Origin of the sequence: Paenibacillus sp. P2(2022) (assembly GCF_029522175.1) — a bacterium.
Lineage (GTDB): Bacteria > Bacillota > Bacilli > Paenibacillales > Paenibacillaceae > Paenibacillus > Paenibacillus polymyxa.
Genome location: NZ_JAKWFI010000001.1, coordinates 1,268,771 through 1,384,113, shown reverse-complemented (window position 1 = coordinate 1,384,113; position 115,343 = coordinate 1,268,771). Strand labels below are relative to the sequence as shown.

At 43.9% G+C, this 115,343-nt stretch carries 105 protein-coding genes, 1 pseudogene and 2 riboswitches (2 of these 108 running past the window's edge); of the genes and pseudogenes, 21 read left to right on the top strand and 85 right to left on the bottom strand.

Going from position 1 to position 115,343, the window contains the following annotated elements; translation table 11 throughout:
• From MMB75_RS06300 to MMB75_RS06280, 5 genes are all read right to left on the bottom strand, one after another.
• On the bottom strand, window positions 1-439 hold the beginning of the coding sequence (locus MMB75_RS06300) for a 2-isopropylmalate synthase (protein ID WP_044786031.1). 1,106 nt of this gene lie to the left of the window's left edge; 439 of the gene's 1,545 nt are visible here — the first part of the coding sequence; the start codon lies at window positions 437-439; the stop codon falls past the left edge of the window.
• A 99-nt stretch (window positions 440-538) separates the two neighbouring features.
• Window positions 539-1,249 carry a FadR/GntR family transcriptional regulator gene (locus tag MMB75_RS06295; protein WP_019687367.1) on the bottom strand — a complete coding sequence of 237 codons (711 nt, stop codon included), beginning with the start codon at window positions 1,247-1,249 and terminating at the stop codon, window positions 539-541.
• Window positions 1,250-1,402: 153 nt separating this feature from the next.
• Window positions 1,403-2,422 carry an aldose 1-epimerase gene (locus MMB75_RS06290; RefSeq protein ID WP_016820782.1) on the bottom strand — a complete coding sequence of 340 codons (1,020 nt, stop codon included), beginning with the start codon at window positions 2,420-2,422 and terminating at the stop codon, window positions 1,403-1,405.
• 136 nt (window positions 2,423-2,558) lie between these two features.
• Complete coding sequence (locus MMB75_RS06285; RefSeq protein WP_016820781.1) at window positions 2,559-3,362, bottom strand: MBL fold metallo-hydrolase; 804 nt, start codon at window positions 3,360-3,362, stop codon at window positions 2,559-2,561.
• A 126-nt stretch (window positions 3,363-3,488) separates the two neighbouring features.
• Entirely contained in the window at window positions 3,489-3,785 is a 297-nt protein-coding gene (locus MMB75_RS06280; RefSeq protein WP_013371376.1) for a hypothetical protein, read from the bottom strand.
• A gap of 163 nt (window positions 3,786-3,948) precedes the next feature.
• On the opposite strand from MMB75_RS06280, the gene MMB75_RS06275 reads away from it, so the two are divergent.
• Window positions 3,949-5,181: an aminopeptidase gene (locus tag MMB75_RS06275; protein ID WP_016820780.1), complete on the top strand. Its 1,233-nt coding sequence runs from the start codon at window positions 3,949-3,951 to the stop codon at window positions 5,179-5,181.
• Between the two features lie 74 nt (window positions 5,182-5,255).
• Here MMB75_RS06275 and MMB75_RS06270 read toward each other — a convergent pair whose 3' ends face one another.
• From MMB75_RS06270 to bcaP, 11 genes and pseudogenes are all read right to left on the bottom strand, one after another.
• Entirely contained in the window at window positions 5,256-5,747 is a 492-nt protein-coding gene (locus MMB75_RS06270; RefSeq protein ID WP_016820779.1) for a hypothetical protein, read from the bottom strand.
• 131 nt (window positions 5,748-5,878) lie between these two features.
• The gene (locus MMB75_RS06265; protein WP_044786032.1) at window positions 5,879-6,997 is read right to left on the bottom strand and encodes a glycerol dehydrogenase; all 1,119 of its coding nucleotides are present in this window, start codon (window positions 6,995-6,997) and stop codon (window positions 5,879-5,881) included.
• A gap of 36 nt (window positions 6,998-7,033) precedes the next feature.
• The gene (bioB, locus tag MMB75_RS06260) at window positions 7,034-8,041 is read right to left on the bottom strand and encodes a biotin synthase BioB (RefSeq protein ID WP_016820777.1); all 1,008 of its coding nucleotides are present in this window, start codon (window positions 8,039-8,041) and stop codon (window positions 7,034-7,036) included.
• Window positions 8,042-8,241: 200 nt separating this feature from the next.
• Window positions 8,242-9,543 carry a hemolysin family protein gene (locus MMB75_RS06255; RefSeq protein ID WP_172494064.1) on the bottom strand — a complete coding sequence of 434 codons (1,302 nt, stop codon included), beginning with the start codon at window positions 9,541-9,543 and terminating at the stop codon, window positions 8,242-8,244.
• A 389-nt stretch (window positions 9,544-9,932) separates the two neighbouring features.
• Window positions 9,933-10,388 carry a spore coat protein GerQ gene (gerQ, locus tag MMB75_RS06250; protein ID WP_017427029.1) on the bottom strand — a complete coding sequence of 152 codons (456 nt, stop codon included), beginning with the start codon at window positions 10,386-10,388 and terminating at the stop codon, window positions 9,933-9,935.
• Window positions 10,389-10,447: 59 nt separating this feature from the next.
• Complete coding sequence (locus tag MMB75_RS06245; protein WP_016820774.1) at window positions 10,448-10,870, bottom strand: cell wall hydrolase; 423 nt, start codon at window positions 10,868-10,870, stop codon at window positions 10,448-10,450.
• 119 nt (window positions 10,871-10,989) lie between these two features.
• Window positions 10,990-11,737, bottom strand: a pseudogene (locus MMB75_RS06240) (SDR family NAD(P)-dependent oxidoreductase).
• Window positions 11,738-11,871: 134 nt separating this feature from the next.
• A complete protein-coding gene (locus MMB75_RS06235; RefSeq protein ID WP_016820772.1) occupies window positions 11,872-12,267 on the bottom strand; it encodes a DUF2500 domain-containing protein in 396 nt (131 codons plus the stop codon).
• 188 nt (window positions 12,268-12,455) lie between these two features.
• A complete protein-coding gene (locus MMB75_RS06230; RefSeq protein ID WP_013371387.1) occupies window positions 12,456-12,638 on the bottom strand; it encodes a hypothetical protein in 183 nt (60 codons plus the stop codon).
• Window positions 12,639-12,790: 152 nt separating this feature from the next.
• Window positions 12,791-14,041, bottom strand: a complete 1,251-nt coding sequence (locus tag MMB75_RS06225) for a YCF48-related protein (protein ID WP_016820770.1) — start codon at window positions 14,039-14,041, stop codon at window positions 12,791-12,793.
• A gap of 159 nt (window positions 14,042-14,200) precedes the next feature.
• The gene (gene bcaP / locus MMB75_RS06220) at window positions 14,201-15,592 is read right to left on the bottom strand and encodes a branched-chain amino acid transporter BcaP (RefSeq protein ID WP_277507222.1); all 1,392 of its coding nucleotides are present in this window, start codon (window positions 15,590-15,592) and stop codon (window positions 14,201-14,203) included.
• A 232-nt stretch (window positions 15,593-15,824) separates the two neighbouring features.
• Between bcaP and MMB75_RS06215 the strand changes: the two genes are divergently transcribed.
• Complete coding sequence (locus MMB75_RS06215; protein WP_016820768.1) at window positions 15,825-16,754, top strand: L-lactate dehydrogenase; 930 nt, start codon at window positions 15,825-15,827, stop codon at window positions 16,752-16,754.
• A 119-nt stretch (window positions 16,755-16,873) separates the two neighbouring features.
• On the opposite strand, the gene MMB75_RS06210 is transcribed toward MMB75_RS06215, so the two are convergent.
• On the bottom strand, window positions 16,874-17,977 hold the full coding sequence (locus MMB75_RS06210; protein WP_277507217.1) for a DUF3900 domain-containing protein: 1,104 nt from the start codon (window positions 17,975-17,977) through the stop codon (window positions 16,874-16,876).
• Window positions 17,978-18,360: 383 nt separating this feature from the next.
• On the opposite strand from MMB75_RS06210, the gene MMB75_RS06205 reads away from it, so the two are divergent.
• Entirely contained in the window at window positions 18,361-19,575 is a 1,215-nt protein-coding gene (locus MMB75_RS06205; protein WP_016820765.1) for an MFS transporter, read from the top strand.
• Between the two features lie 82 nt (window positions 19,576-19,657).
• Here MMB75_RS06205 and MMB75_RS06200 read toward each other — a convergent pair whose 3' ends face one another.
• The 3 genes from MMB75_RS06200 to MMB75_RS06190 all read right to left on the bottom strand — a co-directional run bounded on the left by MMB75_RS06200 (window position 19,658) and on the right by MMB75_RS06190 (window position 24,345).
• Complete coding sequence (locus tag MMB75_RS06200; protein ID WP_277507315.1) at window positions 19,658-21,379, bottom strand: ABC transporter ATP-binding protein; 1,722 nt, start codon at window positions 21,377-21,379, stop codon at window positions 19,658-19,660.
• Complete coding sequence (locus tag MMB75_RS06195) at window positions 21,379-23,217, bottom strand: ABC transporter ATP-binding protein (RefSeq protein WP_277507216.1); 1,839 nt, start codon at window positions 23,215-23,217, stop codon at window positions 21,379-21,381. Before MMB75_RS06195 ends, MMB75_RS06200 begins: the two co-directional genes overlap by 1 nt.
• A gap of 138 nt (window positions 23,218-23,355) precedes the next feature.
• On the bottom strand, window positions 23,356-24,345 hold the full coding sequence (locus tag MMB75_RS06190) for a helix-turn-helix transcriptional regulator (protein ID WP_019687376.1): 990 nt from the start codon (window positions 24,343-24,345) through the stop codon (window positions 23,356-23,358).
• Window positions 24,346-25,047: 702 nt separating this feature from the next.
• Between MMB75_RS06190 and MMB75_RS06185 the strand changes: the two genes are divergently transcribed.
• Complete coding sequence (locus tag MMB75_RS06185) at window positions 25,048-27,009, top strand: endonuclease MutS2 (RefSeq protein ID WP_016820761.1); 1,962 nt, start codon at window positions 25,048-25,050, stop codon at window positions 27,007-27,009.
• Between the two features lie 117 nt (window positions 27,010-27,126).
• Here the strand turns inward: MMB75_RS06185 and MMB75_RS06180 are convergent, their stop codons facing one another.
• The 5 genes from MMB75_RS06180 to MMB75_RS06160 all read right to left on the bottom strand — a co-directional run bounded on the left by MMB75_RS06180 (window position 27,127) and on the right by MMB75_RS06160 (window position 32,825).
• Window positions 27,127-28,032 (bottom strand): ROK family protein, encoded by a 906-nt coding sequence (locus MMB75_RS06180; protein ID WP_045244521.1) that lies wholly within the window; start codon window positions 28,030-28,032, stop codon window positions 27,127-27,129.
• Window positions 28,033-28,089: 57 nt separating this feature from the next.
• Window positions 28,090-28,896: an HAD family hydrolase gene (locus MMB75_RS06175; RefSeq protein WP_257125906.1), complete on the bottom strand. Its 807-nt coding sequence runs from the start codon at window positions 28,894-28,896 to the stop codon at window positions 28,090-28,092.
• A 473-nt stretch (window positions 28,897-29,369) separates the two neighbouring features.
• Complete coding sequence (locus MMB75_RS06170; RefSeq protein WP_016820758.1) at window positions 29,370-30,590, bottom strand: MFS transporter; 1,221 nt, start codon at window positions 30,588-30,590, stop codon at window positions 29,370-29,372.
• 33 nt (window positions 30,591-30,623) lie between these two features.
• Complete coding sequence (locus MMB75_RS06165) at window positions 30,624-31,625, bottom strand: ROK family protein (protein ID WP_045244519.1); 1,002 nt, start codon at window positions 31,623-31,625, stop codon at window positions 30,624-30,626.
• Between the two features lie 243 nt (window positions 31,626-31,868).
• Window positions 31,869-32,825: a tyrosine-type recombinase/integrase gene (locus MMB75_RS06160; protein ID WP_045244518.1), complete on the bottom strand. Its 957-nt coding sequence runs from the start codon at window positions 32,823-32,825 to the stop codon at window positions 31,869-31,871.
• Between the two features lie 781 nt (window positions 32,826-33,606).
• Here MMB75_RS06160 and MMB75_RS26195 point away from each other — a divergent pair.
• On the top strand, window positions 33,607-33,786 hold the full coding sequence (locus tag MMB75_RS26195; RefSeq protein ID WP_481857088.1) for a hypothetical protein: 180 nt from the start codon (window positions 33,607-33,609) through the stop codon (window positions 33,784-33,786).
• A gap of 319 nt (window positions 33,787-34,105) precedes the next feature.
• A complete protein-coding gene (locus MMB75_RS06150) occupies window positions 34,106-34,273 on the top strand; it encodes a hypothetical protein (RefSeq protein WP_007432475.1) in 168 nt (55 codons plus the stop codon).
• 80 nt (window positions 34,274-34,353) lie between these two features.
• On the opposite strand, the gene MMB75_RS06145 is transcribed toward MMB75_RS06150, so the two are convergent.
• The 11 genes from MMB75_RS06145 to MMB75_RS06095 all read right to left on the bottom strand — a co-directional run bounded on the left by MMB75_RS06145 (window position 34,354) and on the right by MMB75_RS06095 (window position 46,463).
• Entirely contained in the window at window positions 34,354-35,400 is a 1,047-nt protein-coding gene (locus MMB75_RS06145) for a FecCD family ABC transporter permease (RefSeq protein ID WP_025364994.1), read from the bottom strand.
• Window position 35,401: 1 nt separating this feature from the next.
• Window positions 35,402-36,466, bottom strand: coding sequence for a FecCD family ABC transporter permease (locus MMB75_RS06140; protein WP_019687384.1), 1,065 nt, complete (start codon window positions 36,464-36,466; stop codon window positions 35,402-35,404).
• Between the two features lie 230 nt (window positions 36,467-36,696).
• Window positions 36,697-37,677: an ABC transporter substrate-binding protein gene (locus MMB75_RS06135; protein ID WP_025364995.1), complete on the bottom strand. Its 981-nt coding sequence runs from the start codon at window positions 37,675-37,677 to the stop codon at window positions 36,697-36,699.
• Between the two features lie 37 nt (window positions 37,678-37,714).
• On the bottom strand, window positions 37,715-39,430 hold the full coding sequence (locus tag MMB75_RS06130) for an ABC transporter ATP-binding protein (RefSeq protein ID WP_025364996.1): 1,716 nt from the start codon (window positions 39,428-39,430) through the stop codon (window positions 37,715-37,717).
• Between the two features lie 32 nt (window positions 39,431-39,462).
• Window positions 39,463-40,470, bottom strand: a complete 1,008-nt coding sequence (locus MMB75_RS06125) for an ABC transporter substrate-binding protein (RefSeq protein ID WP_257125907.1) — start codon at window positions 40,468-40,470, stop codon at window positions 39,463-39,465.
• A 221-nt stretch (window positions 40,471-40,691) separates the two neighbouring features.
• Window positions 40,692-41,612 (bottom strand): ribose ABC transporter substrate-binding protein RbsB, encoded by a 921-nt coding sequence (rbsB, locus tag MMB75_RS06120; RefSeq protein ID WP_165080682.1) that lies wholly within the window; start codon window positions 41,610-41,612, stop codon window positions 40,692-40,694.
• Between the two features lie 34 nt (window positions 41,613-41,646).
• Window positions 41,647-42,615: a ribose ABC transporter permease RbsC gene (gene rbsC / locus MMB75_RS06115; RefSeq protein ID WP_017427749.1), complete on the bottom strand. Its 969-nt coding sequence runs from the start codon at window positions 42,613-42,615 to the stop codon at window positions 41,647-41,649.
• Between the two features lies 1 nt (window position 42,616).
• On the bottom strand, window positions 42,617-44,098 hold the full coding sequence (locus MMB75_RS06110) for a sugar ABC transporter ATP-binding protein (protein ID WP_045244513.1): 1,482 nt from the start codon (window positions 44,096-44,098) through the stop codon (window positions 42,617-42,619).
• Between the two features lie 31 nt (window positions 44,099-44,129).
• The gene (gene rbsD, locus MMB75_RS06105) at window positions 44,130-44,564 is read right to left on the bottom strand and encodes a D-ribose pyranase (RefSeq protein WP_039276055.1); all 435 of its coding nucleotides are present in this window, start codon (window positions 44,562-44,564) and stop codon (window positions 44,130-44,132) included.
• Window positions 44,564-45,442 (bottom strand): ribokinase, encoded by an 879-nt coding sequence (gene rbsK, locus MMB75_RS06100; protein ID WP_017427746.1) that lies wholly within the window; start codon window positions 45,440-45,442, stop codon window positions 44,564-44,566. Before rbsK ends, rbsD begins: the two co-directional genes overlap by 1 nt.
• A complete protein-coding gene (locus MMB75_RS06095; RefSeq protein ID WP_017427745.1) occupies window positions 45,435-46,463 on the bottom strand; it encodes a LacI family DNA-binding transcriptional regulator in 1,029 nt (342 codons plus the stop codon). The genes rbsK and MMB75_RS06095 overlap by 8 nt, the downstream gene beginning before the upstream one ends.
• Before the next feature lie 209 nt (window positions 46,464-46,672).
• On the opposite strand from MMB75_RS06095, the gene MMB75_RS06090 reads away from it, so the two are divergent.
• The gene (locus MMB75_RS06090; protein WP_031461560.1) at window positions 46,673-47,401 is read left to right on the top strand and encodes a DsbA family oxidoreductase; all 729 of its coding nucleotides are present in this window, start codon (window positions 46,673-46,675) and stop codon (window positions 47,399-47,401) included.
• 90 nt (window positions 47,402-47,491) lie between these two features.
• Here MMB75_RS06090 and MMB75_RS06085 read toward each other — a convergent pair whose 3' ends face one another.
• Window positions 47,492-48,280, bottom strand: a complete 789-nt coding sequence (locus MMB75_RS06085) for an SDR family oxidoreductase (RefSeq protein WP_016820742.1) — start codon at window positions 48,278-48,280, stop codon at window positions 47,492-47,494.
• A 155-nt stretch (window positions 48,281-48,435) separates the two neighbouring features.
• A complete protein-coding gene (locus MMB75_RS06080) occupies window positions 48,436-49,347 on the bottom strand; it encodes a copper amine oxidase N-terminal domain-containing protein (RefSeq protein ID WP_025365004.1) in 912 nt (303 codons plus the stop codon).
• A gap of 240 nt (window positions 49,348-49,587) precedes the next feature.
• On the opposite strand from MMB75_RS06080, the gene MMB75_RS06075 reads away from it, so the two are divergent.
• Complete coding sequence (locus tag MMB75_RS06075; RefSeq protein WP_019687395.1) at window positions 49,588-50,505, top strand: AEC family transporter; 918 nt, start codon at window positions 49,588-49,590, stop codon at window positions 50,503-50,505.
• Between the two features lie 284 nt (window positions 50,506-50,789).
• Here MMB75_RS06075 and MMB75_RS06070 read toward each other — a convergent pair whose 3' ends face one another.
• From MMB75_RS06070 to MMB75_RS06060, 3 genes are all read right to left on the bottom strand, one after another.
• On the bottom strand, window positions 50,790-53,861 hold the full coding sequence (locus MMB75_RS06070; RefSeq protein ID WP_045244512.1) for a X2-like carbohydrate binding domain-containing protein: 3,072 nt from the start codon (window positions 53,859-53,861) through the stop codon (window positions 50,790-50,792).
• A 465-nt stretch (window positions 53,862-54,326) separates the two neighbouring features.
• Window positions 54,327-55,499 carry a M20 metallopeptidase family protein gene (locus MMB75_RS06065; RefSeq protein WP_277507190.1) on the bottom strand — a complete coding sequence of 391 codons (1,173 nt, stop codon included), beginning with the start codon at window positions 55,497-55,499 and terminating at the stop codon, window positions 54,327-54,329.
• A 228-nt stretch (window positions 55,500-55,727) separates the two neighbouring features.
• Window positions 55,728-56,237 (bottom strand): GNAT family N-acetyltransferase, encoded by a 510-nt coding sequence (locus MMB75_RS06060; RefSeq protein ID WP_017427739.1) that lies wholly within the window; start codon window positions 56,235-56,237, stop codon window positions 55,728-55,730.
• 109 nt (window positions 56,238-56,346) lie between these two features.
• Between MMB75_RS06060 and xerS the strand changes: the two genes are divergently transcribed.
• Window positions 56,347-57,447: a tyrosine recombinase XerS gene (xerS, locus tag MMB75_RS06055; protein ID WP_016820737.1), complete on the top strand. Its 1,101-nt coding sequence runs from the start codon at window positions 56,347-56,349 to the stop codon at window positions 57,445-57,447.
• Window positions 57,448-57,455: 8 nt separating this feature from the next.
• On the opposite strand, the gene mobB is transcribed toward xerS, so the two are convergent.
• The 3 genes from mobB to MMB75_RS06040 form a co-directional block, all read right to left on the bottom strand.
• Window positions 57,456-58,007 carry a molybdopterin-guanine dinucleotide biosynthesis protein B gene (gene mobB / locus MMB75_RS06050; RefSeq protein WP_016820736.1) on the bottom strand — a complete coding sequence of 184 codons (552 nt, stop codon included), beginning with the start codon at window positions 58,005-58,007 and terminating at the stop codon, window positions 57,456-57,458.
• Entirely contained in the window at window positions 58,004-59,281 is a 1,278-nt protein-coding gene (locus MMB75_RS06045) for a molybdopterin molybdotransferase MoeA (protein ID WP_039276066.1), read from the bottom strand. The genes mobB and MMB75_RS06045 overlap by 4 nt, the downstream gene beginning before the upstream one ends.
• 195 nt (window positions 59,282-59,476) lie before the next feature.
• Entirely contained in the window at window positions 59,477-59,716 is a 240-nt protein-coding gene (locus MMB75_RS06040) for a helix-turn-helix domain-containing protein (protein WP_025365008.1), read from the bottom strand.
• A gap of 88 nt (window positions 59,717-59,804) precedes the next feature.
• Between MMB75_RS06040 and MMB75_RS06035 the strand changes: the two genes are divergently transcribed.
• A complete protein-coding gene (locus tag MMB75_RS06035) occupies window positions 59,805-60,020 on the top strand; it encodes a helix-turn-helix transcriptional regulator (protein WP_016820733.1) in 216 nt (71 codons plus the stop codon).
• Between the two features lie 270 nt (window positions 60,021-60,290).
• Here MMB75_RS06035 and MMB75_RS06030 read toward each other — a convergent pair whose 3' ends face one another.
• Genes MMB75_RS06030 through MMB75_RS06020 form a run of 4 tightly spaced genes read right to left on the bottom strand, consistent with a single transcriptional unit; the run spans window position 60,291 to window position 62,347 of the window.
• The gene (locus MMB75_RS06030) at window positions 60,291-61,025 is read right to left on the bottom strand and encodes a hypothetical protein (RefSeq protein WP_016820732.1); all 735 of its coding nucleotides are present in this window, start codon (window positions 61,023-61,025) and stop codon (window positions 60,291-60,293) included.
• Window positions 61,026-61,030: 5 nt separating this feature from the next.
• On the bottom strand, window positions 61,031-61,162 hold the full coding sequence (locus MMB75_RS06025; protein WP_016820731.1) for a hypothetical protein: 132 nt from the start codon (window positions 61,160-61,162) through the stop codon (window positions 61,031-61,033).
• Complete coding sequence (locus MMB75_RS26190) at window positions 61,135-61,605, bottom strand: accessory gene regulator ArgB-like protein (protein ID WP_413540861.1); 471 nt, start codon at window positions 61,603-61,605, stop codon at window positions 61,135-61,137. The genes MMB75_RS06025 and MMB75_RS26190 overlap by 28 nt, the downstream gene beginning before the upstream one ends.
• Before the next feature lie 28 nt (window positions 61,606-61,633).
• A complete protein-coding gene (locus tag MMB75_RS06020) occupies window positions 61,634-62,347 on the bottom strand; it encodes a hypothetical protein (RefSeq protein ID WP_016820730.1) in 714 nt (237 codons plus the stop codon).
• Window positions 62,348-62,613: 266 nt separating this feature from the next.
• Between MMB75_RS06020 and MMB75_RS06015 the strand changes: the two genes are divergently transcribed.
• Window positions 62,614-62,847, top strand: coding sequence for a helix-turn-helix transcriptional regulator (locus tag MMB75_RS06015; protein ID WP_031461564.1), 234 nt, complete (start codon window positions 62,614-62,616; stop codon window positions 62,845-62,847).
• Between the two features lie 133 nt (window positions 62,848-62,980).
• On the opposite strand, the gene MMB75_RS06010 is transcribed toward MMB75_RS06015, so the two are convergent.
• From MMB75_RS06010 to MMB75_RS05990, 5 genes are all read right to left on the bottom strand, one after another.
• Window positions 62,981-63,736, bottom strand: a complete 756-nt coding sequence (locus MMB75_RS06010) for a DUF4247 domain-containing protein (protein WP_019687402.1) — start codon at window positions 63,734-63,736, stop codon at window positions 62,981-62,983.
• Between the two features lie 13 nt (window positions 63,737-63,749).
• Window positions 63,750-64,256, bottom strand: a complete 507-nt coding sequence (locus MMB75_RS06005; protein WP_017427734.1) for a DUF4178 domain-containing protein — start codon at window positions 64,254-64,256, stop codon at window positions 63,750-63,752.
• A 24-nt stretch (window positions 64,257-64,280) separates the two neighbouring features.
• Window positions 64,281-64,688 carry a DUF350 domain-containing protein gene (locus MMB75_RS06000; protein ID WP_013371429.1) on the bottom strand — a complete coding sequence of 136 codons (408 nt, stop codon included), beginning with the start codon at window positions 64,686-64,688 and terminating at the stop codon, window positions 64,281-64,283.
• 129 nt (window positions 64,689-64,817) lie between these two features.
• A complete protein-coding gene (locus MMB75_RS05995; RefSeq protein WP_013371430.1) occupies window positions 64,818-65,486 on the bottom strand; it encodes a PspA/IM30 family protein in 669 nt (222 codons plus the stop codon).
• Window positions 65,487-65,572: 86 nt separating this feature from the next.
• Entirely contained in the window at window positions 65,573-66,595 is a 1,023-nt protein-coding gene (locus tag MMB75_RS05990) for an NADH:flavin oxidoreductase/NADH oxidase (RefSeq protein WP_016820725.1), read from the bottom strand.
• 303 nt (window positions 66,596-66,898) lie between these two features.
• On the opposite strand from MMB75_RS05990, the gene MMB75_RS05985 reads away from it, so the two are divergent.
• Window positions 66,899-67,705 (top strand): polysaccharide deacetylase family protein, encoded by an 807-nt coding sequence (locus MMB75_RS05985; RefSeq protein ID WP_045244511.1) that lies wholly within the window; start codon window positions 66,899-66,901, stop codon window positions 67,703-67,705.
• Between the two features lie 199 nt (window positions 67,706-67,904).
• On the opposite strand, the gene MMB75_RS05980 is transcribed toward MMB75_RS05985, so the two are convergent.
• The 3 genes from MMB75_RS05980 to MMB75_RS05970 form a co-directional block, all read right to left on the bottom strand.
• A complete protein-coding gene (locus tag MMB75_RS05980) occupies window positions 67,905-68,573 on the bottom strand; it encodes a 3D domain-containing protein (protein WP_045244510.1) in 669 nt (222 codons plus the stop codon).
• 6 nt (window positions 68,574-68,579) lie between these two features.
• A riboswitch (cyclic di-AMP (ydaO/yuaA leader) is annotated at window positions 68,580-68,749 on the bottom strand.
• Between the two features lie 243 nt (window positions 68,750-68,992).
• The gene (locus tag MMB75_RS05975; protein WP_045244509.1) at window positions 68,993-69,715 is read right to left on the bottom strand and encodes an amino acid ABC transporter ATP-binding protein; all 723 of its coding nucleotides are present in this window, start codon (window positions 69,713-69,715) and stop codon (window positions 68,993-68,995) included.
• Window positions 69,702-71,165: an ABC transporter substrate-binding protein/permease gene (locus MMB75_RS05970; protein ID WP_017427733.1), complete on the bottom strand. Its 1,464-nt coding sequence runs from the start codon at window positions 71,163-71,165 to the stop codon at window positions 69,702-69,704. The genes MMB75_RS05975 and MMB75_RS05970 overlap by 14 nt, the downstream gene beginning before the upstream one ends.
• Window positions 71,166-71,313: 148 nt before the next feature.
• Here MMB75_RS05970 and MMB75_RS05965 point away from each other — a divergent pair, with 148 nt between their 5' ends.
• Together MMB75_RS05965 and MMB75_RS05960 are read left to right on the top strand one after the other, a co-directional pair.
• Entirely contained in the window at window positions 71,314-72,492 is a 1,179-nt protein-coding gene (locus MMB75_RS05965) for a M20 family metallopeptidase (RefSeq protein WP_025365012.1), read from the top strand.
• 39 nt (window positions 72,493-72,531) lie between these two features.
• Window positions 72,532-73,602: a glycine-rich domain-containing protein gene (locus tag MMB75_RS05960; protein ID WP_045244508.1), complete on the top strand. Its 1,071-nt coding sequence runs from the start codon at window positions 72,532-72,534 to the stop codon at window positions 73,600-73,602.
• A gap of 77 nt (window positions 73,603-73,679) precedes the next feature.
• Here the strand turns inward: MMB75_RS05960 and glgA are convergent, their stop codons facing one another.
• On the bottom strand, window positions 73,680-75,131 hold the full coding sequence (glgA, locus tag MMB75_RS05955) for a glycogen synthase GlgA (RefSeq protein WP_045244507.1): 1,452 nt from the start codon (window positions 75,129-75,131) through the stop codon (window positions 73,680-73,682).
• A gap of 21 nt (window positions 75,132-75,152) precedes the next feature.
• Entirely contained in the window at window positions 75,153-77,078 is a 1,926-nt protein-coding gene (gene glgB, locus MMB75_RS05950) for a 1,4-alpha-glucan branching protein GlgB (RefSeq protein WP_045244506.1), read from the bottom strand.
• A 237-nt stretch (window positions 77,079-77,315) separates the two neighbouring features.
• Between glgB and MMB75_RS05945 the strand changes: the two genes are divergently transcribed.
• Window positions 77,316-78,542, top strand: coding sequence for a glucose-1-phosphate adenylyltransferase (locus tag MMB75_RS05945; protein ID WP_017427730.1), 1,227 nt, complete (start codon window positions 77,316-77,318; stop codon window positions 78,540-78,542).
• A gap of 78 nt (window positions 78,543-78,620) precedes the next feature.
• On the opposite strand, the gene MMB75_RS05940 is transcribed toward MMB75_RS05945, so the two are convergent.
• The 5 genes from MMB75_RS05940 to MMB75_RS05920 form a co-directional block, all read right to left on the bottom strand.
• Entirely contained in the window at window positions 78,621-80,051 is a 1,431-nt protein-coding gene (locus MMB75_RS05940; RefSeq protein ID WP_017427729.1) for a sensor histidine kinase, read from the bottom strand.
• Window positions 80,048-80,746 (bottom strand): response regulator transcription factor, encoded by a 699-nt coding sequence (locus MMB75_RS05935; protein WP_016820715.1) that lies wholly within the window; start codon window positions 80,744-80,746, stop codon window positions 80,048-80,050. Before MMB75_RS05935 ends, MMB75_RS05940 begins: the two co-directional genes overlap by 4 nt.
• A gap of 1 nt (window position 80,747) precedes the next feature.
• The gene (locus MMB75_RS05930) at window positions 80,748-82,082 is read right to left on the bottom strand and encodes a hypothetical protein (protein WP_019687406.1); all 1,335 of its coding nucleotides are present in this window, start codon (window positions 82,080-82,082) and stop codon (window positions 80,748-80,750) included.
• The gene (locus MMB75_RS05925) at window positions 82,079-82,804 is read right to left on the bottom strand and encodes a phosphonate ABC transporter ATP-binding protein (protein WP_045244505.1); all 726 of its coding nucleotides are present in this window, start codon (window positions 82,802-82,804) and stop codon (window positions 82,079-82,081) included. Before MMB75_RS05925 ends, MMB75_RS05930 begins: the two co-directional genes overlap by 4 nt.
• An 81-nt stretch (window positions 82,805-82,885) precedes the next feature.
• A complete protein-coding gene (locus MMB75_RS05920; protein ID WP_031461574.1) occupies window positions 82,886-84,043 on the bottom strand; it encodes an MFS transporter in 1,158 nt (385 codons plus the stop codon).
• Between the two features lie 453 nt (window positions 84,044-84,496).
• Here MMB75_RS05920 and MMB75_RS05915 point away from each other — a divergent pair, with 453 nt between their 5' ends.
• A complete protein-coding gene (locus tag MMB75_RS05915; RefSeq protein WP_045244504.1) occupies window positions 84,497-85,414 on the top strand; it encodes a hypothetical protein in 918 nt (305 codons plus the stop codon).
• A 66-nt stretch (window positions 85,415-85,480) separates the two neighbouring features.
• Window positions 85,481-86,245 carry an HAD family hydrolase gene (locus MMB75_RS05910; protein ID WP_045244503.1) on the top strand — a complete coding sequence of 255 codons (765 nt, stop codon included), beginning with the start codon at window positions 85,481-85,483 and terminating at the stop codon, window positions 86,243-86,245.
• A gap of 26 nt (window positions 86,246-86,271) precedes the next feature.
• Here the strand turns inward: MMB75_RS05910 and MMB75_RS05905 are convergent, their stop codons facing one another.
• From MMB75_RS05905 to pdhA, 8 genes are all read right to left on the bottom strand, one after another.
• A complete protein-coding gene (locus MMB75_RS05905) occupies window positions 86,272-88,626 on the bottom strand; it encodes a type IA DNA topoisomerase (RefSeq protein WP_045244502.1) in 2,355 nt (784 codons plus the stop codon).
• A gap of 620 nt (window positions 88,627-89,246) precedes the next feature.
• Window positions 89,247-90,734: a glutamate synthase subunit beta gene (locus MMB75_RS05900; protein WP_045244501.1), complete on the bottom strand. Its 1,488-nt coding sequence runs from the start codon at window positions 90,732-90,734 to the stop codon at window positions 89,247-89,249.
• A gap of 236 nt (window positions 90,735-90,970) precedes the next feature.
• A complete protein-coding gene (locus MMB75_RS05895) occupies window positions 90,971-91,459 on the bottom strand; it encodes a dihydrofolate reductase (RefSeq protein WP_045244500.1) in 489 nt (162 codons plus the stop codon).
• Window positions 91,460-91,476: 17 nt separating this feature from the next.
• On the bottom strand, window positions 91,477-92,271 hold the full coding sequence (gene thyA / locus MMB75_RS05890) for a thymidylate synthase (protein WP_016820707.1): 795 nt from the start codon (window positions 92,269-92,271) through the stop codon (window positions 91,477-91,479).
• Window positions 92,272-92,518: 247 nt separating this feature from the next.
• Window positions 92,519-93,940: a dihydrolipoyl dehydrogenase gene (gene lpdA / locus MMB75_RS05885; RefSeq protein ID WP_016820706.1), complete on the bottom strand. Its 1,422-nt coding sequence runs from the start codon at window positions 93,938-93,940 to the stop codon at window positions 92,519-92,521.
• A gap of 3 nt (window positions 93,941-93,943) precedes the next feature.
• Window positions 93,944-95,557 carry a 2-oxo acid dehydrogenase subunit E2 gene (locus tag MMB75_RS05880; RefSeq protein ID WP_045244499.1) on the bottom strand — a complete coding sequence of 538 codons (1,614 nt, stop codon included), beginning with the start codon at window positions 95,555-95,557 and terminating at the stop codon, window positions 93,944-93,946.
• Between the two features lie 34 nt (window positions 95,558-95,591).
• On the bottom strand, window positions 95,592-96,572 hold the full coding sequence (locus tag MMB75_RS05875) for an alpha-ketoacid dehydrogenase subunit beta (protein WP_013371456.1): 981 nt from the start codon (window positions 96,570-96,572) through the stop codon (window positions 95,592-95,594).
• 100 nt (window positions 96,573-96,672) lie between these two features.
• On the bottom strand, window positions 96,673-97,740 hold the full coding sequence (pdhA, locus tag MMB75_RS05870; protein ID WP_016821911.1) for a pyruvate dehydrogenase (acetyl-transferring) E1 component subunit alpha: 1,068 nt from the start codon (window positions 97,738-97,740) through the stop codon (window positions 96,673-96,675).
• A gap of 255 nt (window positions 97,741-97,995) precedes the next feature.
• On the opposite strand from pdhA, the gene MMB75_RS05865 reads away from it, so the two are divergent.
• Window positions 97,996-98,730 carry an alpha/beta hydrolase gene (locus tag MMB75_RS05865; protein ID WP_016821912.1) on the top strand — a complete coding sequence of 245 codons (735 nt, stop codon included), beginning with the start codon at window positions 97,996-97,998 and terminating at the stop codon, window positions 98,728-98,730.
• A 141-nt stretch (window positions 98,731-98,871) separates the two neighbouring features.
• On the opposite strand, the gene MMB75_RS05860 is transcribed toward MMB75_RS05865, so the two are convergent.
• Window positions 98,872-99,336, bottom strand: coding sequence for a low molecular weight protein-tyrosine-phosphatase (locus MMB75_RS05860; RefSeq protein WP_013371459.1), 465 nt, complete (start codon window positions 99,334-99,336; stop codon window positions 98,872-98,874).
• Between the two features lie 145 nt (window positions 99,337-99,481).
• Between MMB75_RS05860 and MMB75_RS05855 the strand changes: the two genes are divergently transcribed.
• Together MMB75_RS05855 and MMB75_RS05850 are read left to right on the top strand one after the other, a co-directional pair.
• Window positions 99,482-100,123 (top strand): thiamine diphosphokinase, encoded by a 642-nt coding sequence (locus tag MMB75_RS05855; protein ID WP_031461580.1) that lies wholly within the window; start codon window positions 99,482-99,484, stop codon window positions 100,121-100,123.
• Between the two features lie 280 nt (window positions 100,124-100,403).
• The gene (locus MMB75_RS05850; protein WP_013371461.1) at window positions 100,404-100,904 is read left to right on the top strand and encodes a C40 family peptidase; all 501 of its coding nucleotides are present in this window, start codon (window positions 100,404-100,406) and stop codon (window positions 100,902-100,904) included.
• Window positions 100,905-100,969: 65 nt separating this feature from the next.
• On the opposite strand, the gene MMB75_RS05845 is transcribed toward MMB75_RS05850, so the two are convergent.
• The 7 genes from MMB75_RS05845 to MMB75_RS05815 all read right to left on the bottom strand — a co-directional run bounded on the left by MMB75_RS05845 (window position 100,970) and on the right by MMB75_RS05815 (window position 107,702).
• A complete protein-coding gene (locus MMB75_RS05845) occupies window positions 100,970-101,662 on the bottom strand; it encodes a response regulator transcription factor (RefSeq protein ID WP_016821915.1) in 693 nt (230 codons plus the stop codon).
• 151 nt (window positions 101,663-101,813) lie between these two features.
• Window positions 101,814-102,872, bottom strand: coding sequence for a ThiF family adenylyltransferase (locus MMB75_RS05840; protein ID WP_045244498.1), 1,059 nt, complete (start codon window positions 102,870-102,872; stop codon window positions 101,814-101,816).
• Window positions 102,869-103,636: a thiazole synthase gene (locus MMB75_RS05835; protein ID WP_045244497.1), complete on the bottom strand. Its 768-nt coding sequence runs from the start codon at window positions 103,634-103,636 to the stop codon at window positions 102,869-102,871. Before MMB75_RS05835 ends, MMB75_RS05840 begins: the two co-directional genes overlap by 4 nt.
• Before the next feature lie 2 nt (window positions 103,637-103,638).
• Window positions 103,639-103,842 carry a sulfur carrier protein ThiS gene (gene thiS / locus MMB75_RS05830; protein WP_031461582.1) on the bottom strand — a complete coding sequence of 68 codons (204 nt, stop codon included), beginning with the start codon at window positions 103,840-103,842 and terminating at the stop codon, window positions 103,639-103,641.
• Window positions 103,839-104,987, bottom strand: coding sequence for a glycine oxidase ThiO (gene thiO, locus MMB75_RS05825; protein ID WP_031461583.1), 1,149 nt, complete (start codon window positions 104,985-104,987; stop codon window positions 103,839-103,841). Before thiO ends, thiS begins: the two co-directional genes overlap by 4 nt.
• A 57-nt stretch (window positions 104,988-105,044) precedes the next feature.
• Complete coding sequence (locus tag MMB75_RS05820; RefSeq protein WP_016821920.1) at window positions 105,045-105,638, bottom strand: thiamine phosphate synthase; 594 nt, start codon at window positions 105,636-105,638, stop codon at window positions 105,045-105,047.
• Window positions 105,639-105,954: 316 nt separating this feature from the next.
• Window positions 105,955-106,063, bottom strand: a riboswitch (TPP riboswitch).
• An 85-nt stretch (window positions 106,064-106,148) separates the two neighbouring features.
• On the bottom strand, window positions 106,149-107,702 hold the full coding sequence (locus MMB75_RS05815) for an ABC-F family ATP-binding cassette domain-containing protein (RefSeq protein ID WP_045244496.1): 1,554 nt from the start codon (window positions 107,700-107,702) through the stop codon (window positions 106,149-106,151).
• A gap of 172 nt (window positions 107,703-107,874) precedes the next feature.
• On the opposite strand from MMB75_RS05815, the gene MMB75_RS05810 reads away from it, so the two are divergent.
• The gene (locus tag MMB75_RS05810) at window positions 107,875-108,066 is read left to right on the top strand and encodes a hypothetical protein (protein ID WP_230681881.1); all 192 of its coding nucleotides are present in this window, start codon (window positions 107,875-107,877) and stop codon (window positions 108,064-108,066) included.
• A 322-nt stretch (window positions 108,067-108,388) separates the two neighbouring features.
• Here MMB75_RS05810 and MMB75_RS05805 read toward each other — a convergent pair whose 3' ends face one another.
• The 6 genes from MMB75_RS05805 to MMB75_RS05780 form a co-directional block, all read right to left on the bottom strand.
• Window positions 108,389-108,928, bottom strand: coding sequence for a cupin domain-containing protein (locus tag MMB75_RS05805; protein WP_045244494.1), 540 nt, complete (start codon window positions 108,926-108,928; stop codon window positions 108,389-108,391).
• A 455-nt stretch (window positions 108,929-109,383) separates the two neighbouring features.
• Window positions 109,384-110,373: a hypothetical protein gene (locus MMB75_RS05800; RefSeq protein ID WP_045244493.1), complete on the bottom strand. Its 990-nt coding sequence runs from the start codon at window positions 110,371-110,373 to the stop codon at window positions 109,384-109,386.
• Entirely contained in the window at window positions 110,360-110,914 is a 555-nt protein-coding gene (locus MMB75_RS05795; RefSeq protein ID WP_045244605.1) for a hypothetical protein, read from the bottom strand. Before MMB75_RS05795 ends, MMB75_RS05800 begins: the two co-directional genes overlap by 14 nt.
• A gap of 448 nt (window positions 110,915-111,362) precedes the next feature.
• Window positions 111,363-111,842: a hypothetical protein gene (locus MMB75_RS05790; protein ID WP_016821930.1), complete on the bottom strand. Its 480-nt coding sequence runs from the start codon at window positions 111,840-111,842 to the stop codon at window positions 111,363-111,365.
• 49 nt (window positions 111,843-111,891) lie between these two features.
• A complete protein-coding gene (locus tag MMB75_RS05785; RefSeq protein WP_045244492.1) occupies window positions 111,892-113,976 on the bottom strand; it encodes a hypothetical protein in 2,085 nt (694 codons plus the stop codon).
• Window positions 113,966-115,343 carry the 3' portion of an ATPase, T2SS/T4P/T4SS family gene (locus MMB75_RS05780; RefSeq protein ID WP_045244491.1) on the bottom strand. 458 nt of this gene lie beyond the right edge of the window, so 1,378 of the gene's 1,836 nt are visible here — the last part of the coding sequence; its start codon lies off the right edge, out of view; the stop codon is at window positions 113,966-113,968. Before MMB75_RS05780 ends, MMB75_RS05785 begins: the two co-directional genes overlap by 11 nt.

Sequence of the window (115,343 nt, the reverse complement as noted above, 5' to 3'; positions counted from 1 at the left end):
ACTCGGTACGACTGGCATCCTCTGCCGAAAATTCTACCTTGCTGAAATACTTACGTCCATAACGAATGGCAGCAGCAGCGGTCTCTAATACCTTCGCTTTATCCATTCGTAGCTTATGCTGGCGATGAATAGGTGAGGTAGCCAGGAACAAGTGAAGACAAGCGTCCTCCGCTCCCCGTAGAGCTTCTCTGACCGCATCTATATCCTGCTCTTTCGAGCGTGCAAAACCAACCAGTGTTGCTTGGGTGACCTGTTTGGCAATCTCCTGCATGCTGATGATCTCACCAGGTGAGGTTGCCGGAAAGCCGGTCTCAATCCGATCTACGCCTAATTTTTGAAGCTGAAGAGCGATTTCCACCTTTTCTGTGCTGGTTAAGCTAACTCCTGGTGATTGTTCTCCATCTCTTAACGTTGTGTCCAACACCCATATTTTGCGCATACAGATACCACCTTTGGTTTGATTTTAGGAGATGCTCAAAGTAGAAGGTTTATACATCGTTTTATTCATCCGATCATCTGATGTTTAGGGTTAAAAAAATTAGGAACTTCCCATATGCTTTTGCAGCTCCAGCTTGGTGCCGTCCAAATGCTGAATACTATATAACTCTGCAGCCTTACCATCCTGATCCAAGATCGCTTCATAAATTTTTTCATGCTGAAGTGTAAAATGATTTGGCATCACCGGATCGGTAATCAGATTTCTCAGCGCCTTGCGAATAGCCTCTACAAAGCTGCGGTATACGTCCGTAAGCACCTTATTGCCTGTAGCTGCTGCAACAGCCAAGTGAAAAGTGATATCCGCATCCAAGTACCCATTCATATCTCCAGCGGCCAATGTCGCAGCTCGACGGTCCAGTGCCTCTCGCATCAAGCGTAAATCTTCGTCATTACGACGTAATGCAGCTAATCTGGCAATCTCCAGTTCCAGCACGCTCCGCACTTCATAAACTTCAATAATTTCAGCACGGCTTAGTCGGTAATCCAATGGTTCTTGAGAAGTCGTCGGTTGGCAGACAAAGGTCCCGTGTCCTTGCTTTTTCTCTAATAGACCGGCATGCACCAGTACGCTAACCGCCTCCCGAACTGTAGATCGCCCGACTCCAAATAGCTTCATAAGCTCGGGCTCGGTTGGAATCTTAGTGCCTACATTCCATTCACCAGCAGCAATTTTTCGTTGCAACTGCTCAGCCACTTCATCTGCAATTTGCTTGCGTTTAACAGCTTGAAAAGGCATCATTCCATGATTCATCTGATCATCTCCTGTTTCGTATCATACTATGACACATTGCTTTTCTGCAACCTTTTTTATAATCTTTCTTAGTGGTCTTGTAACTGCAGCCTTAGCAATCGAAAAAGCCTGCACCGTTCACCACGATGCAAGCTTATTTGGATAAAGAACATATTAAGATTTCGTTTTATTCGGAGTAACACAATACAGACGGCTGGTTGTTTCAAAAATATGTCCCGGAGCCAGTGCAATTAACCCGATGTCTTCCGCAGGCAAGTCTGGTCGATTCGGTGCATTGATCATGTTCATTTGCGGTTCAGGACAGATGAATTCCTGGTTCGCTTTGTTGTTCCAAATCATCCAGTGCTTATAAGCAGTGCCTACATCGTATACAAGGGTAGCACCTGTCTTACTGTGTGTGAGTTCCATGTAGTTACGTCCATTTTGCGGAGCCGCCGTATAATGATTATCCATAGAGGCAAAATAAGGGCTAACTCCTGTTGTCTTCATCAGTTCCTCTTCCGGGGATAAAGGTTGGAACTGTCCAGTGGCCAACAACCGATCTGTCAGCTCACGCCGCTCACCGATCGTAACCTTAATCTTGTAATCCTCAGGCGAGCTATCAGGTACAAACGGTACCCGAATGGCTGTGTGAAAGGCAAACAAGTTGGGAATCGGCTGATCCCCCTCGTTATGGATCACATAACGCTGATGCAGGCCAAATTCGTCAAGGCTGTACGTCAGCTTCATCGTAAAGGTGAAGGGTAGATAACGGAACATAGGATGCCCTTCCCTTACATGCTGATTCATTACCACATAACTACCTTGCTCCCCGGAACCGTAATCCTCAACCTCCCACCGAACGGTGTGTAAAAAGCCGTGCAAATGGTTATGGGTAGCCTCTTCATTAATTGGCAGCTCATATGTAACACCATTCCACAGGAATTTTCCATCCTCATATCGATTCGGAGGGAACAAGAAAGGAATTCCATAAACGGATGGGCTTTGCTTAAAAGCCTCTATGCTCTCAGCATCCGGCTCACGTAAAAAAGAATATCCCGTCTCATTGTCACGAAAAGAAATCAGATTTGCGCCGTTTCCTGGCAGGGCAACCGCTTCATATCGTCCAAATTTAAGACGAATCGCCGGTATTCCATAATAAAGATCACCAATTGCAGTATGCTGTTGTGTCATCAAAAATCCTCCTTGATGAAATGACGATGTTTAATGAAAGCGTTTAGCTTTTGGCTTGACTATACCATGTCCAGCAAAAAAATTCCACGTCCACGCAAAAAAACGATGCCCCGCAAGGCATCGTCCTTCACACATATTACACATAACGTCCCTGTTTGGGTACTGCCATGTGTTCAAAATTTCCAGCTAGCTGTTCCAACTGATCAGTCAGCTCGGTACCTTGCATGAAATGTCCATGCCCTGTAACTGCAATTGCAGGCTTTAAGCCTGCTAACATCTTCACTGACCGCTGTGCAGCTTGCCAATCTGTTGTAAAATACGCAGGCGGTCCGTGGATTTCTTTTTCCTGTAAAAGCACAGCCAAGGCCGATTCCTGCTTTACCGTGATAAAAGCGTCACCAGCTACCATTAAGCGTCTCCGCTCATGAAAAAGCGATACATGACCAGGCGTATGTCCTGGCGTATGCAGCCACTTCCAACCAGGGGCGCCGGGGACACTGCCATCTTGGGGCAAGGAGGTGATGCGATCATCGAGATCTATAGCATCATTGGGGTACAAGAAGGAAATTCCCGACATCAAGCCTCCCCCCACACTAGGGTCAGGTTTTTGATAATCTTTCATTCCCGTTAAATAAGGTAATTCCAAAGGGTGTGCATAAACAGGTGTACCCCAATGCTGAACCAACTCAATAACCGAACCTACATGGTCAAAATGACCGTGAGTAAGCACAATAGCAACCGGAGGACCCGTAAACCGTTCCTCAGCTAGGCGTATAATCGAGTCTGTGAATCCTGCCATCCCCGTATCCACCAGCACCCAGGATCGGCTTCCCGGCTCTCCGATAAAACACACATTTACAAACAGCGTCCGTAAGCTCAGGAGATCGGGAGCAGCCTCTTCATTTGCCGTCATTCCTTCGGTGAACAGATGATTTGCCAAAGCTTCACCCTCCTATTCACATGGAATTTCCTGTTATACTCGACCTTTAGGCTTCCCCCATGTCAGCAGATTATGCGGACACTGCTAAATATAATCCGCTTGTCACGAAAATAGACCATGTTTACATTACTCGGGTAATTTACTCCATGCCGCATCCAGCAAATAGTCGAAAAGATCATCGTTCTCTTCAATCCAGCTATCCATCTGTAGCATCTCTTCCTCCAAGCGTGGCTCTCCTGCAAAATGGAGACTATAATCCCACTCCTTTCCCTTTTTACTGTGGAAGGTGATTTCATATATAGAACTCTGTCCGTCTACTCCAAATACCACTTGGCCTAAATATGCACCGTTCTCATCTCTAGTCATTTGCGCCTGCTGAATATGTACTTCTTTCAATTCCTGAGAAGAATTTTGCTCCGTCATTTATTTATCCGCCCTTTCATTTTCACTAAAAAGTACCAAAACTGATTTGTGAACCTTTTCGTTACATTGTACAATATATAAGCTATGTGTGGAATTTGCAAAAAAACTGTGCGAATTACCCTATTCTTATTTGAGGCTTTTTCGTGAAATGGAGGAAAGTTACATGTCAGATTTTCAACAAAAATTGCAGAAATATGCGGAATTAGCCGTTCGAGTGGGCGCCAATGTCCAACCTGGGCAGACACTTATCGTTCATGCGCCAATCTTGTCCGCCGAACTCGTACGACTTATCGTTAAATCAGCGTATACTGTCGGAGCTAAGCTGGTAAAAGTAAAATGGAGTGATGAGACGGTTACCCGATTACAGTATGAACTAGCTCCTGATGAAACTTTTAATATTGCCCCCAAATGGTACGCAGCCGAAATGACAGAAGAAGTCGAAAATGGCGCTGCAGTGCTCCATGTCATTGCCGAGAATCCTGATTTGCTTCAAGGGATTCCGTCCAGCAGAATTACCGCTGCCCAGCGTGTGCGATCACATGAGTTACGTCAATACCGTGAATACCAAATGGCTGACAAGTTCAGCTGGTCTCTGATTGCTTATCCTTCAGCAGAATGGGCAGCCAAAGTATTCCCTGATCTGCCAGCTTCCGAGCAAATGGATAAACTGTGGGAAGCCATTTTCAGCACTGTACGTGTGGATCTGGACAACCCTGTGGAGGCGTGGAATGAGCATTTGAAAACCCTCTCCAGCAAAGCTGATATTTTAAATTCCAAACGCTATAAAAAGCTGCATTATCTGGCGCCAGGTACAGACCTCACTATCGAACTGGCAAAAGACCATCTATGGGTAGCAGCCGAAAGCGTCAACCAACAGGGACATACTTTTGTAGCCAACATGCCTACTGAAGAGGTATTTACTGCTCCACTTAAAACGGGAGTAAACGGTAAAGTCAGCAGCACCAAGCCACTCAGCTACAGTGGCAATATCATCGACAACTTCTCACTGACCTTTGAAAATGGACGTATTGTCGATGTACAGGCCGAGACTGGTCTGGAGACTCTCCAGCATCTCGTAGAAATGGACGAAGGTTCACACTACCTGGGCGAGGTTGCGCTCGTGCCTCATAAGTCACCGATCTCTGATAAAAACATTTTATTCTACAATACATTGTTTGATGAAAATGCCTCTAACCATCTGGCTATCGGTAATGCTTATGCATTCAATCTTAAAGGCGGTAAGGATATGACTCAAGAGGAGTTGGCTGCCAACGGTCTGAACTCCAGTCTGACTCACGTCGATTTTATGATTGGTTCAGGTGAAATGGACATCAACGGCGTTACCGAAGACGGTACTGAGGAACCGATCTTCCGTAAAGGAAATTGGGCGATTTAACACGGTAAAAAAGGCTCTCACCGCTTGATGCGAGAGAGCCTTCTTGCTTCATCTTTAAGTTATGTTACATACATTTACAGTGTATTAATCCAATAATTCGCTGCAAGTCCAAATACGATTTGTACTATGCTGATGATGAAAAAGACAATAAAGCAGCTTACAACTCTTCGATTAATGGTTTGATGTAAGGATAAAGATGATTTCACATAAAACATGCTGCCTAATATCCCCAAACACAGACCAAAGATACCTGCAAATAGCCACCCTATAACTAAGCTGACCACGACAAAAGCCCAGCTCCAGCCCGGAGCCTTACTTACTGGAACATAAGGTTGATTGGACCCAAGATATATACCGTCCACAGCTAAATCTGCTTTGTTGCCAATGACCACAACATTCACAGCTTTCTCCTTCAATCGAATTGGAAAATCAATCAAGTTCAAAAATGCGTTCTGGCTTTTCACCTTCTGCTCGCTACCATTCACAATAATTTTTCCTCCGGTAAAGCCACGCTTGTACTCAATACTATATTGAATACCTTGGTCTTCTACATTCCATTTGGCCATCGCTAAACCCCTCTCAAATTTTAGGTAATTTTCTAATTATGTACCATGAAAATCATACCATAAGCCGCAAGTTAAATAATGGAAAAAGGCCGCTTATCAGCGACCTTTGAATCTACTTATTTCGTATGTGATTAGTTTCTATGTCCAATTTTAGTCTTGTAGGCAACTGAATACTGATCAGCCGCTAAAATCGCATCAAGCACATCATCCGCTGTAACAGCAAATGGTAAATTGTGAGCGGTTTCGCCTTCTTTGGTAGCAGCCTGAGCTACTCGGTACAAATCCTCTCGGGAAGCATCTTGCAGCTTAATGTCTTCCAGCGTAACCGGCAGATCGAGTTTTAGGTAAAAATCAATATACCGCTCCACCTCAGTTAAAGGTCTTTTTTCCAAGGCAAGCTGTACTAAGGTGCCAAAAGCTACTTTTTGGCCATGCGTCAGGTGATGAATGTCTCCTTCGAGTACGGTAAAACCATTGTGAATGGCATGTGCACCTGCCAAGCCGCCACTTTCAAAGCCCAAACCGCTTAGCAATGTATTGGCTTCCACCACCGCTTCAAGCGCTGGTGTAACGACTTTGCGCTTCACAGATTCATAAGCTTGCAGTCCGTAATCGAAAAGAACCTCCTCGCACTTGGACGCAATGGCTTCTGCCGCCAAGGTTGGCAAGCCGCCAGCCATAGTTGTAGCACGAGCTTCAATGACTGCACGGGCTTCAATCCACGTTGCCATGGCATCCGCAATACCTGAGGAGAGGAACAAAGGCGGTGCCTGGGATATGACCTTCGTGTCAACCAGGATTAAGCTCGGGTTTTTACTGAAAAAGGTATACGTATCAAATGCACCCTCATCCGTGTACAAAACAGATAGAGCACTGGTAGGGGCATCTGTAGAGGCGGTTGTTGGAACAATCACCACCGAGGAACCGAGTAGCTCATTAACGGCTTTGGCGGTATCCAGTGTTTTACCGCCACCTACACCAATGACAATATCGACCTGGCCGCTTCGTCCCTCATCAGCAATACGGTTTACTTCATTTTTGGATGCTTCTCCTTGAAACTCAACCTTTATAGCAGTGATATCAGCCTGCTCCAGACTTTTGACCACTCGATCGGCTGCAATCTCCCAAACCAGCTTGTCCGCAATAACCAAAGCCGTATGGCCTAAAGGCTTAACATATTCACCTGTTTTATCAATCACATTTTTCCCTTGCACATATTTACCTGGACTAATAAATACTTTTTCGCTCATCATTCAACTCTCCCTTCCATGTTTGTACAATCTCTATTATACGGCTGAAAGGGCACACATCTCAATTTCAAAGCCAAAATCTTCTATCATTTGATGATCAGCGGTAACTTCTTGGCCTGCTGTCGTTAAATAATCTCCTACAAAAATCGAATTTGCTGCATAAAGGGCTAGCGGTTGTAATGAGCGTAAATTCAATTCCCTTCCGCCTGCGACGCGTATTTCTTTGGATGGACAGATGAACCGAAACAGTGCCAACACCTTTAAAGCTTGGATCGGCGAGATCCGCTGTGCTTCTCCCAAAGGGGTTCCGGGGATTGGATTCAGGAAATTAATCGGAATAGAGTCGGCATCCAACTCTCGTAAGGCATAAGCCATTTGAACGATTTCCTCATTCGTCTCCCCCATACCGATAATAACGCCAGAGCATGGAGACATTCCGTGTGATTGAGCCATTTTCACAGTTTCGATGCGTTGGTCATATGTATGTGTGGTCGTAATCGAGGGATAGTTGGCTTTGCTTGTATTTAAATTATGATTGTAACGGTGTACCCCAGCATCTGCCAATCGCTGTGCTTGATCTCCCTTGAGAATTCCCAAGCAAGCGCAAATTTTGAGCGGCATGGTACGATTAATTTCTTGTACAGCATCAATCACCTGATCCAGTTCCCGATCTGTCGGACCTTTGCCGGAAGCTACAATGCAATATGTCCCCGCATTTCGTGCTAGGGCTTCCCTTGCCCCAGCCAACAATGATTCCTTATCCAGCATACTATACTTGCTGACAGGTGCCGTAGAAACGATGGATTGTGAGCAATAACCACAATCCTCCGGGCACAGACCACTTTTGGCGTTCATGATCATATTGAGCTTTACTTTTTTTCCGTAAAAATGATGCCTTACCTGAAATGCAGCTTGCATAATCGGTAATATTTCCACATCGTCCGCTTCCAGTACCGCCGTGCCTTCTTCCAGCGTCAGATTGCTGAAATGTATTGCTTTTTCAGCTAATGAGTCCCAATTTACAGCCTTATTGAATAAATTCATACTTCATCCTCCCTCATTTAGATGGTTATGTAAGCAGATGAGATTTTTACCGTAAGGAAATCCGCTTTATTGTCAACTTAATAATTATATATTAGGTTGACAATAACACAGATATCATATCAATTCACATCCTTTATGTAAAGAAGACAAATTAAAAAGCGACCCCACATCATTAAAGGTCGCTTTCCATATTTATTCCATTATGAGACTCCTGCTTCCTCCACGATGATAGGCTGTTTGATTAGCCGAATACGTGAAATCCGCTTGTTTTCAACTTCTTCTACAATGAACATACATCCTTCAAACACTACAGACTGACCTGGCTGTGGAGGGATAACCTCTACATGTGAGTAGAGCCAGCCCCCTACTGTATCATAATCCTCATGATCAAGATCTAGCCCGAAACGATCGTTCACTTCATCAATTAATAACATACCGTCAATGGAAAATTCCTCGTCATTAATCTGCTCACAACTCGGACGTTCTTGGTCGAACTCATCCTGAATTTCACCGACGATTTCTTCCATAATATCTTCCAATGTTACCATACCCGATGTGCCACCGTATTCATCAATCAAAATTGCAATTTGCGTCTTGCTACGCTGCATGCGTTTGAGCAGATCACTAATTTGCGTTGATTCAGGAACAGCAAGAATCGGGCGAATCATCGTACGGGTATCCAGCGTGTTCGCACGTAGAAGATCTTTAATATGGATAAAGCCGATAATATGGTCCTTATCTTCGGCGCAGATTGGATAACGGGTTCTCATGCTTTCCGTTGCAATCGCGAGATTTTCTTCTGTGGACTCATTACTGTATAAACAGATCATCTCCGTGCGCGGAATCATGATTTCCCTGGCGGTCGTGTCGGCAAAATCAAATATATTATCAACAAGCGCCAATTCCGTATTATCAATTAGTCCGCTCTTATTGCTTTCTTTCATCAGAATGCGTATTTCATCCCCCGTATGCGCGGAATCATCATATTCGGATACCGGCTCCAGACGGAATAAACGCAACAGGCTGTTCGCCATTCCATTCAACGCCCATATGAATGGATACATCAACTTGTAAAACCAAGTCATCAGCATGGCCGAATACAGTGTAATAGTCTCAGATTTACGAATAGCTATCGTTTTGGGTGCCAATTCACCCAACACAATATGCAGAATCGTAATGACAATAAATGCAATCACCACGGCAGTACCGTGTACGTATACCGCTCCCAAGCCAACGGCAGTAAATATAGGCTCAATCAAATGTGCGATGGCCGGCTCTCCGATCCATCCCAGTCCCAACGATGCTAAGGTAATACCCAATTGGCAGGCAGACAAATAAGCGTCCAAATTGTGTATCATATTGGCGGCGTATACGGCCTTTTTATTGCCCGCCTCCACCAAGGTTTCGATACGGCTGCCCCTGACCTTCACCATGGCAAATTCCGCAGATACAAAAAATCCATTCAATAATACTAATGCAAAAACAATAATTAAGTTAAACATACTCGGTAAAGGGTCACTCAATATGCTCCCCATCAGCCGTCATTACGGCAGACAGGCGCACCTCCTTCGGATATTTTCATCATAGACAGAACGATAACACATCATAAGCAGCGTCAACTTCCCAACACATTCACCCCTTCCAGCTTCCATAAGCCATATTCCGCATAAATGTTTAAATCATTCATCAGCTTATATTTAATTATATAACTATACTCTATACAGTCAAACTACAAGCAATGTCAGAAAAATCAATCCCTCTATCATTTAGGTCGAAAAGCTCTCATTTTCGCCTCTTACCACCAAGAAAGCAACTATATTTGAGAAAGAATATAAACAAAATACATCCCCTGCCGTTTGGCAGAGGATGTAAACTCATATATATGAAGGCATCAGCGAACCGGAGATCCGCCCGGGTTCCCGATGACGCCGGGATATTGGTACAACAATGGCTCATCAAAAGTTGCATAATCCAGGTTTAACATCAGCAGAATAGTCCGTTTGCCTGTCGCCGGATCACTAATAATAATGTGGTCCCGACCTGCTGCTTCCAGAATGCCTTTGAATATTTTAGCATTCCATTCTCGGTTATTTTCATAGGTCATATAAAAGGTTCCCGTTTTGCCCAAGTTCAAGCGTAAAATATTCTCGATGTATGATTGCTCGTATTGAGGAGTCTGAACCTGCACTACCGTACCCGTTGGTGTCATAGGGCTGCCACTACTTACTTGAGGTGGAAAGCCAGTCATAGGTTGCATGGTTCCGGCTGGAGCCATTCCTCTTGGCCATTCGGGATATCCATTGCCGGAAGCATAAGATACGGGACGGTAAGCTTGCTGTGAAATCATTTAAATTCCTCCTAAAATGGTTTTAATTTTTAAATTCTTCAAGCCATCCTGAAAGGTGTCTAATATACATTAGGACAGTCCTGTGCAGTCGGGCTAAAAAAGCAATGGGCTTTAAAGCGTCCGGTATTGGTCTGGTTATACCAGGTACCCGGGCAGTCTCCAGCCGGTCTGAAAAACCATAATGCATTGGATGCTGGACGTATTTTTTCACCATTGATTACACGCTGGGCAAGTCGAATGTCCCGATCACGGGCCCTCTGATAAAAATACCCCTTCTGAGTAGCCTCAAAACCTCCGGGGCTTTGAAACACCATGTCATTCATGAGGCGTATCCCTTGGAAATCTAGGCAATTGGCTAAAATTCGGTTCACACCGACATTGCCAACCATGAGCATTCCCGACTCGCCTTCACCTTCAGCCTCAGCCCGCATCAGCCGGGCGAGGGTCCTCACATCCTCTGAGTTGGTCTTGATTACAGCCACCGCGTCCCCTCCTTGCTTCTCCTTCACATACCCTATCCTATGGTACAAATGCCCAATAGGTGACAGTCCAGAAAATAAAAAAATAGCCCCAAGAATGGGACTACTCATTTAGGCTTTTATCATGGCTCGTAGATCATCTTACGCGTCATGCCACCATCGACCACTAGATTCGTGCCTGTTACAAAATCATTGCCGGGTTGTGTTAAATACAGACAGGCTCGTGCGATGTCTTTAGGGGTCCCTACTCGCCCAGCCGGATGCTGTTGATGGTCTTCCGCACGCAATTGCTCGTAATCCCCGGTTTCAATCCATCCTGGACTAATACAATTGACCTGAATCCTATCCTTTCCTAGCGATATGGCCATCGCGTGTGTAAGGGCGGCTATGGCTCCTTTGGATGCTGCGTAGTTCTGTGTCCGGCTCTGACATGAAAGCTCGTGTAGAGGTCATATTAACCACTGAGCCCCCTTCTGCGTTTCGCTTCATTACCTTAGCCGCTTCTCTGGTTGCAATAAAACAACTGCGTACGTTTGTATTCAGAATGTCATCCCATTCTGCTACGGTTAACTCATATGGAGATTTCCATCTGGATACGCCTGCATTGTTAATCAACGTATGAATTGTACCGTATTCTTCTTCCGTGGCACGGATCAGCGCTACAATATCTGCTTCCTTACGCACATCACAAGGAATAAAAATAGCCTGATGACCCTCGTTCCGGGCTGCTGCAGCGGCTGCGGCGCCCTCTTCCTCATTGTAGTCAGCAAATACAACTTTGGCACCCTGAGCAGCATAGGCAAAAGCGACCTCTTTCCCGATGCCATGCGCCGCTCCTGTTACAATAACAACTTGTCCTTCAAATGACACGACTTATTCCTCCTCTGAACTACTCTGTTTTAGTATATATGTACCAAAATGTGCCGTACAAGAAACATTCACAGCCCCCTACCCTGGCTCCTCGCAGAAGGCTGTAAATGAGCATGAATGTTTTTGACTGAATCCTACATTTTAACCTGCTCCAAGCTATAACGATTAAGACGCTGAAACCCGATATACCTTGTACCTTGAAAAGTAAGCCGTCCCTCATCCCCTTCAGCACATTGACCATATTCTTCCCCAGATACCTTGAACTCCATCCGGTCGCCACTCTCCACTTCAAAAGTTACATAATAGAAAGTATAGGTACGACTCCCTTGTTCCTCTTGGCGCCTCTGTTGGAGATGTGTCCTTCTGGCCGTAATGCGGGAACCCACCGTCAACACAGGCTGCCGCTTGTTCCGGCTCCATTCCATGACTTCCCTGCCCGCAGACAACACGACAATACCCAACACAACTACGAAAAATACGGGCAATACCGTACCCAGCCAATCGAACATCCATAATGACTCAAATCCCATGCACCGCACTCCTCTCCGCCAGGCATTCCACAGGGAAACCACTGGGCATCCTGACCTGCCTCAAGCCTTCTATAACAGTATATGTATGTTGCTGCCCAAATTTGATAGCAACCCTCAAGAACGCCAAGAGCCTCCACGGATTAATCCGGGAGGCTCAAGATATGGCGATATCAGAATGGCTCATCGATTTACACATGTACAAGCTGGAGATAACGTTGTGTTTCATCCAGAACTTCATGATCTTCTTCTTCGGCGTAACGCTCTGCGCATTGCTTGCAGTCCTCTTCCGTCGTGCAACCGTAGGCATCCTGACAAGTGTAGCAAAATTGAAGGTAGTATTGGGTTAACATATGATCCTGATTCGCTCTCATGATTATCACTCCTATCGTTGTTTACAGGTTTAGTATAACAGTGGCTCATTTGTTAGTTTGTGATTTTTTTCACATGTTGTCGTATAAAATTTAAATTTTTTAAAAATAAAACGCCCTGGGAAGACATCCCAGGGCAATCACCTTTATCGTGATTATAAAATTCTCCAGTTTGCACCACCATCTGTTGTTTTTAACAGCAGTGATTTCTTGTCGTCGAGTCGTTCCAAAAGCAGCCAACCTACCGATGAAGAAGCAAAACGCAGCTTGACTGATCGTGGGTAGTCTTTTAGCTTCGAAGGCAGCACCTTGTTGCCTTTGAGACTTGTCCACGTCTTGCCTCCATCTATTGTACGGCTCATTCCGTTTACGGTTATAACCCATCCTTCTTTATCGCTTAGAAAGGTACGCCCAGGAGTTATAGAATTATTATTGCTACTCAGACCCAATGGCACATCATTCCATTGTGTTCCTGTATTATTCGTAAACAGCCCGTTATATTTGGTACCGTTATCCCCATAGCAGAAAACCGGAATCCAGTATGAGGAACTGTTACCTTTAAGAGACTGCTGAGCTTCTGCCTTAGCCTGAGGGCACCCTTGCATGCTGTTAGCGACTGGAGTCCACGTTTTCCCTTGATTCGAAGTTTTATACAACTTCACGCTATTGTCCACGTTAATCGCCACAAAACCCTGATTGTTGGAAGAAAAGCTCATTCCCGCCATACTGCCTTGATCGGGTAAACCTGAGCCTGATTTGTTGGAAGTCATACCAGAACTTTGCACAACTTTATTCCACGTGGCTCCTCCGTCCGTGGTGTGATACAACATTTTTTGTTGATCCTGCTCATTCAGTTTAGTATAAGCCATGATCCAGCCTGTGGTTGGATTTACATATTGAATCGAGCTTACATGGTCTCCGCTAGGTAGCGCTGAAACATCCCAGCTCTGCCCTCCATCTGCCGTTCTTAGAATGACTGTTGCTGTTTGGTCCAGATTTTGGCGGACGACCCAACCGTGACGTGAATCTGTGAAACTGATATCCTTGCCATATTCAAGCTTGTCTTGAAATTGGACGTTTTCAGAAGGAGAAATATTATTCCATGTTTTCCCACCATCATGGGTATCATAAAGTCGAAGCTCATTATGGGTAACTCCCCAAACCAACCCTTTATTGTTATCGATTAAATGAAAATCCGCGATTCGTGTCTGTACTACATATTTGGCGTTTGGATCGCCAGCCTTTGGGGTTACCGGCGGATTAATAGTTATCGTTTGTCCCTGGTCATCTGGTTCCTCAATCGGAGGTTTAGTTACAGTTTTTGGGGGTTCAGCAGAACAGGCAGTTAGCAGGATGCCCGTCAATAGCATTACTCCTCCCAAGAGCGCACGCCAGCGCAGTTTCATATCAAAATCCTCCCTCGATGGCATGCGGTAATCACGTGCCAAAAGCTTATCTGAATCAGAATTATACCATAAACACCCCTATGTGACACTTTTCGCGTAATGACAAAAAAAACCGGCTCCTTCACAAATTGAAGAATGCCGGCTTTTTTCAAATATTGTTTAGGATTTATGATTCAACAAACTTTTATGATATCCATAGAAGAAATAAATCAGTAATCCAAGCAGTAGCCACACGATAAATCCGATCCAGGTGCTGATATGAAGCTGAAGCATCAGACCGATGCAAACCAAAGCACTCAGTAGCGGAAGTAACGGAACCCATGGTACGGTAAACCCTCTTTTTAAATCTGGTCGTGTCTTCCGCAAAACGATGACCCCAACCGAAACTACAGCAAAAGCGAACAGAGTTCCAATACTCGTCAAGTTGGTCAGTGCATGTAACGGGAACAAACCACTTGCCAATGCGATAATGCTACCCACCAGCCATGTGCTTCGAATCGGTGTTTGAGTTTTGGCATTTATCTTAGAAAGAAAAACGGGTAAAAGACCATCTCGTGACATAGAAAAAATTAATCGTGTCTGGCCGTACAACAGCACCAGCAAAACGGTCGTCATCCCTGCAATCGCACCAACTGAAATTAATCCAGCTACAAAATCCTGATGAATAAAGCGGAGAGCAAACGCAACCGGATCACTAACGCCCAACTGCGTATAAGGTACCATTCCCGTTAACACAACTGAAACGGCAATATACAATATCGTGCAGATCGCTAAAGAGGAAATAATGCCGATGGGCATGTTCCGTTGCGGATTGCGTACCTCTTCAGCAGCAGTTGAGATAGCATCAAAGCCTAGATAAGCAAAAAATACGATTGCCGCAGCACTCAATACACCAGAAAATCCATAAGGCAAGAACGGTGTCCAGTTGGCAGGCTTAACATAAAAGATTCCAATTCCAATAAATAGCAGTACGACCCCGACTTTGACACAAACCATAATGAAATTGAATCGGACCGTTTCCTTGGCTCCGAGACTAAGCAACAGTGTGATGAGCATGATGATGCACACCGCTGGCAGATCAATAATGGTCCCCTTGGTCGAATCGAAGGCTGCGGTTAAAGCTAACGGTAGATGTATATCAAATCCGGCCAGCAAGCCTTGAAAGTAAGCAGACCAGCCACTACTCACAGAGGCGGCCGCCACTCCATATTCCAGAATCAAGTCCCAACCTAGTACCCAGGCCAGAACTTCTCCAAAAACAATATAACTATATGCATAAGCGCTCCCAGCCGCGGGAACTGTAGATGAAAGCTCTGCATAGCACAAGGCTGCCAATACGCAGGCAATCCCTGCAATAACAAAAGAAAGCATCAAGCCGGGACCTGCATTTTCTGCTGCTGCCTTGCCAGTAATAACAAAAATCCCTGTCCCGATGATACATCCTACTCCTAGCATGGTGAGATCAAAAGGCCCCATTGTTTTCTTTAAGCGACCTGTAGATCCGCTTTCCTCGTGCGAGAGCAGTCCTGTTTTTTTTCGAAATAAGTCCATATTCCTAATCCTCTTTCCATAATTTCTTACGTCAATATCGGTGCTGCAACGCTTTAGTGCATGTTCCTATCGTTCGATTAATTATTAGCGAGCTCGCCTTTGAAGTCAAGGAAAAATGTCATAATTCTTTACGGTGGGTAAATATATACGGTACACTGAGTTAGAAACATAAATTTTAAAGAAATACCCCAAAATGAAAAGGTATACAACCCGAGAAGGAGATGAGGATTTAATGAGCTTAAAACCTTACAAACGAAGTAGAGTGGCTATTGTCGGCATGGGAGCGGTCGGTACAACAACTGGCTATACCCTACTGCTGCGCCAACGCATGTCAGAACTTGTCTTTATTGATGTTAACGTCAAGAAGGCGAAAGGGGAAATGCTCGATATGAATCATGGGCTTCCCTTTCTCGGCGGTGTAAAAGTGTGGGCGGGTGATTATGAAGACTGTCGTGATGCAGATATCATCATTGTTACAGCAGGCGCTTCACAAAAACCTGGAGAAACGCGCATTGATCTGCTTAAACGTAATGCCGAAATTTTTGAAAGTATTATTGATAATATAGTCAAGGTCAATACCCATGGCATTTTGCTGATCGCAACCAACCCGGTGGACATTCTCTCCTACATCTCTTGGAAACGCAGTGGTTGGCCTTCAAGCAGAGTTATTGGATCGGGTACATTACTAGACAGCGCACGTTTCCGCTATCTGATCGGGAAGCAAAAGGGTATCGACCCACGAAGCATCCACGCCCATATTATTGGTGAACATGGTGACTCCGAATTACCTGTATGGAGCACAGCTAACGTTGCTGGAACACCTCTGGAACTGGGCGAAGAAACGAAAAATGAAATTTTTGAAAATACCAAAAATGCTGCCTATGAAATTATAGATGCCAAAGGCGCAACATCATATGCCATCGGACTGGCTCTCGACCGTATCGTAGCCGCTATTCTTGGAGATGAGGGGTCGGTACTTAATGTGTCCACCCTGCTGGAAGATTATAACGGTGTATCTGATGTTTATTTAGGTGTACCAAGTATCGTCGATCACAATGGAGTACGTGAAATTTTGGATCTTCCGCTCAATGACGAGGAACGTGCAAGGTTGATTCAATCTGCGGACAAGCTAAGAGATCAAATTAGTAAAGTGCATATGTAATTCAGTAAGTTAGGAACATAAAAGCTAAACAAAAACGGGCCTCCACAGCGGATACATCCGTTGTGAGGTCCGTTTTTTGATAATAAAATTCAGTTTGTCGCCCTGCTATACGTTCCAAATTACCAAGGTGGTGTATCGCCATCCATACCCTCATTTTCATGTTGCCGTTTCTCTTTGAGTCGCTCAGCCACCGTTTCAAAGGATTCAGGTTGTAGCAGCTCAATCGGAGAAAATCCCTTTTCAAACGTAAATGCATCACCTTCAATAATAAGTGCATATCTATCATGAAGTTTCGTGATATGCAGCTTGGCACCAAAGTCGGATAGTAACCCACGCACAGTCGTATCATCCAGTTTGAAACGAACTTCAATTTCCGGTTTTAGCTCGACAATATGCTGCGCAGCTTCTACGACCTGAAGAGGCTCCCATTTTCCTTGTAGATCCCGTTTTTCGCTGGCCGCCCACAGTTCCAGATCGCGCTCTTCCTGCTGTCTTTCCTCATTAGATGCATCCGGCCATTTGGTTTCTACATAGTTCTGAACAAAGCCCATGACATGTTCATTAACAATTTCCGGCATGGATTGCTCATAAGTGACGAATTTCAAAAAGTCTTCAAAATACCGCGCATGCGAAGACTGATGTATTTTAAGCTCCCACTCATCGTTCATACCCTCCTCCAGCATGTATGGATACATGATGGATTTCATATTACGGGCTGAAATGGCCATTTCGACCTCACTGACCAGGCTGCTTTCAGTAATTCGTGCAATTTTAGGTTCAAAATCACATTTGAGTACAAAAATAAACGGGTCGTCAGAGTGGGTATTTAATGTAGCCTGTACAATAATCAGTGCTCCACCTCGTACCGCGCTTGTATCCAGATACATCCGCACCAGGTCATCACATGCATTTTTAAAATCTTCCTTATCCTCTGCTGCTCGTAGTCGAGCGAACATATTGAAATTCGGATTACTGCTCAGCTCATGTTCCGGTTCGACGATAAAGCGGCCAATTTTGGTCGGTGCCTGCTCTGTGCTGGGATTTTTTTCAACCTTTCGCTTGCTAATGCGAGCAAATTCCCCGTCCAAAAATTTTTTGACATCACTCTCGTCGTAATCATAGTCATCCATTGTAGCATAATGCTTGTAGGACTTACCGCCTTGTCCTTCTTTCCCGTCTACCTGAATCACAAAAAAAGATAAAAAGTCCACTTGAAAGTTCATTTACGTTCTATACGCTCCTTTTCAGGCATGTACGCGTAATTATATCACTATGATTTTAAAAGGTACATCGGATTCAGATTCTGATAGATAATAGACACGTAATAGTTAACATAATATTTATTATGTAATTTTATTTCTTTATTTGGATATCCCATCCAATTTGTAAATATGTAGTGATCCACCCCTCTTCTATTCTAATCCGCTTTTTTTGCATGATTGGCTATTTCCTTTTCTATCCTCTATTTTATTCAGGGATTACAAAAAACATTTGACTAAATAGCAGTATATTTATTATATTATCTATTATTATATAGACAAACTATAATTTTGTTTATAAAAATATTCAAGGAAATACTCTGAAAATAAGAAAGGAGAGTTTGTTGTTGTTTAAAAATCCATATATAAGGACCATTATCGCCTCCAATGCGTTGCTAAATTTGGGCATCTGGGTGCGGAACTTTGCCATACTGTTGTATGTAACAGATCTGACCCATAATGATCCTGTATACGTATCGCTCATTTCGGTAGCTGAATTTGCGCCTATCTTTCTGTTTGCCATCATTGGAGGTACATTTGCAGATCGTTGGCGGCCTAAACGGACAATGGTTAGTTGCGATCTGCTGTCGGCCGCGTCTATTTTTATCGTGTTGCTCGCATTATGGTACGGGTCATGGCAGGTGCTCTTGCTATCCACTTTCTTCTCGGCCATTCTATCTCAATTTTCTCAGCCATCTGCGATGAAAATATTAAAGCAGCATGTAGCACCAGAACAGCTTCAGGGAGTGATGGCTCTTTTTCAGTCTCTCATGGCATTATTTATGGTTATCGGTCCTGTCGTCGGTACATTTATTTACCAACACTTTGGAATTTTCTCTTCATTGTCTATAACCGGAATGTTGTTTCTTATCTCTGCGCTTGTTCTAACTCGTATCCCACAAGATGAGCAAGTAATTGAGATAGATCGACCAACACATTTCATTGAAGAGCTTAAAGAAGGAATACGTTATGTATGGAATAACCGTACACTTCGCACGCTTGGAGGAACATTTACCATAATTGGGCTAGCGGTCGGACTTATTCAACCATTAATGGTTTTTGTCGCCATCGAGAACCTTGGGCAAAACAAGGAATTTTTACAATGGCCGTTAATGGCGAACGGAGCGGCTATGCTGTTGGGCGGCGGTCTGATTATGGGGGTTGCCAAAAAAGTTCAGCCGCAATTGCTGCTGGCGACTGGACTTCTGGTCAGCACACTGACAACCTTTGGAGTCGGATGGTCGCACAATATTGTGCTGACAATGGCATTGCAAGTACTCAGCGGTCTATTTTATCCTTGCATTCATATTGGTATCAACACGATGATGATGAAAAATGCCGAAGCTGCTTTTATCGGCCGCGTCGGTGGTGCCCTCTCTCCCCTGTTCTCGGGGATGATGGTCGTGGGTATGAGCATCGGCGGTACACTCAAACGCGAATCCTCCCTGAACACCGTATATACCGTGAGTGCCGGTTTATTTTTACTGGGAGCGATGCTGTTGTTACCATTGCTACGTGACAGGCAGCCTGTACAAGCTGTCATAGCCGATGATTCTGAATAACACCACAAGAAACCGCCCTTGGTAGATATGACATCTCCCGGGGCGGTTTCTTAATGTTTGTATCCTGAGTTCATACAGACTATTACTCTCTTACCTCATGCTGTCTGTTCCACAATCGTGCATATAGGCCGTTGTTACCCAACAGTTCATCATGTCTTCCCTGCTCCACGACCCTTCCTTTGTCCAACACTACAATACGGTCTGCGTTTCGAATCGTTTTGAGCCGATGAGCAATCGCAATAACTGTTCGACCTTGTACAAGACGATTAATAGCCTGCTGAATATCCCTTTCATTCTCAGGGTCCAGCGAAGACGTAGCTTCATCTAGCAAAACAATCGGCGAATTTTTAAGTATAGCGCGGGCAATGGATATCCTCTGTTTCTCACCGCCCGATAACGTACTGCCTCCCTCACCTACCCGGGTATCATATCCCTTGGGTAGCCTGGATATAAAATCATGGCAACAAGCTTGGCGAGCAGCAGCTTCGATTTCTTCCTGTGTAGCATCGCTTTTGCCAAATCGAATATTGTTCGCAATGGTATCTTGAAACAGATATACATCCTGGAACACCATAGATATCTTGCGCAATAGCGCTTCCGTATTCATCTGTTGTATGTTGTTTCCACCTAATAGCACGCTGCCCTGATCCGGGTCGTAAAAGCGGGCAATCATCCGCAATACCGTACTTTTTCCGCTGCCGGAGGGTCCTACTAGTGCTGTGAAAGAACGAAACGGTATAGACATACTCACATTCCGCAATACTGGCTGATCACCATATCCAAAACTTACGTTTCTTAGTTCAATATCGTGTCTCTCCGAAGGCAACTGGTCACCCGGCATCACTGGCTCGTTCAGCAATTGGACGATACGTTCACCTGCCTGCTCGTGGTATCTAAATTCAGCGAAGTTTACAAGTGCAGTGGTTAGGGGATCATAAATACGTGTTCCTACAATCAGAAAAGAAACAAACACAATAACATCCATCTGACCCGCCAGCAGTAGATATACACCGATCATAACCATCCACGTCAAGCCAGACCGCATGAAAGCAATAGCAGCCAATACAATCGGTCCTAACAACCCTTCAATACGGATGCTGTGCCGCATCAGTTCTCTAAACGCAAGCTCCAGCCGGACAAAACGCTCACCAGTTAGCTGGTAGGCTTTAATCACCCGAATACCATTTAAATACTCCTGTAGACGATTCGCAGCATTGATTTTGGCACGCATATGATTGGCCCCCAGCCGCCGCTGGATACGGGAAGTAAGCAATACCAACAAAATGGCCACCGGAAAAGCAGCAAACAATGCCAGCGCCATCCGCCAATCTAAAAAGGATAATCCAATTAATGCCAGAAGCGGCATCGTCACCGCCCCGATCATCTGCGGCACCAAATGGGAAATCCCATGTTCCACCATTGTAAAATCACCCATCATCATATTGGCTAGGTCACCGGGATCGCGTTTGTTCAGAAATCCCAGAGATAGTCTACGCAAATGCTCAGCTAGACGCGACCTCCCGGTTACCGAGGCATCATAGGCTCCACGGTATTGGGAACGATAGGCCGGAATCTCACACAGAAACAGCAGAAGTAGTGACAGGAGCAGACCTCCACTAATCCACCATAAGCCAGCAGATTGGAGCGAAGCTCCCGGATGGATGAAAGGCTCGAAAATCAGACGGGCCGCCCCTACCAGCAAGGCAAAAGGAACCAACCCTGCGATATTGGCTAAGGTTGTGTATAATACCGGTTTTAACAGTACCCTTGGATTTCCAGCCGTGATACTTTGCAACATTCTCATCATTGAGCCGCCTCCTCTTCCCGTGCCCCAATCTGCCATTGTCCGACATCCGTATAGGCCTGCCATAAGTGGGCATACAGGCCGTTTACTTCCAGCAACTCACTGTGCTGACCCCGTTCAGCAATACGTCCTTCCTGAAGCACCAGAATCTGATCCGCATGCTGAATAGTAGACAAACGGTGTGCAATAACAATAACCGTCTTGTTTTTCATTAGTTCTTTTAATGCCAGCTGCATTTCATATTCATTTTCAGGATCAGCAAATGCCGTAGCTTCATCCAATACGAGAATAGGTGCATTTTTGAGAATGGCACGTGCTACCGCAAGTCGCTGCTCTTCTCCGCCCGATAGGTATACCCCTCCAGCTCCGATGAGCGTATCATAGCCGTTCGGCAGCTTACAAATGAACTCATGACACTGTGCTGCCTTTGCAGCCGCTATAACCTGCTCCATAGAAGCCTTCGCATCACCTACGGCAATATTGTTAAATACGGAGTCATAAAACAAAAAAGTTTCCTGAAATACAAAAGCAACCGTATCCATCAGGTTAGATGTGCTCATCAGGCGGATATCGGCCCCACCAATGCGGACTGCACCTTTCTGTACATCCCAAAAACGCGGCACCAAATTGGCGATCGTCGATTTACCGGAACCAGACGGGCCGACTAAAGCGGTCATTTTCCCTTGTCTTGCCGTAAAAGTGATATTAGACAGCACATAGGTCGATGGATTGTCATCTCCGTCCTCATGCTTGTTAACCTCTTCTGTGTTTCCATAGGAAAAGAAAACTTGCTCGAACTGCACATCATAAGTAGTCGGCTTTTGCGGATGTGCTGGCTCTTGTATTGCAGGTTCTTTAAAAATACGGTCAATCCGATCAACGCCTTCATTAATATCACGCATTGAAGACATGAGATGCATAATTTTAAACATGGGTGCTGACACCCCGGGGGCCATTACCAGAAAAAATAGTAACACCGAGGCAAATGCAACATTCTGCGGGTTACCACTCAACAGGTATACACCGACAGGAAGTACAAAAGCAGCGAATGAGCCAATAATTACCTTAAAGACGAGAAAACCAGTTTCAAATTGGTCAGTGAATCTCATGCAATATTCACGATAATGCACCATATCGGAATAAAACTTACGAAACGAATGCACCGTCTGTCCAAACACCTTGATTGCGGGTATACCACGGACATACTGCACAGCCGATCCGTTTAGACGTTCCAGTGAGTTGTAATATTCCTTGATGTTATCCTGTGTTTTGGAGCCACCGATCAGCGTCATTTGAACGGTGAAAGCAAGCAGAATCGGCACGATACAAGCAAACGCCAACCATATATTCAAGCTAAACATGGTGACAATCATCACTACTGCTGTCACGATAACCTGCACCAGATCCGGTAATTGGTGAGCGACAAACATCTCTACTTTTTCCACATTTTGCTCCAAAGTCTTTTTGACAGCCCCCGTGGAAGTGCCATTAAGCCATCCTAAGGGGAGTTTACCGATGTGCGCAGACAGCTTGACGCGTAAGCCGTATAAAATACGGAAAGCCGCAATATGTGAGATAAGCCCGCCGATGTACATTGTAATAAGGCTGGCTAATAAACCTGCTAAAGCAATCAGTCCCCATTGAATCATCAATGGCCCGTCTGCTGTTGTAGGTTGTGCAGCGTGCTCAAGTAGCTCCTTGAGTACAAAATAAACTGAAGCATAAGGCACCAGCATGAAAATGGCACTTAAACCGGAAAATAAAGCGGAAACAGCAAGTAATCCGCGTTTTTCCCCAGCGATTTGAAGTAATCGGGCAATGCCCGTTTTTGGTTGCATGAATCATTTCTCCTTTCCAAATACGGCAGTTGCAGAATGCTTGAGCCTGTGTCTATTGTAGGCCCACATTCTGCTTCCTACCGCCAATTCCGGGAGAAACATCACCACTGGAAGGAGAGTTTTATAAAGATGAAGGTTTTATAAGGAGCATAAATTCTTATTTTTTCGGTAGGCACTTGGATTGTAGCCATATGTTTTACGGAATAGTGCGGCAAAATGACTAAAGTTACTATAGCCGACTATCGCTGACGCTTCACTGACTGAAATCTGCTCCTGTTCTAGCAGTTGCTTGGCTTTTTCCAGTCTCTGCTGGCGCACAAAGCCAAATACTGTTGTGCCGAATAGCTCTTTAAAGCCATTTTTCAGTTTTTGCTCATTAATATGTACCATCTGTGCCAACCGAATCAGACTGGGAGGCTGCACCAGTGTACGGAGTAAAATGTCTCGCGCCTCGTGAATACATTGCACATCAGTGGGTTTAATTGTCATAGAAAGTTTAGGTGGAGAAGTGCGTATTTCTTGCAAAAACAGAGCCATCAATTCCAGCGTCTTGCTCTCCAAGAAAAGCTGACGGGTTATGCCCTCATAAGAATGAGATGACAATTCCTGAGCAATAGCCCGCATATCAGGAGTAATCAACGCTTCTATGCAAGCAAAAGACTGCTCCAAACGAATACCCAGTTCCTGTAGTAACTCTTGCCATAGCAATGGATTAAAACGCAGCTCTAGATGATTCATCACATTACTAGCTGCTATCTCTGCGTGAATCTTCACATCATTCATGTAGACGAGCTGTACATGTCCCCCGTGCTCACGATCTGAACGAAAATCATCCACAGACCAAGTGGCGGAATAATCGATGTTTAGTGCCAACTCCAGATAAGGCTTATCAATTCTTCTTGATATCTGGACTGGCTCATGAAATAACATTTTGCTTTGTGATAGCTCAAGGCCATTGCGCAAAAAATGTGTTCGATGTATTCCGTCTCCCCACTTTTCGGGTATCTGATAAAAATGTTCGTGCTGTATTCCTGCTGGAGTGGAGCTATTTTCATGAATCATTAAGTTGGAATCGATTATCTGATTAAAATATTCATTAAAAGTAGACGGTGAAGTTTGTGTCTTCATCTTGTCATCACTTCCTTCTTATAGCTGGATTCGCAGTACATACGAGTTTCATTCACCATTACAATTATAATGATTATCATTCTCAATTAAAGATGATAATCATTCATCGAGTAGTTAGTTTACATAATATATATTACATAAACCCTTTATCCTCATGGTCACTTTTACATCGAATTGAAGAAGTCGCCCTTGACTTCGTTACCTGTCTGATCGTATATTATGGATAGATCTTCAATTAAGGGAGAGATTTTAATGTCGGTGAACGTTCTTAACTAAGCAATTGCATATTCAGGGAAGACCATCAGGCGCTTGTACCCTTTAGGGACAGGTTTGTTTCTTGCTGAGTTTTTACCCTGGTATTAGTTAAGAACATGCGGATATCATAAATCGCCTTAGGGATTATTTTCATCTAGGCCTTATTCCGTGCTGTGTTCAGCACGGTTTTTTTGTTTCCAACTTTTGTGAACTCCTTTTACACGTTTTTCTATTCATAAGCCAATGAACTGATATGTTGGTTGGCCTGTGGATTAAAACGCAGAATTGATGAGAGCACATGCTGGATTATAGGCTTATTTGATGATACACTCCCTCTCCCTTAAAGGGCGGAGAATGAACGTTTTGTTCATTCTCCGCCCTTTTTTTGTTTTTCAGAAAGGTTTTAAAAAAATCCTGTCAATACACAACTAAAGGAGAGATTTATCCATGAATGAAACTACAATGTTGCGTTTGGAATATGATCAGATTAAAACAAGAGTGTCTGAATGTGCTTTTTCATACCTAGGTAAGCAGCATGCCGCTTCCATGCAGCCAATTACAGATATCCGTACAATCAAAATTCGTCTTAACGAAACGAGCGAAGCTTTACAGCTCATTCGCCACGGAGCTAGCGTACCTGTTCCTTCATTGGAAGGAATGGAGCACATTCTGCACCTCTTGGGAACTGGCTATATGTTCAGCGAGCGTGATTTTTCTCATTTGGCCCAATTCATCAGAAGCTGCATGCAGCTGATGAAATATATGCATGCCAAGGCGGATTCAGCTCCAACCGTCAGTGCTTATGCCTCTTCCATGTATGGCATGGAGTCACTCCTATCCGAAATCGAGAGATGCATTTACTCGGGTCGAGTAACGGATAATGCCAGTAAAGAACTAGCTAAAATTCGCAAAAAAATTGCAGTTACTGAAGAACGTATCAAGAGGAAACTAGATTCTCTTATCAGCCGTCACCGATCCATCATGCAGGAAAATATGATCAGTCAGCGCAATGGCCGTTACGTCCTTCCGATCAAAAAAGAATTCCGCAAACAGGTGAAAGGCAATGTACTGGATGAGTCAGGTAGCGGTCAGACCGTCTATGTGGAACCTGCCGAGATCATAAATCTGCAATTCGAACAGAGCGCAAATATGGCAGAAGAATCAAAAGAGGAAATGAAAGTGCTAGGAGACCTGACCGCAATGGCTGAGTCATACAATCGTGAACTAAGCATTAATACAGAGACGGTAGGCATACTGGATTTTTTATTAGCTAAAGCCAAATACGCTATGACTCTGGATGCTGTCTCTGTCGAGCTTAACGATGATGGGATAATAGATATCTATGGTGCACGTCACCCATTGATGGCCCATACTATGGTGCCGCTTGATTTCTCAATTGGTGAAGGTTATTCTTCACTTATTATTACCGGGCCGAATACAGGCGGAAAAACGATGGCTCTCAAAAGCGTAGGTTTGTTAACACTCATGGTGCAATCCGGCCTGCTGGTACCTGTTTTGCAAGGTAGCCGAATGGCTGTATTCGAGGACATTGTGGTAGACATCGGGGATGGCCAAAGCATTGAACATGCTTTGAGCACCTTTTCTGCTCATATTCGCAATATGATTGGCATTTTGGAAACGGCAGGCAGCTCTACTCTGATCCTGATCGACGAAATGGCCTCTGGCACTGATCCGGGAGAAGGCGTAGGCCTATCTATCGCGCTGCTGGAAGAATTTCATCGTCGCCGTGCGACAGTAGTGGCTACCACGCACTTTAGCGAAATCAAGCATTTTGCTGAAAACACACCGGGGTTCCAAAATGCTCGTATGGAGTTTGATACCGAAACGTTGCAACCCTTGTACCGACTTCGCATCGGCGAGGCCGGGGAAAGCTACGCATACGCAATTGCTTTGAAGCTAGGCATGTGGACTCGCATTATCGAGCGTTCTGAGGCCATTTCTGCTGGAAGAACGTCTCAGGATGCACAGGAGTTTTTGGTTATTCCCCCTTCTTTTGATGATAAAAAGTCTGACGATGTATTTAAACCTGCCTCTAAAAAAGCATCTACAGACCGCACAGTCGCAAAACAGGGAAAACAAGAGCACCCGCTCATAACCAAGCCATTTGCTCTTGGAGATAGTGTTTATGCCAGCTACCTAGATCGAACCGGTATTGTTTACAAAACCGAGGATGAACGAGGCAATGTTGGAATTTTGATTCAAGGACAAAAACTGATCATAAACAAAAAGAGGCTCACTCTTCACATCGCTGCAACAGAATTGTATCCTGACGACTATGATTTAGATATTGTTTTAGAAACAAAGGAAAACCGCAAAAAACGGAAGCTTCTAACGCGCAAGCATGTTCAGGGGCTGATAATTGAATCTCCCCCGGAAAATGAAAAATAAGTTGCTTTGAAATGTTATACGTATCAAACAAATAAACATAATATATATTATGTAAACTAACAAAAGAAAAAAGGCGTGTCTTAAGTTCAAGGCACGCTCTTTTGCTTTTATTTTATCTTATACCTCAAGATGGTGTGACTGCATGTAGTTGTATATAGCACCTAGCAAATTCGCTTCATTGCCTAACTTACTTTGTTCAATATCTGCACGCACAAAATTTAAGATCGAATGCAGGTAAAGTTTCTCTAATTCTTCTTTAATGGTAGCAACCAGCAAAGGATTGGCAGATATGCCTCCCCCGATCACAAACTTTTGAGGGTCAAGAATTGTTTGTAAATTAATAATTTGTGTTGCGATGTTCCTACAGTATTCTTGAAAAATCTTTTGTACCGTGTGATCACCTTCTTCAATAAGCTTGAATACTTTTTCACCTGTTATAGCATCTTCAGGAAGTCCTTTAGCCTTGGCAACAGTTTTAGCTAAAACAGAACTACTCCCTTGCATACCAAGCAGATAATCAACATTGTCTGCATGCTCATTGTTAGTTCTGATGAAGGAGAATTCCCCAGCCGATAAATGATGGCCTTTTAGCAATTTCCCTTGAGAGATGATTCCACCGCCCATTCCTGTTCCAACTACCAAAACAACACCATCAGCGATCCCCTGTAGTGAGCCGCGCCATACTTCTCCAAGAGCTGCACACTTCCCATCATTTTCAATAGCTACAGGCAAATGAAACGCTTTCTTGAAAACTTCGATCATATTGATATCGTTTATATACCTTAACGAACCACCATGCACCATATGACCAGTGACCGAGTCCACAATACCTGGCATGCTGACGGCTACTCCTTCACATTCATCTATAAACTGATTATGAATTTGCTTCAAGACTATAAGCAGATTCTCTAGTGAATCTAATGGTGTAGCAACTTTACCTTTCGTCATAAATTTATCTTGAAAATATAAACTGAATTTAATAAAAGATCCACCAATATCAAAAACCAGTATTTTATTTTTCATGCTGCTTATAGTCCTCTCATTGGGTAGTGTGAAATCTCTTAATAACGATAATTAATATTAATGCTTTTGTAAATCCATCATTTTCTTTATCGTTAATAACACACCGTTCTCTTCATTGGATTTGGTGATAAAACTTGCTGCATTTTTAGTATTCTCACAAGCATTTTTTACAGCAAAACTGTATTTGGCAATACTCATAAGCTCCACGTCATTTTCACCATCTCCAAAAGACATGGTTTCGTCCATAGTAACACCCAATATCTCTTGGAGTTTTCTTACCGTCTCCCCTTTATGGGTATGAAGGGCTGTAATATCCAGCCAATTTGCTTCAGAATCTACAATATAAATTTGGTCTAGCAGCGTCTTTTCAACATGTTTTCTTAAAATGGAACTTCTACCTGATGGATCGTAAACAGTTATTTTAAGAAAGTTGCTATTTATTTGATCAAACGAATCAATCTTCAGCACTTCCTTGTAGGAGCCCTTCACAATCTTGTAATATTCCTCTTGAATTTGAGAGTGGACATAGGCTGCTTCAGTTGTACATGCGATGATAATAAAATCCTTAGCGAAAGCTTCAATTTGACTGATCGCTTGTAATGCCAAATTACGTTCAATTGTAAACTCTTTTACAACAACTCCATCCCTTTTAATACGAGTAGCACTGTCTCCCAAAATCCAGATTCCTTTTCCGGGCTCATCAAACAACTCTTCTACTCTTTCACATTGCTTACCTGTACAAGCAACAAAGGCGATATTATTTTCTTTCATCTCTCCGTACACCTGATTAAATAATTCAACATCAAAAGTACCACTATTGTTTAGAAAAGTACCATCCAAATCACTTACTACCAGTTTAAACATAAATAAGCCTCCCTTAATTGTTAGAGTTTCCTACCTGTCAGTTCATACTTACGGTTTTTTATGTTCTTTCCAGGGCTCAATATCAAAGTCTCTATTAACCTAAGACATTTTCAATCCCCACATTGTCCCACTCCCTTGTATTCGTATCTCGACCTTTAGCAAAACCTATCCAATGTAATGGGCTCGAAACAGATTCGATTCACTTCATAAATCACTTAATTAAACATGTTAATAAAGGGAGTAAAAAAAGCATCTTTATTAAGTGGATACAAAGCTACTCGAAAAAATCATCGATGGAGCGGTAAGGCTTTACTTCTATAGGATCTCTTGATAACACTAAACAACAATACGTTCCCCCCCATATAACTAAACATAATAAAATGAGTGAGATCATAGGGTACTCTCCTTTCTCTTTTAGGTTATATATTTACTTTAGCCGATGAAACGCGTTTCAGGTCAAGTTGTAATTTGTCTTAACTCTTCAAAATTTTCTTCTTCAGTATCCGATTCACTTGTTCTGAACTGAGTAGCATAAAAAGAAGGAACACAACGACTGCAACTGGGAAAAAATGAATACTTACCTGTGAAGCTATAATCCCAAAAATGGGCGGGAGCAAAGTCGTTCCTGTATAAGCAACTGCCATTTGATACCCCATGAGTTTAGCGGAATTTTCCTTACCAAACCGTGTTGGTGTTTCATGAAGAAGTCCAGGGTAAATCGGCGCAAGCCCTAAACCAATAAGAATAAAACCGGGTAATAAAAAGGCAACAGGCAAAGGAAGCAACAAAATGAGTCCTCCTGCAACAGCAGTAAGTTGGCCAATTCGGATTAGCATACCATTATTTATTTTTATAGTTACAAACCCCGTAATAAGCCTGCCAACCGTGATTCCACCATAGTATAAAGATATCCAACCAGCAGCAGTGTCGGCTGTGATGTTCCTTGCGCTTACCAAATAGCTGGCTCCCCATAAGCCCACCGTGGCTTCCACACCACAATAAAACAAAAAAGCAATGAGCGTGTTCTTAACTCCTTTCATTCGAATTGGATTTTGTTTGGGTATGTTCTCAACTTGTACGATATTGTCATCCATCTGTGAGTAGTCTGATGGGGATTCAGAAATAATGGGATTTTGTATCGCGGTAACACGTTTCCATAATGGCAGTGTAATGAGCAAAATAATAACAAGGCCCCACTGAATCATGGATACGGCTGTGTAGCCACTTCTCCATGAATTGTAGTTCGAAATGTAGAAAGACATAATTATCGGCCCCATGGTAGCTCCAACTCCCCAAAAGCAATGCAGCCAACTCATATGATGTGCCTTATAATGAGTAGCCACATACTGATTGAGTGCTGCATCAACAGCTCCCCCGCCAAGACCAAGAGGAATTGCTAATAGTACAAGCCAAAATAATGAAGGCGCAAAAGAAAATCCAAGTAACGCTCCTGCAGTCAAAAAGCAGCTCATTAGAGTAATCTTACCTGTGCCTATTTTTTCAATGATACTTCCGCTAGCTAGACTTGATACAATGGTTCCGCCTGCAACGACCATGGATACTATTCCAGCTGACCCAAAAGCTGCCCCAAGTTCCGGCCACATCACAGGCCATGCTGCCCCAAACAGGGAATCCGGGATTCCCAAGCTAATAAACGCTAGATAAATAATAATCAGAAACCAGGTTGCCAACATTCCTTTCCTCCTCTGCTCAATACGATGATGTCATTATTTAAAGACAATAATAGGACGTTCTAATTCTTTTAGAGTTAACCCTCTCAACCCTGTTTTAAAATCTTCATAAAATAAATCTGAGAGAACAATGTCAGGATACAAAGGCATCTCATGCTTAGCTTTGTAGGCTTCCAAAAAATGATAGAAAGCCTCTTCTTCTATATTCTCTCTATAGACCACAATTTGATTAGGATCGAATACAGACTGTAATATTTGAATAATTTCACATACACTTTTGAAAAAAACTTCTCTTCCCTTGCTTTCATCCCAAACTATAGACGGAAGGAATTTGATTTCACCAGCCAATCCATGCTTGCCCTTTAAAACCCCATTACGCAAATAAATTCCCATCCCCGGTGGTGAATTTTCAGGAAAATAGACAGCCAGCACACATTGATCTTCATCGATCTGTTCTCTGTAAACGTATCCACATACAGCCGCATTTACATCATTCTCCACAATAACTGGTAAACCAAATTGGCTCTGCACATCCTCTGCCAGCCGAATTCCATTCAACCTTTCATGACTGCTGACTGTAATCTCTCCATCTACAGATTGTCCCGGGATTCCAATACCAATAACTTTAATGGAGGGATAAAGAGAAATGATATCTTGAATTATGGAATAAAATTGTGTAGCATCAAAAATTTGAAAGGGATGTTCTTCTTTCATGAGGACGTTCTCGTTTAAATTAACTACCGTGGTCGATACTACATCCATTCCTTGTTTTTCATTAATGTGTATAATCAGTGCCAGACTATACTCATAATTAAAACGATAGGTTAACGCATGTCTACCACCATTTGAAGGAACGATTTCATCTTCAAAAATTTCTCCATTATTAAGCAATTCCTGCATAAGAGTGTTGATAGTCACCACACTTAAATCAGTCAATGCGGCCAGTTGGGGCTTTGTGGCCTTGCTAACCTGCTTCAATACTTTGCGAACCAGATTCAAGTTTATTTCTTTAATTAAATTTGTATTGGCTTTCCCCATACAGTGCTCCTTTGTTTACAAAATTAGTGAGACCACTTCATAAACCATATTTATAAAGTGATCTCACTAATCTTGTAGCAAAATATTACCTTTGTCAAGACCATAGGATACTGGCTATTAAATAAGAACGTAAAATCATGGTTACAATTTACAATTCAAGTTTTAATTCTTCTAACTGATTTACATAATAATATTTATGTAAACTCAATTTATTTCATTATACAATACACTCGTGAAACATACTTACAATCCCGTTATTGGGATCTGAATATCCAGCTTATCCATCGCTTTTTCTTTTTCTCGATCTGTAACATGAGTATATACCGTTGTCGTTTGGATGGATGAGTGCCCTAATAGCTCCTGTACGGTACGTAGGTCTGCTCCTTTACGTAATAGCATCGTCGCAAATGTATGTCGCAGCTTATGGCTGGAATAAGCCTCCCGACGTTCTATACCCTTTTCTTGCTGGAATCGTTCAAACGTTTCTGTAGCAATCTGTTGAATAGAACGCACTGCCAGACGTCGGCCTTTTTGGGATACGAACATCGCGTCTTCTTTACCTCTCCACGGCGTCAATCTTTCCTCCAACGCTTGCTCTATAAAATCACATACAGCCGTTGGTACTGGCAGGGTACGCCATTTACGCCCTTTACCGAACACATCTAATGTGCGTCTTTCTCGGCTGTAATCCGAGACATTCAAAGAATGGACCTCCCCCACCCGCAATCCCATGTAGACCATGAGCAGAAAAATAGCCATATTACGATTTGCATATTTCCCTTCCACCGCAAGCAAAAATGGCTGAATGTCCTTCTCATCCAGATAAACGGGCATACGATTCTTTTCAGTCTTTGCTTTTTTAATTCCCGCTGCCGGATTGGTGCTGCATAATTCAAATTCCTGTAGCGCTCTAAAAAAACTATTCACCGCAGCATGCTTCCGGTTCCGCGTACTATCTCCGGCGCCTCCCTCCCGCGCTTTAGATAAATATGACATCACATGAATCTTTTTCACCTGGTCGAGTGGTTTATCACGCAATGTACGTAAAAACTGTTTTACATCCCCTGTGTAATTCTTTTGCGTATGTATCGTATATCCGGCATCCTTCATCCAGATCAAAAATGCTTCCAGCTCCTCATTATACACTTCATCAATTTCGTCTATAGTATCCAGATCCATATGACGCAGTTCTTTTTTCATCGTGCTTGCCTCCATTCAGTTCAAAATCCGAAAAATGCTGTAAAACGATCATTTTCGTCTGATTTTTATCGACAATTCAATCGACATCTTATGCAGGAGAGCATCTAAAAGTCGTTTTAAACCTAAACTGCGTATAATTTATATTATACGCAGTTTTTTTGAGCTCTTTTTAAGTATAAATAAAGCGTGTCTCTCTTGTCCAGTCTATGTAGTTACCCTTTTTTATTCATCCGATTATACAGCAGGCCGAACTGGTCTGCCTGATGACAAATTTCTGCTGGACGCCTACATGTCTTATCATTTAAACTATTAAAAATTAATTTTTGAAAGAGCGGCATTACAGCGAAAACATGGGGCTCCATCGCCCCATCTTACAATGAAGTACAAGCATCATTTTCTGCCAGCTATAATTTCGTTTATATACTACATAATAATTATTATGTAAACTAATACTGGAGGATGATTGTATGATTAACAAATTGCACTGGTTGCCGGTCGGTCAGCTTGATATTGATCGCTCCTCGCTCAACCATCATGCACAGCCCGGTGAACTGGTGCGTCTGCAAATCTGGTCGTATCTGCTGGAGACAGATCACGGTCCGATCCTCATAGATACCGGTATGCCAGATTCGTTTATCGACAACCCAGATTATTTTAAAAATACACCGTTTGAAGGACGCTTCATCCCCCGTATGACAGCCGATGATAGTATCGTGGCAGTACTGGATCGGATCGGATCGGCTATCAACCAGACGATATTCATGCCATCGTTATCTCCCATATGCATATGGATCATGCCGGAGGCAATCCGCATTTTCCGAATACACCGATTTATGTGCAGCAGACCGAAGCAGACGCTGCGATCGGTAATCTAGAGTATGCGCCGCCGGAATTCAGCCGGTATATCCACAATATAAATAATGATAAATGTTGTAGCCTCTTATTCTTTTCTTCTCATTAGGTAGTTGTAACCTTTGCAGTTTTGATTGGCTCCTCACCACAGCTTCCAGCAAATTGATAAGTGATTCCATATATATGAAGCTAATTGTCCCTAATCTCCTGTTATCGCCAGCATAAGGAAGTATATCTAAGAACTCATGGGGTGAGTAGCTGTCGACACGGTATGGATGATGAGGATAAGTATTTTGCTGTCTCGTTCCGTTTTCCCTTGATCATCCAGCACGATATACTTAAAGAAGTCGAAAGGCAACCTTATATTCAGTCTATGCTTATTTCTAAAATGTAGATTTATTCATGACAAAGGGAGTGTTCATTTATTTATGAGTACCGAAATGCTGGAACGTCGAAGTGAGATTTTAAAACGAAACATTCATCAGCTGCTGGTTCAGGAAAATCAACACGGTGTGACACGGCAGGAAAATTACACGTTGCATAAAATGATCAGAGAGTTACATCAAACCTCTCATGCCTTGAATACTTCCCGTTGAGATGAAAGGCTGCTACAAAAAATAAAAAAATAACCTTCAGTTCCACTTGCCTAGTGGTGTTGAAGGTTATTTTTTATTTTTTATCCTTTTGAGCGACTCAGCAGATATAAGAAGTATGGCGCACCTATGATGGCAACAATTAATCCTGTCGGAATTTCTTTCTGTAAAGGTAAGGCTCGTGTGATCGTATCCGCTACGAGTACCAGAAGTGCTCCGACTAAAGCACACGTTACAAGCAACATTTTATGCTTCGGACCCACCAGCTTTCTTGCCAAATGTGGAGCTACCAAACCGACAAAACCGATCCCACCACTAACCGACACACTTGAACTAGCCAGTCCGACCGCAGCCGCGAGGAGAAGAATACGTTCCTTTTCGATAGGTGTACCTAACCCGGATGCCGTCTGATCCCCCAAATTAAGCACATTCATAACATTTGCTTTATAGTATGCGAAAGGAAGCAATACAATTAGCCAAGGCAGCAGAGCCATTACGAATTTCCAATTTGAACCCCATATGCTTCCTGCCAACCAATTAGCTACAAACGTGTAGCTTTCAGGTGTTAACTTAAGAGTCATAATGATCATGGCAGCACTGATACCCGCCGCTACCCCAATTCCGCTCAGCAATAGCCTTGTCGGAGAAATACCTTCGCCTTTTTTGTAAGAAAGAGCATAAATCAGAATAGCAGCCGCTCCCGATCCAATGAGTGCAAGAGCGGGAAGTAAAAATAATGAATTCATCGTTTGCATCGATGGGAAAAGCAGTACAAACAGCATAACCATCAGCCCGGCACCTGCATTAATCCCCAGAATACCAGGGTCCGCTAGGCTGTTACGCGATACCCCCTGCATGATGCAACCGGAAACAGCCAAACCTGCGCCGATCAGAATGGAAATAACCATTCGCGGCAACCGGAATTCAAAGAGAATTAATTCCTGCTGTGGAGTCCCTTGTCCGAACAAGGTTCTAAAAAGCTCCATTGGCGAAAGCCGGATCGTTCCCGTATTCGCGCTTATGGTGAATGCAGCAACGAGCAATACAAGCAAAATGATAACAACGACCCAATCATGGATTTTTTTACGGTGACTTGCTTTGGCAATAGCGCCATTCGTAACGTTACTCATCTTACAGTGCCCTCCTTTCTTTACGTGCCAGATAAAGGAAGAATGGAACACCAATTAAGGCAATAAGTACGCCCACTGGTGTTTCCTCAGGTGCGTTAATCATACGGGCCGCCAGATCGGCAAAAACGATAAGTAAAGCTCCCATAATAGCCGAACAAGGAATAATCCAGCGATAATCGACCCCAACCAGTTTGCGCGTGATGTGGGGAATAATCAACCCTACGAACCCTATGGAACCAACCAACGATACCGCGGCACCCGCCAGGATCAATACGAGAATCATACCGGCAACCTTTACCATCCCAGTTCGCTGACCAAGACTCAATGCAATTTCGTCTCCTAGGCTAAGTAACGTAATGGAGCGTGATAACATGAGAGCACCGATAAAAGCTGCCACAACCCATGGAACAACAATGCCTAGCTGAACCCACTTGGTCCCACTAAGTCCTCCAGCGTACCAAAAGGCCAAATCCTGTCCAACATTAAAGTATAAACTGATCGTATCACCTAAGGCAGACAGCAATGCCGTGACAGCTGCACCCGCCAATACAAGACGAACTGGTGTAATACCTGATTTGGAAATAGCGCTTGTACCATAGACCATCACAACCGCCAAGGCTGCACCTACAAAAGAATACAACATTAACTGCAAAAAGGAAGTACCCGGAAAAAGAGCAAAGCAAATCGCCATCGTCAAACTGGCGCCCGAATTCAGCCCAAGCAAGCCAGAGTCCGCAAGCGGATTGCGGGTCATTCCCTGCATAATGGCCCCTGCTACGGCAAAACAAACTCCGATTAACACACCACCCAGAATTCGAGGTAGACGGATTTCCCATATAATTTGATGGTTTTGCAGCTCTGGATTAAAATGAAAGACGGCGTTCCAGACCTCTTCCAGTTTGATTGAGGCTGCACCAAATGATAAAGAAAGAGCGATACCGAACGCTAACAGTGCTAATCCGGCTGTCAGGATAAGCGAAGCCGCCCATGGCCGCGAGTGGAATTGAGTCGGCGGCTGATTGTGATTACTTTGAGCAGGACTATCCGAAGATTCTGATAATTTCATAACTATGGTTCACCCTTACTGTTGAATAGTATGTAGGCTATCACGAAAACCTGTAGTGGAGATGATGTTTGATAATGAGAATTATTATCATGCAATCTTTACTATTGTAAATTAATGTGGCAACGGCTTCAATAGCAAAATTTCGACGATTCTCTAATGCCCTGCTATTTTGTGAAAAAACAAAGCCCTCCGGCAAAAATACCAAAGGGCTGCCAACATTACCGAAACCATTACTTCTGTGAGGCGTTTTCTTTATTCCGCTGGACGATCATATCTGCCAATTCTTCAGCTTGTCCCATAATAGCGATAGGATCGAAGTACCAGTATCGATCCTCCTGAAGCTCAAAAACCTTCCCATTCCGGACTGCACTTAGTGATTTCCATATGCTGTCTCCTTCATAACCGCTCAAATCCTTGTTAACCGTCAGAAAAATGTAAGAGCCAGCATATTGATTAATAACTTCCTTGGAAATTGACTTCCATTGAGTCTCGCCTAATAGTTCTTTTTGGACAAGTGGTGGAGGTGTCAAATTCAATCCTCTATAAACCGCCTGTCCTCCTCTGCCAAAATTATCACCGTATACATAGTATTCTTTATCTGTGGCTTCCATTACTGTGAAAGTATCCCCGGGTTGAACAATTCCCTTTAATTTGTCACGTGCAGCTTGCAATCGCTGGTCGTATTGGGCAAGCCATGTTTTGGCTTCCTGTTCTTTTCCCAGCAGCTCACCAAAAGCTGTCAGTTCCTCATGCACATTCTTGTATGTTCCATAAGGGATGACTATCGTCGGAGCAATTTTACTATATTTTTCATATTCAGAAGCATCCTTGGAACCAATCAGAATCATATCCGGCTGTAGAGCCAATACTTTTTCAATGGATACACTACCGCGGTCTCCAATGCTTGCAATGCCTTGTACAAGATCCTTTGAAAACGGATTATCCAGATAATATTTAACACTTCCCACAGGTTTAATTCCTAATGCTAATAAATCATTCTGGTACATATCTACTACAATCTTCTGAGGATGAATCGGAATCTGAATATCCCCATGAATCGTCTTAACTGTTTTCGTTGCAGCTGACTTTGATTCACCAGAAGCTTGATTTTGCTTTTCGTCTGGCTGATTTACCTTTCCACTACAGGCGCTAAGAATGACAATGACTGACAAAAGCATCGTCACAATCCACATTTTCTTTGTCAAACTCATTCATTCCTCTCTCTATTTACGAAGTCGCAATTGACTCTTACGTTCCATACTGAGCTTGGTGCAGGCGGCTATATGCACCTTTTACAGCCATTAATTCTTCATGTTTTCCTTGCTCGACAATCCCCTGATCTGCAACTACAATAATACGGTCAGCATTTTTGATCGTTGCCAGACGATGGGCGATCACGAGTGTCGTGCGACCTTGAGATAGCTCTGTCAGGGCTTGCTGAATTGCAGCTTCTGTCTCTGTATCCAATGCCGATGTCGCTTCATCCAAAATGAGAATTGGCGGATTTTTCAGAAACATCCGGGCAATGGATAAACGTTGCTTTTGACCACCGGACAGCTTTACGCCTCGCTCACCGATCATCGTATCCAGCCCCTCTGGATAGGATCGAACAAGTTCTTCAATCTGGGCTCGACGGGCAGCATCCCAGATTTCGTCTTCTGAAGCATCAAGTTTGCCGTAAGCGATATTTTCACGAATCGTTCCATCAAAAAGGAATACATCCTGCTGTACGATTCCAATCATGGACCGCAGCGAATCCAGTTTCATTTCACGGATATCCATGCCATCAATCTTAATGCTGCCTTCCTCGACATCATAGAAGCGTGGCAGCAAGCTGCAAAGTGTCGTTTTGCCTGCTCCTGAAGGACCCACAAGAGCTACAGTTTCTCCCGCATGAATAGCAAGGTCCACTTTGCGCAGTACCTTGTCTTTGTTTTCATAGCCAAACGTTACACCTTCAAATTGAATATCTCCGTTGAGATGCTTAACGGTCTTCGCACCTGGAAGATCCTCTACGTCAGATTCACTTTCCAGCAAATCCAAGTAACGTCGGAAGCCGGCAATTCCTTTGGGATACGTTTCAATGACAGAGTTAATTTGTTTGATGGGTGCGAGGAATACATTGGACAGCATTACAAATGCGATAAATTCCCCATAGGACATCTGCCCCTTAATAACAAACCATGTTCCACATACAAGCACAAACAAAGAGACCAGTTTCATCAGAATAAAGCTAATTGAAGAATTCCACGCCATAATGCGATATGCGATCAGCTTTGTTTTACGAAACCGTCCATTATTCTCAGCAAAACGATCCATTTCATGTGCTTCGTTGGAAAACGCTTGAACAACACGAATACCGCTAACGTTATTTTCAATCCGGGCGTTGTAATCCGCAATATCAGAAAACATACGATGGAATGCAGCATTCATTTTGCGACTAAAATACAAAGACAGGTAGATCATCAGTGGAACAATAATGAATGTCAGCACAGCCAGCTTCCAGTTAATGCTGAGCATGATACCGAAAGCCCCGCCCAGAGTCATCAGTGCAATGAACAAATCTTCTGGTCCGTGGTGGGCAATCTCTCCAATATCCATCAGATCGTTGGTCATACGGGAGACCAGATGGCCTGTTTTGTTATTGTCAAAAAAGCGAAAGGATTGCTTTTGTACTCGATCAAACAGCTTTTTACGCATATCTGACTCAATGTTAATCCCCAGCTTGTGTCCCCAATAGGTAACGACATAATTCAATCCGGCGCTTACGACATAAATCCCAAGCAAAGATAAACAGGCAAATAAAATCCATTTCCAATTTCCACTGGGTAGCAAATCATCAACTACCCGATTGACTGCAAGTGGAAAAGCCAGTTCCAGCAGTGCAGCTAGTATGGCGCAAGTAAAATCAATGATAAACAAAGTCCGGTAGGGACGGTAATATTCAAAAAATCGTCTTAGCATAAGACTTCTCCCTTCCTATTTAAATGAGCTGATTATTTAGGTTCGACGGAAAACATGTTAACGGCCTCACCCAGTGATTGATCGATAGCCAGTGGTGAGTAGGTAAACCAAGGATCGGCCTTGATGAAATACACTTTGTGGTTTTTGACAGCCGGGAGATTTCTCCACAGCGCACTTTGTTCAATTTCCTTCAACATTCCGTCCTTAGTCGCTTCATCGTAAACCAGCATAATAATACGATCTCCTGACAGTTCAGGCAGTTTTTCCATCGAAATGCTATCGTATACAAAGTTATACTTCGGGTCCTTTGCGAGCTTCTGACGTATGTACTCTGGAGGATTCAATTCCAGTGAACGGTAGATGACATGTCCTACATTTCGCGCCCCGTACACTCTCAGCACGTCCTTACCGTAGGTCATATAAATGGTAATCGTTTCATCTTTCTTGAATTTTCCAGCCATCTTTTTTCGACCTTCTTCAGCCTTTTTGTCAAAACTAGCAATCCACTGATCGGCTTCCTTGTCCTTACCTAGTACGGCTGCGACATCCCGCAGCTGCTTAAATACATCTCCATCTCCAAAAGAAACGGCTACGGTTGGAGCAATCTTCTCCAGCTGCTCCCTCACTTCTGGCGAGGTATCTTCTGTTGCTATAATCAGATCAGGTTGTAGCTCTAATACCTTTTCCACATTTGTCGGATTCCCAATATCAGCAATCCCGTCAATCTTACCTTTCAAATAGTCGCCTTCTAACACATGAGAAGCAGCCCCTACTGGTTTAACACCTAAAGCCAGCATCGCATCCAAATATTGTGTCGTGACAACCCGCTGTGGATTTGCAGGGATACTGATCTTTTTGCCAGTGGCATCAACATATTCTCGCGTGGCAACTGATTTGGATTGCCCGTTAAGGGCATCCGTTCCACTCTTGTCATTGGTCTGGTTACTACTTGCTGCATTTCCGCATGCAGCCAATACAACCATCAAAAAAACGGCAAAATCAAGCATAATTCCTCTTTTTAATCTGTTCTTTTGTTGCACAATATACGTCCTCCTTAGATATATGCCTTCATAAAATGATAGTGATTCTCATTATCATACAAGTGTTATTCTATCTTTTACCGTCTCTTCTTACAATACAAAAATTAAAAACTTCCATTTATGTGTATATATCGTCTTGGCAAAATATCCAAAAAAAAGAACTGATGCGTTATTCTTTGCATCAGTTCGAATGCTTCATAGGTTGGTTCCCATGCCCATTCCTATTTGGATTGATCCACTAACTCCAGTTTGGCGGGAATCGATGTTTTCACGGTTTTACCTTGAAGTACATCCTTGGCTGCTTGCACTGCCAATTGTCCAATCAACTCAGGTTGCTGAGCCACGGTGGCTGTTAGTTTCCCTTCCTTAATTGATTTAAGCGCATCCTCGTTACCATCAAAACCGATGACTGGAATTTTCTTACCAGAGCTTTGAATGGCTTCAATCGCTCCCAACGCCATTTCATCATTGTGGGCAAATACCGCCTGAACATCCGGGTTGCCTTGCAGCAGGTTTTCCATCACATTCAAACCTTTGGTCCGATCAAAATCAGCCGACTGCTTGGCGATGACCTTCAGGTCCTTATCTGCCACTTCATGGAAGCCTTTCCCACGTTCACGGGTAGCCGATGCGCCTGGAACGCCTTCCAACTCAATAACCTTGGCACCTTTTCCGACTTGATCAATCACGTATCTGGCAGCCATCCGTCCTCCCTCGACGTTGTCTGAAGCGACTAGCGCTTTCACATCACCTTTGTCAGCGGAACGGTCCAGCGTAATTACAGGAATGTTCAAAGCATTCGCTGACTGTACCACAGTGGAGATAGCCGACGAATCTGTCGGATTAATGAGTAACGCATTTACTCCCTGTTGGATCAGATCATCCACATCATTACTTTGCTTCGCAGAATCATTTTGTGCATCGACCACAATAACCTGCAATCCTTGTTTTTTGGCCTCTGCAACAACTCCGTCTTTGAGGGAAACGAAGAATGGATTATTCAATGTTGAGATCGACAAGCCGATTTTAATGTCCTTCAGGTCTGCAGCCGCTTTAGGCTTCGCCCATTCGGGCGGTTCCAGGGAACACCCTGTCATGAGCAGGAGCAGCAAGGCCGTCATGATTAATGTAAGCTTTTTCATATTTGTGTGTCTCCTTCTATGCAGATTAGGTGTATTATGCGGATTTTTTACGATCAATCAATACAGCAATAGCAATGACAATTCCTTTTACGACCATTTGGTAAAAAGAGTTAACCCCCAGCAAATTCAAGCCGTTGTTTAGTGTCCCGATGATTAGCACACCAATTAATGTACCTACAATCCGTCCGCGTCCTCCCGAAAGGCTTGTTCCACCTAGTACGACAGCCGCAATGGCATCCAGTTCATAAGAAGCACCTGCTGTCGGCTGCGCTGAATTCAAGCGTGAGGTCAAGATAGCACCCGCCAATGCGGAAAGCATTCCCGCCAAAGAGTAAATCCAGATTTTTACACGTGGTACTTTAATACCTGAAACAATCGAAGCTTTCTCGTTGCCGCCGATGGCATACGTTTTGCGTCCGAAAGGTGTTTTATGCAGAATGATCCACAGAGCAGCAAAGGTAATGAGCATCGTAATCGCCGGGACCGGAATACCAAACTGATAACCACGACCGAATAATTGAAATACCAGACTATCTCCGAGCCCCGTAATAGGGTTACCGTTGGTATAAACTAATGTTAATCCTCTAAAAATAGTCATGGTTGCGAGTGTGGCGATAAACGGAGCCATTTTACCTTTCGTAATCATCAAGCCGTTGACCATTCCCATCACGCCACCCAATGCACAGCCAATGATAATCGCCAAAATCGGATCGAAGCCGGCCAACATCATATTTGCGACAAACGCACTGGATAGTGCTAATATAGAGCCAACGGACAAATCGATTCCGCCTGTAAGAATAACGAAGGTCATACCGAACGCAATCAACGCATTAATAGATACCTGGCGCAACAAATTCAAAATATTAAGCGGTTCCAAAAAGCTGGGATTTAAGGCCGATACAATGATCACCAAAATAATGAGCCCCAACAATGGGCCAAGCTTCTGTGTGATTTGTGATATTTGGATGCCTTTGCTACCTTTTGCTTCATTCATAGTTGTCATATTACTGTCCTCCTGTAGCTAGCGTCATAATATTTTCTTGTGTGGCTTCTTCCCTGCTTAGCTCTCCGCTGATCTTTCCCTCGTGCACCACGACAATACGATCACTCATGCCAAGTACCTCGGGAAGCTCTGAGGATACCATGATAATTGCGACTCCACGTTCGGTCAGTTCGTTCATCAACTGGTAGATTTCCCGTTTGGCTCCTACATCCACGCCTCTCGTCGGTTCGTCAAGAATGAGCACATTGGGACCGATACCTACCCATTTGGCAATAACCACCTTTTGCTGATTGCCACCTGACAAACTGCCAACCGTCGCTTCGGCTGATTGGGTTTTTATTTGTAAGCGCTTAATTAATGTATTAACAAAATCCATCTCTTTTTTGCCTGATATAAATCCTTTTGATGTAAAACTGAACAGATTCGTCAGCACCATGTTTTCCCGAATGGAAAAATCCAGCACTAAGCCCTCATCTTTTCGATCTTCTGTAATGAAGCCAATCCCTAGTTTCACTGCATCATCCGGCTTGCGAATAGACACCTTTTTCCCACGTACGTGTATCTCACCACGATCCAAAGTATCCAGTCCAAATAACGACCGCATGATCTCGGTCCGTCCCGAGCCCATCAAGCCCGAAAAACCTACAATTTCCCCAGAGCGCACTGTAAAATTCACATTTTCAAATAGACCTTTATGTGATGCGTTTTTGACCTCTAGCACCACTTCTCCCAAAGCAGGCGTTCTTACCGGGTAGCGTTCAGTCAGCTCTCTGCCAACCATTTTCCGTACAACCTCGTCAAAATTCGTATCGGGGATCGCTTGAGTATCTACGGTTTTTCCGTCACGCATAATGGTAATCCGATCACAGATCGCGAATATCTCCTCCATCCGGTGAGAAATATACACAATTGAAACACCATCTTTTTTCAAGGAAGTAATAACCTCAAACAGCTTTTGTATTTCCCGTTCGGTTAAGGCTGCTGTCGGCTCATCCATTACGATCACTTTGGCATCCGTTATGAGTGCTTTGGCTATTTCAATCATTTGTTGTTGACCCACTGAACACTCGCCTGCTTCACCGTTCAAAGGAAGGTTTACTGAAAGCTTGCTAAATTGTTCATTTGCTAGCGCTTTCATTTTAGAGCTATCTAGTAATCCCCACTTGGAAGTCATTTCCTTGCCGATAAATAGATTTTCCAGTACCGTCATCTCTGGCCATACATTCAGTTCCTGGTGAATAAAAGCAATTCCTTTTTGCTCCGCTTCCTTGGGGTTGGCAAAATAGGTTTCCTGACCGTCAATGATGATCGTTCCCTCATCGCGTCGATGCAGTCCGATTAAAATATTCATCAGCGTTGATTTGCCTGCACCATTTTCACCCATGAGGGCATGTACTTCTCCTTCACGGAGATCAAAGTCAACACCACTTAGTACCTGATTGGTTCCAAAGGCTTTGTGAATTCCTTTCATTTGAATCTGCATGCTATTCCCCCCTTTTTTATTCAACACTAATTTATCCAAAAAGAACTCCTGCCTGTAAAATACAATTGGCAAACGGCGTAGCCTCTCCTGTACGGATGACAGCTTTGGCTTGCCGAGTTAATATCTTAAATTGTTCATGTGAGCAAAACTCAATGACGGCAGTCGGCTGAATAATCTGCGAATGCTCTAGTTGCTCTCCTGCAAAGGTGCGCATAATATACTGGAGTGCTTGTTCATTTTCTTGTTTGATTTCTTCGGCCAGTGTTACTTTTTCAATCATCATATCTGCGGCAATGACATCAACAACGTCCTGAAAGGACGGAATACCCAGTTTCAATGCCAAATCAATTTTGGTAACGCCTTCAGGAACTGGTAAGCCGGCATCAGCCACGACAATAAAGTCCGTGTGGCCGAGATCCGTTAATATTTTGGATATATGACTGTTTAGAATTCCATGTTTCTTCATTATAATTGCTCCTCTACTTCACGACGGGTTGGCATTCCACCTTGCGCTCCAAATTTGGTAACAGACAATGACGCAGCACGATTAGCAAATTTCACACTGTCTGCCAGCGATTTTCCTTCAGCCAGTGCCACCGCAAAAGCAGCGTTGAACGTATCTCCTGCACCTGTTGTATCCACGGCTTCGACCTTGTAAGTAGGAACTACAACTTCCTGTTCTCCGTCGAAAAACCGTACACCGTTGCTGCCTTCCGTTACAAACAACTTGTTCGGATATTTGCGCAGCGCTTCTTGAAGACTCATATCCTTAAACATGATGGCGGCTTCATGCTCATTTGGCGTAATGTAGGCTGCATTGGCAATTACGCTTTCTTCCACCTCACGAGCCGGGGCTGGATTCAGCAGCAAGGGTACCTGATACTTCGCACAAATTTCGCTTACATAAACAATCGTCTCCGCCGGTATTTCCTGTTGAATTAATACAATATCCGAACTTCGAATAACATCAAGCGCTTCTTCCACGTAAGCGGGTGTAACTTCATTATTCGCTGCTTTTACCACGACAATACTGTTATCACCCTCGGCTAGTACAATGTGTGCTGTACCGCTTTCCATATGTGTAACCGGTTTCACATAGTTAATATGAACATGATTTTCTTCAAAATTGCGTAAAATCTGTTGTCCCAAATGGTCGTCTCCTACACGTCCAATCATCGTAACGTCCGCCCCGAGTCGTGCTGCAGCTACTGCCTGATTGGCTCCTTTACCGCCAGGTACGGTTGTAAAGCTTTCTCCCAATACGGTTTCACCAGCACCAGGGCGTTTGGAAGAAGTAACTACGAGGTCCATCGAACTGCTTCCGATAACCGAAATTTTAGCCATGATGATCCACCTTTCTCGTTGTTTCCCGTTCGATAAATTTGACGGGCAATTGTATGCTTGAATAGGTAAGTACTTTCGAATGTAGATTAGGTACACTTGACTTCGTTGCTTGCGACTGCTCAATCAATTGAATGAGCAGACCTGCCGCTTCCCAGCCCATTTCATAAGCAGGCTGCCGGATTGTTGATAATGGCGGAAATAACAAGCTGCTTAATGGTATATCATCAAACCCGATAATTTGAACATCTTCCGGGATTTTCTTTCCTAATCTATGTGCTTCATGCATCACCGCGGTAGCTACAATATCGTTACTGGCAATAACTCCGTCCGTATCCGGATACTTGCTGAACAGCTCTTTGGCCCATAACTCAGCTTCCTTGAACGAAAAGGACGTTGTCTCGACGATATGGTAAGCAATACCAGAATGCTGAAGCTCTTCCACTGCCCCGCGAAAACGATCTTGTGCTGGACGAATATGAGCAGGACCCTGCATGACTGTAATTTGTCTGCTGCCACGGGCAACCATAGCCTGTGCAGCCAAGCGACCGCCATGAGCTCCATCCGCATAAACGGAGAGACTGTCACTGGAAGTCCGATCGAGAAAAACGACTGGTATTTTCAGTTTGGCGTAACAGTCGGCAGCAGGGTCATTGGTAGATGAAATAACCCCAACAACATTATTCTGAACAAAAGTATCCATGTAATCTAATTCTTTTTGGCGATCCTCATCACTATTACCGAAAATAATACGAAAATCATTTTCCTGCATTCGATCCTCCACCCCACGAGCCAACAAGGGAAAGTAAGGGTTTGTAATATCCGGCAGCAACAGGCCGATTAATCTGGATTTCTTTTTATACAGAGAACGTGCAACTTCATTAGGCTTGTAATTTAGCTGCTTCACCGCAGCTTCAACTTTTCGCCGTGTATCCTCGTGGACATAGCCGGTTTCATTAATAACTCGGGATACGGTCGCCACGGAAACACCTGCAAAACTTGCTACTTGCTTAATTGTTGTCATAATGTAGGTTCAACTCCAATTGTGTAACCGGTTACAGATATAAAATATCATAGCATTTATTTTTTGACAAGCATTAATTATTTGCACATCGAAAGCAATAGCCGTATAATCTTTTTGTAACTGATGAAGTTTCACCTTTTCGCTTATACTAAAGTATGCTGATTCACTCTCAGTTGCTTAATAAAATATATATATGGAGGCATTTCCTGATGAATATCGAAGTTTGGTCTGATTATATGTGTCCGTTCTGTTATATTGGCAAACGCCGTTTGGAGCAAGTCTTGCAGCAGTTCCCACATCGCGATGAGGTTCAATTGACATTCAAGAGTTTTGAATTGAATCCGAATGCTGTGAAAGATAGTGGTAAGACGATTAATGAAGAACTATCAGCAAAATATGGCGTTAGTCTGCAAGAGGCTCATGCCATGAATGATCGCATGACCGAAAACGCACGTTCTACAGGTCTGGAGTACAATATTCATGCCATGGTGCCGACAAACTCTTTCGATGCTCACCGTCTAACGCATTGGGCTCACACACAAGGCAAAATGCTGGAATTGAGCGAGCGTTTATTTCAGGCTGTCTTCATGGAAGGCAAGCATACTGGGGATCATGAAGTACTGGCAGCGTTGGCAGCCGAAGTTGGTTTGGATCATAACGAAGCCGCTGCCATATTAGCCGGTGACCGCTTTACCGACGAAGTTAGAGCTGATGAAACTGAAGGTGCTAAGTTAGGCGTTCAGGGTGTTCCATTCTTTGTATTTGATCGAAAATTTGCTGTTTCTGGTGCTCAGCCTGAGGAGGTATTTCACGATGCGCTTCAAAAAGCATGGGATGAACGTTCTCCTTTCACTATGATTAGCGGCAGCTTGTCCAAACAGGATGAAACTAGTGTATGTACCGATGACGGGTGCGAACTTCCAAGCCGCGAGAACTGATCAGTCAATGAACTAAACCTCTTTTTAGATAACTTATGAAAAAGCGTGCCTGCAGCAATTAAGCCTGATGCGGCACGCTTCTTTAATTTTTTATAATGATTTAATCATTCCGCCATCCACAAGAATGGTGCTGCCGGTCAAATAGGATGAAGCCGATGACGCCAGAAAAGCAACGACTTTACCGAACTCTTCAGGCTCACCGTACCGTCCCAACGGAATGCCCTCTTCTGCTTGTTTGCGAACTTGATCCGTCGTTTGGTGGGATTTTTCGGCTCGATGCTCGTCCAAGCTACGTACGCGATCGGTTGCAATTCTCCCTGGTGCTACAGTATGTACCAGAATATTATATGGGGCTAATTCCATAGACAATGTTTTCGCCAATCCGGCAACTCCAGTACGTAGTGTATTGGAAATAATCAGGCCCGGAATCGGCTGCTTCACTGATGATGAGGCGATATTTAAAATTCTACCACTTTGTTGTTTTTTCATATAGGGTAACGCCTCACGGATCAACCGGATATGACTAAGTAAATTTTGCTCAAAGGCCTGCATCCATACTTCGTCTGTAAAATCATCAAAGGTGCCCGCAGGAGGGCCGCCCGCATTGTTAACCAAAATATCGACGGTGCCAAACCAATCAACTGTACGGCGAATGGCCTGGGAGATATGTTCAGGTTTGGTTACATCACAAACTACATATTCAACGCGACCACTCGCTGTTTCCTGTAATTCGGCCTGAGTCCGCTGAAGCTCTGCTTCATTTCGTCCAGAAATAACAACATTCGCACCCTCACGTGCCAGCTCCCTTGCGCTTGCCTTGCCGAGTCCTTTACTGGAACCTGCAACAAAGGCTGCTTTCCCCGTTAATCCTAAATCCATCTATGACACTCCCTTTTCTCAGTGTTCTTTAATTGTACACATGACCAGCACATAATGCTAATAGCTAGGTACAAAGTAGCAAGGCAACACAAAAAAGGACCTGACATTTAGTCAGGCGCCCTTTCTGTTATACACTATTTTCTTGGTTTATAGCACTATAATGCTTCAGATATTGTTGACTGCTCATATACAACAACGGACTGGCTCTCAGGCTCCCATTTAACATTTGCTCCCAAAGCCTCTCCGATTACCCTTACAGGTACCATTGTAGTTCCATCCACTATGGATGCTGGCTGCTCGATAGAATACGGCTGGCCGTTAATATATGCTTTGGCGCTATTCACGAATAATTTGACGGACACGCCGTTGCGACTGACAGTAACAGCCTTTTCTTTCGGATCCCAGGAAACTTTGGCATTAAGGGCTTCGGAAGCTGTTCTAAAAGGAACAAGTGTGGTGCCATTGCGGTTAATCGGTTCGGCATCATATTTTTCACCATTCACGAACAGCTTCATACCTGATGACCTTCCAGCCTTCCTTGAGAATACATCCAGCTTTTTGTAGCTATCCAGATTGGACACATCAGCCAATACTGCCTCCTCCTGCATGTAAACGGCATCTGTTACATTTCCGTTTTCATCCAGTAGCTCAGCAGCCTTAGTTAATGCTTTGTCAGAATTTCGGATCAATTCAAGTTCAGTTACCTGCTCCGGGGTCAAACGTTCCGGGTATTTTGTAAGCAGCAGATTCGCAATAACCGCTCCTGCCGGCTTATCTTTTGTATTTTCTACTGCTTGTAGCAGACCGTTATCTCCGTTGTGTCCCTTGCGACCTTTTTGGTCCTTGGACTCCCCGTATGTATCATCCGTTACTGCAACAGGGGTGTTCTTTTTGATTTCGTCGTGTTTATCTTTTTTGCTGCTCTTTTCATTCCGGTCTTTATCAGACGCCTTTGCTTCCTGTTTGTTCTCCTGACCATTTCCGCGCCCCTGTTTGGCTTCGGCTGTTCCTGCTGCCAGTCCCAAGACCAGTATACACGCTAATAATGCTGTCCAAGTGTTTCTCATGATGCGCTTCCTCCTTATAGTAAAAGACCAGGTTTAAATGTAACCTACATATATTAACGGCTACTATAAGCTGAATATGAAGCCCTTTTTTACTAGTGCTGCATTTGTAGGGGCTGATGGCAGAATCATTATAATAAATTTTATTATGCGTCAACCTATTTCCACAGTATAATGGGAAATGCACATGCAATTTTAGGATTAACGTTTACATTCGTATAATAAAAAGAAGAGGAGACAGACATGTTCGGCACCATTCTTTTAGACGTTGTTTTACCTATCTTTGTCCTTATCGGTTTTGGCTGTATCATGCAGTATTATTTTCGATTGGATTTGTATACCCTAGCTAAAATTAATTTTTATTATATCACCCCTGCAGTTGTGTTTACCGGTCTTTATAACTCTGAAATTTCTTTAATTCTCATGGGTGAGGTTTCACTTTTTTATGCCCTGTACATAGCTATTCTGTACGTAATCAGTACTACTGTTGCCAGATCTCTGAAATACAGCCCCGGAATGCGTGGAGCTTTTACAAACAGTGTCATGCTAGATAATTCAGGGAATTATGGTCTACCAATTAATCAGTTGGTGTTTAAAGGTGATCCGCTGGCTATTTCTGTCCAAGCTCTGATTATGACTTTTCAAAGCTTTGTTACATTTACATATGGTACTTTTGTTGTACAGAACGGTAAGGCCAATACACGAAAAATTTTAATTAATTTTTTAAAAATGCCTGTCCCCTACGCGCTTGTGCTGGGCCTGCTCCTGAATCTACTGCACAGTCCATTGCCTAATTTGCTGGCTGAGCCTCTAAATTATATTAGCCATTCGATGGTCGCAGTGGCTCTGCTTACTTTGGGAGCACAAATTGTGCAGTATCCTTTTCATTTGCGCCGGACAGCCGTGTATATCAGTATGGTATTACGCCTAATTGCAGGTCCAATAGTTGGCTTTATGCTCGTGTTTTTTCTAGATCTTAAGGGGATTCCCGCTCAAGCATTGCTCATTGCATCAGGTATGCCTACCGGTGTTAACACGAGTATTTTGGCAGAAGAATATAAAAATGAACCTGACTTTGCGGCACAGACAGTATTACTTTCTACGATTGTGAATGTCATTACGATGACCTTATTAATTTCAATATCCCGTCATCTTACTTGAGGTGTATGATAAATATAAAGCTTGATTTGTAACGCTTTTTGTCTGACGACAGGAGCGTTTCTTTTTCAATTAAAATAGGAACACATGTTCGTTATTGTACCTCTTTTTCTGTTTATAGTGGTGTGTTTGTTTGACGATGATGGTATGCGAGAAGGAATTTTTTCTATTATGAATTTTTCATATAGTGAAATAGTTATATTTTTGAATTTAAACCTCTGATTCCTCCAAAAATAAAGCCAGCTCGCTCATTAGAGTGGCTGACTTAAAATTATTTTTATGAAGATTTAAGGCTCAATTCCCCATTGCTTGATCCCAGACAGGTAAGCGGTTATTTTAGTGGAATCTTGTAAGCTATTTGCTGTGGGATTAAAGGAATAATCATCAGTTTGTGTATAATTGCTCCAATCCGCTTTGGATATCCGGGTTTGTAGCTCAACACTCTGACCAGGCTCTAAAAAACCTGCTGCCGACTTAAAACCAATTTCTGCATAAGAATCTGCACCTGGCTTCGTATTAGTTAATGTTTTGAAGTTAGCAATGACATTCTCTGTACCGATGCTAGACCAATCCGTAAAGAAGTTTTGTGATTTCTCCCCGTTAACGGTGTAATAATAACGCAATGTCACATCTGCTAGGGAAACGGGTGAGCTTCCTGTATTGGTTATTTTAAACTTGGAACTGATCGTATTACTTGTTGCAGATACATTCCCATTGAAGGATTGCACCTTCAGAGCACCCTCGCCTGTTCCCGGCTCACTTGGCGTATCCCCTTTCACCGTAATCGTGAACAACGCATCATTGCCTGTACTAAAATGGAAGTTGAGCGTTGTCTCTCCTTTAGGAAGTTTAGATAAATACTTGTTGGTAAGAATAACTGTTTCTTCACTAACCGTATAATCTTCACCTTTGTTCAGTGCCACACTCCCCTGCTTGATCGCTTCTAGTGTATTACCGTTAAGAGTAAGCTTGACAGTAATATCGGTATTACTGTTAGCCACTTCATAGGTTGCAGCCGTCGGCGTAATACTTGCTTGCCCGGTAGATGGCTGGTCACCACCCACACGATCTGCCACCAGAATGCCGCGGCCATTCGTTCCCAGATAAGCGCGTCCGTAAACCCGAGGGTCCCCAATAATGGTGGTCACTCGAGCATATTGATGCTTGTCATCATTAATGCGCACCCAGTTTGCTCCAGCATCGTCCGAACGATAAAATCCACGAGTTCCGTCAATCTTACCAACGATAAACACTGCTGCATTGGTGCGATTGGGTGCTGCTTTGCCAAAGCCTACAAAATCCGCCTCCTGCACATGATCAAGCTTGGTGAATGTAATACCTGAATCCTTGGAATGCCATAAGCCGTATGGCCCTCCGTCCTCGGAGCCTCCAGCAAACCACACATCTCCTTCCGCTCCTCGTACAGCACCAATATCTGCATTCCCTACACTTGGCAAACCAGTAACTGTGGATGGTGTGAAGGATGCGCCTCCATCAACACTTACATATATTTTCCCAGCAGCAAACGCGTAGTATTTGTTAGGATTTACTCGGTCAGAGGCGATCTTTGCATTAGCTGGAACTCCGGTGCTTGCTGTCCATGAGTTTCCTCCGGTTTTGGAATAAAATACACCTTTGTCCGATGTACTCCACAGCAATCCATTACCATTTGCCGCTACAGCGATGCTGCCTCCTCCTGCTGTACCGGAAGGCTCGCTATTAGCTTTGTACCAGTTCGCTCCGCCATCATTGGATAATCCGATAGATTTGGCGTTTGGATCTTTTTTATAGTCCGCTTTACCTACCCGAGCCATAAAAGAAGGGCTTAACTCGGCATAATCAATGCTTTCGCTGCTTGTAAAGGTTGGATTATCCAGCATTTTAGCAGGAGCCTTGAACAGGTCATCATGTCTGAATCCGGAGACATCACCCACTGCACTCACCAGAGGAGCTCCAGTTGGAGGGCTCACCAAATCCAAAATCGCCGTTTCTTCTACCCCTTTAGCGGCTACCGAAATGTCCAGCTTACCTCCCTTGTCCCAATTGGTCAGATTTTTAGAGCCATAAATCGTAGCTCCTGTGCCGTACAGCATATGATCTGAATTAAATGGATCTATTTCCAGATCTCCAATCATCCAGCCCAGCTTGGGCGATACTTCCGGCGGTGCAGGATTGGCATTGAAAGTCAGCCAAGGCGCACCGGATATATCCAGATTGTACTTCAGCTTACGAGCTGGATAACCATCAAATTCCCAAATAGGGCTCCAGGTTGCCCCACGATCAGTACTGCGGTAAATCGTTTCATCCGGCCACCAGGCATTCAACGTTGCAACCATAAGTGTACCTGGCTTCTGGGCGTCCACTGTCAGTCCGCCATATCCAAAATGATTGTCTGCGCTGCTGCTGGCAACGGGGCTAATGTTAGTCCACTGTCCACTGGCTGTATTCAGTTTCCACAGCTCACCCTTTGTTCCATCATACGGTCCAGCTCCATCGCTGTAAGAAATATACAGGTCGCCATCTGGCGATAAAACGCCGTGATGTGGCAAATAGCCTGTAGGCTGGCCCGCTATAGCAGACCAGGTTGTCCCGCCATCAGTACTGCGATAGACACTTTGCTTTTTATCTGCGACACCCACATAGATGGTCTGTGTTGCTTTACTGGAAGAGCCCGTTTTTTTGTCAAAAGTGATCCAGGCTAAACCGACAATATCACTGGTGTATTCATTGGAAGGGTCCTGTACATACGTCCCCGGATTCGGAAAACTACTCACCTTGCTCCAGGTCGCCCCGTAATCGGAGCTTTTCCACAATCCATTACCACTTCGAGCTCCGAAGAATAATATATTGTTTTTATTCGGATCAATTGTCAGACGTTCACCCATCGAGCGTCCCGGCATATTGCCTCCTACCTTGAAGGGGAGCTTCGTCGTCTGCCACGTATTCCCCTTGTCGGTAGAGCGCATAATTTGCCCGTTTTGTTTATCCCAGGAATTAGTATACGTGCCTGTAGCTATATATACACGATTCGGATCCACAGGGTCGGTGGCTAGTGCATCGACACCATTTTTGTTCCAATCTTCCCAGCCCACAGAATCCGTCAGCGGAATCCAGCTTTCACTCGCAGGATTCCAGCGGTAAGCTCCTCCAATATCTGTACGGGCATAGATCAGATCTTTTTCCGTTTCATTAAAAATAATACCAGGTACAAAACCACCTCCACCGCCTGTAACGACACTTTTCCAAGTATAATCGTCACTTGGAGCAGCATGGGTGGGTGCTATCATGCCTGTCCAGGAAGCACCCGCTACTATAAGCGCCAAACATACAATTCTCAACCTGCTTTTTGCCTTAGTCAATGAATTCAACCTCCTTCTCCGTAATCATTTAAAAATGCAAGTCATTTCGAGCTAAAAGTAAGCAGTCAATTGCGGATTCGTTCCTATCGTTATTATTCCATTCATCAATCAAACAAGCGTTCTCTCAAGCTCACCTCCAGTAATCCAATAGATTTGCAATCTCTTTTGTTAGCGCTTACATCGGTGTCTGCTCAAAAGATTCGTCATCTTTTTCTCATTTCCTTGTGTGAAAAATCAAGATAATGTAATAGTATCTTCTGCTTGATAACTTGTAATAAAAGAGTTGGCTTCCACTTACAGTTGATACCTCTTATAAATTACTAATATGAATTTTTCATATAATGAATTATTTTCTTTAAATTTCATTCGAACGAGGTAGCAAAATACTTTGATTTACAGCAAAAAACCGCGCTATGCGCGGTTCGGGCTTCCGTAATGCTATGGCTATTCATTAATAGGTTGAAATTACTGCAAATATTCAAGCGCCAGCGCTAAAAAAATATGTCCTGAGATGAGTAACGCACGCTCATCAAAATCAAAGCGAGGATGGTGGTGAGCAAAATGGGTTCGTTCATCCTCATTACGAGCGCCCACAATAATAAAAGCTCCAGGTCGTTGTTCTAGATAATAGGCAAAATCCTCTGCTCCCATGGCCGGTTTTAAGTCCATAAAAGCATCTACTCCATACAGCCTACTGACTAGCTCACGTACCCGTTCTGTTTCGGCCTCGGCATTCACCAGAGCAGGATAACCATTCAAATAATCAATTTCGTATCCCGCATGATAAGCATCCGTTAGACCTTTTACGATACTACGAATTTCGTTTTCGACTTCCTTGCGTATATCCTTATTAAACGTACGTACGGTCCCTTCAATTTTGGCTTTATCTGCAATTACATTAAAGGCAGTTCCTGCTTGAAATACCCCAATCGTTAACACTGCTGATTCCGTAGGGTCCACTCTGCGACTCACGACCTGTTGTAGTCCGTTCACAATTTGACTTCCAATAACAATGGAATCCACTGTCTGATGCGGTCTGGCGCCATGTCCGCCCTTGCCGTTGATTTCAATTGAAAAGGCATCGGCAGCAGCCATTGCCGGCCCACTCTTTAAGCCGATTTTGCCCAGTGGAATTTCCGAGGAAAGGTGAATACCATATACTGCTTCCACCCCATCCAGACAACCATCCTCAATCATGAATTTGGCTCCGCCAGGCGGTTTTTCTTCGGCATGTTGAAAAATAAACACAAGCTTTCCCTTCAGTGTCTCACGGTGATGGCTTAACACTCGTGCCACTCCTAGCAACGCAGCTGTATGACCATCATGTCCACAAGCATGCATAACACCGGGAACGGTCGATTTATAAGGCGCATCCTTTTCATCCTGAATAGGAAGTGCATCAAAATCAGCACGAAATGCAATCGTTCTACCTGGCTGCCCGCCTTCTAAAAAACCGAGCACACCGTTTCCCCCAACATTCGTTCTTACTTCAATACCAAAAGAGCGTAATTGGTCTGCGATAAATGCAGATGTATTCGTTTCCTCAAAAGAAAGCTCTGGATGCTGATGCAAATATCTTCTCCACGCAATCAGTTCTTGTTCACCATCTTTTAGTTCCTGAACCCATTTCTCCAGCATATTACCCTCTTTTCCTATTGAATTTATATACTTCTATCCTTATCTTACCATAAATGATTCCAATAAGTTATATATGAATTACCAAATAACTGTATACCTGCGTTTTTACCAATGTCAATGCAAGTTCTAATTGGAACGATCCATGAACAGAAGGCTTGAAATGACAACAAAAAAGCCGACAAAATATTCTCCTCGGCTTTTTTCTGGTGGTTTTCTATTATGAATTTTTCATGTATTGAAAAACTGACTTATATTCCCTCGTACTGGATGTGTTTGCTCCCTATACTCACCATTCGTATAGCTTCCAATGACCTTGCGCCAAAAGGATTGGGCTGGTCTATTCGTGCTCATCTGAGTCACCTTCCATCGCCCATTAAAACGTCCAAACAGCTCATGAGCCGCCCAAGTGCCCACGCCATTGTGTCGATAAGGACGAAGTACAAAGAACTCAGCCATGTAATAGTCAGCTTCTCGATTGCTAGACATTCGGTCAACGAGTGCAAAGCCCACAGGAATATCCTGTCTCCAGATCAAAAAAGGCAGCTTTTGTTCGCCGCTCGTCCAGTATTGATACAAGTCTGGATAAGCCGGGAATGTCCCCTTCTCAGTGACATCAATTCGCAGATAGGCTGTAAAATCGTATAAGTAAAATTGCATGAGCTGGACAATAATGTCCTTCTGCGACTCTGGTACACTCTTTATGGACAGCTTCAATTCTGATTTGATATTATATCCCATACTTTCACCTCTCTTGGCGGTCAGCTTGTTCTTTACTTTGATTACTCCCATCCAGTGCTGTTCAAAATATGCTAAAATACATGTATTATGACCGGACGAGGTGAACCCTATGAACATACAAAAGATCATCGACCGGCGCAAACTGGATGAAAAGTTGCCGGATTTGCCATGGTACGTACAGCAATTTATGGATTACAAGCTTCCCGACCTATCCCCCTCTACTTTGCTGGAATATGTGCGGGATTACGAAGCTTTTTTTTCATGGCTTCGCTCGGAAGGCTTGTCTGCCGGAGAAACGAATGCCCAAGTGACACTGGAAGAATTAGAGACACTCCATATGGATAGCATTACAGGTTTTCGTTTGTTCCTGTCTACCAAACGCGAAGGCTCCAATTCCCGCATCACCATTTCACGTAAGCTATCGTCCTTGCGTTCACTCTTTCATTATTTGAGCCAAATCGCTGAGGATGAAAACTTTTATCCGTTGCTCAAGCGCAATATTATGGCCAAAGTCGAAATTAAGCGCGTACATAAACCCAAGGATACGGCCGCCAAGCTCAAAGGGAAAATACTGGAAGAGGAAGAACTGCTTGAATTTATCGGCTATATTTATGAAGGCTATGGACAAGATTTGGCTGATAACAAGCAAGCCCTATACTCCTATGAATTGAACAAGGAGCGAGATGCCTGTATCGCAAGTCTTATTCTGAACTCGGGACTGCGTGTATCCGAAATCGTCAACTTGAACATGGACGATCTCGATATAAACAATAAATTGCTGTATGTGTACCGTAAAGGAAATAACGATGAAACTTTTAAAACGCCAGTATATTTCCGCGAGCAATCCAAAGATGATCTCGCACTTTATTTATCCTTAAGACATACCCGTTATCGCGCTCCAAAAAAAGAAAAAGCTCTTTTTGTCGCGCGACCCAACGGCAGGGCTGAGGGCAAACGGATGACTAAAAGAGCGATTCAAGCAATGATCATCAAATACGCCAAGCGGTTCGGCAAGCCCTATTTGACCGTTCACAAGCTCCGTCATTCTTTTGCTACTGACTATTATTTACAAAATGATATTTACAAAACCAAGGAACAGCTGGGTCACGCTTCGACAGAAACAACGGAAGTCTATGCCCACCTGACTGACAAAACGATGTCTCAGGCGATCGAACGACGGATAGAGACTCAGACTGACTCCGCTAATTAGTGGCCCTCTCATCCCTGCTCTGTCTGGAATCCCATTTTGTGCCTCTGAATCTGTTCGAGTAGCCAGCAGCCTGCCGGTTCGCTGGCATCGGCAGGAAATATTTGCACCGTTTGTTCATCTGAGTAGTAGTCCTGAGCCCAATCCATGTGGTACTCCCAAACTACTACTCCCTGTACATTTGTCAGTTCCTGAACAAGCTGCGCATCCGATTGTTCCCGCACCATGATCAGCTTCGGATATTTTTCCTGCTTGAAACCTTCCAGCAACACACAGTCATAGGCCTGAAAATGCCGGATGAGTCCGATCACAGGCCGACTATGTTCCTCTAAAATGGCAGTTCTTCCTGCCGAAACAATCGCTACGCCTTCGGCACCCGCCTGTCGGTGCTTATACGTATCTGTCCCCTCATGATCCATCTCAAATTCATGACCATCATGCTTGATCACAGCTACACGCAGTCCTGACTGCTGCGCATAACGAATCAAACCTCCGAGGAAGGTTGTTTTTCCTGTATTTTTGAATCCGACGATTTGACATACAAATGGATATTTCGTTTTCACGTCACCTGTCCGCCTTGAAGCACCAGTACGTGCACCTCTTCACCTTCGTGCAAGCCTTCTGTTGTGGGAGGAACTACGATCAGACAATCGCTGTCCTTAATCGTAACCATAGCACTGGATTCATCTACTCGCGCAGGAATCGCATATACTTGCCCACTACGTATCTCCAGAGAACTGCGTACAAAGCGGGTATAGTTGTTTACCTTCGTATAATCTGCTCCTAGCTTCGCCGTCCAGGTTTGCAAATACGGATGTGCCGAAGATAACATCATTTGAATAGTTGGTCGTACAAACAGCTCACAGCCTACAAAGCATGCACCGGGATTGCCAGAGAGCGCAAATAACAGCTTACCGTCTATCACTGCGGCTGTGGTTACACTACCTGGACGCATCGTAACCTTGTTGAACAGCATATTCACATCTTTCTGTCGTACGAGGTCACCCATAATATCAAAATCACCCACCGACACTCCACCACTCGTAACCACAATATCATAGGCAGCTATCGCTTCTCGGACAGAAGCACGAGCAAGGTTCAAATCATCATGAATGGCTTGCAGAATGAACGGCTCTCCTCCTGCCTCTCTAATTTGAGAAGCCAGCATATATGTATTACTGTTTCGAATTTTCCCCGGTTGTAACGGCTCATCCACTGCGAGCAATTCTGATCCAGTGGAAAAGACAGCCACCCTTGGCTTCTTGTAAACAGGCACCCGATGTACACCAAAAGTAGCCAGTACCGAGACATGCCCCGCTCCCACGCAAGTTCCCTTACTGAGCAAAAGCTGACCTTCCTTAATCTCATGACCAATTTGTGTCACATTTTTGCCAACTTCCATACGCTTCTTCAAGCCAACATATGTCTGTCCATTTTCCTCACGCAGCTGTGTCGCCTCCAGCATCACCACCGTGTCCGCTCCTTCAGGTAGTTGTGCTCCTGTCATGATGCGGACTGCCATTCCCGTCTCCACCCGCTTGTCCGATACGGTGCCACAAGGAATTTCATCAATCACGTGTAGCCAGATTTCCTGACCGGTCGAACAGACTTCAGTGTCCGAGGCAAGGATCGCATAGCCGTCCATACCAGAACGACGAAAGCGGGGATACGGATGTGGCGCAGTCAAATCCATCGCCAGATAGCGACCATGTGCTTGCTCGAGCCCTACGTCCTCCCTTTCACCCTGTTGAACATAGCTAGCTATCCTGCTTTGTGCTTCTTCCACCTTAACTGCTTTACGTTGGAATTTTTCTGTGTTTAATGGCGTCTGATTCATGTTCTCACTCCGTTCTCCTAAAATACCCTCTTTCTGTTATAACGCTAAAACCGTTATCTGGCAAATCCGAACGGTGTTTATTGGATACTGCAAGTCTCTATCCGCCAAAAAACAGCCTGAATATCATATCGCGGCTGTTTTTGGTAGATTTTGCTTTTTTGTTTTGCATGTCATTACGTCAGTTTTCTACGTATATTAAGTTAGATTATTTTTACCGAAATAGATTGAATCTATTGAAACCTCATACAACGAGGACATTTGCTGCGCTCGAGCTATTGTTAAATCCGATGAATCTTCCTCTATATGTTTTAATTCATTCATTGACATACCAAGTATATTGCAAGCTATTAACTCACTATAACCTGAAGCGAGTCGTGCCATCTTTATTGTATAAAAGCTAGTGCAAGTTACATTTTCATTTTTATCTGCAACCATCCAATCAACTCCACAATATAATTGATAAAAAAGTAATTTACCTGTATACTCTGAACGAAACACTTTTCCCCTGTTAGGAGCAAGTAAGGTGCAAAAACTTACTCGGGGGAAATGCCTTTTGAAAGAGGAGCTCAAATCTCATGGACGCACTCAATCATGGCTCGCCCGACGAACTGGATATTCGCGGCAACAAATATCCAACTGGATCGCGGGACGTGACAAAATGTCATTCGAGGCGGCAGTCCTCATTTCTAGGATATTAGAGTGTAAAGCTGAGGACTTATATGAGTGGGAACTTGCCTGACAAACAGGCATTTCCTTCGGGCCGTTTGTACATGCCGGCATTTACATTATATATCCCGCTTTCACCCTCCTTTTCTTATATGTAGATTGTTTTTACCTTAATTTAAAAGATTGTTATTTTTTTCATAATCAAATTTTATCACATAGAAAATGATTAAAAACGGGAAATATGTCGAATTAAATCGAACCCGTCCGGCTTATCCTAGTCTAACTGATTATTGACTTATTCATTTAAATCTGGTAACAAAAATGACCCCTGAATTTTCATGGGTCATTTCCACAATTTTTTAAGTGCTTTAAGTTTATTATGAGACATCGAGCAAGTGAAGTCTGATCCTTCGAATCGTACCAAACCTCCAAATGCGTTAGACTCAATCTCACAAACCAATTCTAGGTTTATCAGGGTGTCTTTATAAGCAGGATATAGATACGGAAAAGCTTCCCTGCAAGCTTGTGCGGTTAGCCCGATTGAATAAGAGCGATCTCCAGAGTGAAAACGCGGGACATAATAATTTTTTTTTGGTTCCCACATATCCACACTAAGCATATTCCCTACTTTAAAAAAACCGCTCACTGCCGCTTTACCCACTACCTTAATTTCCGATCCGAAAATATAACGAATTTCTCTATCGGCATTCATTGCATTCTCATATATTTGTTTCCATCGAGATAAATTTGCTGAATTTATACTTTCTTTAATGTCTTGATTTTTAAAAACAACCTGCCCCCCTCCATAATCTCCCGTAACGATCTTGTCCACTTGTGTGATGTTAACCAAATTAGATCCGTCCAAATTGCAAAAAGTGGGTAAGCCTACGGAACATTCATGGAGGGTGGTGGGAACTGTAAATCTTCCATGAGAAGTATGAAAAAGCGGGATGTGATAATTGCTTTTGGGCTTCCACAATTCAATCGCAACTAGGTGATTCTCACAAAAAAAAGAGCAATCTCCAAGTGAATTGTCATCAAGCAATGGAGTAGCTAGGATTCGCTTTCCCTCTTCCATTAAATTCAGTTCTTTTCTGTTTTCTTCAGCTCAGCTGGTACAGGTTTAGCGCCAAAAATTGTTTTTTCTTTTTTGGTAGACTCGTTAGCGTAATTACCAAGGCTTATACTTAAAGCTCTCGCCAATTTCTTATCCATTTTCGCTCACCTCCTTTCCATAAAGGAAGAATACTGAATGCTTGTATAATTAAAGATAAACATATTATGTGAGATTGTATAAAAAAATTTAATATGCAAACCAAAATACATATCGTTTTATAATATTTGTGATGTTTGGTCTTGTTAATATAGATAAAATGATTGGGAGCATATACTACAAACATTAATAATGAACAAGTGTTAATTATCAAAATCGTTGATAAACTTAAAGAGACGAAAGGTATAGTTACACATATGGCCGTTGTAAAACAGACACAAAGGGTAAGGTTGCTGAAGTGTACCCCTCCTGAAAATCTCCTTACAAACATGATCGTAGCTAGGGCTAGTAATGCCCCCAAAAAATGTCCTGTTATCCAGGCCATAACTGCGACCATAAGTACTGCCGAGATTTCGGTAATTTTCACACCAATCGCATACTCCATCACTTCTACACTTGTAGGTCCATCAGGATCAGCTTTCTTTATTTCTGATGCGATGTGCCTCGATAGCGTTTCTAGCATCCTCGTAATCTCCTTTCTCTGATAAGAAGTACGAAATTCCAAAAGTCAGCAATGAGATGGAAAGTAGTCCTATCGTATTGGAGTTATAGAGCATATACAAAGTAACAAGAATCGTGACAAATGATATTAAGGAGCCTATAATGAACATTTTATTAAGGGGTGATAGGTAATTTTCACCTTTCAAAAAATCATGTGGGGGCTGAATGATAAATGAGAAACCAAAGTTGTATTTCCCCATGACAAAAGAAATAAAGTACGCAGTAAAAATAGAAGCTAGCTGTATAACGTAAATGGAAGAGCCAGCTGTATCACTTATAACACCTGGTTGTGCTACTCCGAAAAAGTTTGCAAAGATATATACAAATAACTGTAGATTAATGTAAGCTGTAAGACCGGAACCAGCAGAAAAAGCCGCAAGATATGTTTTGATTCCTAAACCAAATCTTAAAAAGAGAACCATTAATAAATACTGGAGCGGAAAATCAAATTTAGGCATGCCTATAACTTCTCTCATGAGAAAGGAAAACAAGGCTATGCCCATTGCATAGAAAATTATTTTTCTTCGATTTTCCCACACGGGAAGCATATAAAGCTTCAAGACCAAAGTAACTGCCGCTAAAGCATCGAAAAAACCAAGTATAATATATAAGAAAGCAGATAACACAGTTACATCATCCTCCTATTTCGCCTGATGTAATTGTATATTTTACTAATAGATGTGGCAATGAAATAATCTAGTAAACTGGAATTTTTTGTATGACTATAAGATGAAATTTTCTTCCCCTGGCTTTCTTTTTCAAACTCGACATCCATTCGTGGTAATATAAAAAGTCACCCCAAGTGAGCGACGTTGCTTTTGCCAATGTATTATGTTGGTTTTTTTTCGATATCAAGGTTATAATCTACTTAATTTGGGGTGGAGGGATTATTGTGGCTTTAAGTGACAATTTCAAAAAATTACGTATAAAATATCATTTGACTCAACAAGAGCTTGCTGAGATCGCTGGGGTTACCAATAAAGCAATTTCAGCTTGGGAGAGCGGACTTTCTGAACCACGGATGGGTGCTATAGAAAAGATAGCTCGTCATCTCCATATCAAAAAAAGCAGTATCATTGAAGAAGATGGCATTGAGCACATAAGCCCTGATCGCAGGTCAAAGTAGACGGCAATAAAATCGAAGTGAGGGAGCATCCATTCAATTTACATTAGTAAATGTTAAACAACAAAAAAAGGAACTGTGCAAGACAGTTCCACAGTTCCGCAAACAACTTTAGAAGAAAATAAAATATTACCCATCATCGTCGACTTCGCCGGCTAATTTTACCTGAGCCGCTGCGTGTTTTAGGCTTACTATAAGATTTGCGCGGTGAATCAAATATGCTGGAACCACCGCTGCTGCCTCGGTCACGTGAAATCGAGCCTCTGCTCGGTGAACTGCTGGAGCCTCGATCGAATAGACTTCCGCTTGATCCAACGCTGGAATCCGAATTTTTTCCTCTACGGGTAACTGAACCTTTTCGTTCCACCGTTATCGGCGGGATCGCTTTTTTCTCCTGTGCTGTTGGAGCACGATATTGCCCTTGTGAAGGTCGGTATACATCTCTGCTCGAATAACCTCGATAGGAGCCAGACCCCCGCAATGAATCGAACAGAGCATCCAGCACAGTTGCAGTTAAGTATCCTTTTAGAAAGCTGGAACTGTAATTTTGCTCGACATACTTTTTACTGTCGATTTCAATGAGTGTATCTTCCTTCTTAGCTGGATCTTGCTGCAAATGGTACCATTCATCGCTGTATACCAGAAACATCCGCTCATTGCTCTGAGGCGATATTTGTTCCGGTGTACGCTGTTCTTTCAATTCCTCCGCTACTTCGGGAACCGTTTTGCCTGCCGCCCGATATACGTACGAGGTCGAGTTTCCGCTACCACTAACGGATTCCAGCGGATACGTATCTTTCACATTTGGCGCCCCGCAGCCGCTTAGCACGGATACGAACAAGCTCAGCGCCACAATGACCTTTAATGCATATTGCCAGGTGCGTTTGCCCATGTGTAACCCTCTCCTAGCTAGCCCGAATAACCTTGACGTCTCCGGTAATCACTTCTTCTCCTTCATAAAGCATAAAGCGACCGTCCTGCCACTCTACCCGCAGTAGATGGTAATCATCAGACTGGTACTGCCAAACATGTTGCTCTCCCCCCTGCCGGAAAGGAGCACGGCCCATAACGGTAACATGCCCAAAATACTGTTCTTCCAAATGATACGTTGTATCATCCAGTTCTAAAATGGTCGGTACTTCCTCCGGGTTGTCTAGTCTGCCATCGATGGCCTGATATAGTCCGAATTGCAGTGTTTCCCGTTCCTCAATATGAAGATAACTCACTTGATTACCATCCTGAAGCGTCAAAACAACGGCATTCCGAGCACGATTATGTACACGACCTACCACTTCATAGGTGACAAGCGACACTTCACAAATATCACCAGGATTTAAGTGAAGCATGCTTTTTTCCGCTTTCGGCGGTTCAGGCTTGGCAAATAGATTTGAAATTCGTTTCCATACACTCATGGTCATATTCCCTCCTTACTTTGCCTAGAAGCATGCTGTAATGATCAAGGCACCCACCAAATGCAGCGCTCCTGAGAACAAGCCGAAACCAATTTTACCTTCTTGGGTACCTTTATCCAAATCAAACTGTGCCCAATACCGCAACAGCAGACGCACAATCACTTCCAAAACAAGCAAGATGATAAAGGCAATCACAGAATACACAAGCGCTTCGAGCAAATTATTAGCTGTAGCAATTGAACCCGATAAAATGTATCCTTGTGCAATCAGCTTCATAATCATCCGGACTGTTACAGCCATATTTCCGGCTTTTACTTCGGCAAAATCCTTATACTTTGTAAATAAAGAATCGACATACATTAATACGAACAGCAAAATAGCACCTGCGCCCGTCCATACCAGCATCGCTTTCATCGTTTCTAAAAAATGCATTTGCTACCATCCTCCACATCTTCTTGACTACATATATTGATTTACGCCCCCAGGCAGGGAAAAGCGAAGGAGATAACGTTTCTCCTTCGCTTACTGAGCCATCACACTAGCGGCAATGCTTAAAAGTTCTTATTTATTTTCGTATTGTTTCAGCAAAGCAGCAAGTTCGTCGTCCACAGCACTTTTCTTATCCAGCTCTTTGAACTCTTCATCCAGCGATTTTTCCTTGGAAGCCATTTCGTTGCTCGCTTCAGCACGTGCTTCTGCTTGCAGCATTTTTTCCTCCATACGCTTTAATCCAGCAGTTGCCGTATCCGAGCTAAAACCATTCATCGCTTTGTTAATTTCGGTTTGCGCTTTAGCTGCATTATAACGGGCAACCAGTGTCTCGCGCTTGTTTTTCATTTCAGTCAGCTGTCTGCGCATTTCATCCAGCTTACCACGCAGGTTGTCAGCTGCAGCTTTGTTTTGCTCATAACCAGCTTGGAACTCGTTCATTTTTTGTTCGGCAGATTTCTTTTCTTCCAGCGCACGACGAGCAAGATCCACATTTTGTGCTTTTGCAGCCGTATGAGCCTGTTCTTCGCGTTTTTTCACCAAAGCTGCCTGTTCTTCGTATTGCTGTTTAAATCTCTTTTCAATAGCAATTTGAGCGGCTACCGCTTTCTCTGCATCTTCCAGATCCTCTTGCATATCACGAATGTATTGATCCGTCATTTTAACTGGATCTTCTGCCTTGTCGATAATGGCGTTAATGTTAGACATCGTAAGATCTCTTAATCGTTTGAAAATAGACATGTGAAGTTCCTCCTAGAATTGAATGCTTAAATTTTAAGCTCTGTACACATGTTTACGCAAGCTTTGCAAAGAGGTTTCAAAAATATCTAAAAACCGCGTAGATAAGGCTCTGGAATATCCGCCTGTACTTTTAGCGCCCGTGATGCATGCAGCGCCCAATAGGGATCACGCAGCATGGCACGCCCTATGGCCACCAGATCAGCTTCATTGTGCTGCACGACTCGGCGGGCATCCTCATAATCATCCAATAAGCCGACAGCAATGACAGGCACATTCAATTTCTCACGGATGGTATGAGCCAAATCCACCTGATAACCAGCACGCGCAGACGGACCTCCGCTGGAACCAATCGGACCCTCACCACCAGAAGAAATATGGAAAATGTCTACACCCGCATCACGATATCGTTCCCCTATGGCTGCTATGTATTCAACATCATATCCGTCTTGGACATATTCTTTGGCAGATATCCGCATTAGCACAGGCATATCAGCAGGAAGTACCTCTTTAACAGCACGTATCACCTCAACACCAAACAGTGATAAATCCTGCCCATACTCATCTTCTCGGGTATTGGTTAAAGGAGAATGAAATTGATGGATTAGATAGCCGTGAGCGCCATGAATCTCTACCGTGTCAAAACCAGCTTCTACCGCCCGACGCGCCCCCTCTTTGTAGGCAAGAACCAGTTCCTTGACTTCTGCTCGCGTCAAAGCGTGCGGCTCTTTAAATCGTTCACTAAAGGGGATCGAGGACGGGCCTACAGGTGGCTCAGCATCTTCAGCCTTGCGTCCGGCATGGCCTAATTGAATGGCAATTTTGGCACCATACTTGTGGACTTCCTCTACCATTTTACGATATGCAGGAATATGTTCATCACTCCAAATGCCCAAATCACGATCCGTAATGCGCCCATCCGGATGAACCGCTGTCATTTCCACAATTATGAGTCCAGTCCCTCCTACCGCGCGACTCACATAATGGACATAATGCCAATCCGTCGGTTTGCCGTCCTTGGCCTCCACGCTGTATTGGCACATTGGGGGCATGACAATCCGATTTCTTAAAGAAAGCCCCTTTAATTGATAAGGAGTAAACAAGTCGGTCACTTTTATCCATCCTTCCCTCAATTCCAAGTCTGTAGCATTATGAATAGCATCCCCATTATACACCAGCTGTCACGGTATACCGAATCCTTTGTAAGGCTAAAACTTACGAAAATGCTCCAGTTTTCGTTCATGTTTAAGAGAATATGCGCGTTTACTTCGTCATCTTCACGGATATCCGCTTCATGATGTGCTTCTCTTCAGTCGTGTAGGACTTCACTCAATCACCAGCATAATTTTAATAGGACAGGTACATAATAGCTGAGAGCACCACTAGGTACCACTGCACGGAAAGGGGGAATACAAATGCGGTACAGGGGAGTGTTGCCATGTTTAGCACTGTTACTAGCATTTTCAAGTTTTCCCGTTCACGCTGACACGCCTCCCAACATCGGAACGCCCCATCCCAAGGAAGCTACTGTCGCTACTTCGGTATATCAAAGTAAAGATCGAGCTACTCCAACATTAGCGATGCTACGAAAAAAGCATGCGGACATTTTTAAAATGTGCGGCCCGCACACCCGCCAAATTGCCTTAACCTTTGATGATGTGCCCGATTCAAGGTATACGCCGCAGGTTTTGGACGTATTACACGCAAACGGTATCAAAGCTACGTTTTTTATCGTCGGCCATCGTGCGGAAAAGCATCCGGGGATCATACGCCGCATCATCCGCGAGGGTCATGCTATAGGAAACCATTCCTATACTCATCCGGATTTCAGGAAGGCCACACCAGAACGCTTTCGCCACCAGATTACAAAAACAGAACGCATTTTAGAAGCCAGCGCAGGTTTTCAGCCCAGATTAATACGACCACCCTATGGTGAAATCACGGAGCCTCAAATTCAGTGGGCGCGTCGTCATGGGTACATGATCGTCAATTGGAATGTGGACTCTCTAGACTGGAAGGGATTAAGCAAAACACAGATTCAGCGTAACGTGATCCCGGCTACCAGACCTGGCTCCATTATTTTAATGCATGCAGGTGGAGGTCAAAGTTCCAACTTGCAAGGTACTGTCCAAGCTTTGCCGGGTCTAATCCACTCTTTAAAAGCTAAGGGCTACAAGTTTGTCACAGTCCCCCGGCTACTTCACACATCGGAACGAAAATAACAGTATGTCTAAGCCTCGTATATACCAACAACGTAAAAAGGCTGCCTTGACGAGCAGAATGCTTCTGCTTGTAAGACAGCCTTTTTTAGCGATAAACGACCGTACTGATAAGAAGTCGTCCCAGTTATATGTTGTGTGCTATAATATTAAGTTTACATAATATATATTATGTTTAATGAAATCAAATATATGCACAATGCTATTTATCAATAACGTACAGTTTCACATTTTGGAAGCCGAAGTCGTTCACGAATGATTTGTTGCCAGGGATAAAGATATCAATCCGCTTTCCGGTAATAGCGCTGCCCTGATCACGGGCAACGGCTACAAAAGAATGGTCTGGCAAGCCGGGATGGGAATAGCCTGTAACTAGCACCTTTGTTCCCATAGGAATGACTTTCGGGTCTACTGCAATTGTACCCAGTTTAAGCGGATTACCGTAGTAATCGACTGCACCCCATTTGCCATTTTCATCAGCTGCGGCTGAATATGCTGTTGCTTTAACATCAACAACTTTACTGTAATTGAATGTTTTGCCCCATGCTTCAATTGTTGGCCTCTCATTCGCTGGTGCTTTCTCCGTAAGAAGCTGTGGTTTCGAATCCGAAGCCGTCTTCACACTTTTTTCGTCTGGCACTTTAATTTGTAGACCTGCATATATGTTGTTGGACGCAATATCCGGGTTAGCCTTCGTCAAGTCATCTACCGATACCCCATAACGTTGAGCAAGCAAAAAGAAAGTATCGCCTTCTTTGGCAGTATGAAGCGAAGCAGCATTTGCTACTCCTGCTGTCTGTGCCAATCCTGCAATCGCTGCGGCAAGCACCGCAAATTTCATGGTTTTTCCAATATGTTTTAAGTGTTTCAAAGATATGTACCTCCTCTGTTATGCCTGCGAAGTTAGCTGTCGGATTCGGACTCAGGAGAAGCCCTATGCTTGTGCAATTCACCCCTAGGCATATTCCACAACATCTATATGACGCATTGGAATAATTGCCGTTGTTACGTCCCCCGCACTTCCCATGGTTTGAGCCCAGCACCTGAGTAATTGTTATCATTGCTGCTGCCCCGGTAAGTTTTGGCTTACTGCATAATATCACAATTTTGTAACCTTATCTGCATGAAAATGTTGGGAACCTTGAACATCATACTATATCCATTACAATTTTGTCATCAAAAATCGGTTTTTTGTTACGAAAATATGGAGATATGGTGACAAAAGGAGAAAAGCCCTCCGTGAAATATCATCACGAGAGGGCTTTGTCAATAATTCATAAAAGCATTTTCTTACAGCACTTTAGCCAGAAAATCACGGGTACGATCATGGCTTGGAGTTCCGAAAACTTGCTCCGGCGTACCTTGCTCTATAATTTGACCGTTGTCCATAAAGATGATTCGGTCTCCTACCTCACGAGCAAAGCCCATTTCATGCGTCACGATCACCATCGTCATGCCGCCTTCAGCGAGCTTCTTCATCACATCCAGAACCTCTCCAACCATTTCAGGGTCCAGGGCAGAGGTAGGTTCATCAAACAGCATTACGTGCGGCTGCATGGCGAGAGCACGTGCTATCGCTATACGTTGCTTTTGACCGCCAGATAACTGGTTCGGGTAGGTATTCTTCTTATCCTCAAGACCCACGGTCCGCAGGAGCTCCAACGCAATTTTCTCCGCTTCTTTCCCCGATTGCTTCTTCACCTTCGTTGGTGCAAGCGTCAGATTCTGCAGTATTGTTTTATGCGGAAACAGATTAAAATGTTGGAAAACCATCCCCATCTTCTCTCGAGTCGCATTAATATTATGACCACGGGCCGTAATCGGCTCACCCTCAAACAAGATTTCCCCTTCTGTTGGCTGTTCCAACAGATTCATACAACGCAAAAACGTACTTTTCCCCGAACCACTCGGGCCGATAATGACGACTACTTCACCTTTGGCGATATCTATATCAATGCCTTTTAAAATTTCATTCTTACCGAATGATTTACGCAGTTGTTTAACGGTGATCACTGGCTCTCAACTTCCTTTCCCATAAACCCAACAGCTTAGATAAGCTAAATGTCATTACAAAATAAATAGCGGCTGCGATTACGAACGGACTTAAGCCTTCGTAGGTAATATTCTTAATGACCTGGGCTTGATACATAATGTCCACCATCCCAATGGTCGAAATAATAGAAGATTCTTTAATGATCGTAATGAACTCATTACCAATAGCAGGCAATATAGATTTAAATGCTTGCGGTAAAATAACGTGACGCATCGCTTTGCCTCGTCCCATCCCGAGCGAGCGGGCAGCTTCCATCTGTCCACGGTCTACGGCCTGAATACCAGCACGGAAAATTTCAGCCAAATATGCCGAACTATTCAGAGACAACGTAATTATACCGGACTGGAGTGGCGTAAAATTAACACCTAACGTCAAAGCAACTCCGTAATGAATGATCATAAGCTGCACCAGCATAGGTGTGCCGCGCAGTATCTCTACATATGCGGTACCTAGCCACTCGATAATACGAATACCACTCATCCGTAGCAATGATATGATCAGGCCAATAATGAATCCGAACAGTACTCCGAGCGCAGACAGCAATAGAGTGTAGCCGATACCCGTAGCGTAGAAACTGCGATATTTCAAAAATATATCTACAATGCTATTCGAAGAAACCTGTCTGTCAGCAGACAGTGCACTCGCTTCTGTAGAAAACTTCTCAATCGAACCGTCCGCTTTCAGGCGAGCCAACGTTTTATTTACTGAAGCAAGCAATTCCGCATTTCCTTTACGGATGCCTACAGCAGTTTCTGCTCCTTCATCTTCAGGTACTGCTTTGGCAAGTGTTACGGTACCGTCTAGCGTGTATCCTTTAGCAACGGTATCTTCGATTACAACCGCGTTGATACGCTTGGTCCGAAGCTGGAGTACCAGATCGGATATTTTATCCAATGAGGTTACCGAAGCATTAGGTACTTTTTGCGCAATTTCTTCCTGGATACTCCCCTTCTGCGCACCGAGCTTCTCTCCTTTTAGAGCAGCCATCGTTGAATATTTGTCTTTGTCCTCTGGACGAACCATAATGACTTGCTTGGAACGATAGTATACATCCGAAAAATCAATGCTCTTTCTGCGTTCATCTGTCGGTGTCATACCAGACAGCACCAAGTCTACGCGACCACTTTGCAGAGCAGGCAGCAAAGAGTCAAAACTCATGTCCTCTGGGACCATCTCTGCATCCAGATCCTTGGCGATTTCCTTGGCAATTTCAACATCAAACCCGACAATGGTATCCTGACCGTTAATAACTTTGTGAAACTCATACGGCGGGAAGTCAGCACTCATACCCACTACAAGTTTTTTCTGTGGCTTTCCTTCCGATCCGTATGCAGTGAGCATAGGAAGACCAGCCAACAGCAAGATAACCGCCGTCAAAACCAGGGCGGTAAAACGATATGCCTTTTTCAATCTTTTTTTCTCTCCTTAAATTCTTTATAATAAATAAGATTGTGTCATTATAAATGAATATGCATGATTATGCAATGAATGTTATAGTACAATTTTAGTATATCTATCGCAGTACCTACATTACAGCATATATAAAGGAGTTTTCAGCATGAATTTTAAACAGACCATTCAACACACCATTGAACAGCATGCCGAGCGATTTAAGGACATTTCGTTGTATATAGGCGCAAACCCTGAACTTGGAAACGAGGAATTCCTGGCCTCTGCCCGTCTAAAAGAAGAACTTGCCTTTCACGGTTTTGAAGTTCAGGCACCCATATTGGGTATAGAAACGGCCTTTATTGCTACTTACAAAGCAGTCAAGCCTGGACCAGTTGTTGCTTTTCTGGCAGAATATGACGCCCTGAAAGGTTTAGGGCACGCCTGTGGACACCATTTGATATGCATGATGAGTACAGGCGCTGCCGTCGGTCTCAAATCGATCATCGACGAGACTGGTGGAGAAGTACGTGTTTACGGCACACCTGCCGAAGAAACACGCGGTGCAAAAGTTCCGATGGCGGCGGCTGGATTGTTTGATGATTGCGACATAGCCATGATGACACATCCCTTCGATCGCTACGAAAAATCAGGAAAATCGCTGGCGATTGATGCTGTACAGTTCGAATTTTTTGGTCAATCCGCTCATGCTGCGGCCAGTCCGCACGAAGGGATTAATGCCTTGGACGCTGTGATTCAAACGTTTAATGGGATCAACGCATTTCGGCAACAGGTGAAAAGTACAGTGCGTATCCATGGCATCATTAATCAGGGTGGGCAGGCTGCCAATATTATTCCTGATTACGCCTCAGCTCAATTTTACGTGAGAGCCGCGACACGCCAAGAACTGAACCCGCTTACCCGTCGTGTTATTCAAATTGCTGAAGGAGCTGCTTTACAAGCCGGGTGTCGTTTGGAAACCTCCAATTATGAGACTTCTTATGATGAAATGGTGACTAACGGTGTACTCTCCGACACCTTTACTGCAAATTTGGTGCAGGCTGGTATTGCGCAAGAAGATATTACGGAAGGCGAAGATCATGGCTCTATGGATATCGGAAATGTATCACTTCATTGCCCTGCGATCCATCCGTACATTCAAGTTATTGACGAGAAGCATGCCTTGCATACACCAGAATTCCGCGATTTGGCGATGCAGGACCGCGCAATGGAAGGAATGCTCTTGGCCGCGAGGACCTTGGCATGGACAGCTTGCGATGTAATCACAAGTTCTGAGCTGCTGGCACAGATTAAAGAAGAATTCGCTCTACTGAATAGCAAAAGTTAAAATCGGAAATGCCGTCTTCTTGGAGAAAGGAGTGCCTTTATGAATAGTATGAGTAGCTTTTGGACGTTGTTTATTGTGGTTGACCTCATCATTTTTTGGTTTATATTCCGAGCAATACGCAGGAATCGTGGAAACAGAAGCACGCGCCGACGGAATGCATTTTTCCTTAGTTCCCCGTCTCCTTCGTCACTCACGCAAGAGCGTCATCCAGAAATTACGGAGCTGAAGGAGCTGCTGGAGCGATCCATTCCAGCCTCCTATGCTCACAACGTAAAGCAACGTGTCATGGAAGCCCACCCTAATCTGACGGAACAAGAATATGACTGGCGCTGGCATGAGCTAAAACGATACTTCATGCTATGCGCGATTATGAATCGAGTGCCTATGTTCAGTAGTGATGTGGATGAACTATGGCACGAAATGTTAATGTTTACGCGCGAATACCAGCAGTTCTCGGGAGCTTTTTTTGGTCGTATGCTTCACCATGCTCCCCATTCGGGCGGCTCTCAGCTGATGCCAGAGGAGCGGGCGTGGTTTGACTGGTTGTATGTGGAATGCTTTGGCTGGAATCGCTATAGCGCCAGTTTGTGGGGAACTTTTTTTAATCATCCATTACCGAATGATGAGCTTTCACACTATTACAACCTGACAGCTTCAGCGCAGCCAGTAGGTGACCGATGGAATATAAGTGAAAATATAGGCATTTCAAAGCAGACACAACAAGCGGTTCATAAGATAGTCCAACACCTCCGTGAGCGGGTAAATAAAGCTGTAAATGATCCTGAGGGCAAGCAGCTCCCCAAGATCAACTATTTGCAGGTTGACTATTTGCTACTGGCTGTTGTGTGGTATTCATGGTATCGGCCTGATGAATTTGCCATACACATGCACCCAGACTCTACAAGCAGTGTCGCCCTAGCCAGCTCATCCGGCTGTAGCTCTGCAAGCGGCTGCTCAAACTGGGATACACACCACTCGCACCATCATTCCTCCCATGACAGTTCTCATGGTGGAGGCTCTTCTCACCACGATTCAGGCGATTCTGGGAGTCATTCCTCTTGTAGCAGCGGATCTTCGTGTGGAAGCAGTTGTGGTGGCGGGGGCGACTGACCGCAGCAAAAAAGGGAATTCCTCAGCCAGACACTGGCTAAAGGGATTCCCTTTTTTATTAGCACAAATATGGTATCCTACTCTGTTCCATCAATCTTTGCTAGCGAACGGTAAATATCCATATAAGCCTCGGCCGATACATCCCAACTGTACTCTCCTGCAAAGGCCGTCTGTATAAGCTTGTTCCAATGCTCAGGTTGGCGATAGTAATCAACAGCACGACGAATGGTGTGCAGCATGTCATGTGCATTATAGTTCGTGAAACTAAAACCGTTACCTTCACCTGTAGATTCATTGTAAGCCTGTACAGTATCGTTCAGCCCTCCAGTTTCTCGCACTATAGGGATACTTCCATAACGAAGCGCCAGCAGTTGACTAATCCCACAAGGCTCAAACCTCGATGGCATAAGATACATGTCACTTGCCGCATATATTTTTCGTGACAGTGGCTCGCTAAAAGTAAGCTGCGCCGACATTTTCAGAGGATACCGTCCCGCTGCTTCCTGGAACCAGTGCTCAAAAGCAGGGTCCCCTGTTCCCAGCACGACAAACTGAATATCGTCATAATACAAGATTTCGTCAAGCACTCTCGTAACCAGATCTAGCCCCTTCATATCCACAAGTCTAGTTACCATTGCTATCATAGGTACGTCTGGACGCACCGGCAGACCTAGCTCCTTTTGCAAGGCAATTTTATTTTCCTTTTTCTTTGCCAGACTTGTGCGGTACTTTGTATAAATACGGTTGTCTGTGGCAGGATTGTAGCTTTGGGTATCAATTCCATTCACAATCCCCGTTAAGCGTCCCTGCTCTCCTAATTTACGAAGTAAACCCTCCAGTCCGTATCCGTAAAATTCAGTTTGAATCTCCTCTGCATAGGTTGGACTCACGGTCGTGACATGATCGGAGTAAGTAAGCCCACCTTTCATAAAATTCAGTCTGCCATAATATTCCACACCTTCGGAAGTAAAATAGCTTCCATCCAAGTTAAGCAGCTCCGTTAAGACCTCATATGGAAAATCACCCTGATACAACAGATTATGTATCGTAAACACCGTGCGAATATCGTTGTAAAAGGGCAAATGTCGATAATCGGCATTCAGAAGCAGCGGAACCATTGCCGTATGCCAGTCATGACAATGCACAATATCCGGCCGAAAATTCAGTTCAGGCAGCACTTCCAAAATCGCCCGGTTAAAGAAGGAGAAGCGTTCGCCATCATCCATGTAACCGTAAATACCGTCACGACCGAAGTAATATTCATTATCTATAAAATAAACCCTGATCCCGTCCAACGTCAGCTCCTCTACTCCACAATACTGATCACGCCAGCCTACAGCTACATGCTTGACCGTTACCGGACGCAGAGACTTCTTATAGGTATCGGGAATGCCCGCATATTTAGGTAAGATGATTCGGACGTCGCATCCTGCCTGATGAAGTGCCTTTGGCAGTGCGCCAATAACATCAGCCAACCCGCCTGTTTTAATAAATGGATGTGCTTCTGCTGCCGCAAACAAAATGTTCATATGTGCTTCCTCCTTATGTGGTTAATCTACTTTTTTAGACCTACGTGGTGGTGTTTTCTTGAGTATAACGATGCCTAGGGGTGGAATCGTCACCTCCAAGCTGTGAAGCTGGCCGTGGTAAGGGATTTTGGAAGTACGTATCACCCCAGAGTTAAGCTGACCACTCCCCCCAAAGTCCTTATGATCGCTGTTCAGTAATTCCATATAGCTTCCTGCCTTTTGCAACCCAATTCGATAATTTTCTCTTGGCACAGGTTGAAAATTAATGAGGACAACCAGCGTATCTCCTGCTTTTTTGCCTTTACGTAAATACGTAATCACACTCTGTCCGCGGTCTTCAGCTTCAATCCATTGATAGCCGTCCCACGAATGGTCCAATTCCCATAATGCCTTCTCCTGAAGATATAAATGATTCAGTGCTTTCGAGTATGCGTGCAGAGACCGATGACTGTCATAGTCCAGCAAAAACCAGTCAAGCTGATCCTCATCCTTCCACTCAATAAATTGACCAAATTCCCCTCCCATGAATAAAAGCTTTTTACCTGGTGAGGTCATTTGGTAGCCAAGAAGTGCCCGTAGTCCGGCAAATTTTTGTTCATAGGTGCCCGGCATTTTATCAAGCAGCGACTTTTTACCATGCACAACCTCATCATGTGACAATGGCAGTGTAAAATTTTCGCTGTACGCATAGGCTATGGGGAATGTCAGCAAATTATGGCGATCGGGTCGTTGATCAAACTCTGATTCCATATAATCAAGTGTATCGTTCATCCAACCCATATTCCATTTGTAATTAAAACCGAGTCCTCCATCGCTTACTGGGGAGGTCACCATCGGCCAAGCGCTGGACTCCTCTGCCATCATGAGTGCGTATGGATAATAGCGGAATACCGTCTCATTCAGCTGTTGAAGGAAGGCGATAGCCTCCTCATTTTCAATCCCTCCCTTGGAATTGAGACAATATTGTCCATCCTGCTTTTCAAAATCAAGCCGTAACATGCTCGTCACTGCATCTACACGCAGACCATCAATATGGTACACATCCATCCAGAACAATGCATTGGAGATCAGAAAAGAACGTACTTCTGGCTTGCTATAATCGAATGTCAGGGTTCCCCAGCCGGGCTTTTCCGCAATTAGCGGGTCCGCGTATTCGAACAGCGGCGATCCGTCAAACCGTCTCAATCCATGAGCATCCTTGGCAAAATGAGCTGGAACCCAATCCATAATCACTCCAATTCCCGCCTGATGGCAACGATCCACCAAATACATAAAATCATGTGGTTCACCATAACGGCTTGTGAGTGCAAAATACCCGGTGAGTTGGTAGCCCCAGGAAAGATCATACGGATGCTCACTCAGCGGCATCAGCTCAATATGTGTATACCCCATATCTGTTACATAAGGCACAAGAAGCTCAGCCATCTCCCTGTATGTATAAAACGTACCATCTGCTTTTTGCTTCCAAGTGCCTAGATGAAGCTCATATATATGTAGAGGTTTACCATATGGTGCTCTACGTTTACGGCGCCAAGCTGCATCATTCCAAACATAACCATCCAATGAAGCTACCACTGACGCCGTAGCCGGTCTTACTTCAGCACGTACGGCGTAAGGATCTGCTTTCAGAAATCGTTCACCATTTGGACCTGTAATGTCGTATTTGTAAAATGTTCCTTGGGATATCCCCGGAAAAAAACGACTCCAAAAACCGGATTTGGGAACCCTATATAAGGAATCCTGTTCCCCATTCCAGTTGTTGCGATCTGTAGCAAGCCCGACATGGAGAGCATGAGGAGCCCAGACCGTAAAACGAACGCCCTGTTCTCCGTTCTCCACAGTAAGGTGGGAACCCAAAGATCGGTAGCTGTGATAAAGCGTTCCTTCATGAAACAAATAAATATCTTCCGATGATATCGTCTGTTGCGGAAGAATTTGGTCTGTCATCACGTCACCACCCTTTTATGTTTTGTGAGTAAAAATGTATGAGTCGGTAATGCATTCGCTTTTGGGTCAAAGCTGACCTGAGTTATTACCCCATTCTAGCCACAATGAACAGAAAAATGACTAGGAAAAAAATAAACCTTAGTTTTTGGGGAATCTTATATACCTGATGGTTTCAAGAGTACCCCATACCGTTTATGTATGTACTACAACAGACAACTAAACCGGGAGGGAAACGAAATGTTTAATAAAGAATGCATTGCCATGCTGCTGGCAGGCGGAGAGGGACGCCGTCTTGCTCCCCTTACTTCAACGATTGCAAAACCCGCCGTACCTTTTGGCGGTCATTACCGGATCATCGATTTTCCTCTCAGTAATTGCGTAAATTCAAACATTGATACTGTAGGTGTACTGACGCAATATGAGGCGGAATCCTTGCACGAACATATTGGGGATGGGACTCCATGGGGCCTTACAAAAACGGATGACAAAGGAATTACCCTGCTTCCATCTTATAATACAGGTAACGCTGAATACTTAGGAACGGCAGATGCTATTCATAAGAATATCGAATATATTGACAGCCAAAATCCAGAGCATGTGCTTATTTTATCCGGTGATCATATTTACTATATGAATTATCGCGAGATGCTGAACTACCATAAGGAAAAAGGAGCTGCGGCAACCATTTCTGTCATGGAGGTTCCTTGGGATGAAGCACACCGTTTTGGTGTTATGAGCGCCGATGAAGATCTGCGTGTCACTGAATTTGCAGAGAAGCCGGAGAAACCCGAAAGTAATTTGGCCTCTATGGGGATTTATCTTTTCAAATGGGATTACTTAAGAAATTACCTGTTGGAAGACGCACAGGATCCTCAATCCAGTCATGATTTTGGCAAAGATATCATACCTAAAATGCTGGCGGACCAAGAATCTCTATACGTTTATGAATTCCAGGGCTACTGGAAAGACGTAGGTACAGTTAAAAGCCTATGGGACTCCCACATGGACCTGCTCCATGAAAATTGCGCAATTGACCTTCAGCGTCAAGACTGGCCGATGTATACACGTGAACGCCGCACAAGGCTGAGCGCGCAAAAGGTGCCTGGTCGTAAAATGCAGTCATTGGACAGCCTCCTGCATGATTCCTGCCAAGTAGAAGGCCAAATTGAGCGCTCTGTAGTGTTTAGTGGCGTCGAGGTGGGAAAAGGCTCATCCATCAAGGAAAGTATCGTTATGCCCGACACACGTATTGGGCGCAACGTGCATATTGAGCATGCCATTATCGGTGAAGGTGCTGTGATTCGTGATGGTGCTGTGATTAAAGGTAATCCGAGCGAAATTATGGTTATCGGACCCAATGAAACAGTATTTGGTAAAATGGCAGTACGGCCGCAAACTACACGTATGCTAAAAGAAGCCTATGAGCGTAACACACGCTTGCGTGCAGAAGGCTTTACTTCATAACTCTCCCTAAAATTTCAAACAGCCAGCCCTCCAATATAGTGAGGACTGGCTGTTTTTTATTACCTCTTACAACTGACTTTAAATTTGCCCTTCCGAGAGTTGTGGTAGTTCCACGGATGACTCTGCTTGCAGAGCAGGCAATGAAACCGTAATGGTGGTTCCAGCTCCCAATTCACTTCTGATGAGCATCTGACCGTGATGACGCTCAACAAACTGTTGCGATATTGCCAATCCCAGACCCGTCCCCCCATTTTGGTGGTCTACCTGGAAAAAGCGATCCCTTACTCTGGCAAGGTTTTCTTCACTAATCCCAATCCCTGTATCCTGTACCGATATCTCGATATTACCCTTAATGCGTTGAAGAGACAGATAAATAATCGAGCTTTCATGCGAAAACTTGATAGCATTATCTACAATGTTCAAAAATACCTGCTTCAGACGGTTACCGTCTCCATGAACGAGATAAGCCGTTTCCTCGGAATCCAGTTGAAGCTTGATCTGCTTCATTTCCGCCTTTGCCCATACGTTCAGCATAATTTCCTGCAAAAGCTCTCGAAGATCAACTGTTCCCATCACGAGCTTCATGGCATTTTGCTCCAGTTTGGAAAAATCGAGAATTTCCTCCACTAAGCCAATCAGTCGATCCGTTTCCTTGGAAATAATCTGCATCCCAATTTTCGTCTCTTCCGGGTCATATCCGCCAGAATTTAACGTTTCACTCCAGCCCTTAATCGAAGTAAGCGGAGTACGCAACTCATGAGAAATGGAAGAAATAAAATCATCCTTGATTTGATTGGTTCGGACAATCTCCTGTGCCATGTAGTTCAACGTCGATGCCAATTCACCCAGTTCATAGCGATAATCGCCTTTAATACGTGCATCAAATCGTCCCTGTGCCATCTGAGCAGATACATCGCGAATGTTGTTAATCGGTCTGACAATGGAATTGGCAAGCCCTGTGCTTACTATAAATACAATAATCAGTACAGCTGCCATGATTCCCACCGAAAATAATGTAATGATGAATAATTTATCATTTACTAATTCCAACGAAGTCGTATACCGGATAATATACACCTGATCTCCGACGATATTGTCCAGTTTCTGAGATACCGCCATCACCTGCTGTCCCGTGCCGGGTTGCTTTCCGATCCATTTGCCCGTATCTCCAGCTAAGGCTTGTGTCACATCACTGGTTTGCACACTTAGATCCGCAGCAAAATTTGTCGAGTTATCAATTACATTTCCCTGTTCATCAAGCAATTGTAATTCAGTGAAGGGCAGAGAAAATGTATTCAACAAATACGATTGCAAAGACTGTTCTGGCTCTTTGAATTTGGATGCAAATTCACTTACCGATTCGATACGGCTTTCGATGTGTTTGTAAATGGAGTCGTAATAATACGACCGGAGTGCAAACATAAAAATGACTTCTACTAACAGAAGCGCCAAGAACACTACGAAAAAATAGTGAAGCACAATCTGTCGGCGAATTCCCTTTTTGATCATTGAGACTGACCTTTCCATTTATATCCATGTCCCCACACGGTTTGTAAGAAAGCCGGCTCGGATGGATTGTTTTCAATTTTCTGCCGCAGACGTCGGATATTCACATCTACAATTTTCGGATCGCCCATATATTCCTTGCCCCATACGTGGTCAAGTAGCACATCTCGGCTAAGCGGCGTATTTTCTTTCTCCAGAAAAAACTGAATCAGCGAAAACTCTGTCGGTGTCAGTTCGATCAGCTGTCCGTTTTTCTTAAATTGCTTAGCTATCAAATCCAGCGTGAACGGACCGGACTGGAAAGACACCTTGGCTGCTGTTTCACGATGTACATTTACCCGACGCAATAACGATTGGATACGTGCAATCAGCTCTGTCGGGCTGAAAGGCTTGCTCACATGATCATCAGCCCCTACAGACAAGGCATACACCTTATCCTGTTCCTGTACCTTGGCTGTCAGAAAGATAATGCCAATACGCTCATTCGTTTCCCGAATTCTCCGACAAACCTCAAAACCATCCATCCCAGGCACCATCACGTCAAGCAGCGCGATATCAATATCCCGCACCGTGTTCAAAATATTCAGAGCCTCATGCCCATCTGCCGCCTCCAGCACCTCAAAACCGTTACGTTTCAAGTTAATAACGATAAAGCTACGGATCGATTCCTCGTCTTCCATGATTAAAACTTTACTCACTCTATTCTACCTGCCTTTCCCCCATCTTGTTTTTAATGGTTTTACGTGGTTCCAGCTCGCTGGATCGCTTAATGCCAATTACCTGTGCGTTCGTTCGCCACAATTGGCTATAGCCTTCATTGTTTCGCTCCCATTGTGACAATGAGAAAAATTTAATTTCCGCTATTGTTTTGTCTGTATCATCCAGAATAAACCGCAAATAGCTGTCTTTCCTGGAAACCTTCGGATCAATAGTCACCTTGCCATGCAGCTCTTTCGGCAGTCTGAAGTAGACCTGTTCATTAGAATCACGATACTGTTGCTGCTTGAAAATTGTCCCTTTGGCCCCATCCCACTGATAGAACGATACAAAATAAGGAACTTCATCCAGCGGCCTGTTGCTCCAACCTTTAGGCTTCTCTAAATTCCCAAATTCGAGAATACCGTCACCATCCACATCACCACTGGCGATGGTAGCATCCTTAAAGGTAACATCCATAAGATTGAGCTTTCTGAGTTTGCCGTGATCCATCACGATAACATTGGAAACCGTAGTTGTCTCGGCAATCTTTGTATCAATAATGATCCCTTGCCTACCTTGGGCTACCTTACCAGCGACGACATTGTAGACGCCTAAAGCCTGACTGTCCAATTCCAACGATCCGATCTCCTTAAAGGTCCCTCCGCTGAACTGGAATGTTTTCACGGTAAAAAATTCATTACGACGGAGCAAGATAATCGTCAAGTCATTCAGATTGTCCCCGTTCAAATCCATCTTCTTATGGTTAAAATCGTCTACAACGAAGTCCGTATAGCCCGTTGCATATATTTTTTCCAACGTTCCTCCAGTATAAGAGTATACGATGAGGCCCTTCTGGTCCCCGTTCTCACTACTGTCTCCGCTCGAAAAACCTGCTACAATATCAAGCGTACCGTCATTGGTTAAATCCACAAGCTTAAATGATTCCAACACCGTGCCTTCCCCATCAAATGTAAGCTTCTTTACCCACGTGCCGCCCTGATCTTCAAACAAGGCACCATGTATCTTTACGCTCTCATCTGGTGTTTCATAAAAGAGCACCGCTTCATCTATACCATCATTATTCAAATCTCCCGTCCGAATTGGCGTAGGATCATCCGGATCATTCGGCCTTAAAGGTTGTACCGCCCCTAATTGCGTATTCACTGCTCCATTCAGCTGTTGTTTCTCATCAGACATCGTTGGTGTCTGCATCAGCGAAATCGGATCGCTAATCACATTACAGCCGCTTAAAAATCCGGCAAGGAGCAGCAAGGAACAGCAGCACGCCACCATTTTCAACAGCATTTTTTTCACTTCTCTTGCCGTCCCCTTCACAATTTGTTCTTTTCTGCCTGTGTCAATCGTCTTCCCTGGATATCAAACACCAGCTCGCCCTCATTCAGCCCCCAGATTCGGGAAGCAAAACGTTCAGCCATTTCCAGCGGCAGTACAGTAATGATTGTTACTCGCTCGTCAGAACACAGCTTGCGAAAGGTTTCCAGTACATGCGTTGCTGAGGCAGGATCAAGTCCATTTACAGGCTCATCAGCTAAAATAACCTTAGCTCCGTGAACGAGAGCACGCGCTGTGGCTACCCGCTGCCGTTCGCCGCCGCTGAGCTTGTCGCATTTATCATGCGCCTTATCCAGCAGACCCAGATCCTCCAGAACGTCCATCGCTCCCATATAATCGTCGGAACGCACCATACCAGTAACCATTCTCCACCAGGGGGTCTGACCCGATCTGCCAATGAGCACATTTTTAAGAGCGGTCCGATTCATATTAAGATGCGGATTTTGCTCCAGATATGCCCATTCCCGCTTTAATTTCATCTTGCCTGTCCACCCGGATTTCAGTACATCATTGCCTCCTACAATTAAACTGCCTTCTTCCCAAGATTCATGTAAAGCAAGACAGCGAAGAAGTGTCGTTTTACCGCTTCCGCTTGGCCCCACTATAGCAATGAATTCACCCTGATGAATTTCAGCATCAATTCCTCGAAGCAACGGGGTACGTACAGGCCCCACGTGCTTGGTCAGCTTCCGAATTTTAATCATCTATGATTCCCCTTTGTCCGCCATCAATACATGTTTATATTTTATAGTAATTGTGAAACAAATACCATGCAAACCGCAGTTTTAAACCGCCGGTACTCTTTTTCGGGAAAACAGACCCAACAATCCAAAAACAATGTAACTACCTCCAAGGACTAGAAACATGCTGCCTTGAGTTCCAATGTCCAGCAACCCTCCGCTAATATTAGGTCCGACCACACTTCCCAGATTAAAATGAAAGGATGCCAGCACATTTGCAGCCGCCAAAAATGATTTGGGTAACAGGTCAGCTGCATAGGCCAAACCAAGTGAGAAAAAGGAGCCTACCAATCCACCTGCGATGGTCAGCAATACCAAAGTGAACATAAAATGATTACCACTCCAGGGTAGCAACATAAAGGTCAATCCTCCCGCTATACCTACGCTCATTAGCACTTTTTTACGTCCCCAACGGTCACTTAATATACCCAAAGGCAGTTGCAACACTAAGCCTCCCAAACTAACGAAAGGCAGCAAAGCAGCAATTTCATCGGTATGGAAGCCAATACGCAGGCCATAGACTGGAAAATTACTGTTCAGGCTCGCTTCCATATAACCGTATAGAAATGCAGGCAACAGAGCATACCATGCCCAGCTATAGCTGCGTCGGAATCTTTGTGCGGGACGCGCCTCAGTTTCCTGCTTCTCCGGTCTGGAGTCAGGTAGCTTGATTAACACTAACAGCAACACAAGCAAGCACAAAAAAGCCAACGCAGCAAATGGAACCAGCATTCCATAATCGAGTAGCCATAATCCCAATGGGCCTAATGCAAAACCCAGACCGTAAGACATACCATAAAAGGAAATGTTGCGGCCTCGATTCTCTGGTGGAGTTACTAGCAATATCCACAACTGCGCAGAATAGTGCAACGCACTGTCTCCAATACCTACGAGCAGACGCAGTACGAACCAAATCCGAATATCAGGAATTAGCGGGAACAGCAGCAGCGTAATGAGCACAAGCACAAGACCACCGGCCATCAGCTTTTTGAACCCCAGCCATCCCAAAGTCCGTTCAGCCACCAGTGTCATTGCAAATGAACCAATATACAGTGCAGCCGCGTTCATTCCGTTTAGCGAAGACGAAACACCCATTTGTTCCAAAGAAATCGACAAAATAGGTAATAGCAAACCCTGACATAATCCAGCAACAATAATAACTGCAATTAAAATAAAATAATGAACACGTAACGACGACGACATCCTAGCTCCTCCTGCCCGAACAATTAAATTATTAACATCATAAAATGAATGCTTAGAAATGATTTGCATTTGATACCATAATCAATAATAATTCTTATCACGATGTATACCATGACCATCTGAAAAATCGGTATATTACATATTAAGATGTTTTTAGCGTTAATTTTAGTGTATTAAAGAGAAAAAGAAAAAAATCGCCATCTGAGATGACGATTTTACGGATAGAGCTAGTCTGGTATGTATCCGACTCCATTTGGTGAAGAGCCTCGTATGTTCAATCCGACCAAGTTCACGTCACAACGCACTATTTCATATTATAGTGGACAATGCCCGGCAGAACAAGCCATAATAAATAAGTGGGCAATTTCAAAATGCTCATGTTTTGCTTATGGACGGGCTTTATTTACGTTCACCGCTCTGGGCTAGAAGACAGAATAGGAGGCATTTGGTTCCATGAGTTATCAAATTAAAATAGACACTTCTCCAATTTATGAATTGCTCGGCAGCTTTATGGCCTATGTAACTAAAAAGTGGGTCCAAGATATGGACTTGGGCCATGAATGGATCGACAAGGTGGATGCACGACTACAACAAGAAGTTCGTACTGAGCTTGCTACAGCTCAGGATTGCCCTTTTAGCGATTATGACGCACTCTATGCCTGGGCGTTGCTTCGACCGGAATCAGATGAAATATCCGACTATATTTCTTACTTGGATCACGGACCGGACAAGGATATGTTTGAGCTGCTTGTTCCGCATATTCCTTTTTTAACCTTTGAAGAATCTTTACGCATTCGTAAGGTATATGCACCACTCCTCAGATTGTGGGATCGTGATTATTTTCGGACCTTGGAAGGCGAACTGCGTGTGTTGGCAGAAGAAGACGCTGCGGAAAAGCGCATGCTGTTAAGTAAAATGGAACCGGAAGCACTTGTTGAATATGCAACAGCCGGGCTAGTCGTCCCACATATGGAAGATCTCGATACAGTGGTGCTGTTTCCGGTCGTCCATAATCGCCCAATTAATTCATATTGCTTTTATACCCGTACACTGCTGATCCAGTATCCGGTAGATATTCCCGAGGAGAGTGAGGAAGAACCGCCTACGCTTCTACTACGGCTTACTCGTGCTGTCAATGATCCGCAACGACTGCGCATTTTGCGTTATGTAGCTCAAGGTCCTAAGTCTCTTGAAGACATGCGTCATGATTTGAGACGATTGGAAGATACACTTATGTCTGATATGATGATTTTGCGTGTGGCTGGCTTGCTCCGCATCCACATTGGACGCTATCACAAGGAAAAATTCAGCATCCGTCCCGACGGTGCGGCTGATTTGCAGGTATTTTTGGAATCCTATATTGGATTGTAATTTGAATCGCAACTTTAGTTATAAACCGAACACCGTTAAAGCTTTGGCTTGGAAGGAGTATGCACCATGTCGTATCCGAAGCAGCACATTTTATTTGATCTTGATGACACTTTGGTCCACTGCAACAAGTATTTCGATCTTATTCTCAACCACTTTTTCGATTTGCTTCAGGAATGGTTTGCAGCTCATAACCTAACGAGAAATTCGATCCGTGAAAAACAAATCGAAATTGATGTGGCTGGAGTTCATCAGGTGGGTTTTGCCAGCGAGCATTTTCCACAATCCCTAATAGATACGTACCAGTTTTTCTCGAAACAATTTGGACGCCGTACGGATTCTCGGGAAGAGCAGGAGCTTCGCTCGCTTGGCCGAAGTGTGTACGAGCAGGAAATCGAACCGTATCCAGGTATGGCCGAAACGTTAAATTCACTCCAAAAAGCAGGGCATTCCCTTCATCTTTACACTGGGGGTGAGCAGGTCATTCAAGAAAGAAAGATTGAACAAATGAAGCTGGCTACTTACTTTGATGACCGTATCTACATTCGCCAGCATAAAAATGTAGATGCACTGGAAGAAATCATCCAAATGAATCGCTTGGACCGAAGCATCACCTGGATGATTGGGAATTCTTTACGCACCGACGTATCTCCAGCCCTTGCGGCAGGTATTCACGCTGTGTATCTTAAGCAGCCCAAAGAATGGATTTACAATATGGTTGAATTGCAAAAAAGCGTGAACTCTGTGATGTATACTATACAAAAGCTAACAGAAGTGCCACGGGTGATCCACGAAAGCATACAATTGCATCAACAAAAAAGGACCCTCGGATAGGGTCCTTTTTTGTTGATGCTCCTATCTCAGACATCCTCACGAACGCTAAGTTGTCCTGTTCCTGGCACATCCAGAACAATCCGCGCTTTGACGGTCGATCCATCTTTACGTTTAAAAGACAACAATTGCGTCTGCCCCTTGGCGAGCAGAGACTTGAGCATCGTTTCGGTAATCTGCTTGCCCGCATATTCCTTCCAAATGACAAAACCACAGCCCTGCTTAAAGTGGCTACACCCATATCCTTTGCGGCCTTCAATAATGCTTCCACCGCAATTGGAGCACGGGCAGCTGCCTAACGCCTGCCTTTGGCTTGCTGAAGTATCTGACTGTCCATCAGATGAGCTCCGCACTGCTTTTGTAGTCGAACTGCGACTTATTGGCGCCGATGCTTGCTTTAGCGCAGCACTTCCTGCACTGCTACCGCCTCCTGATGCTGTGCGGTCTCTTCCTTTGGCGGTGGTGGCACTTTCACTCGTACCTACGCCGCGGGCGTTCGTCTTTCCTCCCGAGCGATTACTCCTTGCCTCCTCGCCAAAGGCATTTGCGGGAGCAGGTGGCTGCTGCCTTACCTTATCAATGATGGACAACGTAAATCTTTTAACGTTATCCATAAACTTCTCCTGAGCTGCCTCACCCTTGGAAATTTGATGAAGACGGCGTTCCCATTGACCTGTCATCTCCGGTGAAGCTAATAGATCTACCCCGGCATGACGGATCAGGTCAATAGCCATCTTTCCCTTATCTGTAATCAGAATCTTTTTGCCCTTCATCTCAATGTAGCCGACTTTCTTTAATCGTTCAATTGTGGCGGCCCGTGTCGCAGGTGTACCTAATCCAGCATCCTTCATAACCTCGCGTAATTCCTCATTCTCCATCTGCTTGCCCGCGCTTTCCATCGCTTTAAGCAATGTGCCCTCCGTGTAGCTTTTAGGAGGCTGAGTCGCCTTTTCTTTCATCTCAGCGCGAACACAATCTACCGGACGCCCTGCATCAATTTCAAACTTCTTGTCCGTCCACTCGTCCGTTTCCTCTTCATCCTCTTTTTTGGATGTTTTGCTCTTTTTACCTTTATCCTGATCAGCCTTGCTCAAAACCACTTTCCATCCCAAGGACAGAAGCTCCTTAATATTAGTTTTAAACAGATGCTTGTCCACCTGCGTCATTACGGTATGCATTTTATATTCAGCCGGCGGAAAAAAATGCGACAGAAACCTACGAATAACCAGGTCATATACATTTTGTTCCTCCTTGCTTAGCGTTCCCGGCCTTTTTAACGTCGGCAAAATAGCATGGTGATCCTCAACACGAGACGGATTGCAGACCGATTTATTCTGTTTATGGACCAAATTAGGGTTTGCTTGTTGTACCAGATCAGCATAAGGGCCTGTCCCCAGCATCCGTAATGCCTTATGCATGCCGTCTATATTCTGCTCTGTCACATAATTAGAGTTGGTCCGCGGATAGGAAATGACCTTGTGACGCTCATAAAGCGCTTGTGCCACATCCAGCGTTTTTTTAGCCGAATAACCGTACTTGGCATTCGCCTCGCGTTGAAGCAGCGTCAAATCGTATAATTTAAAAGGATACTCCTTTGTCTGCTTCGTATCATATTTGGTAATTTCACCCTCTTTTCCGCGTACCGCCGCAGCGATCCCCTCAGCTTCTTCCGGATTCGTCAGCCGATCACCCTGCCATGCCCCTTTGTACTTAATCTGATCTTGCTTGAACTCAGCCCATACGTCATAGAAGGTTTGAGACTGAAATGCTTCAATTTCCTTTTCTCGATCATGAATTAGTGCCAACACGGGAGTCTGCACCCGTCCTACCGACAGCAAGGTGTTATGTCGTGTTGTGAACGCTCTGGAGGCGTTCATGCCAATCAGCCAGTCCGCTTCACTTCGTGCCCGCGCAGCTTGAGTCAGGAATTCAAACTCCGAGGCATCTCGCAATCGTTCAAAGCCAGTCGCAATACTTTCCGCCGTCAAGTCCGAGATCCACAATCGCTTAACCGGCTGTCGTAGATTTAACTGCTGCTGAATTAACGCAAAAATATATTGCCCCTCCCGTCCAGCATCACAAGCATTCACGATGGCATTGCAGCGTTTGGCCAGCTCACCAATCATTTTTAGCTGATCTTTTGTTTTCGGATTAGGTACGATTTTGAATTGTTCAGGGATAATCGGAAGATCTTGAATATTCCATCGTTTGTACTTAGCATCGTAAGCATCCGGCTCAGCCAGACCCAACAAATGACCGATCGCCCAGGTTACAATGTATTTCTCCCCTTCCAAATAGGTACGGTTATTTTTAGCACGCGGCTCCATAACAGCGGCAATTGTCCGCCCCATATCTGGTTTCTCAGCAATAATCAACGTCTTCATTCATTCCATTCCTTCCTGACGGCCTTCTGTTTCTCCTCCATGAATCATAGATATACATGGAACGCAAATGAAAACACAGGTTCCCGGCCTCATGCAAAAGGAGCCTTCTCCCGGCGAAAGCTCCTTTGTAAATTCATTTAGTCTAGCGCTTCAACAATGTACGTCTATTATACCATAGATATCATGATTCTCTCAGGTCATGATTTTATGTAACCTTGGAAAAGATCATGTCATCTTCCTTTTAAAGCAATATAAATATAGAAAACCCAAAATAAAACTGCACTATTAGCAAACTTGTGTAATATTAATGTTAATTTATATTACACAATTTAAGTTTTTATCTAATTATTTTGTAAAATAAATGTATTTTTCTTTGAAAAGGCTACACACACCGTCCTTATTTATGTTATGATCACTATAGATAACAAATACATGATTAAAAAGTTAATTTAAAGTTAATTTAGAGTTATTTTATATAACATTTAATTTACAACGATTTGTATACCTCACTAGAAAATTGGTTTCAACAACTACTAGTGATAAAGTTTTAAACACAAATAAAGCCCCATCCTAAGATGGAGCCTTTACTTGATTCGTAACGGTAACATAAAAATTTATAATTATACCAAAACAGTAGCACCCATGAGGTATTTATCAACTTCACGTGCTGCTTCTCGGCCTTCATTAATAGCCCACACGACAAGACTCTGCCCGCGGCGCATGTCACCTGCAGCAAAAACCTTATCCACATTCGTCACATATTCCCCATAACGTGCCTTAACATTGGAACGGCGGTCTGTTTCCAAACCTATTTCCTTCGCAATCGTTTGCTCAGGCCCATCAAATCCAATTGCAATCAGCGCAATTTGTGCCGGAAATACGCGTTCCGTACCTGGAATCGGTTGATAGATTTTACGTCCTGTTTCATCGACAATACGTTGAATTTGAATGGTGTGCAGTTCTTTCAGATTGCCATTCTCATCACCCACAAATTTGGTTGTCATGATAGAGAACTCACGCGGGTCTTCTCCGAACAACGCTTTCGCTTCTTCCTGTGCATAATCGAGAGAGTACACATTCGGAAACTGCGGCCAAGGATTCGCAATCGGATCACGTTCCAGCGGAGCTTTGGTGTGTGTGCCAAATTGAGTGACACTCCGGCAACCATGCCGCAAAGAAGTAGCTACACAGTCCGAACCTGTATCACCACCACCGATAACAATAACGTCCTTACCTTTGGAGGACAAATAGTTGCCATCTTCGAGGTTGGAATCCAGATAACTCTTGATGGTGCCATTCAAATAATCCATAGCATAATGAACACCATTCAAATCGCTGCCTTCAATATTGAATTCTCTCGGCTTTGTAGATCCACCGCATAGCACAACTGCATCATAGTCGGCAACCAACTGCTCAGTAGGGATATCCTTGCCAATTTCCGTATTCGTGATGAATTGGATACCTTCAGCCTCCAGCAAATCTACACGGCGCTGTACAACCTTCTTATCCAGCTTCATGGATGGAATTCCGTACATCAGCAACCCACCTACACGATCTGCACGCTCATACACAGTCACGCTGTGCCCTGCCTTGTTAAGCTGTGCCGCCGCAGCCAATCCCGCAGGACCCGAGCCAACAATAGCCACTCGTTTGCCTGTACGTTTTTCCGGCGGGTTAGGAACGACCCAACCTTCCTCAAAGCCTTTTTCGATAATCGCTTCCTCAATTGTCTTAATGGTAACAGACTCCCCAATAAGGCCAACTGTACATGAACCTTCACATGGCGCAGGACAGACACGACCCGTAAATTCTGGAAAGTTATTCGTTTTGTGCAGCCGATCTAACGCTTCCTTCCACAAACCACGATATACGAGATTGTTCCATTCCGGAATAAGATTATGAACTGGGCAGCCTAAAGTTGCTCCCATGAGATCCATCCCCGTATGACAATAAGGAGTTCCGCAGTCCATACAACGCGCCCCTTGGGTACGCAGCTCTTCTTCAGACATATGCTTATGGAATTCTTCCCAATCCTTTATACGCTCTGCCGGGTCCCGGTCTGTAGGAAGCTGTCGTGTGTATTCCATAAATCCAGTTGGTGTAGACATGTTACGTTCCCCCATCTCTTCGCTTATGAACCCCGATCATCCATTCAGAATTCTAATCAAATTCGAACTTGTCTGTTTGTGTTATGAAAGGGTCTGTTCTCATTGAATTTGATTTATTGTATCACAATACAGCGTAAAAGTAATGAAAACTTATGCAACTTTCTGCATCTACAGCCAAAAGGATTTTTTATATGGTTTATTAATTTTTCAAATGAGCTAGGTTGAATTCCTGTATGTTATTCTGTTCTCTCGTAAACAACAAAACGGTAGTCATACAAGTTTTTGTCGTCCTTGATACCCGGCGTCTCACTGACTATAGTCCAGCCGCTCCAATCCAGCTCAGGAAACGTCGTATCGCCTTCAAAAGTCCCCTCAATTCGAGTCACAATCAGTCGATCCGCATGTGGCCAAAACAGTGAATAAATCTCCGCTCCGCCAATGACCATTAGCTCTTCTTGCTGTGCAAGTTGGAGCCCCTCCTCCAGTGTATGGATCACTTCTGCACCTTCCGCCTGATAGCTCTCATCTCGAGTCAAAACGACGTTGCGGCGGTTTGGTAGGCTTCTCCCGCCAAAGGATTCCCACGTCTTGCGTCCCATGAGTACTGTTTTATTAATCGTCTGCTCTTTGAAGAAGGCCATATCTCTGGGAAGGCGCCAAGGAAGACTGTTATCCCGACCAATCACACCATTTTGTGCCATAGCCCATATCATCGAAATGCTCATCTTTCCACCTCCTCTAATCAGATGGCGACAGGCGCCTTAATCCCTGGATGATGCTCGTAATTCTCAAAAACAAAATCCTCGTAAGTGTAATCAAAAATGGATTCAGGCTTGCGCAGAATTTTCAACTGTGGCAAGGGATAAGGATCACGCTCCAACTGCGTATGCACTTGTTGTATATGGTTTGAATAAATATGCACATCGCCACCTGACCAAATAAACTCTCCAGGCTCCAAACCACACTGCTGTGCAACCATATGCGTCAGCAATGCATAACTAGCGATGTTGAACGGCAGTCCAAGGAAGGTATCCACTGAACGCATCGTCAGCATACAGGATAGCTTTCCCCCAGCTACGTAGAACTGGAATACAAAATGACATGGCGGCAATTTCATCGATTCAATTTCAGCCACGTTCCAAGCACTGACAATATGTCGACGTGAATCCGGATTGTTTTTGATAGCTTCAATGACATTCGCAATTTGATCAATATGTTGTCCGTCCGTTGTTTCCCATGCGCGCCATTGCGATCCATATACAGGTCCCAGATTCCCCTGTTCATCTGCCCATTCATCCCAAATGCTAACTCCGTTCTCCTTGAGATAAGCAATATTGGTATCACCTCGCAAAAACCATAACAGCTCATGTATAACCGATTTCAAATGTACTCTTTTAGTGGTCACTAACGGGAAGCCCTTGGCCAGATCAAAACGAAGTTGCCTTCCGAAAACAGATAATGTTCCCGTCCCTGTCCGATCCTCTTTTTTTACCCCGTTCTCTAAAATATCCTCCAGCAATTCCAAGTAGTTGCGCACGTTGTTTCTCTCCTTTGAGCATGAATAAAAAACAGCATCGTCCATTTTTAATTTTGAAAACTCTCGATCTACACCATTAATCTATATTTAGTTTATCATGTAGGGTACTTTTTTGACCATGTACTGTGTGAATTTTCATGATAGTCCAATAATCTTAAAGTTTGAAAAAAGAGACAAAGAGCGCACATATAGCGCTCCTTGCCTCTTTTTTCATGTATGAATCCAAAAACAAGATAATGAAATGGAATTAGCGACGTGGCGCCAATGCGTGGATCGGATGACCCATTACGACTTCTGCTGCTTCCATCACAAGTTCGCCCAGTGTAGGGTGAGCATGGATAGTCAGGGAGATATCTTCAAGTGTAGCACCCATTTCAATCGCCAGACCCAGCTCAGCAATCAGGTTGGAAGCTTCCAGACCTACGATTTGCGTACCCAGTACCAGACCTGTATCTGCGTCAGCTACGATTTTCACAAAGCCTTCAGCAGCGTTCAGGGAAACAGCACGACCGTTTGCTCCGTAAGAGAACTTACCAACTTTGACATTGTAGCCTTTTTCTTTAGCTTGTGTCTCTGTGTAGCCTACGCTAGAGCATTCTGGATCTGTGAACACAACAGCCGGAATACATTTGTAGTCTACAACAGATGGTTGGCCGGCAATTACTTCAGCAGCTACTTTACCTTCGTAAGAAGCTTTGTGAGCCAGAGCAAGACCAGGAACAATATCACCGATTGCGAAGATGTGAGGAATGCTTGTGCGTCCTTGGTGGTCAACTTTCACCATTCCGCGGTCATCCAGTTCTACACCGATCAAATCCAGACCCAGTTCACCGTCTGTATTTGGACGACGTCCAACAGTTACAAGCAGGTACTCAGCAGTTACTTCTTTGCTTTCACCGTTAACAGAGAATTTCACTGTTACATCTTTATCAGTTTGTTCCGCACTTTCCGCTTTAGCGCCAGTGAAGATTTCGATACCTGTTTTCTTCATGCTTTTCGAAACGATGGAAGTCATATCTTTATCGAAGCCAGGAAGAACAGTATCCATACCTTCAATGATCGTTACTTTGGAACCGAATTTGGAATACATTTGTCCAAGCTCTGCACCAATGTATCCACCACCGATAACGATCAGGCTTTTCGGAATTTCAGGCAGGTTCAATGCTTCTGTAGAAGACAGAATGCGTCCGCCAAACGGGAATGGCTTCAATTCGATAGGACGGGAGCCTGTTGCGATAATCGCATTTTTAAAACGGTAACGTGGTGATTCATGTTCGTTGAATACACGCGCTTCGTTTTCGTTGATGAACATGCACTCACCGTTGAAAACTTCGACTTTGTTGCCTTTGAGCAAGCCGCTTACGCCGCCAGTCATTTTCTTAACAACACCGTTTTTGAATTCTTGCGTTTTAGCAAAATCTACTTTTACATTTTCAGCCGTAATACCGAAAGTTTCGCCATGTTTAGCTGCTTCGTATTGATGAGCTGCAGAGATCAAAGCTTTGGATGGAATACATCCACGGTTCAGACAGACACCGCCCAGCTCAGATTTGTCAACGATCAATACGCTTTGTCCCAATTGTGCGGCACGGATGGCAGCTACATAGCCGCCAGGACCCGCACCGATAACCAACGTGTCAATATCCAGAGAAGCGTCTCCTACTACCATTGATTACACCTCCATTACAAGCAGCTCAGGGTTAGCGAGCAGCTGTTTGATATAGTTCATGAAGTTTTGAGCAGTTGCACCGTCAATAATACGGTGGTCAAAGCTCAGGGAAAGAGCCATTACTGGAGCGGCAACAATTTCACCGTTTTTCACGACTGCTTTTTCACTGATGCGGCCAGTACCCAAAATTGCAACTTCAGGGAAGTTGATGATTGGAGTAAAGAACATACCGCCTGCGGAACCAATGTTCGTGATGGAAATTGTGCTTCCTCTCATTTCATTGGCAGCCAATTTACCATCACGACCGCGTACAGCCAGATCACGAATGGAATCAGCAATCATCCAGATACTTTTACGATCAGCATCTTTGATAACAGGAACGATCAAGCCGTTGTCTGTATCTGTAGCGATACCGATGTTGTAGTATTTTTTGTAGACAATTTCGTTAGCTTCTTCGTCGATCGAGGCATTCAGAGCCGGGAATTGACGGGAAGCAGCAACCAAAGCTTTTACGATGAACGGCAGGTAAGTTACTTTTGTGCCTTTCTTCTCTGCAATTGGTTTGATACGAGTACGGAAAGCAACCAGCTCTGTTACATCCACTTCATCCATAATTGTAACGTGTGGAGCCGTGTAAGCCGACTTAACCATAGCATTGGAAATTGCTTTACGGATACCTTTAAATGGTACGCGTTCTTCCTCAGCACGCGGATCTGCAGCTGGTGCGGATGGTGCTGCAGCTTTCGCTTCTTTCTTAGCTGGCTCTTGCGCTTTTGCAGCTTCTTTCGCTGCTGGTGCAGCCGCTTGGCCTCCGCCATTTTTGAAAGCTTCTACATCTTCTTTAGTGATTTTACCGTTTTTGCCGGAACCACTCACTTGAGCGAGGTTAACACCTTGCTCACGTGCAAATTTGCGGACGCTAGGTGTAGCCAGTACGTCTTTATTCGAAGCAGCAGGTGTTGCACCTGGTTGCGTGTTCGCTCCGCCTTTTGCAGCATCCTCTTCTTGTTTAACAGCAGCTGGTGCTTCTTCTTGCTCAGGAAGTTCACCCTCAGCAGCGATGACAGCCACAACTTGACCTACGTTAAAGATATCTCCGTCTTTGGCAAATACTTCTTGAACCGTACCATTAACCGGACATGGAACTTCAACTACAGCCTTGTCGTTTTGTACTTCCATGATGATATCATCATCAGTTACTTTGTCGCCAGGTTTGATGTGCATCTTGATGATTTCACCTTCGTGCAGACCTTCACCCAGCTCTGGGAATTTATATTCAAATCTAGCTGCACCTGCAGCTCCGCCTTGTGCAGCAGCAACTGGCTCAGGGCTAGCTGCTGGTGCTTCCGGTGCATCTTCTTGTTCAGGAAGTTCACCTTCTGCGTCGATGACAGCTACAACTTGACCTACGTTAAAGACGTCTCCGTCTTTGGCAAATACTTCTTGAACCGTACCATTAACCGGACATGGAACTTCAACTACAGCCTTGTCGTTTTGTACTTCCATGATGATATCATCATCAGTTACTTTGTCGCCGGGCTTGATGTGCATCTTGATGATTTCGCCTTCGTGAAGACCTTCACCCAGCTCCGGGAATTTATATTCAAATTTTGCCACGTTTAAAACCTCCCAAATTTACGGTGTGCTTTAATTAAAATTCCAATACTTTATTAACCGCATCAATGATACGTGTTGGCGTTGGCAACCAAGTATCTTCAATTTGAGCAAATGGATAAACGGTATCCGGACCTGCTACACGCAGAACTGGTGCTTCCAGATGCAGGATTGCTTTTTCGTTAATTTGTGCAATAACTTCAGCAGCAACACCGGCACTCTTTTGCGCTTCTTGAACAACGATGGCACGATTTGTTTTTTGAACGGAAGCAACAATGGTATCAATGTCAATCGGGCTGATTGTACGCAAATCAATGATTTCCACTTTAATACCTTTTGTTTTTTCCAGCTCTTCAGCAGCCTTAACTGAAGTGTGTACCATCATACCGTAAGTAATGATCGTTACATCAGAACCTTCACGAACTACATTAGCCTTGCCCAGTTCAACTGTGTAATCATTCTCAGGAACTTCAGCACGGAATGCATGGTACAGGTTCAAATGCTCCATGAAAAATACTGGATCGTTATCGCGAATAGACGCGATCATAAGACCTTTTGCATCGTAAGGGTTGGAAGGAACAACAACCTTAATACCTGGTGTTTGAGTCAAAAGACCTTCCAAGGAATCAGTATGCAGCTCGGCTGCCTTAACACCGCCACCAAAAGGTGTACGGAATACGATTGGAGAATTGTAACGTCCACCGGAACGGTAACGCATACGGGATGCTTGAATTGCCATTTGATCGAGTGCTTCAAAGATAAAGCCTACGAACTGGATTTCAGCTACAGGGCGGAATCCTTGGATACCCAGACCGACAGCAAGACCCCCGATTGCGGATTCCGCCAGCGGAGTATCGAATACACGTTCTTCGCCAAATTCTTTTTGCAAACCTTCTGTAGCGCGGAATACGCCACCTACATGACCTACGTCTTCACCGAAAAGCAGGACGTTAGGGTCGCGTTTCAACTCTACGCGCAGTGCGTCACGAATCGCTTCTTTCATGTTCATTTGTGCCATTTGCTTCATTTCCTCCTTAAACATTGACAGATCAATTTCAGTTCAGGTCAATCGAAAAGCAGACCGGATCGGGTTCCCGCCCGGTCTCTTTCAAGTTCAATTATTTAAAATCAGCTTTTTGTTCTTCCAAATGCTTAGGCGTAGTTTCGAACATGCTATCGATCAGGCCAGAAATTGTCATTTTTTCTGTTTTCTCGGCTTTTTTGATCTCTTCGTTCACTTTTGCCTTAGCTTCTTCTTTTACGCGAGCTGTATCTTCTTCAGTCCAAAGACCTTTTTTCTCAAGATATTTCGCAAAGCGGGCAATTGGATCTTTTGCATTCCATTCGCCTTCTTCTTCTTTAGAACGATATTTCGTCGCATCATCAGAAAGGGAATGCGGACGAAAACGGTAAGTAACGGCTTCAATCAATGTTGCGCCTTCGCCATTACGTCCACGCTCTGCAGCTTCTTGAACGGCTTTAATAACTGCAAGCACGTCCATACCGTCAATTTTAACACCTTTAATACCAGCAGCTACTGCTTTATGAGCGATCGAAAGAGCAGCTGTTTGTTTTGAGAATGGCGTTGTGATCGCGTAACCATTATTTTGCACAAAGAAAATAACTGGCAACTTGTACACACCAGCATAGTTCAGACCTTCGTAGAAATCACCTTCGGAAGAACCGCCGTCGCCTGTATATGTAATGACGACTTGTTTTTGTTTTTTCAGTTTGTAGCCCATTGCAATACCCATAGCGTGCAGAATTTGCGCACCAATGATAATTTGCGGCATCAATACGTTAACGCCGTCCGGAATTTGACCACCGTGTTGATGACCACGGGAATATAAGAAAGCTTGATATAATGGCAGGCCATGCCAAACGAGTTGCGGAATATCTCGGTAGCCTGGTGCAATAAAGTCTTCTTTTTGGAGCGCAAATTCACTACCAACCATTGTTGCTTCTTGTCCGGATACCGGAGCGTAGAAGCCGAGACGTCCTTGACGGCCCAAGTTAACAGCACGGTCATCCCAAGTACGTGTAAATACCATACGATACATAATTTCTTTCAATTGATCATCTGTAAGTTTAGGCAATTTATCTTTATTGATAATTTCACCATCCGGAGAAAGCACGGACAGAGCCTCAACTTCCTCTGTGTAAACTTCATAAGGAACCTTGCTCATTTTCTTCACCTCAACAAAAAAATTTGAATATCAAGTTCCGCTGTTATAGGATTATTATACACCTGTTATATCGCTCGCGTCAAAGATTTAGTTATTTTTTTTGAGTTTGCCACATTTTTGTGTATGTAACAGGGTGTGTTTTTTACTATAACAGCTTAGTACATGATTGAAATTTTAAACATCTATTGCAATCAGGGTAATCTTAACTTATTGTGATCCTTAATGCAAAATAATACCCAAGAAAGGTGACGAAAAATGACGGATTCTAGGTATTTAAAACGAACTATCCTTAAAGACGAAGTAGACAGCCGCTTACTTGGCGAAACCCGAATTCTTCGGATTTATTTGCCGCCCGGCTATAATGAAATATTGAGCTACCCTGTCGTCTACTGTCAGGATGGAGAGGAGTTCTTCAACTTTGGACGCATTGCAACACACGCCAACCGTCTCATACTGGATGAAGGCGTGGAACCCTTCATTATTGTAGGTGTAGAAGTGAACACCAAAATCAGAACTCAGGAGTACGCTCCCTTCGGCAATCGTTTTGAGGCATACACTGCCTGTTTTGCAGAAGAGATTATTCCCTATGTGGAACAAAAGTATCCTATAAGAAAAGATGCAGCTTCCCGCATTCTTGCTGGAGATTCACTGGGAGGCAGTGTGTCTTTGCATTTGGCGCTATTGTATCCTGAGCTGTTTAATCGTATTATCAGCCTCTCAGGTGCCTACTATGAAGCTTCGCAAGAAATTATTGCCCGTGAGAAAGAACTGTCGCATCTAAATGTTTGGATGACAGTTGGCCTTCAGGAAGATGCTTTTGAGAGTGATACCGGCATATACAACTTTGTAGAGCTGAACCGTCAATGCGCTGATTTACTGCGCGAGCGGAACGCCGAAGTTTCTTACCGTGAAAAGGATGGCAAACATTTGTGGGGCTTTTGGCAAAACGAGTTGCCTGACGCGCTAATGTATTTTTTGGATCGTGCCTGAGTAAAAAACATCCCAGCATGATGAGGAATGGAGCATTGACCTAGGAGGTCATAAGGCTCCTTCCTCTTTTTTATGATTTGGTTGCGCTTTCAAAAATGTATAACGAAAAACGGCAACGATTGCCGTCATCTGTCGTTCACATTATAGCTTTTCTTCTATGATCTTGTCCAGCAAGGCTTCGCATCCCGCGTCCAATAATCGATAGGTCTCTTCAAAATTTCCGGTAAAATATGGGTCGGGTACTTCTCTTAACTTTTCTTGGGGAAGCAAATCCATAAATTTTAGAATATCAGCATCAGCTCCACCTGCAAGTTTACGCATATTTCGTTCATTAGAGTCATCCATGCACACAATATAATCAAACGCGTCAAAATCACGATCCGTTATTTGCCGTGCCTGTATGCCTTGTTCGCTGATTCCGTGCAGTTTAAGCTGCTTTAGCGTTCCCTCATGCGGAGGATTTCCAATGTGCCAGTCGCCTGTTCCTGCCGAGTCCACCCGGATTTCTGCGTCTAATCCCCGTTCCTTTGCTTTATGTCTCAGTATTGCCTCCCCCATGGGAGAGCGGCAAATATTGCCCAAACACACAAACAACACGTTAATCATTTCGTTCCCCTTCCTATTCACGTCACACTTTTTTTTCTGTTCCATTGTAGCCAGGTCCTCCAAAATTGTGCAAGCCATATTTATCGCGGTATACTTAAAATGATCGTATATATGGGACCGTATACAGAAAGAAAGGATGTTGGATATGACGAAAAAACGAGCCATTGTATTTTCAGGCGGTCGTCTTAATGAAGAAGATTTACAACAAATACAACCCGATGATTTTATTATAGGTGCAGATAAAGGTGCCCTTTTCCTGATAGAACACGGTATTACGCCTCATGTCTCTGTAGGAGATTTTGATTCGATTACTTCGGAGGAAAAAGAAAGGGTGAAATCAGCAAGCCAACGTATGCTTGCGTGTGATCCAGTACTTAAGGACCTAACAGATACAGAACTCGCTTTAGAAATCGCTATGGACGAACAAGCAGATCATGTACTCATGCTCGGTGTGACTGGTACTCGGATGGATCACACATTAGCCAATGTTCAAATATTAGTACGGGCCATGCAGCATCATATTAGTTGCGCTATCATGGACGCACATAATTATATCGAGCTGACCGGATCAACGCTCGAGATCCAGCCTATGGGCTATACATATATATCGCTGATTCCAATGACCGCCGAAGTAACAGGTATACAACTGGAAGGATTTATGTATCCACTTCATAATGCAACCCTTAAAATGGGACAATCACGTGGTGTTAGCAATAAGCTAACGGCTGCAAAAGGTACAATTTCTATTAAAAGCGGTCTACTACTCGTTATTCAAAGCAAGGATTAATTATGACATTGTTGTAACTATTCCAAAAGTTGTTCCCCCACTCAAAACCCTTGATTAACAAGGGTTTTTCCGTTTTCACAGGTTCTAGAATCATTTTATTTTTTACAAATTGTAATTTTTAATCGTTTTTTAATAATTACGACGTAAGTCTTGTCCCTCAAGCATTTGAGAGTAGTTTTCCAACTATTAGGTGGCTTCAAAACTGTTATACTCAACGCTGTCAGTTAGTTAGCAACTCAGCAAATTATTGCACAAATCAATTTTCGGAGGTATTTACAACATGAATATGCATAAAATCATAAAAAAGGTAATTATCGCAGGAGTCGCTGCCACGATCGGCTTTGGTACTTTTGCCATTGAGGGAACAAATACAGCACAAGCTGCTACTGCTACTACTACCGTAGGTCAAAAAGTAATTAACTACGGCAAAAAATATATGGGTACTCCTTATAAGTTTGGAGCTTCCACAAGCACCACACGCAATTTTGACTGTTCTTCTTTCATGAAGCACATATTCAAGAAATACGGAGTCGATTTGCCGCGTACTTCTGTTCAACAATCTAAAGTCGGACATGCCGTATCCAAGGCCAATTTGAAAAAAGGGGACTTAGTGTTCTTTTCAAGCGGTAGCCGTGCCACAGGACGTAACATTACTCACGTAGCAGTATATATGGGCGGAGGTAAAATTTTACACACTTACGGCGGACCTGGGGTGACCATCTCTGATTTAAACTCTGGCAACTGGAAAAGAACATACATTAAAGCACGTCGCGTGCTGTAATGTAACACTCATTTGAAATAGGTAAGCCGGGACGAACAGTTCCGGCTTTTTTTATATAACTTATGCTATTTTGCTTCGGTTGGCGTTCTGAGTGAATAGCCAATACCTCGTTCCGTTCGAATCATTTTAAACTTTTGTCCTCTATCTACTTTAACCCTTAAATGCCTGATGTACACATCTACTACGTTCGTATCAGCGATATAATCATGTTTCCAAACATCCTTTAAAATTTGCTGCCTGCTGCAAACTTGGTTAAGATGTATTGCCAGATGTAGCAAAAGATCGAATTCTTTCGGAGTTAATTCCAGTTTTCGCTCCCCTCTGCTCACCATTCTGCTTGCAGTGTCTATATGTATATCCCCCGCTTCGATTGCCCTTTTCACATCACGTTCAACACCAAAAATTCGTAATAAATTAGCCACTCTAGCCTGAAGAACTCTAGGATAAAAGGGCACTACCATTACATCATGAGCTCCTTGTTCAAAGCAGGAAACCATATGTGCCTCTTCATCTGATGAAATCATTGCAAGTATCGGGACATGAGGATGGTTCTGCTGCAAAATGCGAATCAAGCCTTGAGTGCCCGCCTGTTCATCTTTAATGTTTAGGAGTAGCAAACTCACAGGATGCTGAGCTATATAAGAGCGTACATCCGACGTATTACGAACATGAACCACCTGATAACCTGCCTGCTCCAATGGACGAACGAATACAGCGGGCGCTTCATTTTCATCCACAAGTACAATTAACGGGCTCATCTTTTTCACCCACCTGGTTTGGACATCGCATTACATATTGGATACGAACAACAAGTTTGTTATAAGCCATTAAACATATTTGTATTAGTGTAACAAAAAAGCAGAAAATCATTCTCTGAAGAATGGCTTTCTGCTTTAAGGTTTATGGTTTTTAGCCCAAATAACGATGATATAGACTTCTTGCTTTGGCCACGTCCTTTGTCCCATGGATCAGCGCTCTGCCATCTGCAAAAACCACCAAGCGATGCTCTCCCACACTAAAGGAAACCAGATACGAATTCCACTCTACGTTTCCCTCGCCTAATGCTGCAAATCTATCTGCTATCTCTGCGAGATTCAGATATATCCGGTTGGCAGGTCTTATTTGAACGGTATCCCTACCGCACAAAACATCTGTTTTCTGCCGATGAGCGGTCGATAAATAGGGATACGTCGGTTGGCTACCGCAAGAAGGACAATTCGACTTTTTGAGACGATCCACTGCTATTGCTACATATTCATTTTTCCACAAATCAAACGAAAGCAATTTTCCTCTCAAGTCCTCGGGATATCCACCAAGAAGTTTGAAAGCTTCTGTAGTCTGATTAGCGGTGACCATTTGTACTGCCTGCGGAATAATGCCGGCTGTATCACATGTTTCTCCTCCAAACGGTACAGTTCCCATCAGACAGTGTAGACAAGGTGTTTGACCCGGTAAAAAAGTGTAAGTTACACCGTAGCTACCCACACATCCTCCATAAATCCAAGGAATATGATGCTTGAGAGCCATGTCGTTCATAAGAAGCCGAGTATCGAAGTTATCGGTTGCATCCATCATGAGATCCACCCCCTGGATCAACTCTTCCAGCTCTTCTACCCCAACATCCAAAACATGTGCATGGATGACTGTTTGCGAATTAATATCCTTTAATCTTCGCTGGGCCGCTATTGCTTTGGGACACCTTTGCGCTGCATCACTTTCCTGAAAAAGCTGCTGGCGCTGCAAATTGCTCCATTCCACATAATCCCGGTCTACGAGACTTACCGTACCTACGCCTCCACGAACTAGCGTTTCTGCAATGCCTGTACCCAGCGCTCCAACACCTATGATTAGTACGTGAGAAGAAGCAAGCCGACGTTGGCCTGCAGGCCCAAAGGGTGCAAACCTTTCCTGTCTGGAATAACGATCAATTTGTGGTGTTCCAGCACCGGATTTTTCAGATATCCTCATCCTTGAACCATGCCTTCTGTTGGGCTGCTCGCTGAAGCATATCGTTTTACAGGTATCATCCCTGCCTCAAAACCATATCTGCCTGCACGCACAGCCAGCTTCATGGCCTCAGCCATTTTCACAGGGTTCTTCGCTCCCGCCACAGCTGTATTTAGCAGAACACCATCTGCTCCCAACTGCATCGCCATTGCTGCGTCACCAGGTGAGCGAATACCTGCATCGACGATAACCGGAACTTCTGCTTGCTCAATAATTAACTCTAATGAAAACGGATTGAGCAAACCATGTCCTGTACCAATCGGTGAGGCACCAGGCATAATGGCATGTACTCCAAGCTCTTGCAGCCTCTTTGCTAGTATCACATCATCCGATATGTAGGGCAGTACGACAAAGCCTTCCTCTAGCAGTTTTTCACTAGCCTTCAACGTTTCAAAAGGGTCAGGCAACAGCGTTTTGCTATCCCCAATGACTTCCACCTTAATCATGTCGCACAAGCCAGAGGCTTTTGCCAACTTGGCAATACGGATTGCCTCTTCTGCTGTTGTTGCTCCTGCTGTGTTGGGAAGAAGTGTATACCGGCTCAAATCTAGCGTATCAAGAAAATGTTGCTTATCCCGTTCCTCCAAATTCAGTCTGCGCACAGCGAACGTTAATATTTCCGTCTCAGCAGCCTCTACAGCCTGGGATTGGATATTCAGATCCGAAAATTTCCCTGTTCCCAGCAACAGCCTTGAGGTAAAAGATGCTTTTCCAATGGTTAACATGATCAACCGCCTCCTACAAAATGTACGATTTCTAGGCAATCTCCATCCTTAAGTACCGTCTCATGATGATCTTCACGGGTCAATATATGCCGATTCAGCTCTACCACTACGGTTTTCACCTTTAAATCAAGTTCATGCAGCAATTGATCCACATGAGTGATTCGATTAGAAATGGTCATGTTCTGTCCGTTAATGATCAGCTTCATAAGCTTTCCTCCTTGAGGAGTTCAGAAGAAAATTTGCTTATTCCAAGTCCAGCCGCATCAGCCCCTTTAAGCATAGCTGCCATCGCTCGCCCAGTCGCATCACTAAGCAAGACACCGTTACGATAATGCCCGACTGCAGCATAGACGCCCTCTACTCCAGGAACAGGGCCAATGAAAGGACGCTCCGCAGCTGCCTGTGGACGTAAGCCCGCCCAAGCACGTATAAAAGAAGCTTCTTGTACACGCGGCAACCAGGCAGATGCACGTGCTAACAGTCCTTTTAAGCCTCCTACGGTCACCTCTTTGTCATATTGATGTGGAAGACTCGTAGCCCCAATCCAAAGCTCGTTATTCTGTTTAGGCACGAGGTAAACATCGTCGGCATAAATGGTATAATCCAACGGATGGTCCTTCAAGGAGACTGCTACCACTTCACCCTTGACTGGATAAAGAGGATAATCAAATCCAATTTGTACTAGCAATTTCAAGCTGTCCAAGCCTGCGGCAATCACGACCTGATCGCAGGAAAAAAATCCACTATCCGTTCGCACACCGCAAACTCGGCCGTCCTGTATGATCAGTTCCTCGGCATGAGTTCCAGACCATATTGTTGCTCCCAGCACCGCAGCTGCCCCTGCATAAGCACGGCAAAGCTGAACAGGGGCCACTTGTGTCTCCTTTGATCGGTATATAGCCCCAATTACTTGATCTGCCAAGCCCGGAATCCGTCGAGCCAATTCCCTGGCATCCCACCAAATAGGGCTATCATCCTCTCGGATATTCGCAGCATTCCAGCGCCTTTGGCCCTCTGTTTCTGAACGAAAAGGGGTCACAAAACCTTCGGTACGAAAATTCACTGAAATACCCGATAAACGCTCCAAATCACAGACAAGGTCAGGGAATGCATCTCGACTTGCGCGAGCAAATCGTGCCAGCTCAAGGTCTGAGAACTCTTCACTTTCCGCTGCCAGCATTCCCGCCGCTGCTCCTGATGCTCCCTCACCGGGGATACATCGTTCCAGCATAATTGTACTTCGTCCCTCCTTAGCCACATGATAAGCAATGGCACTGCCGATCACACCCCCGCCTATGACCAAGCATTCTGCGTGTCCTATTGCTTTTTTCTCTGTATGTGTCTTTGACATATGTTCCGTGTCTCCTCTCCGGTGAGCATTCTGCTTTCCCTTCGTCTCGTTTTCTTGCTACAGGTCGTGAACTACAAGATCTACCATTCGCCTATATTCCATCGCTGCTGCAACGGGTGACTCTGCTTCCCATATACCAGACATCACCGCAATTCCGCTTGCTCCGGCATGATAGAGCTCTGGAACATGATGAGGTTGTATGCCTCCCAACGCTATCACCGGAATGGCCGACAATCTGCAAATGCGTTCAAGCTGTGCTACACCCCGCGGTACAAGACCGGCCTTACAATAGGTCTCATATACATGACCAAATAGTACATAGTCTGCTCCCCCCTGCTCAGCGGTCTGCACCTCCTCCAAGGAATGTACAGACACTCCACAGCGTGTACCCACTGGAAGCAGACTTTTCGCATCCATCACAGATAACCCATTAGCAGGTAGCTGGACAGCTCTTGCCAAGGTAAGTAAAGCTACGTCCATACGGTCATTTACTACAATTTGCTGCAAAGGAACTTCCTGCTCGATCATGCTACGAGTCAAAGAAAGCAAAGCAGAGGCACCCTTCTGTTTCGAACGTGCGTGTACATAATGAATATAAGGACAAATAGCGGCAGCCACTTTGGGTACATCCACACAGGAGACACTTTCCATCGTAATTACGTGTAATTCGATCTCATTTTCACCTCACTTGGACTAAAAAATATAAAATAATCGTATAAGCTGAACTATATTGTTGCAGCTCCCTATTGGGTAATATCATACGGAGCCAGCCACATGTAACAGCAATAATGAAAGGAGATCATTTGTAAATCCGTCTACGGAAGCTCGAACAAATGAAGATGAACGAAACGCAAAAAGCCACTTCCCAGAGGAAGTGGCTTGACAAACGTTCAAAATCGAACGGACTATTATATCCGTAAACGTATATCGTTCCCTGTGCAAACAAAAGTAAAGAGCTACTACCTTGTTTGTACAGTACTCACTTCCCTACGCTGGCATAACCCAGATCAGGTACAAAGGGTCCGAAATCCATTTATTTCGTCTCAGCCGCATGGGCGGCTCCCCTAGTGTAACTATTTTATTGTATCAGCTAAAGATAGCTTAGCATATTTTCCTAATTCTGCAAACCCCACCTTGTGTTAAATCTGTCAGAACTGGATTTTAGTTAACTTTACTAGACCACTCTTCTACATTCCACGTTTTGGTTACCCAATCCTCGTAAAAGTCCGGTTCGTGGGATACAAGCAATACGGTCCCTTTGTATTCCTTCAAAGCGCGTTTGAGTTCATCCTTTGCTTTGACATCCAAGTGGTTGGTAGGCTCATCAAACAGTACCCAGTTGCTCTCACGCATTAACAGTTTACAAAGGCGGACTTTAGCCTGTTCTCCACCACTAAGCGCAGACAAAGGCCGGGTGATATGCTCATTCTTCAAACCACAGCGCGCCAAATGCGCTCGTACTTCATGCTGATTCAAATGCGGAAATTCATTCCATACATCGTCAATCGGTGTAATTTTCTCCGCCTTTACTTCCTGTTCAAAATAAGCAGGCTGCAAGAAATCCCCTTGATAGGTTTTTCCGCTGATTGGAGGTATTTTCCCGAGAATGGTTTTGAGCAACGTAGACTTACCAACACCATTGCAGCCAACAATTGCGATCTTTTCGCCACGTTCGATCGTCATGGACATTTTAGGCAAAAGGGCATGAGTGTAGCCAATTTCAAAATCAATACCCTCAAAAACCGTTTTCCCGCTCGCACGGGCTTCTTTGAACTGAAAGGTTGGCTTTACAGCTTCTTCAGGCTTATCAATACGTTCGATCCGATCAAGCTGCTTTTCACGGCTTTTTGCACGGCCTGATGTAGATGCGCGCGCTTTATTGCGCTGAATAAAATCTTCCTGTTTCTTAATATATTCCTGCTGCTTCTCATATGCATCAATATGCTGTGCTTTGTTCAGATCCGCCATTTCAAGAAACTTTTCATAGTTAGCTGAATAGCGGGTCATCTTAGCAAATTCAAGATGGTAGATTACATTAACGACTTGGTTCATAAATTCAGTATCATGTGAGATGAGGATAAAAGCATAGGGATAATCCTTCAAATATCGCGTAAGCCATTCAATATGCTCCACATCCAAATAGTTGGTAGGCTCATCCAGCAGCAATACATTTGGCTTTTCCAACAGCAACTTAGCAAGAAGCACCTTTGTCCGTTGCCCACCACTAAGTGCTGCTACATCCCGATCCAGTCCGATGGCAGAGAGACCTAATCCATTCGCCATTTCTTCAACCTTCACATCAATGAGGTAAAAATCCCCCATATCCAATTGCTCTTGAATTTCTCCCATCTGTTCCAGCAAAACTTCCAACTCTTCGGGAGAAGCCTCTCCCATTTTGTCTGTAATTTGCATCATTTCCTTTTCTAGTTCCAACAAAGGAAGAAAAGCGTCTTTTAATACATCACGTACTGTTTTGCCCGGCGTCAGCTTGGTGTGCTGATCCAGATAGCCATAACGTACACGTGGAGTCCATTCCACTTTGCCTTCATCTTTAAGCAATTTTCCAGTCAGAATGTTCATGAGTGTCGATTTACCAACACCATTAGCTCCTACCAATCCTACACGTTCCCCCGCAAGTAATCGAAAGGAAACATTTTTAAATAATGCACGGTCCCCAAAGTTGTGGGATACATTTTCTACAGTCAATAAACTCATAAGCTGTTTTTGGCTCCTTATTGTCATCGGCACTGCCGAGTGTTCTTATTTCATCAATCTTTCGTTTCTTTCAAAGCCTTATTGTAGCACATTCGGCACCCTTATCGGAACATTGAAAACAGCGAATTTTAAGGTTTTCAGATGGATAGGCCTAAAAAAAGAAAGCCAGCTGATGTTAGTCAAGGGTTCCACCAACATTTTAATGAAAATATACGCTAAGGACATGGCTTATTTTTTTGCCCTCCTTGCCCTTATTAAAACGGATTTGAAAGTAGTAGAAATCGACATCGGCCAACTTGATATTGGTCAACTCGCTTCCCAAAAGTCGGTAAATAGCAACGTATTCACAATCAATATGTCTTGAAGGTTTTTCGCTTGCTAAATCATATCGAAGTAGCGCTTAATCTCCTCTTCGGTAGGTACATAAGGAGTTTCTTTGCTTCTTTTGGCAATTTAAGCTTCAAGCTTAGTTCTAAAATGTTGGAACAGCGTTGAAGTTAGTATACATAAGCTTACAATTCCAAATAATGAATACCTTAATAATTGATAAGTTCTAATAACAATTAAAAAACAGAACTCTATGTAGACAGTCCTCATGAGTATCGAAGGAATAATAAAATGGAGAAAATGTAATTATCCCGGCCTGGGTTCCGGACCGGGAAGAAATAAAATATAATTGGATTTATTTATCTTTCAGCAGACATGGCAATTTCTTTTGATTCATGAACTGTTCCAAATGGATGCTCAGGCGGTGCATAGATAACGTATATCTTAAGGGGCATATTTCCTGTATTAATTACATTGTGCCATTTTCCAGCAGGTATCATAATTGCATAGCCATCATAGGCCATCACTTGAAAATCTAATTGGTCTTTCCTATCCCCCATTTGAACAAGTCCCTGACCTTCTTCAATACGTATGAATTGATCAGTTGTTGGATGAGCTTCTAAACCGATATCATCGCCAACATTAATACTCATCAGAGTCACTTGTAAATGTTTTCCTGTCCATATAGCGGTACGATAATTTTTGTTTTGTTTTGCAGCCTGGTCAATATTCACTACAAATGGACTTTGTCCATAATCTCTTAATATTGTCTTTTCATAGAGATTACTGTCGTTATTATACCAATTGTAGTATTGAGGATCATAACTCCTATAATTGTAATTACAGCTGTTATACATAGGAATATGCCATGGAAAGTGATGGCATGATTTCTGGTACATACTCATTCTCCTTTATTTGATTTAGTGTTTACTTATCATATGCGGCTGCCTATATAAAGGACTAAAAAACCTTCAACAATAGGCAAAAGCCTAATTGATGCCAAGACAAAAATATTCACAAGCGTTTTCGTCCTTCACTTCAAAAGACGTTATTACTTAAAGTTACATTTAATACCATATAATTCCAATTTGTATCATCTTCTTTGGAACTCCCCCGGTAAGTCGAGTATTAAATTCCATTTATTTGACTCACTCTTTAAAAAAGCAGTGACCATAAAGGCAAAAGACTAGGCTGGCACTGCTTCTATGGTGCTATCGGCTTGGCTTGGAGATTCGTCTATTTCTCTGCCCATTTCAAAACAAAGTTCTTCCCGACTAACGTCAGATTAAACTCCTATTAAAACAGGCCAACCTTTTGGTTGACCTAATAATACGAAACCCACCCCGGAGGGTGATTATTTTAAGCTGTTATGATATTGGTACTCAAAATAACCAGCAGCTGCCGCAGATTTTTCATCCGTAAAACGCTCAGTCGCTTGAAAAGGGGTTGGATATGAATCTCTATAAAAATATTTCATTCCAGTACCCGGTTCTATGCCACCAATAATAGATTGCTTTCGGACGACTCTTCCACCACCAAACCCATAGTTATTGTAATACCTGTCTCCAACTGGAATACCTTGGATAAACGCGATCATACCCACATCATCTATTGTGTTATACCACTCCTCTTGTGAAATGAGTGGTAGGGTGAACGTATAGGAAATGCCATTCCGTGCTGCTTTTTCGTTATGGACATTAATCAGTCGAGCCATATCTTCCTGAATGGTGCGAACAATGGTGGAACGGCGTATTTGCTCAAAGGTTAATGAATTGTTCAGTAACGAAATGGGGGTCTGACCCTCAAGCTCTTTTTGAAACCCCTCCACCCATCTGTGATTCTGCGCATCATAGGCATGTAGATAATTATCCAGGGTGAATCCCACACTATTGCCTGCGGAATCAACATAGGCATAAGGCTTTTTTTCGCTCCACTTGGGGCCTATAACCGCTTGTCCATACGCATCTTTATAGGATGATGAAGCGAACGTATAATAACCATCATAATCCAGTATCACAATAGCTGGTATGTAATTCAATAACGCACGTTGTGCTGCTGTATCCCCATCAATGTCCATATTAAGGAAGAAAGTGTGCAAGAACGTGGCCAGCGCTTCTTCTTTATCTACACGAAAAAACTTATCTGATCCGTATCCGGCCTCGCGTTCCTGACGTTCATTCTGTGAGAGCACAACACCTGCATCCTGAACTGCGGTACGGAGAGCAGACGTATATTTCATTTCTAGCTGCTGTACTTCACGCTGATTCTGCACTCGTAAATCACTAACCACACCAAAGGGCAAAAAGAGTAGGATAAATATAACTGCAAAATCAGTAATCTTCATTCAAAACCATGCCCCCGTAAGAAGCTGAAACTGCCGGCTTATCGTTATCTATTCCACCCAGAAGCCATGATTTGTATAAATCCGCAGGAGTCCGATTCGTATTATATAATCGTACTGTAAAATAATCACCGGCCATCAAGGTATACCGACGTATCTGTTCCGACTTGGGCTGCGAATGATCAGGAAACAGTACAGGTAAGATTTGCGGGTTATAGTAACTATCGTATACAACTTCATAATTACCCAGAAAACTGTCTGGCTTCGCCGCATCTGCATAATTCGGTACATATTTTTTGTGCATATGCTCCAAATCAACTTCGTACGTATTGCCTGTCAGCTCCAGATCACGTATAAAATCGTTATACATCGTCGGTGTAATGTAACCTTTGGTTCTTACCATATCAACAAAATGTACAGTCGAATGATATGTATTTAACCCGGATATATCATCCTGCCGTTCAGCAGCTTGAGCTGCGGGTACGATGTACAAAAGTAATACAGCTAGCAGTGCTCCCAACAGCTTAGATATTGTTTGAACCACTTCAGTCCTCCCCCAATTTCCCCCCAATTTCTCAAAACGTACAGATGTTATGTCTCCATTCCCATTACGCTGTGAGTACATGGCATATATAGAGGAAGCATCCAAGGTAGATACATCAGGCTCAAACGGTTCAGAATATACATCGTACTCTGAACCGTCAACTTGAACCGAAATCCCCTCCTGCAAGTTCAAGCGAATGGTCTGAATGACTTGAGTCCCTTTAATCCGTTGCGGTGTCTCCACCCCTATAGTACGGGAGATCCGTCCCTCAGATTGCTCCTCCTGCTGCGACCTTAATTCCAGTGCGCTATCCAGTTGACTGGACAAGTTTGCTGCTGCTGCACATGCGGTTACAAATAGAATAACTGACACACCAAGCCGCAGCATACTTGAAGCGTGATCAGACATACTCACGACTCCCTTATAACTATTATTCTTGCTGTACTACTTAAGACTGGGTAAACAACAACCCACGTACCACGTTAGATTTGTCTTTAACGATTTCAGCCTTGAATTTACCACTTGGATTTACATATTCATTCTCCTTTTCATTCAGTGTATTCGCGATTTTTCCTGTCTTATCACTGCCGCCATTCACAGCGCCATACTGCTCACTGTCTGGACTAATGTTCAGAGCATTTCCGTACCACTGTCCTGACATGTTTTTTCCAGTTTTAATCTGAATACCAAACTGGTCCTTTCCCTGAAACTTCCGCAGCGCATTGGTTACCTGTGAGCCGCTAATCGTTGTGCCGTCGTATACCGTAAAAGAGGCTTGAGACAATTCGGTCTGGATATCGGCGAAATTGTTTTGTGCCGTTTTAGTGGCTTCCTGAGCTGAGATAAACAGTATAACTACAATCGTGATTAGTGCGATGGTCAAAAAAATCCCAGCGGCTACCTTTAATGCCGTTGATGCATTATTCATCTTTTTCTCTCCTCAACTTGTAATATTGGTTAAGCATTATTGAACTTACTTACTGAATTTTTTGTATTTGCTCATAATAGCTATCCATTTGAACAAAGCTCATTCCAATCAGTGGAATTACCAAATATAAAAAGATAAGACCATACATTGGGGCAAAACCAATCATCCTCCCCCAGATCGCCTTGCTGTCTATTATTTTTTCATACTCCTGTTTTCTTTGTTCAAAATAGTAGGACATATGGGATTCCAAATCATCAAATGCCTCTCTAATGGTAATTTTACCCAAAGATAAATGGAGCTTGTCCACCAGACGTTGAAATTCCGGCAAAGGTGCTTCTTCTTTCAACAAATCGAGAGCTGCCTCTGGCCCATGTTCATAATGAAGCAGACATTTTTGCAGAGGTCTTTTGAAGATTACTGAAAATCTATTCAGCCACTCCAATATTTCCTCGACAGACATTCGTTCCATAACCCGTAAAATGGAAATAACCGTTTGAAACTGATAGACCTCATGCTTCATGTCCAAATGACGCATTTTCCGTTGCAAATATAATAAAAGTATGGGCATTTGGTAGGCTACATACCCAGCAATCATACTAATCAGTACTTCCCACCACTTTATATATTCTTCATTCCAATCTTTCAGCTTTTGGAGGATTCGATGAGTATTCCTGGATAGCTGCTCTGGAGTAGCTGTGCCATTAGCATAATGTTCTAAAGCAGCGTACGTTCGCTCGTATGTGCTGTCCGCTTTCATGTTCAACATTTGCATGATTTTGCGGTCAATCTCACTCTGCTTCAAAGCTTCCTTTTCCTCTGTCGGACTTAAACGTCCAAACATTTGCCCCGATTGTACTGGCGCGTGAAGGATATGCCTTTTTTCAGCTCCATGTAAAACAAATATAGTACTAATACTAAGCACTAATCCTAAGATAAAAAGAGCAATTCTGCGTATGTAGAGCCACTCGAGCTTTACCTCCGCACCACTTTCCTTTAAGAGTCGGGTTATCTGGAAATAAGATGACATATGCTGCCGAGGAATTAGAGATTCCACCATATTACGAATGATGGGCATACGATATAACCTCTGCTCCCACACCCTCCGCCCTTTACCCGCACGATATCCTGTCTCGTCGGACTGTTGCAGTTTCTGTAACAGAAAGTAGGATAGGATGATAACAATGTAAACGGTCAATTTTGTGATATAACCCAATTTCCCCTGATAAAACTCATCCATGGATGGAAAGCTGGATCTCGCCCATCCCTCGATTGGGGTAGTAAAGAAAACAGGGGCCAGAGCGATCACGTTTAAACTTTTTAGCAGGTAGTCCAGTTTATTTCTCCTCAGCAACTCCAACTGGATTTCGCGTGCAAGACTGCTTAGCCCCTTTAAATAAATGGAACCACCATCCTCAACCCGATCACCAAACTCCATGACCATATACGAGATACCAGCAAAGGCTTTTAAAAACCGATTTGGAGCTGATTCATAATATCTTTCGAGGGCCCCGTGGGGATCAGCATCTGTCAGCGCCTCATGGATGAGCCGTGCATGTCTTCCAGCCTCTGCCTCTGCTAAATCGGCTGCTTCGGATATGGCTTCTTCCACCATACCGTGCTGATGATAGTGATGACGTACATTGGCGAACAATTCGATCATTTGCCCAAGTAGCCTTTTTTCCATTTGGCTAGTGGTCACGTCTATAATAAGGCTGTTGATTACCACTCCGCATAAAATGGCCAATACAGCAAACTCTATTCCTGGTTTCATCATCAACAGCACAACGCCGCTGCAAGCAAAAGCCCCCCAAATGAACAGTATCATCTTCATGGTCTGCAGACGAAGCTTATACTCATCGTATGCATGCTGACCAGCTAGTCGCTTACGAACACTTGTGATGTATCCAGCTGTGATAGGGACCCTCATACACAACGTATACAATTTATGCATTAAAGTTTGAAGTTCCCGTTGAAGTACCGCTTTTCCCTTTCGTGCTTCCTGTACAGAATAAATTTTACCTCTGCGAACTGCATAGCTCTTATGCTTATGCAACCCATACAAAGCTGTATATAGAACTGCAAATCCCCCACCTGATATAAGAAAAACCCACAATAAAATTTCTTTAAGACTCATAGTCTTCCTCCCAATAGCGGGTCAAAAAACTGCGGAAATCTGCCGCATCGTTTGCATTCATCTGCTCACACATTTCTTCTACACTTTTAGCTGTTAAGGGCTCCATTGGTATATAGCTTCCATTTCGATATTCCATAACATGGCGGTAGCTATAGCTCGATGAAGCATTGGGACCTACATTCGTATGCTCTGGGTTACGCGGTACACATTCTGTGATCCGTTCGATATAACGCCGCCCTTGCGCATCACGCTTGAGATGAACATCAAAGTTAATGACATGCACTACCTGTTCTTCAGCAATACCTTCATGCTGAAATACTCCTGTTTTGAGCAGTGAATTACGAAGTGAAAATACAAGATCACGAAATGTTTTAGCATGGTGAGTAAAAATAGTGAACAAACTAGCAACCTGCGACATTTGAATCATCCAAGCAGCTACTTCATCACTCGCTACTTCGCCTAGAATATTAACGGTTCCATCTGTTTTTTTCTGCAAGTCAAGACCTTGTTGCCCTGAAATATGATCTGTTTCTCGAAAAGTAAGAATATTACGGCGACTGTAAATGCTGCGTAGATGCAGTTCAAAGGCCATTTCCTGAACGCGAAGCGTATACGAAGCGTAAATATGCTTGACCATCGCCATTAACAATGTTGTCTTACCTGAACCCTGCGCACCTGTAATTGCAGTAATCCGACTGCCTTTCATTAGATATGATAGTAGCTGGATTGGAACATCAGCGTTTTGTCCCCTAATTAACTGTTCGAGCGAAGCGCTTTGAATATCAAATTTACGAACAAAGAAAGCCCATGATTCAGAGAAAGGCGGCCGTACTACTACTACCCGTGATCCATCCTTCATTTCATTGACCTTATAACCATTCGCTTCAGAAAGCTGTCCTGGGTAATTGTATTTGTAAATATTTTGACATACCCTTTTAAGCTCACGTTCCGATCCAAAGGAGAGGAATGAAAGGTGGATAGTTTTACCTTTGTAGAAAATCCATACACTCTCATATCCATTCATTATGGGCGCAGAGGTTTGTTCAAATGCATACCTATCTGAAGGCCACTGTGGTGATGAAGAAATACTCCCTTCCGGCACACCACTTACACCCCCACTTACACCATCGATCCTCTGGTCACGAATATCATCAATGACAGAAAAGCCTTTGTAATGTTGATAAATCCGCTGCACAATAATATCCACTTTCTCCATAAAGGAAAGGGGACGGTATTCACAGTCATAGATATAGCGGATATCCTCTGTCGTTACGAAATAGCTTCCATCCTCTTCACCTTGCTGTGAATACCTCATTTCGGCTAAGTCATAAGTATCCAGCAAACGTGATAGTGCATCCGCGCCAAAT

Excerpts from the sequence above, each read along its gene's own strand:
- MMB75_RS06200 (WP_277507315.1), bottom strand. The coding sequence starts at position 21,379 with ATGAGAATGTTGCAAAGTATCACGGCTGGAAATCCAAGGGTACTGTTA.
- MMB75_RS05945 (WP_017427730.1), top strand. The coding sequence starts at position 77,316 with ATGTTTAATAAAGAATGCATTGCCATGCTGCTGGCAGGCGGAGAGGGA.
- MMB75_RS05895 (WP_045244500.1), bottom strand. The coding sequence starts at position 91,459 with ATGAGCATTTCGATGATATGGGCTATGGCACAAAATGGTGTGATTGGT.
- MMB75_RS05815 (WP_045244496.1), bottom strand. The coding sequence starts at position 107,702 with ATGAGTTTATTGACTGTAGAAAATGTATCCCACAACTTTGGGGACCGT.
- MMB75_RS06255 (WP_172494064.1), bottom strand. The coding sequence starts at position 9,543 with ATGTTTAACTTAATTATTGTTTTTGCATTAGTATTATTGAATGGATTT.
- MMB75_RS06185 (WP_016820761.1), top strand. The coding sequence starts at position 25,048 with ATGAATGAAACTACAATGTTGCGTTTGGAATATGATCAGATTAAAACA.
- MMB75_RS06005 (WP_017427734.1), bottom strand. The coding sequence starts at position 64,256 with ATGAGTGTATGGAAACGAATTTCAAATCTATTTGCCAAGCCTGAACCG.
- MMB75_RS06140 (WP_019687384.1), bottom strand. The coding sequence starts at position 36,466 with ATGAAATTATCAGAATCTTCGGATAGTCCTGCTCAAAGTAATCACAAT.
- MMB75_RS06180 (WP_045244521.1), bottom strand. The coding sequence starts at position 28,032 with ATGAAAAATAAAATACTGGTTTTTGATATTGGTGGATCTTTTATTAAA.
- MMB75_RS05850 (WP_013371461.1), top strand. The coding sequence starts at position 100,404 with ATGAATATGCATAAAATCATAAAAAAGGTAATTATCGCAGGAGTCGCT.
- glgB (WP_045244506.1), bottom strand. The coding sequence starts at position 77,078 with ATGACAGACCAAATTCTTCCGCAACAGACGATATCATCGGAAGATATT.
- MMB75_RS06060 (WP_017427739.1), bottom strand. The coding sequence starts at position 56,237 with ATGGGATATAATATCAAATCAGAATTGAAGCTGTCCATAAAGAGTGTA.
- MMB75_RS05805 (WP_045244494.1), bottom strand. The coding sequence starts at position 108,928 with ATGTACCAGAAATCATGCCATCACTTTCCATGGCATATTCCTATGTAT.
- MMB75_RS05940 (WP_017427729.1), bottom strand. The coding sequence starts at position 80,051 with ATGATCAAAAAGGGAATTCGCCGACAGATTGTGCTTCACTATTTTTTC.
- MMB75_RS05860 (WP_013371459.1), bottom strand. The coding sequence starts at position 99,336 with ATGATTAACGTGTTGTTTGTGTGTTTGGGCAATATTTGCCGCTCTCCC.
- MMB75_RS05915 (WP_045244504.1), top strand. The coding sequence starts at position 84,497 with ATGAGTTATCAAATTAAAATAGACACTTCTCCAATTTATGAATTGCTC.
- MMB75_RS06195 (WP_277507216.1), bottom strand. The coding sequence starts at position 23,217 with ATGCAACCAAAAACGGGCATTGCCCGATTACTTCAAATCGCTGGGGAA.
- MMB75_RS06065 (WP_277507190.1), bottom strand. The coding sequence starts at position 55,499 with ATGCTGGAGAAATGGGTTCAGGAACTAAAAGATGGTGAACAAGAACTG.
- MMB75_RS06000 (WP_013371429.1), bottom strand. The coding sequence starts at position 64,688 with ATGCATTTTTTAGAAACGATGAAAGCGATGCTGGTATGGACGGGCGCA.
- MMB75_RS26195 (WP_481857088.1), top strand. The coding sequence starts at position 33,607 with ATGCATATGGATCATGCCGGAGGCAATCCGCATTTTCCGAATACACCG.
- MMB75_RS06160 (WP_045244518.1), bottom strand. The coding sequence starts at position 32,825 with ATGAAAAAAGAACTGCGTCATATGGATCTGGATACTATAGACGAAATT.
- rbsB (WP_165080682.1), bottom strand. The coding sequence starts at position 41,612 with ATGAAAAAGCTTACATTAATCATGACGGCCTTGCTGCTCCTGCTCATG.
- thiO (WP_031461583.1), bottom strand. The coding sequence starts at position 104,987 with ATGTCAAAGACACATACAGAGAAAAAAGCAATAGGACACGCAGAATGC.
- MMB75_RS06095 (WP_017427745.1), bottom strand. The coding sequence starts at position 46,463 with ATGACAACAATTAAGCAAGTAGCAAGTTTTGCAGGTGTTTCCGTGGCG.
- MMB75_RS06025 (WP_016820731.1), bottom strand. The coding sequence starts at position 61,162 with ATGGATAAGAAATTGGCGAGAGCTTTAAGTATAAGCCTTGGTAATTAC.
- MMB75_RS05785 (WP_045244492.1), bottom strand. The coding sequence starts at position 113,976 with ATGAGTCTTAAAGAAATTTTATTGTGGGTTTTTCTTATATCAGGTGGG.
- MMB75_RS06275 (WP_016820780.1), top strand. The coding sequence starts at position 3,949 with ATGTCAGATTTTCAACAAAAATTGCAGAAATATGCGGAATTAGCCGTT.
- MMB75_RS06270 (WP_016820779.1), bottom strand. The coding sequence starts at position 5,747 with ATGGCCAAATGGAATGTAGAAGACCAAGGTATTCAATATAGTATTGAG.
- MMB75_RS06080 (WP_025365004.1), bottom strand. The coding sequence starts at position 49,347 with ATGAGAAACACTTGGACAGCATTATTAGCGTGTATACTGGTCTTGGGA.
- thiS (WP_031461582.1), bottom strand. The coding sequence starts at position 103,842 with ATGAAGCTGATCATTAACGGACAGAACATGACCATTTCTAATCGAATC.
- MMB75_RS26190 (WP_413540861.1), bottom strand. The coding sequence starts at position 61,605 with ATGGAGTATGCGATTGGTGTGAAAATTACCGAAATCTCGGCAGTACTT.
- MMB75_RS06085 (WP_016820742.1), bottom strand. The coding sequence starts at position 48,280 with ATGGATTTAGGATTAACGGGGAAAGCAGCCTTTGTTGCAGGTTCCAGT.
- MMB75_RS05985 (WP_045244511.1), top strand. The coding sequence starts at position 66,899 with ATGCGGTACAGGGGAGTGTTGCCATGTTTAGCACTGTTACTAGCATTT.
- MMB75_RS05840 (WP_045244498.1), bottom strand. The coding sequence starts at position 102,872 with ATGAGGATATCTGAAAAATCCGGTGCTGGAACACCACAAATTGATCGT.
- MMB75_RS06110 (WP_045244513.1), bottom strand. The coding sequence starts at position 44,098 with ATGCAGATTCAAATGAAAGGAATTCACAAAGCCTTTGGAACCAATCAG.
- MMB75_RS06090 (WP_031461560.1), top strand. The coding sequence starts at position 46,673 with ATGAATATCGAAGTTTGGTCTGATTATATGTGTCCGTTCTGTTATATT.
- MMB75_RS06175 (WP_257125906.1), bottom strand. The coding sequence starts at position 28,896 with ATGTTTAAACTGGTAGTAAGTGATTTGGATGGTACTTTTCTAAACAAT.
- MMB75_RS05960 (WP_045244508.1), top strand. The coding sequence starts at position 72,532 with ATGAATAGTATGAGTAGCTTTTGGACGTTGTTTATTGTGGTTGACCTC.
- MMB75_RS05820 (WP_016821920.1), bottom strand. The coding sequence starts at position 105,638 with ATGGAAAGTGTCTCCTGTGTGGATGTACCCAAAGTGGCTGCCGCTATT.
- xerS (WP_016820737.1), top strand. The coding sequence starts at position 56,347 with ATGAACATACAAAAGATCATCGACCGGCGCAAACTGGATGAAAAGTTG.
- MMB75_RS05900 (WP_045244501.1), bottom strand. The coding sequence starts at position 90,734 with ATGTCTACACCAACTGGATTTATGGAATACACACGACAGCTTCCTACA.
- MMB75_RS05995 (WP_013371430.1), bottom strand. The coding sequence starts at position 65,486 with ATGTCTATTTTCAAACGATTAAGAGATCTTACGATGTCTAACATTAAC.
- MMB75_RS05925 (WP_045244505.1), bottom strand. The coding sequence starts at position 82,804 with ATGATTAAAATTCGGAAGCTGACCAAGCACGTGGGGCCTGTACGTACC.
- MMB75_RS05905 (WP_045244502.1), bottom strand. The coding sequence starts at position 88,626 with ATGAAGACGTTGATTATTGCTGAGAAACCAGATATGGGGCGGACAATT.
- MMB75_RS05875 (WP_013371456.1), bottom strand. The coding sequence starts at position 96,572 with ATGGCACAAATGAACATGAAAGAAGCGATTCGTGACGCACTGCGCGTA.
- rbsC (WP_017427749.1), bottom strand. The coding sequence starts at position 42,615 with ATGACAACTATGAATGAAGCAAAAGGTAGCAAAGGCATCCAAATATCA.
- MMB75_RS06150 (WP_007432475.1), top strand. The coding sequence starts at position 34,106 with ATGAGTACCGAAATGCTGGAACGTCGAAGTGAGATTTTAAAACGAAAC.
- bcaP (WP_277507222.1), bottom strand. The coding sequence starts at position 15,592 with ATGGACTTATTTCGAAAAAAAACAGGACTGCTCTCGCACGAGGAAAGC.
- bioB (WP_016820777.1), bottom strand. The coding sequence starts at position 8,041 with ATGAATTTATTCAATAAGGCTGTAAATTGGGACTCATTAGCTGAAAAA.
- MMB75_RS06235 (WP_016820772.1), bottom strand. The coding sequence starts at position 12,267 with ATGGGATTTGAGTCATTATGGATGTTCGATTGGCTGGGTACGGTATTG.
- MMB75_RS05910 (WP_045244503.1), top strand. The coding sequence starts at position 85,481 with ATGTCGTATCCGAAGCAGCACATTTTATTTGATCTTGATGACACTTTG.
- MMB75_RS06225 (WP_016820770.1), bottom strand. The coding sequence starts at position 14,041 with ATGAAACTGCGCTGGCGTGCGCTCTTGGGAGGAGTAATGCTATTGACG.
- glgA (WP_045244507.1), bottom strand. The coding sequence starts at position 75,131 with ATGAACATTTTGTTTGCGGCAGCAGAAGCACATCCATTTATTAAAACA.
- MMB75_RS06040 (WP_025365008.1), bottom strand. The coding sequence starts at position 59,716 with ATGGTTGCAGATAAAAATGAAAATGTAACTTGCACTAGCTTTTATACA.
- MMB75_RS06265 (WP_044786032.1), bottom strand. The coding sequence starts at position 6,997 with ATGAGCGAAAAAGTATTTATTAGTCCAGGTAAATATGTGCAAGGGAAA.
- MMB75_RS06030 (WP_016820732.1), bottom strand. The coding sequence starts at position 61,025 with ATGGAAGAGGGAAAGCGAATCCTAGCTACTCCATTGCTTGATGACAAT.
- MMB75_RS06215 (WP_016820768.1), top strand. The coding sequence starts at position 15,825 with ATGAGCTTAAAACCTTACAAACGAAGTAGAGTGGCTATTGTCGGCATG.
- lpdA (WP_016820706.1), bottom strand. The coding sequence starts at position 93,940 with ATGGTAGTAGGAGACGCTTCTCTGGATATTGACACGTTGGTTATCGGT.
- MMB75_RS06295 (WP_019687367.1), bottom strand. The coding sequence starts at position 1,249 with ATGAATCATGGAATGATGCCTTTTCAAGCTGTTAAACGCAAGCAAATT.
- rbsD (WP_039276055.1), bottom strand. The coding sequence starts at position 44,564 with ATGAAGAAACATGGAATTCTAAACAGTCATATATCCAAAATATTAACG.
- MMB75_RS05845 (WP_016821915.1), bottom strand. The coding sequence starts at position 101,662 with ATGAGCCCGTTAATTGTACTTGTGGATGAAAATGAAGCGCCCGCTGTA.
- gerQ (WP_017427029.1), bottom strand. The coding sequence starts at position 10,388 with ATGATTTCACAGCAAGCTTACCGTCCCGTATCTTATGCTTCCGGCAAT.
- MMB75_RS06010 (WP_019687402.1), bottom strand. The coding sequence starts at position 63,736 with ATGGGCAAACGCACCTGGCAATATGCATTAAAGGTCATTGTGGCGCTG.
- MMB75_RS05865 (WP_016821912.1), top strand. The coding sequence starts at position 97,996 with ATGACGGATTCTAGGTATTTAAAACGAACTATCCTTAAAGACGAAGTA.
- rbsK (WP_017427746.1), bottom strand. The coding sequence starts at position 45,442 with ATGGCTAAAATTTCGGTTATCGGAAGCAGTTCGATGGACCTCGTAGTT.
- MMB75_RS06230 (WP_013371387.1), bottom strand. The coding sequence starts at position 12,638 with ATGAGAGCGAATCAGGATCATATGTTAACCCAATACTACCTTCAATTT.
- MMB75_RS06145 (WP_025364994.1), bottom strand. The coding sequence starts at position 35,400 with ATGAGTAACGTTACGAATGGCGCTATTGCCAAAGCAAGTCACCGTAAA.
- MMB75_RS05835 (WP_045244497.1), bottom strand. The coding sequence starts at position 103,636 with ATGTTAACCATTGGAAAAGCATCTTTTACCTCAAGGCTGTTGCTGGGA.
- MMB75_RS05920 (WP_031461574.1), bottom strand. The coding sequence starts at position 84,043 with ATGTCGTCGTCGTTACGTGTTCATTATTTTATTTTAATTGCAGTTATT.
- MMB75_RS06280 (WP_013371376.1), bottom strand. The coding sequence starts at position 3,785 with ATGACGGAGCAAAATTCTTCTCAGGAATTGAAAGAAGTACATATTCAG.
- MMB75_RS05800 (WP_045244493.1), bottom strand. The coding sequence starts at position 110,373 with ATGAAGATTACTGATTTTGCAGTTATATTTATCCTACTCTTTTTGCCC.
- MMB75_RS06290 (WP_016820782.1), bottom strand. The coding sequence starts at position 2,422 with ATGACACAACAGCATACTGCAATTGGTGATCTTTATTATGGAATACCG.
- MMB75_RS05810 (WP_230681881.1), top strand. The coding sequence starts at position 107,875 with ATGTTAGTCAAGGGTTCCACCAACATTTTAATGAAAATATACGCTAAG.
- MMB75_RS06210 (WP_277507217.1), bottom strand. The coding sequence starts at position 17,977 with ATGAACTTTCAAGTGGACTTTTTATCTTTTTTTGTGATTCAGGTAGAC.
- MMB75_RS05965 (WP_025365012.1), top strand. The coding sequence starts at position 71,314 with ATGAATTTTAAACAGACCATTCAACACACCATTGAACAGCATGCCGAG.
- MMB75_RS06135 (WP_025364995.1), bottom strand. The coding sequence starts at position 37,677 with ATGAGTTTGACAAAGAAAATGTGGATTGTGACGATGCTTTTGTCAGTC.
- MMB75_RS05855 (WP_031461580.1), top strand. The coding sequence starts at position 99,482 with ATGACGAAAAAACGAGCCATTGTATTTTCAGGCGGTCGTCTTAATGAA.
- MMB75_RS06165 (WP_045244519.1), bottom strand. The coding sequence starts at position 31,625 with ATGGGGAAAGCCAATACAAATTTAATTAAAGAAATAAACTTGAATCTG.
- MMB75_RS05790 (WP_016821930.1), bottom strand. The coding sequence starts at position 111,842 with ATGAATAATGCATCAACGGCATTAAAGGTAGCCGCTGGGATTTTTTTG.
- MMB75_RS06190 (WP_019687376.1), bottom strand. The coding sequence starts at position 24,345 with ATGAAGACACAAACTTCACCGTCTACTTTTAATGAATATTTTAATCAG.
- MMB75_RS06075 (WP_019687395.1), top strand. The coding sequence starts at position 49,588 with ATGTTCGGCACCATTCTTTTAGACGTTGTTTTACCTATCTTTGTCCTT.
- pdhA (WP_016821911.1), bottom strand. The coding sequence starts at position 97,740 with ATGAGCAAGGTTCCTTATGAAGTTTACACAGAGGAAGTTGAGGCTCTG.
- MMB75_RS06045 (WP_039276066.1), bottom strand. The coding sequence starts at position 59,281 with ATGAATCAGACGCCATTAAACACAGAAAAATTCCAACGTAAAGCAGTT.
- MMB75_RS06130 (WP_025364996.1), bottom strand. The coding sequence starts at position 39,430 with ATGCTAAGACGATTTTTTGAATATTACCGTCCCTACCGGACTTTGTTT.
- MMB75_RS06170 (WP_016820758.1), bottom strand. The coding sequence starts at position 30,590 with ATGTTGGCAACCTGGTTTCTGATTATTATTTATCTAGCGTTTATTAGC.